Raw genomic sequence first — 114271 nt, 5'->3', positions numbered from 1 at the left:
GGCGCTCCCTGACCCGCCAGGACCAGGAGCGCCGGGAACTGGTGGCGAACATTTCCCACGACCTGCGCACGCCACTGTCGTCGCTGCACGGCTACCTGGAAACCCTATCGCTCAAGGACGCCAGCCTGAGCCCCGAAGAGCGCCGGCGCTACCTGGGCATCGCCCTCGACCAGAGCCGCAAGGTCAGTGGCCTGGCCCAGGCGCTGCTGGAGCTGGTACGCCTGGAGCATGGTTTCGTCGAGCCGGTGCTCGAGAGGTTTTCCCTGAGCGACCTGGTGCAGGACATCTTCCAGAAATTCGAACTGGGGGCCGAAGCGCGGCAAGTGCGGCTCAAGGCGCAATTCGCCCCGGGGGCCTGGGGCGTGTGCGCCGACCTCGGGCTGATCGAGCGCGTGTTGACCAATCTGTTCGACAACGCCCTGCGCCATGTCCCCGCCGGGGGCGAGATCGACATCAGCCTGCAGGCGGACGGTTCCCAGGTGCTGGTGATCGTCAGCGACAACGGCCCGGGCATTGCCCCGGAGCTGCGGGAGGGACTGTTCCTGCGGCCATTCACTATCGGCGGTGCGCGCCGCGACGGCGGCCTCGGGTTGCGCATCGTGCACCGTATCCTGCAACTGCACGGGGTGACCATCGAGCTGCTGGATGTGCCCGGGCGCGGCGCGAGCTTTCGCTTTGCCTTGCCGCAGGATCTGCCTACGGCCAAGGCCTGGGCCGGACAATCCCGGGGCAATCCGGCCCATTCCGGCACAACCTGAGTGGCACCTGAAGGCGACCGAACATGGCGATGTATCGACCGATACCCGCCATCGAGCGCCGGTCCGCGCCGACCCTGAAGGGCCGCGTTCAGGATTGCCCTCCGCCGCCCTGCACCGCTGTTTACCGATAACCGCCCGGGCGTACACTGGCCGCCCGCTTTGTCGCCGAACAAGGATGCTCCATGCTGCGCCCTGCCCTGTCTGCCACCCTGCTGCTGATCGCCTTGCCCACCGTTGCCGCACCGGCCAAGGTCGAACGCCGCTGCGGCTGGTTCGAAAACCCGACGCCCGCCAACGCCACCCTCACCGATCGCGACGGCACCTGGGAAATCGCCAGCCAGGGCGGTTACCAGGCCCAGGGCGACTGGCCGGCGTTCAATGGCCAGCAGTGGGTCCAGACCCACAATCATTATGGCTACGGCTGTGCCTGCATCACCGCCAGCGCCAACCGCAAGACCGCACGCCTGGACAACCTGACCCAGGCCAAGGTACAGCCGCTGGCGACCTGTCGTGCCGATCCACGGCTGGAAGAACCGGCGCACCCGGCGGCCAGCTTGCCGCCGTTGCCCAAGGGTTCTCCCTGGTATCAGGGCCAGGGCTTCGGCCTGCACTATCCCAAGGGCTGGAAGCTGAGCAAGAGCGAGCACTGCATCACGCTGAATCACCCCAAGAAACCCCGGATCGAGGAGTACACCCTGCACCTGTGCCGGCACCAGGACAGCCTGGAGCAGGCCGCCGACAGCCTGGTGTTCTATCAGGATCACGGGGTATGGATGCGCAGTGCCGGAAAGAGCCCGCCAAGCCCGGTTCAGACCCTGGACGGCCCAGGCTGGCAGGGCCTGGTGGCCTACCAGAGCTGCGGCGTGGGCGATGCGCTGACCGGCTACCACGCCGCAGGGGGCAATTGCCTGATGGCGCTCATCTATGACCAACGCAACCAGGTGGTGATCGAGAGCGCCGGGGTCTACCAGGACTTCACCACCCTGCACGGGATCATCGGCTCGATTCGCTTCGATGCCGATTCCGCCGCGCCGCAGGACTAAGGCACGGCCGCGAGCCGATACAGGCTTTGTGCATGGGACAGCTGCAGGCCGCAGTGCTGCAGATTGCGCCGGCTCTGGGAACTGGCCAGGGCCGTGGCCGCCACCTGCTGGCAACCCCAGGCCCGGGCCTGGTGGATGCGCTGGGCAATCAGCAGGCGGTGGTAACCCCGACCACGGGCAGCCTTGCTGGTGAAGGCCGTGCCCAGGTACGCCACGCCATTGCTGGCGGCGAACAGGGCCGCGCCAGCAACCGCCACACCCTGCTCGCGGAGCAGATACAGCGCCGCTCGCGAATCCTCCAGCAACGCCCCGAACGCCGCCTGGTTGAGCTGCCGGGCTTCGTGGTTCTTGGCGAAGCCTTCACCGTGCAGCCGGGCAAAGTCCCCCAGGGTTGCGGCCGTCACCAGTTCGATCTCGCCAGGCACAACACTGCCGGGAAGGCTGTCGAGCGACGCAGTCATTTGCACATGGGTCCAGCCCCTGAGCTTGCACAGCGGTTGCCCCGCCAGTTCCAGGGTGTCGGGAGCCTTGGTAGAGGCGCCGATCAGCGCCACAACCGGGGAATATTCCGCGTACTGGCCCAGAAGTGCCGCCAGCGCCGCGCCATCCTGCACGCCATCACCCTGTACTCGATTCAACATCGGGCTGTTGCTGGCACCCAGCACGAAGGCACCGCAATGGTCGCTGCCACTGAGCAGGGCCCGATAGGGGTTGCCCGGCAGCGCTGCCAGCCCGGCCACCCGGGAACGCAAGTATTGCTGTTCGGCGAACTCGATCGCCTGGGCATCGCGGTGTTGCATGTCGATCCACTCCTTGGGCAAAAGACTCAGCGCGCTCCGGCCGGTGTTTCATTGACCCAGGGCACCCGCACCTGCTCGGCAATCGCCTCGGCCTGGGCCTGCAGCAGCTCGAGCCGGGTGCGACGGCCGAAGAGCCCGGTGAAATGCAGCAACAGGCGCCCGGCAAAGCCCAGGGCATCGCCGCGACGACGGGGAATCAGGTGCAGGTGGGCGTGGGGAATGTGCTGGTTGGTGGCCCGACCGTCGTTGACCAGCAGGTGAGTGCCTTCGACGCCGTAGCCGGCACGGCGTTGCGCGGCCACCAGGCCGTCGTACACCTGGTACAGGTGCTGGCGGACGAAGCCGGGCAACTGATCGAGTTTTTCCACATGGGACTGGGGAATCAGCAGAACATGGCCCTCCCCCAGCGGATGCACGTCCATGAAGGCCATGCAGTGTTCGTCGCGGTAGACCACCGCGGCTGGCAGGGCTCCAGCAATAATCTGGCAGAAAATGCAGCTCATCCTTGAATCCTCGAGTGGCAAGGTCGGTCCTGACGGGCGCCGCCAATGTAACCTACCTTGCCCCTTGAGCGAGTCTTCGGATCAGTCCAGGGCCAGATAGGCTCCGGCGTCGACCTCGATCATCACCGGCTGCCGGGTCTCCTGCAGGGTCAGCAGCAGGTCCTGCAACTGCGCCGGCGAATCAGCGCGGTGGTGCGCCACATGGCAACTGCGCGCCAGGGCCTGGAAGTCCGGAGTGAGGATGTCCACCCCCAGCGGCTCGATGTCCCGGGCCAGCATGTAGTCGCGGATCTCGCCGTAGCACTGGTTGTTCCACACCAGCAGGATCACCCCGATCTGTGCCTCGCGGGCCGCGATCAGCTCGCCACTGGTGAACTGCAGCCCACCGTCGCCCACCAGGGCCACCACCGGACGCTCGGGCCGCGCCAGCTTGGCGCCCATGGCGGCCGGCAAACCATAGCCCAGGGTGCCGTAGCCGCTGCCGGCGTTGAACCAGCTGGCCGGCGCCGGGGCCTGGTAGCCGCTGGCACCCTGATACACCGGCTGGGTCGAGTCCCCCACCAGGATCGGCGTGTCGAGGGTGTCGCGCAGCAGGTCCAGCAGGCCCTGCAAGCCGCGCTGCTTGGGGCTCCAGCCCGCGCGTTCGGCCTGGTTTACCCGCTGCACGCTGTCCACCGCCCAACGCCCGCGAGAACTGGCTGGCGGGGCTTTTTCCAGCAGGGCCTGCAAGCCTTCCCGGGCATCGCCCACCAGGCCGACATGGGCCCGCTGCACGCCCATGACCTGCATCGGGTCGATGTCCAGGCGAATCAATGAGCCCTTGAAGCGCAATGGCCCCAGACCAAAGAAGTCGTAGTCGGTTTCCCCCAGTTCGGTGCCCACGGCCAGCACCACATCGGCTTCGTCGATCAGTGCCCGGCCATGGCTCGAAGACTGTACCCCGTCCAGCAGCAGCGGGTGGCCGCAGGGCAGCAGGCCGCGGGCATTGGTGGTCAGGGCCACCGGTGCCTGCAGGCGCTCGGCCAGTTGGCGCAGCACTTCAGCGCAGCCCCGGGCGCCACCACCGGCCAGAATCAGCGGGCGGTGGGCACTGTTGAGCAGGACCGCCGCCGCCTCGATCGAGACGCCTGCCGGTGCCGGTGCACCGGGCAGGCTGCGGGGCATCAGGTTGAGGCTGTCGGCCGGCATTTCCAGCACGTCCAGGGGGATCTCGATATGCACCGGCCGCGGTCGTGCGCACTTGAACACGGCAAAGGCCCGGGCCAGGAGTTCCGGCAGCTCGGCTGGCGCCTGCAGGGTGTGACTGAAGGCACAGACCCCGGCCACCATCGCCCGTTGATCCGGCAGTTCATGCAGATGGCCGTGGCCCAGGCGCAGGTGCTCGCGCCGGTTCACGGTGGAGATCACCAGCATCGGCACCGAATCGGCGTAGGCCTGGCCCATGGCGGTGAGGATATTGGTCATGCCCGGGCCGGTGATGATGAAGCACACACCGGGCTTGCCACTGGCACGGGCATAGCCGTCGGCCATGAATCCCGCGCCCTGTTCATGCCGCGGGCTGACGTGCCGCAGGCGGCTGCCATGCAACCCGCGATACAGCTCAACCGTGTGCACGCCGGGAATCCCGAACACCGTGTCCACGCCATAACCTTCCAGCAAACGAACCAGCGACTGCGCACAGGTGGTCATCGACTACTCCTCTTGTTCTTATAGGCGGACGACACCCTGCGCCCGGCTGATGTCGAGGGACATTAGTCGCTGCACCCAGGCTGCAACAATCGAAATAAATCGCGGCCATTGCTCAATAAAATTCACGCTTTGCCGTTGCGCCGCGGCTCCGGGTGGAGCCGGGTGATGCCCTGCAGCTGGGACTTGACCCATTCGCTGAAGGCCTGCACCACAGGGCGCTCCGCCTTGAGCAGGTCCGTCACCAGGTAGTAGCCGCGGTTGGACTCGATCTCGGTGCCGAAGGGCTGCACCAGTTGCCCCCTGGCCAGGGCCTCGCCACTGATCAGGTTGTCGCCCATGGCGATGCCCTGGCCGGCGATGCACGCCGACTGCACGAAGTGCGCATCGGCAAACACGATGCCCCGCCGCACCTCCACATTCGGTGCCCCGGCAGCGGCCAGCCAGACCCGCCAATCGGAGTAGTCGATCATGTGCAGCAGCAAGGCATGATCCAGGCTGTCGAGAGTCTTCAGGCCCCCCATGGCATTCACCAGGCTCGGGCTGCACACCGGGAAATAGCGCAGGGAGACGATCTTCTGCACGTGCTGGTTGGGCCAGTCGCCCATGCCGTAGGCAACGAACAGGTCGACGCTGCTGTCGCTGGTATCGCCGGGGCTGCGGGGCGACACCAGTTGCAGTTCCACCTGGGGATACAGCGCCTGGAATTCGGCGATGTGGGTGCACAGCCAGTAGGTGGCGAACCCCGGCGGACTGCTGATGCACAGGCGCCCGCTGACCTGCTGGCCATCGGAGCGCTGGCCGGCCTCGAGGATGTTGGCCAGCAGCAGGTGGATGTCCCGGGCGTAGCGTTCACCCTGGTAGGTGATGCGAATGCTGCGCCCCATGCGCTCGGTCAGGGCGAACCCCAGGGTCTGTTCCAGGCTCTTGATCTGGTGGCTGATGGCGCTGGGGGTCAGGTTCAGCTCGTTGGCGGCGTCGGCGACACTGCCCAGGCGCGCCACCGCGTCCAGTGCACGCAGCGCTGTCATGGAGGGATAACGCATACCGATCACGCCTCGACTACAGAAAACAGGTGGCAGCACCATAGCCGCAATCGGCGTCCGGCAATAGCCTCGCCTGTCGCTGAGAAAAAACCTCATTGCTGAAAAAAATTACCGGGTCCGGCTAAAAATGCTCGATTGACCCCACGCCTGTGATGGCTAATTCTCGACCCCTACCCTGTGCCGGGTCTTGCCCGGCCATCGCACAATAACAAGAGGGTCGACCCTTGCAATCGCAGCCCAACTCCATCAATCCCGTGGTGGCGATCGACGATCTGCACAAGAGCTACGCCGATCACCACGTACTCAAGGGCATTGCCCTGCGCGCCAACGAAGGCGAAGTGGTGTCGCTGATCGGCTCCAGCGGCTCGGGCAAAAGTACCCTGCTGCGCTGCATCAACCTGCTGGAGATTCCCTGCAGCGGCAGCCTGCGCATCAATGGCGAGGAAGTGCGCCTGAAGACCGACCGCGCCGGCAACCCGCAGGTCGCCGACCCGGCCCAGGTCGCACGCCTGCGCACCCAACTGAGCATGGTGTTCCAGAGCTTCAACCTGTGGCCCCACCGCACCGTGCTGGAAAACGTCATCGAGGCCCCGGTGTATGTCCTCGGCGAAGACCGCAAGGACGCCATCGCCCATGCCGAGCACCTGCTGGAAAAAGTCGGCCTGGCCAACAAGCGCGACACCTTCCCGTCCTTCCTCTCCGGCGGCCAGCAACAGCGGGTGGCCATTGCCCGGGCCCTGGCCATGCGCCCTCGGGTGCTACTGATGGACGAGCCGACCTCGGCCCTGGACCCGGAACTGGTGGGCGAAGTGCTCAAGGTCATCCAGGGCATCGCCGAAGAAGGCCGTACCATGATCCTGGTGACCCACGAAATGGCCTTCGCCCGCGACGTGTCGAGCAAGGTGATGTTCCTTCACCAGGGCCTGGTGGAAGAAGAAGGGCCACCCCAGCAAGTGTTCCTCAACCCGGTCAGCGAGCGCTGCCGGCAATTCGTCATGGCTCAGGAAAACCGCGTCTGACGTTTCGCTTCAATCCTTGAAAACAACAACTTCGATAAAGGGTAAAGCCATGAAAAACCTGCTCAAGGTGCTTGCCACCGGTTGCCTGTTCAGTGCCCTGGCCAGCCACGCCGTGGCCGCCGACAAGATTGTCTTCGGCATCGCCCTGGAACCCTACCCGCCGTTCTCGATGAAAAGCGGCGGCGGTGCCTGGAGCGGCTTCGAACCCGAACTGATCAAGGCCCTGTGCGAACGCATGCAGGCCGACTGCCCGCTCAAGGAGGTGGCCTGGGACGGCCTTATTCCGGCGCTGCAGTCGAGCCAGATCGACGCCATCCTCAACTCCTTGAGCATCACCGAGGAGCGCCAGAAGGTCATCGATTTCTCCGCCCCCTACTACCAGACCCCGGCCATGTGGGTGGCCGACCAGAGCCTGGAACTGACGCCCACCCCCGAAGGCCTCAAGGGCAAGCTGATCGGTGTGCAGGGCTCGACGTCCAACGCCACCTTCGCCAAGGCCTACTACGGCAAGACCTCGACCCTGCGCTACTACACCACCCAGGACGACATGCTCGCCGACCTGCAGAGCGGACGCATCGACGTGATGCTGGCCGATGCCCTGACCATCGAGCCGATCCTCAAGACCGCAGCCGGCGCCGGCCTGGCGGACAAGGGCCTGGCGCCCAAGGACCCGCTGTTCGGTTCCGGCATCGGCGTCGGCCTGCGCAAGGGCGACAGCGCCCTGCAACAGCGGATCGACACCGCCCTGGCCGCGCTCAAGGCCGACGGCACCTACGACAAGATCCGCAGCCGCTACTTCAGCGTCGACATCTCTGCCAACTAAGCCGTCCGGCCGGCCCGTTGCGACGGGCCGCCGGCGTTGACTGGATACGTCATGATTTCTCTGTCCGACCTTTCCCAACTGTTCGTCGCCGACGGTTGGCTCGGCGCCCTGGCCCAGGGTGCGCTGGTGTCCCTGCAGATTTCCGCCGGGGCTTTCGTCCTGGGCCTGGGCATCGGCCTGCTGGTGGCGATGATCAAGCTCAAGGGCCCGCGCTGGCTGGTGAAGCTGGCCAACGTCTACACCACCCTGTATCGGGCCATGCCCGAGTTGCTCTTGATCCTGCTGCTGTACTACGCCGGCACCGACCTGCTGAACATGGCCATGGCGGCCATGGACCGGCCAAGCGTCACGGTCAACGGCTTCATCGCCGCAGTGCTGGTGCTGGGCATCGTCCAGGGCGCCTATTCGGCGGAGATCATCCGCGGCGCGATCCAGGCCATTCCCCATGGCCAGATCGAAGCGGCCCGGGCCTACGGCATCGAGCGCTGGCTGCTGGTGCGGCGCATCCTGCTGCCGAGCATGTTGCCCTACGCCATGGCCGGGCTGTCGAACCTGTGGCTGGTGCTGGTCAAGGACAGTGCGCTGATCAGCATCGTCGGCTACAGCGAACTGCTCTCGGTGGGCAAGCAGGCGGCCGGTTCCACCAAGCATTACCTGGTGTTCTACCTGGCGGTCGCGGCCTTCTACTTCGTCATCACCCTGGTGTCCGGCAGCGTGTTCCGCGTGCTCGAACGACGCACCAACCGCTGGCTGCCCCAGCACTAGGAGGCTCGGATGGATTTTTCCTGGATCAACGGTTTCTCCAACGAACTGCTTCGCGGCCTGGGCATCACTCTCAAGCTGCTGGCCTTGAGCGGCGCCTGCGGCTTTGCCCTGGCGGTGGTGGTGGGCCTTGGGCGGGTATCGCGCAACCCGCTGATCCGCGCGCCCATGCAGTTCTACATCAGCGTATTTCGCGGCACGCCGCTGCTGGTGCAGATCTACATCCTCTATTACGGGGTCGGCAGCCTGTTCGCCGCCTACCCGCCGATCCGCGGCAGCTTCCTCTGGCCCTACCTGCGCGAGGGCTTCTGGTACGTGGCCCTGGCGCTGACCCTGAGTGTCGGTGCCTATGTCGGTGAAGTGCTGCGCGGTGGTTTGCGTGCGGTGCCCAAGGGCGAGCTCGAAGCCGCCCGCGCCTACGGCATGGGCTACTGGCTGACCCTGCGCCGGGTCTGGCTGCCCCGGGCCCTGGAACTGGTGCGCCCGACCCTGGTGGGGGAATGCGTCTTGCTGCTCAAGGCCACGGCCCTGGCCTCCACCGTGGCGGTCACCGACCTGCTCGGGGCTGCCAACCTGGTGCGGGCCCAGACCCTGAAAGTCTACGAGCCGCTGCTGGCGGTCGCGGTCATCTACATCATCCTGGCCTTTGTCATCGAACACCTGTGTGCGCGCCTGGGCCAACCCTCGCCCAGCCGAGCTCCCCAGCGCCAGGCCTGAACCCATTGATTACCCGGGCGGTGACGCCCGTGAGGAGAACAGCATGCGTTACTCACCCTTCGTTCAGCGCATCAGCGGCGAATCCGTCAGCGCCTGGGATATCCATTACGCGGCCATCGATGCCCGGGGTCGCGGCGAGGACGTGATCGTCCTCAGCGTCGGTGACCCGGACTTCGCCACCGACGCCCGCATCAGCGATGCCGCCAGCGCCGCCCTGGAACAAGGCGACACCCATTACACCCACGTGCTCGGCCGGCCGGCACTGCGCGAGGCCATCGCCGCCAAGCAGCGACGCCTGCTGGGCATCGACGTCAGCGCCGACAACGTGGCCCTGGTGGCCGGGGCGCAGAACGGTTTGTTCGCCACCGCCCTGTGCCTGTTCAGCAGTGGCGACGAAGTGCTGGTGCCCGAGCCCATGTACCTGACCTACGAGGCGTGCATGCACGCCTCGGGTGCGAGGATCGCCTGCGTCGAGCAACCGGCCGCCAACGGCTTTCGCCTGACCGTGGCGGCCCTGGAAGCCGCGCTCACCGACAAGAGCCGCGGCATCGCCCTGGCCACCCCGTGCAACCCCACCGGCAACGTCTACAGCCGCGAAGAGCTGGAAGCCGTGGCCGAAGTGGCACGCAAGCACGACCTGTGGGTGATCTCCGATGAGGTCTACGGCCAGCTGACCTATGACCGCGAACACCTGAGCATCGCCTCGCTGCCGGGCATGGCCGAACGCACGGTGATCCTCAACAGCCTGTCCAAGACCCACGCCATGACCGGCTGGCGCGTTGGCTGGGTGATTGCCCCCCCGGCCCTGGTCGGGCACCTGGACAACCTGCTGCTGTGCATGCTCTACGGCCTGCCGGGGTTCATCCAGGAAGCCGCGCTCAAGGCCCTGGAACTGGACGAGGAAGTGGTGGGCAGCGCCCGCGAGGTCTATCGCCGCCGGCGCGACCTGGTGGTGGCCGGCCTCAAGCAGGTGACGCTGCTGGACTGCCGCGTGCCCGAAGCCGGGATGTTCATGCTGGTGGACGTGCGCCGCACCGGGCTGTCGAGCATGGACTTTGCCTGGCAGCTGTTCCGCGCCACCGGGGTCTCGGTGCTCGACGCCCAGGCCTTTGGCGCCAGTGCCGAAGGCTTTGTACGGATTTCCTTCACCGTTGCCGACGAAGTGTTGAAGGACGCTTGCCAACGCATTGCCAGCTTTGTCGAAACCCTGGGTGCACAACGCTGAACAACCGCTCGATGGTGGCCAGGGCGCGTGCTCCCGCTCGACCGCGACGCGGGCCTGGAGGCTCGCTCGTCAACGTCGAGGCCTGTGGGGGGCTATGCCCCCCAGCGCGAGCCCGCGCCCTCGCCACTGGGCATTTGCCACAACGATCTCGTCATGCCCCATGACAACACCCTTGCAACTGAGCTTGTCGCCCATTTTTTTGCCCACCTTTGAAGGGCCCCCTGCTTGAGAGGTTGACCCCCGTGACCGCTTCCGACCAATTCAATTCCACCCATAGCGCCGTCGATCAATATGCCGAACTGGTGCTGCACAACGGCCGGATGTATACCCTGGATCCGGCTCAGCCCTGGGCCGAGGCCGTGGCCATCCGCCAGGGCAAGCTGATCGCGGTCGGCAGCCTCGCGTCCCTGGCCTCGCTGATCGGTCCCCACACCCGTCAGCATGATCTGGACGGGGCCTTCTGCATGCCCGGCCTGCACGACATGCACACCCACCCGGACCTGGCCCTGGCGCCGCGCTATGCCGACGACCTGGACGTGGGGATCGAGGACCCGACCCCGGAACAGTTGGCGGCGGCGATCCACGCCTATGCCGACAGCCACCCGGGCGATGGCTGGATCTACGGCCAATACTGGGTGCGCTACACCTTCCGCGAAGCCGGCCTGACCCCGGGCCGCGAGTGGCTCGACAGCGTCATGCCGGACCGCCCGGTGGCCCTGCTGGACCGCATGTGGGGCACCATGATGGTCAACTCCAAGGCCCTGGAACTGGCTGGCATCGACCGCCACACCAGCGACCCGCGCAACGGCTACCTGGAGCGTGACGAACTGAGCGGCGAGCCCAACGGCCTGCTGATCGACGGCGCCTACGCGCTGATCCACGCCGCCATGCCGCCGACCCCGGTGGCGGTGCTGCGCCGCGCCTATCGCGATGGCGTGCACTTCCAGACCTCTCGCGGGGTCACGGCGACCAAGTACGTGCACGTCTGCGAAAACCGCCTGCAGGCCCTCAAGGAACTGGACGATGCCGGTGAGCTGACCCTGCGGGTGGAAGCCGCCATCAGTTGGCAGGACGATATCTTCCCGGTGCGCCGGCGCTGGGAGCTGCTCAGTGGCGAACGGCATTTCTATCGCAGCGCACGCCTGAACGCCAACGCGGTGAAGTTCCACTTCGACGGCACCGTGGAGCCCAAGTCCTCCTACCTGCTGACCCCCTGGCCCGAAGAGTCGAGCTGGCGCGGCAAGCTCAACCTGACCCCGGAACACATCACCGACATGGTGGTGGACATGGACAAGCGCGGCCTGCGGGTGATCGCCCACTGCACCGGCGACGGCGCCTCCGACGTGTTCCTCGACGCCGTGGCCGAGGCTCGGCGGCGCAATGGCAACAGCGGCATTCGTCACCAGTGCGCCCACAGCACCCTGCTGCACCCGGGCAACCTCAAGCGTTTCCAGAGCCTGGACGTGATCGCCGAATTCTCCCCGGCCGCCTGGTACCCGACGCCCTTCGCCAGCGGCGCACGCTCGGGTTACGGCCAGGAGCGCCTGAAGCGCATCTACGACTTCAAGGGCGTGCTGGCCGCCGGTGGCATCGCAGTGTTCGGCACCGACTGGCCGGTGGCGTCCATCGACCCCTGGCTGGCCCTGGAAACCATGGTCACCCGGCAGAACCCGTGGAACCAGGAACCCGACACCTTCGGCGACCCCATCAGCCTGGAACAGGCGCTGCAAGTGGCGACCCTCAATGGCGCCCACGCCATGGGCCTGGAACACCTGACCGGCAGCCTGGAAGCCGGCAAGTCGGCGGACTTGATCGTCCTTGACCGCGACCTGTTCGCTCAAGCCTCGCGCAACTACATCCACCACACCCAGGTGCAACTGACCTTCGTCGAAGGGCAACTGGTCTACGACCGCCAGGGCACCTTCAGCGACACCCCGCTTGAAGCAGTGTGGCAAGGCCTGCCACCGGTGATCGAGGGCAAGGAACAATGAACAGCACGCCGAGCATTCCGGTCACCGTGGTCGCAGGCTTTCTCGGCGCCGGCAAGACCACCCTGCTCAACCGCATGGTGCAGCGCGCCGACAGTGGCCGGCTGGCGGTGATCGTCAACGACTTCGGCGAGCTGAACATCGATGCGGCGATCATCGCCGAGGTCACCGACGCGGTGTACAGCCTGCAGAACGGCTGCATCTGCTGCACCGTGCAGGAAGACCTGCTGGCGCAACTGGTGAGCCTGTCCAAGCTGCGCCCGGCCCTGGAGCGGATCGTCATCGAGTGCAGCGGCGTCTCCGACCCGCAGCGCATCGTGCAGACCATCGGCTACCCGCAGTTGCGCAACCGCCTGCACCTGGACGCGGTGATCACCCTGGTGGACGCCAGCGGCTACCAGGCCCTGGAAGGGGAAATGGCCCGGCTGTCCCGGGCCCAGGTGGCCTGCGCCGACTGGGTGCTGCTGAACAAGGCCGACCTGGTCAGCCCGGAGCAGTTGCAGAGTATCCGTGCCAGCCTTGGTGGTCGCGCGCCGGTGTTCGACACGGTACAGGCCGAACTGCCGGCAGAGCTGTTGCTGGCACCACCGGTGCGCTCCACCGAGGTGCTGTTCAAGGCCCTGCCCCAGGCCCACGACGAGCTGTTTGAAAGCTGGGTCTGGAAGAGTTCGCGCCCCTTGCAGCCCAAGGCGCTGCGGGACTGGCTGGGGCAACTGCCGGCCGACCTGCTGCGCCTCAAGGGCCTGGTGCGCCTGGAAGGCAACGAGCAGCCCTATTGGTTGCAGCACGTGGGCAACCGCAGCCAGTTCACCCTGGCCACCGGACAAGCCACCGAGCATGCCGCGCAACTGGTGTTCATCGCTCGCCGGGGCAGCGACCTGCGCCAGGAACTGGAAGCGGGAGTCGCCGATACCCAAGCGCTGTAAGCGGCAAGCGGTGACTACAGGGCGCTTCACGGGGCTGCCGGCGAAGCGCACTATAGGTCGCCATTTTTTTGCTGAAGCAAGGACGCCGCAGATGCTGGATATCCTCCAAGGCACGCCCCTGTGGGTGTATGCCGTCTTCGCCCTGGTCTGCTATTACGGCCTGCGCGCCCTGTCCACCACTCGCGAAAGCCGCCGCTCGCTGCTGCTGACGCCGGTGATCCTGCTGGTCTGGTCGCTGTGCTCAGTGAGCCTTGGCGACTACCCATGGCTGGCGCTGGGCGCCTGGGCCAGCGGTGCTGCATTGGGCAGCCTGCTGGCCATGCTGCTGTTCTCCAACGCCGGGGTCCTGCTGGAGTCGGGCGGCGAGGCGCTGCTGGTCCCCGGAACCCTGAAGATCCTCGGCATCTCGTTGCTGTTCTTCGCCGTGAAATACTGGATCGGCTACCAGAGCGCCGTGCATCCCGAGCACGCCAGCAGCATCCAGATGCTGGGGATCAGCGGCGCCGCCGCGGGCTTTACCGTTGGTCTGTTCTGCGGCCGGGCGCTCAAGCTGTACCGCCACTTCCTGCAACTCCAGCTCAAGGCCTGAAAGCCCCACGGCCGCGCCCTTCAGTCAGAGGGGAATCTTCATCGCGATTGCCGGTCTGTAGGGACGGTCCGGCAGCACCGGCGCTTGGTCCGTGACAATAGCGCCCGGGTCCAATAGATTAGGCGCCCCCCGAAAATCCCCCCGGGCTTTTCGCGCCTCAAACCCGTTAAACCAAGTAGTGGATGTTCCATGCCTGATTCCAAGCCCGAAGAATCCGTCGTCGCCTTGTCCAACAAGACCGAATACGAAAATGCCATTCATCTTTCCCAGCACGTGTCCCAGGCCAAGACCATCAGCGAGATGGTGCTCGACGCCTTTCACTCCTCGAAAGAAAGTGACCAGATTCGCGAACTGCGCGCTGCAATTCGCCAGGCCCACGACCGCTTCGACGACGACACCGCCTATGAACTCATGGGCCAGCTCAAGCAATTGAAGGATGCCGAGGCCGCTGACCTCACCGCCCTCGAAGACCTGAGCAAGAAATTCCCCATCAGCCGGATCCTCTCCAGCTACAAGGACGACCCGGACTTCCAGGAGCTGGTCTACGGCCTGGCGCTGAAAGTGCTGAACCAGACCCACCAGGCCATCAGCAACCCGAGCGGTGGCAAGGGCAAGGCCTCGCGCCCGAAGAAAGAAATGGAAGTGTTCGCCATCAGCAAGGACGGCATCAGCGTCACCCTGCCGATGCGCCCGCGCTCCAAGGCCAACGTCGACCGCGAAGCCTTCGAGTTCCTGGGTTTCAGCTTTGTCGGCGAAGGTGACGAGGCCGAGCTGGAAAGCGAGATCTTTGTCGACAATAACGGCAGCGAACAGCCGGCGACCCGCAAGAACATCGTGACAGCGATCCAGCAACAGACCGCGTTCGAAGGCTACAGCGTCGCTCAACAGTAAGCCTGTTCTCCGCCGACAGCCCCATCACCCGCCCCGCACTTCACTCCGAAGTCGGGGCTGGCCCGCCCCTCAACTGTCCCTGTAGTCGGCAATGGGATAGATCGCGCACAAGGCTTCGACCTGTCGCCGGAACTGCTCCTGCAGCCCGGGCTCCAGGCTGTACTTCTGCTCGCTCAGAGGGGTCACCTTGTCGAGAATCCGGCACAGCAGGTCCACCACCTGGCGACACCCCTGGGGATCGAAGTAGCGCTGGGCAATGGATCCTGTGCCGATACACAGGCCATTGGCGACAAATGACGAGCGAGTCTCTCCCTGCGCGCGCTTTTTGCTCACGATGATGCCGCACTGTTCCAGGGCCGCTTCGGCAATGGAGCCGGTGATGCCCCCGCGCAGGCGAAGCAGGATCGAGTGGTTGTCCGTGCCCCCTCCCACCACTTCGTAATCCTGGGCCATGAACGCCTTGGCCATTTCATCTGCGGTGCTACGGATCCGTCCCATGTAGGCATCGAACGCCGGAGACATGGCGTAGCCCAGCGCCGCCGCCTTGGCCGCGATCATGTTGACCGCCGGTGCACCCTGCATCCCGGGGAAGACGGCTTGATCGAGAATGCGGCGAAAGGTCGACCTCAGCCCGGGTACCTTGGTGTCGGCGTCCCGGCCGGACAGGATCAGGCCACCGCGTGGCCCCGCGAGCTGCTTGTGGGTACAGACCGTGGTGACGTGCGCCAGGTCGATCGGGCTCGGGTGTCGCCCGGTGGCCACCAGCCCGGCGATATGGGAGATGTCCGCGAGGAGGATGGCCCCGGCTTCGTCGGCAATCGCGCGAAACCGCTGGAAGTCCAGGACCTGCGAATAGGCCGTTGCCCCACAGATGATGATGCGCGGACGATGGGCCAGCGCCAGATGGCGCACCTCTTCGTAGTCGATCAGGCCCTGGGCCGTGGTGCCGTAGCGGATCGCCTTGTAGTTGGCCCCGGTGAAGGCCACGGGGCTGCCATGGGTGAGGTGGCCGCCATGATCGAGGGCCATTCCGAGCAGCGTATCCCCAGGCTCGAGCAAGGCGCACAGCACCTGGTAATTGGCGTTCGAGGCCGAGTGCGATTGCACTCCGGCGTATTGGGCAGCGAACAGCGTCTTCGCCCGGCGAATCGCCAACGCCTCGACCCGATCGACGTTCTCGCACCCGGCCTGGTGACGCCGGCCCGGGGCCCCTTCTGCCGTGATGTTGACCAGCGCCGAGGCCGACACGGCCAGGCTCCGGGGGTTGGCCGCGCAGGATGACGAAACCAAGGACAGGGTGCGGTGTTGACGCGTGACCTCAGCGTCGAGGATGTCCGCAAGTTCCGCGTCTTGTGCTTGCAGATCCGCCAGGCCGCGTCGCAGCAGGTCGGCCTGGTTCCTGAGTCGAGCAGTATCAGCTGTCATCATTCTGTGTCCCTTCCTTGAGTGTTGCGTGCCACGAACGACAGCACGCTTCCTGTTTTTCCCGTTCGTGTTGCACATCGAGCTGAGCCGAACCTTGGCGCAGGCGGTACGAGGCGCAAGTCAATTAACCAAAGAATTGAACATATTCCAAATTAAATGATGCTTTTTTGCCAAATCCGGGAAACACCAGCCCTGCGTCGACGGCGGATGCGCACCGAGGAAGACCATGAAACCGAGCATCTGGGGCTTTATTGTCATGGCGGGTGCATGCAACACTCCGCCGCGCGGCGCAACCCGAATCGAACCTTCCCGAGGATTTGATCGCCGCAGATACCGACAGCGAAATATCCCAGGACGGATGCAGGCTGGCTAAAGGAGCATTAGCAAGTTGGTACAGGCTACGCGAGAGCCGGAAACATTCTTGGCGCAATGATTTCACTGAGCACGCCCCGGGCGTCGAGCAGTTGAATGCCGTGCGCGGCATAATTTCAAAGCAGTACTCGATGTGTGACGACTATAAGGAAATGGTGGGCATTTGATGCACAGAAGAGAAAGGACAGAGTATTTAAAGAGCAATATTAAATACCTGATAAAAAGCCGTGGTGAGACGCAACTGTCTTTATGTAACGCCAGTGGACTGACCCGCACGACCATCTACAACATTCTGGAAGGCAAGGTTACCAACGTCCAGCAGTCGACCATTCGCAAGATCTCCGATTTCTTCGGCATCTCCTACGAAGAAATAGAAACAGTCGACTTTGAAGAAAAAGAGATCATCGACAGCAGTATCTCTCCCCAAGGAAACATGAACCCGGCAGCCGTTCCGATCATCAAGGAGAGCCTGTTGCTGGCCAACATCGACAAGCGCATTGGTGAGTTGGCGACGATCTTCCCGCTGACCTACTACTTCGGCACTTCCTACAACCTGATAGCGGTGCGGCTGGAGAAGGGAATCAATGGCCTCAACGAGCCCGGTGATTTGCTGATCATACAAAAGGGTTCCTCGACCGATGACAAAGAAAAACTGGTGTACGACCGACTTGGCAAAAAACTGCTCATCATGAACACCCCGTGCTCCGACTCGGATCGCCTGCAGGTAGTGGGCGATATCATCGAGGAACGATTCAATGACAGCCTATGAAGGTGAGTTGGAGAACAGCAAGTACAAATTGCTGGGGTTTGAAAATGACAAGAGCCTGGCCGTGATCATGGTCATTGCCACTGGCAAGGTCATCAGGATCAAGCTGAGTGAAGTGCTGAACAGCGAAATAATGGACAATTTGAACAAAATGGAAATCAAGAACCTGTACAAGAAATTCTATTCCCAAGGAGGAGCGCTGACTGCATACGACTTGAATGATCGTCACGAAAACTCTTGGATGATCTACATCATCCTGAACTTGCTGCTGTTTACCTTTTACATCTTCACCAGCATTGCCGCGACAAAACCTATCTATCTGGAACAGCTTGGCATCATCGTAACTCCAGGCACCTTCCTCTACCCGCTGACATTCTTGATTGTCGACTTGTTGAACGAAAACTTCGGATTAAGGCTGGCAAGAAGAGCCATTCTGTTTGCATTCGCAAGCAATGCCATGATTATCATCCTGCTCTACGGCTCGACTTTTCTTCCAGGGCTGCCAGGCTGGAAACTCGACACCCCGTACAACGACGTCATCATTCAAGTTTCATCGGTGCTGGTAGCGTCTTCGGTCTCGTTCCTGGTGTCCGAGAACATAAACTCTTACTTGCTATGCAAGATAAAAGAGCTGACCAACTCCAGGTTCCTGTTCCTGCGAATATTCCTCAGCACCCTGTTCGCAGTGATTATCGACAGCTTCGTGTTCTGCTACATAGCCTTCTACGGCGCGATGCAGAACAGCGACATCCTGAACATGATTTATGTCCAGATCGCGATCAAAGTGTGCTTTGCGTTTTTCAACATCCTGCCGGCCTACGGCGCAAGATCGTTGTTCAAGAGATACATAACCGACGGCCAGGGAAGGTAATCACCCGACGGTTTAGCGCCCGCGAATGGATTCAACACTCGCTGTTCAAGCAACGGCGGTGTTGAACTCCATTGGCCAGCGGTCGTTCACCCGCTCACTGGAGACCCAGTTTGCCTTTCAAGCTGTGCATGACCTCGGCTTTATTACCCAGGTAATCATTCAGCCCTCGCGTGCGAAGGTTGCAAGCGTCGCAGTTGCCACAGCCACTGCCGATGATCCCGTTGTAGCAGGTCAGTGTCTGTTCGCGAATCAGCTGCAGTTGATGGTGGTAATCCGCCAGCGCCCAAGTCTCCGCCTTGTTCAACCACATCAGTGGCGTTTCAAGGCGCAACTTGTATTCCATACCCAGTTCAAGGGCCTTGTTCAGCGCCTTGACGAACTCGTCCCGGCAATCGGGATACCCGGAGAAGTCCGTCTCGCACACACCGGTAATGACGGTTTCGGCCTTGACCTGGTAGGCATAGATAGAGGCCAGGGTTAAGAACAGAATGTTCCTGCCGGGCACGAAGGTGCTTGGCAGACTTTCACCTGAACTGTTCACTGTCGGAACCGGAATATTGTCCCGGGTGAGACTGCTGATCGCCAGTTCGTTGAGCAACGACGCATCCAGCACTTTGTGAACTGTCGCCCCCAGCTGTTTTGACAGCTGTTGCGCAACTTCTATTTCCGCGTGATGGCGCTGACCATAGTCAAAGGTGATGCAGTGCACTTCATCATAGTGCGGCAATGCATGGATCAGACAGGTTGTCGAATCCTGCCCGCCACTAAAAACGATAACGGCTTTCTTCTTCATTATTCTGCTTCCTGCAGGAGTAGAGTCATTTCAATATTTTAAACGGCCCGCTGACGGGCACTCAATAAAAAACCCCGCACCTCTCTCGAAGGCGGGGCTTCGCATGGCTTCAGGCCTTGGCCCCACTCCCGGCCATGCGCCGCAGGATCTCCCACTGGCCTTTGCTACAGTGCAGGATCACCGCCGCGACATGGCCGACGATCAGCACCGCCAGGGTCCAGCCCAGCAGGCTGTGGAAGCTGTTGCCCAGGTCGGTCATCCACTGGATCTTCGGGCCCTCGAACCCGGACATCACCGGCAAGCCAAAAGCCGTGAACGCCCGACCCGAGCCGTACTGGCGCAGCAGCCCGAGAAACGGAATGGCAAACATCCCGGCATACAGCAGCCCGTGCCCCAGGCGCGCGGCAAGGTTGAAGCTCGGGGGACGGCGGTGACGGTTCACCAGGCTCCAGATCACCCGCAGCACCAGCAGCGACATCAACAGCAGGCCCACTGACTTGTGGGTCGGCCAGAGGAACTCGTCCAGGGCCGAGTCGGCCAGCAGGTAGTGTGCACCGGTGCTGCAGTAGATCCAGGCAAAGGCCAGTGCCATGGCCCAGTGCAGTCCGCGACTGACGGCGCCATAGCGCGCCTTCGAATCGTACATATCAATACGGCTTTCCATTACATCCACTCAGGTTCATCCACGAGCGACGCATTTTACCTGGGGATAAAAGCCCACAGGATTCAAAAGGTTTAAATGATGTGACGGTGCCGATGCCCAATAAAAAAGCCCCGCGCTTCTCTCGAAGGCGGGGCTTTTCTGTGGCCTGGACAGCTTAGTGCGCGTAGGTCAGCAACAGCTCGGTCGGGGCCTTGAAATCCACCGACATCATCACGCTCAGCGCGGTGATGGTGAAGATCGAGAACACGAACAGCTTGCGTGCCCACACGGTGTCATCCACCGCCTTGTAGCCGGTCCAGGCCATGTACAGCCAGTACATGCCCATCGCCGCCGCTACCGCCAGGTAGCTCATGCCGGCGTAACCGCTGAAGGTCAGCATCAGGGTCGCCACCAGGAACGCCAGGATGTAGAGCAGGATGTGCTTCTTGGCCACGCGAATTCCGCGCTTCACTGGCAGCACCGGAATCGATGCGGCCAGGTAATCGTTGAAGCGAAAGATCGCGATGGCGTAGGAATGCGGCATCTGCCACAGGCTGAACATCACCAGCAGGGTCAGTGCGGCCATGTCGAAGCTGTTGCTCACGGCCACATAACCGATCACCGGCGGCATGGCCCCGGACAGACTGCCCACCAGCGTGCCGTGAACCGACTTGCGCTTGAGGTACAGGCTGTAGAAGCCGACGTAGATGACAAAGCCGATTACCGCGAACAACGCGGCCAACGGGTTGGCCACGTAGTACAGCAGGGCCACGCCGGCGACGCCGAGGACGGTGGCATAGACCAGCGCCGCTTCCAGGGAGATGAGCCCCTGGACCAGCACGCGGTTCTTGGTGCGCTCCATCTTCAGGTCGATGTCACGGTCGATGCAGTTGTTGAACACGCAACCGGACGCTACCACCAGCGAGGTGCCGATCATCGCGGCCAGGAAGATGGCCAGATCGACATGCCCTTTCGAGGCCAGGAAAAACCCGCCTGCCACAGAAAGCACGTTACCGAAAATGATCCCCGGTTTGGTGATTTGGATAAAGTGCTTGAGCGACATCGGGTCTACCTCACTTCGCCATCATGACGGTGTGGATGCTGAACATGATCCACAACGACAGACCAACCAGCAGAACAATGACCAACGCGGCGAAGATGAACGCGACGACGTTGTTGCGCTGGGCTTCGGAACGGTCCAGGTGGAGGAAGTACACCAGGTGAACGATCACCTGGATCACCGCGAACGCCAGGACGATCCACAGGGTCACGTCCTTGGGCAGCGATGGGTACATCACCAGGCCGAACGGAATCAACGTCAGGATCACCGACAGGATGAAACCGATGGCGTAGGACTTGACGCTGCCGTGACCGGCTTCGTCGTGGGAGTGTGTGTTAGCCATTTACATAGTCCCCATCAGGTAAACAACGGTGAATACGCAGATCCACACCACGTCCAGGAAGTGCCAGAACAGGCTCAGGCAGCTCAGACGGGTCTTGTTGGTCGCCGTCAGGCCGTTTTTCTGCACCTGGTACATCATGATCGCCATCCAGATCAGACCGCTGGTCACGTGCAGACCGTGGGTGCCGACCAGGGTGAAGAACCCGGACAGGAAGCCGGAACGGCTAGGGCCATAGCCTTCGGAGATCAGCAGGTGGAACTCGTTGATCTCCATGCCGATGAAGCCCAGGCCGAACAGGAAGGTCATGCCCAGCCAGCCCAGCACCTGCTTCTTGTTGCCCCGGAAGAACGCCAGCATGGCGAAGCCGTAGGTGATCGAACTGAACAGCAGCAGAGCGGTTTCGCCCAGTACGTAAGGCAGTTCGAAGATGTCGTGGCCCGACGGGCCACCCGCTACGTTGTTCACCAGTACCGCGTATACCGCGAAGATCGACGCAAACAGAATGCAGTCGGTCATCAGGTAGAGCCAGAAACCGAATACGGTCATCTCGCCCGAGTCGTGGTGATGGTCATCGTGCCCATGGTCATCGACATGGGCGTGTCCAGCATTGGTCACTAAGTTCGACATGGATTAAGCCTGTTCCAACGAGGTTTCAACACGGGTAGCCGGAATCTTGTTCTCCGATACCAGGCGCTTGTGCTGTTCGGCTTCGATGCGTTCGATCGTCTCGACCGGCACCATGTAGCCTTGATCATCACGGGCAGCGTGGATCGCGAAATAGATCACGGTGCCGGCCAGGCTTGCGATGGCCAGCCACCAGATGTGCCAGATCATGGCGAAACCGAACACGGTCAGCAGAGCCCCCATGACCACACCGGTAGCAGTGTTGTTGGGCATGTGGATCGGCTGGTAGCGGCCTGGCTGCGCGTAGGCAGTGCCGTTTTCCTTGGCTTCGGTGAACGGATCGATACCTTCGGCTTTGGGCAGTACAGCGAAGTTGTAGAACGGAGGTGGCGACGAGGTCGACCATTCCAGGGTGTGGGCATTCCATGGGTCGCCGGAGACGCACATGTTCTGCTTGCGATCACGCACGCTGACATACAGCTGGATCAGCTGGCAGGCGATACCCACGGCGATCATCACGGCACCCACCATGGCGACGTACAGGTACGGCACCCACTCAGGGTTGGTGGTGGCGTTCAGACGACGGGTCATGCCCATGAAGCCCAGTGCATAGAGCGGCATGAAGGCGACGAAGAAGCCCGAGATCCAGAACCAGAACGCAGCCTTGCCCCAACCTTCATGCAGCTTGAAGCCGAAGGCTTTCGGGAAGTAGAAGCTGAAGCCGGCGATGTAGCCGAATACCGCGCCGCCGATGATCACGTTGTGGAAGTGAGCGATCACGAACAGGCTGTTGTGCAGCACGAAGTCCGCACCCGGGATGGCCAGCAGTACGCCGGTCATGCCGCCGATGGCGAAGGTCACCATGAAGCCCAGGGTCCACAGAACCTGGCTGGTGATGCGCAGGCGGCCGTGGTAGATGGTGAACAGCCAGTTGAATAGCTTCACCCCCGTCGGGATCGAGATCAGCATCGTCGCCAGGCCGAAGAAGGCGTTGACGCTGGCCCCCGAACCCATGGTGAAGAAGTGGTGCAGCCAGACCATGAAGCCCAGGATCGAGATCGCGCCGGATGCGTAGATCATCGAGTGGTGGCCGAACAGGCGCTTGCCGGAGAAGGTCGAGATGACTTCGGAGAAGATACCGAACGCCGGCAGGATCAGGATGTACACCTCGGGGTGACCCCAGGCCCAGAACAGGTTCACGTACATCATTGGATTGCCACCAAGTTCATTGGTGAAAATGTGGAAATCCATGTAACGGTCAAGCGTCAGCAGTGCCAGGGTAGCGGTGAGGATCGGGAACGAAGCGACGATCAGCACGTTGGCCCAGGTGCAGGTCCAGGTGAAGATCGGCATGTCCATCATCTTCATGCCCGGGGTACGCATTTTCAGCACGGTGGCCAGGAAGTTGACCCCCGTCAGCGTCGTCCCTAGACCCGATAGCTGTAGCGCCCAGATGTAGTAGTCCACACCCACGCCCGGACTGTATTGCAGGCCCGACAGCGGCGGATAGGCAACCCAGCCGGTCTTGGCGAATTCGCCGACGCCCAGGGACAGGTTGATCAGCACCACGCCCGATACCAGCAGCCAGAAGCTCAGGGAGTTGAGGAATGGATAGGCCACGTCACGCGCGCCGATCTGCAGCGGCACGACAAGGTTCATCAGGCCGGTGAAGAATGGCATCGCCATGAAGATGATCATGATCACACCGTGAGCGGTGAAGATCTGGTCATAGTGTTCAGGTGGCAGGTAGCCAGGCGAACCCTCGGTGGCCATGGCCAGCTGGGTACGCATCATGATGGCGTCGGCGAAACCGCGCAGCAGCATGACCATGGCGACGATGATGTACATCACGCCGATTTTCTTGTGGTCGACCGACGTCAGCCACTCGGTCCACAGATAGGTCCACTTCTTGAAGTAGGTGATTGCCGCGACAAGCGCCAGACCACCGAGCGCGATCATGGCAATGGTCACCATGACAATCGGCTCGTGGAACGGAATCGCTTCCAGACTTAATTTACCAAACATCGTTTACTCCTCTGCCCCGGCAGCTGAATGCGAACTCACGTCCATCCCTTGCGTTGCAGCCACTTCCTTTTCTTTCTTCTCGTGCTTGAGCGGCGCGCCCGGTTTCATGCCTTCGTACTTGTCGACGATGGTCTGGAACAGGTTCGGCGCGTAAGCGGAGTAGAGCTCTACAGGATTGTTCTGGCTTGGCTTGGAAAGGGCTTCGTATTCAGCGGTGTCCAGCTGTTTAGGTGCCTTCTTGACTTCGTTTACCCAGGCGTCGAAATCTTCCTGACTGGTTGCGATCGCTTTGAATTTCATGCCGGTAAAGCCCGCGCCGCTGTAGTTGGCGGAGATACCTTCAAGTTCGGTGTTCTGGTTGGCGATCAGGTGCAGCTTGGTGGTCATGCCTGCCATCGCGTAGATCTGGCCGCCCAGGCCCGGGATGAAGAACGAGTTCATCACGGTGTCGGAGGTCACGCGGAAGTTGACTGGGGTATGGGCCGGGAAAACGATCTTGTTGACAGTGGCGATCCCTTGGTCGGGATAGATGAACAGCCACTTCCAGTCCATGGCGACCACTTCGATGGTGATCGGCTTGACCTCGGAATCCAGCGGACGGTACGGGTCCAGGGCGTGGGTCGACTTGTAGGTGACATAACCCAGGGCAATGATGATGAGCACCGGAACCAGCCACACCGCGATCTCGATCTTGGTGGAGTGGGACCACTTCGGCGCGTAGGTCGCTTCGGTGTTGGAGGCGCGATATTTCCAGGCGAAGGCGAAGGTCATGATGATGACCGGTACCACCACCAGCAGCATCAGGATGGTTGCCGTGATGATCAGGTTGCGTTCATCCAGACCGACCTGACCCTTGGGGTCGAGCAAGGTCCACTTGCAGCCTCCCAGCATCAACATGCTGAGCAGCGGCAATAAGCCTAGTAATCGGGGGTACCTGTTTTTACTCATCTCACGACCTCTAAAGCAGCTTGCGCAATGCAGTTGGGTTTTGATCGCCAACACTTCACCCTGCCAAGGGTTGGCATTTTTCTTCAATTGAATAAGGGCCTGCCCGTTGCGTTAAACGCTCAACGACACATCCCGGGCTAGCAGTGGTTCTTATTCGATCTCGTGGTCAAAGGCCTTGTTACAGACCAATTCCATTTGGTGCGGAAGTTTGGAAGGTGCCGACACCCGCAGTCGCATGGAGCACTCAATCCGCCCCTCGACCGTCCTCGTGTGCTCAGGGATGAGCAGCGCCGGTAATTTCAGTGCGGGCGATTGTAGATATGTCGCGTTTCATAAACCATGTCTTATCCCGAAATAATTTTTATCGCAGGGCGCAACAATCCTTAACGATTGTTGCGAAGGATCGCAATCATATCGATTTTCATTCGCAACAAAAAGCCCTAAAAAGACCTCTCCGCCCCACTCTCACCAGGCAGGCAAAAGCCCCTCAAGGCCACCTTTCACCGGGCTTCACCCCTTATAAAACGGGGTCTGTGAAGATTTGTATAGATAGCAGGCTATGGTTCTTGCCCAGCAGGTCGGCATACACAAACTGACAGGCTTCAATTGAACCCATCTGGCTGATTGCAGTCTGTTGAAACCCCTCGACCGCCTCTCTGCGACCGCAGCAGTGTGACAACATGTCGCACTTTTGCCGCGCCCTCGCTTGCTGCAAATCACGGACTTTTCAGGTGCCTGATGAACGGCATGAAAAAGCCCCGGCTCCCTGTTGGGGAACCGGGGCTGTTCCGGGTGGATCAGGAGGTTTGCTTACGATTGCGAATGACCCCCAGGGGCACCAGGATCACGGTCAGGACGAACGCCACCAGGGCCCATTGGGCCAGGGACAGGCCGAGGATCGGCGGGTACGGCGTGGAGCAGAAACCGTCGACCTGAAAGCCCAGGGGAAAGATCGTCGCCAGCGGCAGGCTGTCGACAATCGGCTGCAGCACATCGATGCCACAGCTCACCGCCGGATAGAACTGTGTGTACACGTGGTGCCCGGCCACTGCCGCGCCAAACAGTGCGCTGATGACCACCAGGGTCTCCATGGCCGTGACCCCGCGACGCGAGCTCAGGGCTGCGCCAATGAAGGCAAAGAGCGCAATCAACAGCAACGCATAGCGCTGCAGGATGCACAGCGGGCAAGGCGCCTCGCCCAACACCACCTGCATGTACAGGGCTCCGCCGATCAGCGCCAGGCAGATCACCCCCAGCAGCACCAGGAAGCGTCGTTCACGTCCCAAACGCAGTCTGTCGTCACTCATCCCTATTCCTTTCCTGTTGTCTGTTCAGCCTGCCACCGGCACTCGCGACGCCAGGCTGGATTGTCTTCAATGAACCCGTGGACCGTGGCCCGGCCCATGCTCGCAGTGGCGTCCTCGGCTGCCGGGAAGTCTACACGTTGAACATGACCTTTGAATGCAGGGGGCATGGCGTTCGGCTGCACTGCCCCGGAGCAAAGCCGCCCGTACCGCGGCCCAGGGTTCTACTCAAGTGGCGGACAATAACGAGAAACGGGTTAAGAGTGGATTAACCGTTGTACGAAATGTACTGAAAACGGCAATTTCAAACAAAACGCCCCGCAAATCCAAGATCTGCGGGGCGTTCAGGGCAGCTCAGGGCCGGTCCGCAAACAGGACCGGCCGAGCGGTCATTCCAGGGCCGCGGCGGGACCGAAGAACTCGTAGCGACTTTGCTGCTCGGGGATGCCCAGGGCCTTCAGGTGGCGCTTGATGGCTGCCATGAAGCCTTTGGGCCCGAGGAAGTAGGCATCCAGGTCGCGTTGTTCCGGCAGCCACTCGGCCAACTGCTCGCGCGTCAGCATGCCGAGCTTGTCTGCCGATGGGCTGACACCGTCGTCCTCGGCGTAGCAGTAGAAACGCTTGAGCTGCGGATGACGCTGGGCCAGTCCATCGACCCAGTGACGGAACGCATGCACCTGGCCGTTGCGCGCGCAGTGGATGAAGTGCACCGGGCGCTGGGTCGCCAGGGCGGCTTCCAGCATCGGCAGAGTCGGGGTGATGCCCACGCCGCCACTGATCAGCACCAGGGGCTTGTCGCTGGCCGCCAGGGTGAACTCGCCGGCGGGCGGGAACAGCTGGATGGTGCTGCCCACCGAACACTGGTCGTGCAGGTAGTTGGAGGCCACGCCACCCACTTCGCGCTTGACGCTGATGCGGTACTGGCCCTGGTCAGAGAGCGCCGACAGGGAATAATTGCGGCGGATTTCCTCACCGTCGATAAAGAGCTGCAAGCCGATGTACTGCCCAGGCTCGGCGGCCAGGATCGGACCCTGGTCCAGTGGCTCGAAGTAGAACGAGGTGATTTCCGCGCTCTCCTCCACCTTCTGCACCAGCTTGAACGCCCGCGCTCCACGCCATCCGCCTGGCGCCTGGGCCTTCTCGTCGTAGATCGCGGCCTCGGCGCCGATCAGGATATCTGCCAACTGGTTGTAGGCCGCAGCCCAGGCGCTGATCACTTGCTCGGTGGCGATGTCTTTGCCCAGCACTTCCTCGATGGCCCGCAACAGGCACGCACCAACGATCGGGTAGTGCTCCGGCAGAATCTGCAGGGCCACATGCTTGTTGATGATCTTGGCCACCAGGTCCCCCAGTTGGTCCAACCGGTCGATGTGCCGGGCGTACATCAATACGCCATTAGCCAGGGCCCGAGGCTGGTCACCGCTGGCCTGGTGCGCCTGGTTGAACAGCGGCCGCACCTGGGGATACTCGGACAGCATCATTCGGTAGAAGTGGGTAATCAGGGTTTCTCCACCGCTTTCCAGCAGGGGCACAGTGGATTTGATGATGGCGCGATCTTGAACGCTTAGCATAAGGACAACTCCTGGACTTTATGACTGCTTGCAGGTTTCCTTTGACCAATCAGTTTTCATGCCAAGAAATAAATCCTTTAAATTCAATAGATTAAAACAAATATGGTCAAAAAGACCCTTATGCATTTATAGTCATTATGACCATATGGAGTCCTTATGACTGCAAAATCCCTGCTGACGACCTTGCTGCCCCTGGTCACCGACCTGTCCCGGGAACTGCCCGAAAGCGAGCGATATCGTCGCCTGCTGGAAGCCCTGCGCGCGCTGCTGCCCTGCGACGCCGCCGCGTTGTTGCGCCTGGATGGCGAGTGGCTGGTGCCCCTGGCCGTCAACGGCTTGAGTACCGATACCCTGGGGCGCCGCTTCAAGGTCAGCGAACACCCGCGCTTCGCTGCCCTGCTCGCCAGCCCGGGACCCACCCGTTTCGCCAGCGACAGTGAACTGCCCGACCCTTACGACGGGCTGGTGGAAGGCCTCGACAATCACCTGGAAGTGCATGACTGCATGGGCTGCCCGCTGTTCATCGATGAGCGCCCCTGGGGCCTGCTGACCCTCGACGCGCTGGACCCACAGCGCTTCGAGCCCATCGAGCTGGACGCCCTGCAAGCCTTCGCCAGCCTCGCCGCGGCCACTGTCAGTGCCGCGCAGCGCATCGAACGCCTGGCTCAACGCGCGGAAAACGAGCACCAACGGGCCGAGGTCTACCGCCAGGCCAGTGGACAGAACCGCGAAATGATCGGGCAGAGCAAGGCCCACAAGCGCCTGCTGGAGGAGATCAACCTGGTGGGAGGCAGCGACCTGACAGTGTTGATCACCGGTGAAACCGGAGTCGGCAAGGAACTGGTGGCCCAGGCCATCCATGGCGCCTCGCCCCGGGCCGAACAGCCGATCATCAGCCTCAACTGTGCCGCCCTGCCCGACACCCTGGTGGAGAGCGAACTGTTCGGCCACGTGCGCGGGGCATTTACGGGAGCCACCCAGGATCGCCGGGGCAAGTTCGAACTGGCCAACGGCGGCACCCTGTTTCTCGATGAAGTGGGCGAGCTGTCACTGACCGTGCAGGCCAAGTTGTTGCGGGTACTGCAAAGCGGCCAACTGCAACGCCTGGGCTCGGACAAGGAGCACCAGGTCGATGTGCGCCTGATCGCCGCCACCAACCGTGACCTGGCACAGGAGGTGCGCAATGGCCGCTATCGCGCCGACTTCTATCACCGTCTCAGCGTCTACCCCCTGCCAGTGCCGGCCCTGCGCGATCGTGGTCGCGACGTGCTGTTGCTCAGCGGCTACTTCCTCGAGCAGAACCGCTCGCGCATGGGCCTGGGTAGCTTGCGTCTCAGCGTCGAGGCCCAGGCGGCGCTGCTGGCCTACGGCTGGCCGGGCAACGTCCGTGAGCTGGAGCACCTGATCGGGCGCAGCGCCCTCAAGGCCCTGGGCCACTGCCGAGAACGGCCGAAGATCCTCACCCTCGATGTCGCGGACCTCGACCTGCCGCGGGCCATTGAGCAACCCGCCACAAACGCCCCACCGCCCAGCCCGGAACTGCCAGCCGCCGCGATCCAGGGCGACTTGCGCGAAGCGACAGAAAGCTACCAGCGCCAGCTGATCAGCGCCTGCCTGGAACGCCACCAGCACAACTGGGCCAGCGCCGCCCGGGAGCTGGGCCTGGACCGCGCCAACCTCGGCCGCCTGGCCAAGCGCCTGGGCCTGAAATAACCCCGCCCAGCCACCGCCGCCCGCGGCCAGCGCACCGCCCCCAGAGCCTCGGCCGGCAGCTGGCTATCCGCTGTGCGGCCGATCATCGCCCGGGACAGCGGCTATACAGAACACAGGGGCCGACAAGACCTCGATCAGGCTAAAGCCAGCCCTGAACAAGTCGATAACCCGTTATCAATGGTTGTCCGTGGTTCGCACCACGAGCCAATTCTTTCCAGAGAAGGTTTTTATGTCCTCCAACAAAGCCCGCGCAGATTCGCTTTCGCTTCTGCTGTTTACCTTGCGCAGCGGCAAGCTGATGGCAATCAACCTGCTTAAGGTCAGTGAAATCATCCCCTGCCCGCCGCTGACCAAGCTGCCGGAATCCCATCCCCACGTAAAAGGCATCGCCACCCTGCGCGGCAATTCCCTGTCGGTGATCGATCTCAGCCGGGCCATCGGCGAGCGGCCCCTGGCGGACCCGGACAGCGGCTGCCTGATCGTCACCGATGTCAGCCGCTCCAAGCAGGGCCTGCATGTGCAGGCGGTGAGCAAGATCGTGCATTGCCTGACCACCGACATCCGCCCCCCGCCCTACGGCTCCGGCGGCCTCAAGTCCTACATCACCGGGGTGACCCAGGTCGACGGCACCCTGGTGCAGGTCCTCGACATCGAGAAGGTGATCCACGGCATTGCCCCGGCGCAGATCGAAATGGCGCCTACCGAACTGAGCATGGAAGACGCCGAAGCCCTGGGCAACGCCCGTATCCTGGTGGTCGACGACAGCCAGGTGGCGTTGCAGCAGTCGGTGCACACCCTGCGCAACCTCGGCCTGCAATGCCACACCGCCCGCAGCGCCAAGGAAGCCATCGACTGCCTGCTGGAACTGCAAGGCACGGCCAATGAGATCAACCTGATCGTCTCCGACATCGAAATGTCCGAGATGGATGGCTACGCCCTGACCAGGACCCTGCGGGAAACCCCGGACTTCGCCCATCTGTACGTGTTGCTGCACACCTCCCTGGACAGCGCCATGAACAGCGAAAAGGCTCGACTGGCCGGAGCCAACGCGGTACTCACCAAGTTCTCCTCGCCGGAATTGACCCGCTGCCTGATCGACGCGGCCAAGGCCATTGCGACCCAAGGAGCCTGAGGCATGAGCGAGATCCACTGCCTGCTGCTGCGCCGCGACCTGAGTCTGCCCCAGGCAGCCCCCCAGTGGCCGGACGGGGTCACCGTGCAGCCCTACAGCCCGGAACAGGCCGAGGCCGTGCACCAACTGATGCACCTGGGCTATCTGGACGGTGGCGGCCGGGTGCCAGCACTGGACACCTGGCGCCAGGCTTTCGAAACCGATGCCGAATACGACCCCCAGCTGTGCCTGGTAGCCCGCGATGGCGACGGGATCATCGGCGTCGCCCAGTGCTGGACCAGCGCCTACATCAAGGATTTGGTGGTGCATCCCCGTGCCCGTGGCCAGGGCCTGGGGCGTGCCTTGTTGCAGCAGGCCTTCATGCTGTTCGCCGAGCGCCGGGAAGGCTTTGTCGATCTGCGGGTACTGGAAGGCAACCTGCCAGCCCGCTGCCTGTACGAAAGCGCCGGCATGCACCTCGTCCGCCGCGAGCTACTGCCTTAGGCGCCGGGCCTGCTGACATTTCCAGGCCGATACCGCACCCTTTAGCCGCTGGCGAAGGCGGCGTTCGATCACCGCGCACGCCGTGGTCTCACCGCCCCTGAGGAGCCGTGCCCATGAATACAAAGATCCTGAGCCTGATAGCACTCGCCGCCCTCGCCTGCCAGGCCCGGGCCTCCAGCGACGAAGCCTGGGCAGCCCTGGACAGAGCCGTGCTCGAGAGCTGCACCCGGGCCAGCGGCCTGAACCACCCCCAGCCCGTAGGCAAGGCCGCGCAATTCGACGATCAACTCGCCTATACCGCCCTTCTGCTGCAAGGCCAGTACCCACAAAAGCAGCTGCGCGGCCAGTCCGGCATCGAGCTCTGCCTGTACAACAAACGGACCCGCACTGCGGCGGTCACCGAGTGGGACTCGATCCGCCCGGTAATCAAGCGCCCGTAAATGGCGTACAACTTGCTTCGATGTTCTCCCTGGCCGCGTCGTTGACGGTATTTGCGACGCACTTCCTGTCGACCCGTAATGGTTTCGCGCTCCATGAACACTCAGTTTTCCTGTGTAGGCTGCGGCAAGTGCTGCAACGACCATCATGTGCCCCTGACCCTCACGGAAGCCCGTGCCTGGGCGGCCGACGGCGGTCAGGTGATCGTTCTGGTGGAGGCCTTTCTCGGCAATGGCCTGGGGTTGCCGGCGCAACAGCGCGAACATGCCGAGCGGCGCTCCTGCCGAGTGCCCAGCGGCAGTACCGAGGCCTACGTGGCGATTACCTTCGCCGCCTACAACGTCGGCCCGTGCCGGAATCTTGACGAAGAACAGCGGTGCCGCATCTATGAGCGGCGACCATTGGTGTGCCGCATCTATCCGATGGAGATCAACCCGCACATCCCCCTCAACCCACAGGCCAAGGAATGCCCAACGCAATCCTGGGAACAGGGACCGCAGCTGATTCTCGGCGGCGAGCTGGTAGACCTTGAACTGGCCGAGCTGATCCGCCGCTCGCGCCAGGCCGACCGCGACGATATCCCGACCAAGACCGCGATCTGTGCCTTGCTGGGGATTCGCACCACGGCACTCAAGGGCGATGGTTTCACTGCCTACCTGCCCGACATGACAGCCCTGGCCAGAGCCATCGATCAAATCCAGGCTCAACCACCGGAGGCGTCGAGCCAATCCTGGCGCTTTCATCTGTCCGGGGAAGACATCGCCAGCCAGGTCCAGGCCGCCGGCGCCCAGGTGGTCAGCGATACGCCCCTGGACTACGCCTTCATTTCCCTGCGCGCCGCCTGAGCCGCGAGCAACGGCGCGCCGGCGAACAGCCCTAGCCGCGCTTGTGCCAGAACTCCAGCGCCAGTTGCCGCAAGTCGCCTGCCAGCCCGGCCACGTCGCCCGAGTTGACGTGGCTCAACTGGCCGGCACTGACCGTGACCTCGCACGCATTGCGGATGCCGATGATGTTGCGGTTGATGTCTTCGCTGACCGCACTCTGCTCTTCCACCGCGGCGGCAATCTGCAAGCTCATCTCGGTGATCTGGTTGACCCGCTGGCTGATGCCGTCCAGGGCCACCGCGGCGCGCTGAGCCTGATCGACGCTGCTCTCCACGTGCTGGCTGCTGTGCTGCATGGCCTCCACCGCGTTGCGCGCGCCGTTCTGCAGGGTGCTGATCATGCGCTGGATTTCGTTGGTCGAATCCTGGGTGCGCTGGGCCAGCCCGCGCACCTCATCCGCCACCACTGCAAACCCTCGCCCTTGCTCACCGGCCCGGGCCGCCTCGATCGCCGCATTCAAGGCCAGCAGGTTGGTCTGTTCGGCAATGCTGCGGATCACCTCCAGCACCCCGGAAATGTCGCTGCTGTGGCTTTCCAGTTGATGGATGACCTCGGTCGCCCGCTCCAGCTCACTGGCCAGGCGCAGCACCGCACTGCGGCTCTCGCCCACCAGCAGATGGCCCTCACGGGTTTCGCTTTCCGCCTGGTCCGCCGCCACCGAGGCCTGCTGGGCATGGGTGGCGACCTCGGCGACGCTGGCCGCCATCTGGTGAATGGCCGCCGCCACCTGATCGGTTTCCGCCTGCTGTTCCAGGGTGCTGTTGTGGCTGCTGTGCAAGTGCTCCACCAGTTCGGCGGCATGCCCCTCCAGGCGCTGGGACGCATCGCCGATGCGCCCCACCACCGCGCCCACCTGGGCTTCGAGCATCTGCAGGGCGAACTCGATGCGCCCGAACTCGTCGGCACGGCCGGTATAGATGCCCTGGCTCAAGGGGTTGTCACCGATCTGCCGGGCGCGCTCGGCCAATCGATCCAGTGGCCGGGTTTGCACGCCGACCGCCGTCAGGCTCAGGCACCACCCCATGGCCATCACGGCCCCCTGGACCATCCAGGATTCGGGCAGCAGCCACACTGAAACGCCGTAGCTGCCGATGAAGCCGGCGCTGATGGAGGTCCAGAGACGCAACCGCAGGCTGATCACCGGCAACAGGCTCCACCACGAGGGGCCGCCAGCGTTGAGCTGGGCATAGGCCCGCTCTGCCGCCTCGATCTGACGCACGCTGGGTTTGGTACGCACCGACTGGTATTCCACCGCCTGGCCATCGCGGGTCACGGGCGTGACATAGGCACTGACCCAATAGTGATCGCCGTTCTTGCAACGGTTCTTCACCATGCCCATCCACGAACGGCCGCGCTTGAGGGTGCGCCACATGTGGGCGAAGGCCGCGGAGGGCATGTCCGGGTGGCGCAACAGGTTATGCGGCGAGCCCAGCAACTCCTCACGGTTGTAGCCACTGATCTTGATGAAATCAGGGTTGGCGTAGGTGATCGCGCTAGTCAGATCAGTGGTCGAAAGGATATTCGCATCAGGGGCAAAGTCCACGTTTCGCCCAGTAACCGGAAGGTTGATCTTCATGGATAGCGCGCTCGTCTGTGTTGGGTGGAGTCGGCAGGGCTGCTGACTCTAAGCGCACTGATGCCACAAATACTGATCCAGCTCAGGTTTAAAGCAATTAGCCATCATTGCGATTAAAAAGCGCAAATCAGGGCTTTGTCTTCGATTGTCGGCGATATCAACGCTTGCCCATGGAGCGACGGGTACCGGGAGGCGCTGCGCCGGGGGTCTTGGTGTGGCCATTGCTGGCGCCGTTCTTGTACCAGGGCTGCTGGGCGTTCTTCGCCGGGGCGAATTCGGACGGCTTGAACGGAAACTTGAATGCCGGGATCGCGGCCTTGTCCTCGGTGACGGTCGACTCGACCGCAGGATCGACGCTCACGGCGTCATCCGCAGGGGGCTGTACAGGGGAAGTCATGAAAACTCCAGGGGGAAAAAGGAATCCGGGCCAAGGGACAGGCCACAGTGGACGGCAGTATACCCGTGTGCCAGCGATCTTTAACCTGGGTTGCCGGGGTGGGCCGGGGCTTTTCTGACAGCGCCGACAGCTGGCCGTCACCTTGCTGACCGGGTTGCCGGACTATAACTGTCCTCAGATCATGGCCATCTTTCCGACATCATTGCCCCCGGCGTTCTCATCCCATGCCCATTGCCAAGAAAACCGTCGTGACCGTAGCGCTACTCGTGGGCCTCAGTGCCGTGGCGCTGTGGCTCCTGAACAAACCGGCGACCGCCAAGCTGGCCGCCCCTACGGCAATTCCGGTGCGGGTAGTGGACGTGATCCGCCAGGACGTGCCGCGCTATGCCAGCGGCATTGGCTCGGTGCTGTCGCTGCACAGCGTGGTCATTCGTCCCCAGGTGGACGGCATCCTCACCAGGCTGCTGGTCAAGGAGGGACAACTGGTGAAGGCCGGCGACCTGCTGGCCACCCTCGATGACCGCTCGATCCGCGCCAGCCTGGATCAGGCCCGGGCCCAACTGGCGCAGAACCAGGCCCAGTTGCAGGTGGCGCAGATCAACCTCAAGCGCTACAAGCTGTTGTCGGTGGATGACGGTATCTCGAAGCAGACCTATGACCAGCAAGTGGCCCTGGTCAATCAGCTCAACGCTACGGCCCAGGGCAACCAGGCCGCCATTGACGCCGCCCAGGTGCAACTCTCCTACACCCAGATCCGCTCTCCCGTCACCGGTCGGGTAGGGATTCGCAGCGTGGATGAAGGCAACTTCCTGCGCATGAGCGATACCCAGGGCCTGTTCTCGGTGACCCAGATCGACCCCATCGCCGTGGAGTTCTCCCTGCCCCAGCAAATGCTGCCGACCTTGCAGCAACTGATTCATGCCCAGTCCCCCGCCGCGGTCAAGGCCTACCTGGGAGCCGACAGCAATAGCGCCGGGGCCTTGCTCGGCAACGGCCACCTGACCCTGATCGACAACCAGATCAACGCGGGCACCGGCACCATCCGCGCCAAGGCGGAGTTCGACAACGCCCAGCAGAAGCTCTGGCCCGGCCAACTGGTCACGGTGCAGATCCAGACGGCCCTGGACCAGGATGCACTGACCGTACCGCCGACGGTGGTCCAGCGCGGCCTGGACCAGCACTTCGTCTACCGGGTCAAGGACCAGCAAGTGGAAGCCGTGCCGGTGCAGGTGGTGTATCAGGACAGCGACCTGAGCATCATTGCCGGGGTCCAGGCCGGTGACGTGCTGGTCAGCGATGGCCAGTCGCGGCTCAAGCCCGGTTCCCGGGTCCAGGTACTCAGCGATCCGCCCCAGGTGGTCCAGGCCTCGGAGCCCAAGCCATGAAGGGGCGCGGCTCGGTATCCGCCTGGTGCGTCGACCATCCGGTCGCCACCGTCCTGCTGACCTTCGCCCTGGTGCTGCTGGGGCTGATTGCCTTTCCGCGCCTGCCGGTGGCACCGCTGCCGGAAGCCGAGTTTCCCACCATCCAGGTATCGGCGGCCCTGCCCGGCGCCAGCCCGGACACCATGGCCTCATCGGTAGCCACGCCCCTGGAAGTGCAGTTCAGCGCCATCCCCGGCATGACCCAGATGACCTCCAGCAGCGCCCTGGGTTCGTCGCTGCTGACCCTGCAGTTCACCCTGAACAAGAGCATCGATACCGCGGCCCAGGAAGTGCAGGCGGCGATCAATACCGCGGCCGGCAAGCTCCCCAAGGACATGCCCACACTGCCCACCTGGAAGAAGGTCAACCCGGCGGACAGCCCGGTGCTGATCCTCAGCATCAGTTCGACGCAGATGCCCGGCACCGAGCTCAGCGACTACGCGGAAACCCTGTTGGCCCGGCAGATCAGCCAGATCGACGGGGTCGGCCAGATCAACATCACCGGCCAGCAGCGCCCGGCGATTCGGGTCCAGGCCTCGGCGGACAAGCTGGCGGCCATCGGCCTGACCCTGGCCGACATCCGCCTGGCGATCCAGCAGACCAGCCTCAACCTGGCCAAGGGTGCGCTGTACGGTGAATCGAGCATCTCCACCCTGTCCACCAACGACCAGCTGTTCCACCCCGAGGAATACGGCCAGTTGATCGTTTCCTACAAGGATGGGGCACCGGTGCACCTGCAGGACGTGGCGCGGGTGGTCAACGGCTCGGAAGATGCCTACGTCCAGGCCTGGTCCGGCGATCAACCCGGGGTCAACCTGGTGATCTCGCGCCAGCCCGGGGCCAACATCGTCGACACCGTGGATCGCATCCAGGCCGCCCTGCCGGGGCTTGAGGCGATGCTGCCGGCCTCGGTACAGGTCAACGTGCTGGTGGACCGCACCCAGACCATCCGCGCCTCGCTGCATGAGGTGGAAATCACCCTGCTGATCGCGGTGCTCCTGGTCGTGGCGGTGATGGCGCTGTTCCTGCGCCAGTGGTCGGCAACCCTGATCGTCTCTGCGGTGCTCGGCGTGTCACTGATTGCCAGCTTCGCCCTGATGTACGTCATGGGCTTCAGCCTGAACAACCTGACCCTGGTGGCCATCGTCATTGCCGTGGGCTTTGTGGTGGACGATGCCATCGTGGTGGTGGAGAACATCCACCGTCACCTGGAAGCCGGTGACGGCATGCGCGAGGCGGCAATCAAGGGCGCCGGCGAGATCGGCTTCACCGTGGTCTCCATCAGTTTCTCCCTGGTGGCGGCGTTCATTCCCCTATTGTTCATGGGCGGCGTGGTCGGCCGGCTGTTCAAGGAGTTCGCCCTGACCGCCACTTCCACCATCATGATTTCGGTGGTGGTCTCGCTGACCCTGGCCCCCACCCTGGCGGCCCTGTTCATGCGCGCCCCGGTGCACCCGGCCCATGCCAAGCCAGGCTTCGGCGAGCGCCTGCTGGCGGTCTACGAGCGCGGCCTGCGCAAGGCCCTGGCCCATCAGAAACTGATGCTGGGGATCTTCGGCCTGACCCTGAGCATGGCCATTGCCGGCTATGTTCTGATTCCCAAGGGCTTCTTCCCGGTGCAGGACACCGGCTTCGTCCTCGGCACCACCGAAGCCGCCGCGGACATTTCCTACCCGGACATGGTGAAAAAGCACCAGGCCCTGGCCGAGATCGTCGCCGCCGACCCGGCGGTACAGGCCTTCTCCCATTCCGTGGGGGTCTCCGGGAGCAACCAGACCATCGCCAACGGACGCTTCTGGATCTCGCTGAAGGGTCGCGGCGACCGGGATGTCTCCGCCAGCGCCTTTATCGACCGCATCCGCCCGCAGCTGATGAAGGTGCCCGGCATCGTCCTCTACCTGCGGGCCGGCCAGGACATCAACCTCAGCTCCGGCCCGAGTCGCGCCCAGTACCAGTACGTGCTCAAAAGCAACGACGGCCCGACCCTGAGCACCTGGACCCAGCGCCTGACCGAGAAGCTGCGCAGCAACCCGGCCTTCCGCGATATATCCAACGACCTGCAACTGGGCGGCAGCATCACCCACATCAACATCGACCGGGTCGCCGCCGCCCGCTTCGGCCTCACCGCCAGCGATGTCGACGAGGCGCTGTACGATGCCTTCGGCCAGCGCCAGATCAACGAGTTCCAGACCGAGATCAACCAGTACAACGTGATCCTCGAACTCGACACCCAGCAACGCGGCAAGGCCGAAAGCCTCAACTACTTCTACCTGCGCTCGCCGTTGACCGGAGAGATGGTGCCGCTGTCGGCCCTGGCGCGCTTCGATGCCCCCACCATCGGCCCACTGTCGATTGCCCACGACGGCATGTTCCCGGCCGCCAACCTGTCGTTCAACCTGGCCCCCGGCGTGGCCCTGGGTGACGCGGTGGTCCTGCTCAACCAGGCCAAGGCCGAGATCGGCATGCCGGCGGCCATCAGCGGCAACTTCCAGGGCGCGGCCCAGGCCTTCCAGAGTTCCCTGGCCAGCCAGCCATACCTGATCCTCGCGGCGCTGGTGGCGGTCTACATCATCCTCGGGGTGCTGTACGAAAGCTTCGTGCACCCGCTGACCATCATCTCCACCCTGCCCTCGGCCGGTCTCGGTGCCCTGTTGATGCTCTGGCTCTGTGGCCAGGACTTTTCGATCATGGCGCTGATCGGCCTGGTGCTGTTGATCGGCATCGTCAAGAAGAACGGCATCCTGATGATCGACTTCGCCCTGGAAGCCCAACGCAATGGGGGCCTGGCGCCGGAAGAGGCGATCTACCAGGCCTGCATCACTCGGTTCCGGCCGATCATCATGACCACCCTCGCCGCCCTGCTCGGCGCCCTGCCGCTGATGCTCGGCTACGGTGCCGGCGCCGAACTGCGCCAGCCCCTGGGCATCGCCGTGGTCGGTGGCCTGCTGGTGAGCCAGGCGCTGACGCTGTTCACCACGCCGGTCATATACTTGTGGCTTGAGCGGCTGTTCCACCGGCCCCAGCCGGCGCTGTCGCCGGCCACCAATACCTGAGGCGGGTCATGCGCGTTCTGATAATCGAAGATGAAGAAAAAACCGCGGACTACCTGCACCGCGGCCTGACTGAACAGGGCTACACCGTGGACCTGGCCCGGGATGGCGTCGAGGGCCTGCATCTGGCCCTGGAAGGCGACTATGCGGTGATAGTGCTGGACGTGATGCTCCCCGGCCTGGACGGTTTTGGCGTGCTGCGGGCGCTACGGGCGCGCAAACAGACCCCGGTGATCATGCTCACCGCCAGGGAGCGCGTGGAGGATCGGATCAAGGGCCTGCGCGACGGCGCCGACGATTACCTGGGCAAGCCGTTTTCCTTCCTTGAGCTGGTGGCTCGCCTGCAGGCCCTGACCCGCCGCAGCGGCGGCCACGAGCCGGTGCAGATCAGCATCGCCGACCTGTGGATCGACCTCATCAGCCGCAAGGCCAGCCGCTCCGGCACCCGCCTGGACCTGACCGCCAAGGAGTTTTCCCTGCTCAGTGTACTGGCCCGACGCCAGGGCGAGATCCTATCCAAGACCTCGATTGCCGAGATGGTCTGGGACATCAATTTCGACAGCGACGCCAATGTCGTCGAGGTGGCGATCAAGCGCCTGCGGGCCAAGCTCGACGGCCCCTTCGAGCAGAAGCTGCTGCACACCATTCGTGGCATGGGCTATGTGCTGGAGAACCGCAGTGCGCAGTAATTCCATTGCCCTGCGCCTGAGTGGGCTGTTCACCCTGGTGGCGCTGCTGATCTTCCTGCTGATCGGCGGTGCGCTCTATCAGCAGGTGGACAAGGGCCTGGGCCTGTTGCCCGAAGCCGAGCTGGATGCGCGCTACAGCGTGCTGGAATCGGCCCTGACCCGCTACGGCAATCCCGAGCACTGGGGCAAGATCACCAGCAAGCTCAAACTGCTGAGCGAGGAAGACAAGCGCATCCGTTTCTGGGCGGTGAGTGGCGACGAGGCCTATGAATACGGTAATCCTGATCCACAGATCCGTGCATTCGCCCAGGGCCCGCTGGGCATGCGCGACCTGAACCTGGCCGATCATCCCTACCCGCTGAAGGTGCTGGTCAGCCAGTTGGCGGCCAAGGAGCAGCGTCCGGCCCTGCGCTTTCTGATCGCCATCGATACCGACACCTTCCACCAGACCCAGCACCAATTGCTCATGGCCCTGATCGGCCTGGCCATCGTCGGCGTGCTGCTGGCCTCGGCCCTGGGCTACTGGGTCGCGCGGATCGGCCTCAAGCCGCTGATCAAGCTGTCCCAGGAAGCCCAGCGCCTGGCTCCGCCGCGCCTCTCCGGCCGCCTGCAACTCTCGCCCTTGCCGCCGGAGCTGAGCCAGTTCGTCAATTCCTTCAACTCCACCCTGGAACGGGTCGAGCATGCCTACTCACGCCTGGAGTCGTTCAACGCCGATGTCGCCCATGAACTGCGCTCGCCCCTGACCAACCTGATCGGCCAGACCCAGGTGGCCCTGACCCGGGGCCGTTCGGCAGAGCACTACTTCGAGGTACTGCAATCCAATCTCGAAGAACTGGAACGGCTGCGCTCGATCGTCAACGACATGCTGTTCCTGGCCAGCGCCGACCAGGGCAGCAAGGCCACCAAGCTCACCAGCACCTCCCTGGCCACGGAAGTGGCCACCACCCTGGACTACCTGGACTTCATTCTCGAAGACGCCCAGGTCAGGGTCGAGGTCCAGGGCGATGCCCAGGTGCGGATCGAGATCGCCCACCTGCGCCGGGCGCTGATCAATCTGCTGAGCAACGCGGTACAGCACACCGCGGCCGGTGAAGTGATCCAGGTACGGATCGAGGTGCAGGAACAGCAGGTGGCGATCGCCGTCAGCAACCCGGGACAAGGCATCGCCAGCGAACACCTGCCCAGGTTGTTCGAACGCTTCTACCGGGTCGATGCCTCACGCAGCAACAGCGGCGCCAACCATGGCCTGGGGTTGGCCATCGTCAAGGCCATCGCCCTGATGCACGGTGGCGACGTGTTCGTGCGCAGCGACCAGGGCATCAACACCTTCGGCCTGTACCTGCCTCGCTGACTCGGGATTCTCGGATTCGGTAGGATCCGGCTTGCCGGCGCAAGCGCCAACACATCCGGTGCAAGACGATATGGCGTGTTCGCTGGCAAGCCAGCTCCTGCAAGGCGGCGCCCACTATTGTTTTTTTTGTAACAGTCCTTATCCTGTTCGGCTCTTTTTCCGGACTCGTCGTGGTTATATTTTTGTCGCACCGAATTGAACTTGCTCTGCAAGAAGGTCTTCAGAAATGTCCAACAGTATGGGTATTGCCAGCGCGTTTGTTTTGTCTTCCCTGTTCGTGGCGCCTCTCGCCATGGCCGAAGAGTCCCAGGCTTTCGTGGCGCAGAATGCCGCCCGAGCCGCCGCCTTCGAACAAGCGCAGATCGCCCAGGCCGCCCAGCAGCAAGACAGTCAGCAAGCCCAGAAGATCACTGCCGAGCACAGCAAGAGCGACGCTCAGAAAGACAGTTGATCCGCGCCACCGACTCGTTTCCCTCGACAACTTCTCTGCGTTCAACCCGGGAGTAAGTTGTCTTAAAGCCGCTGACTTCAGCGGCTTTTTTTTGCCGTGGAGAAACCCTCGGCAAATTCGTCATGTACAGAATAAGAAACAACCGAATTCACAATAAAAAACCATGTTCACTCACCAAAGGAGCTACACGTTGTTCAGGACCACGCTGAAAATCAGCCCGCTATTCATTGCAATCGCTGCAACTATTCCGGCCTTGGGCCAGGCCGCCGAAGAACCCAATGACGAGGGCTTCGTCGCCGGTTCGAGCCTCAAGCTCACTGCCCGCAACTACTACATGAATCGCAACCGGCATCAGCAAGCCAACGACAATATCGAGTGGGGCCAAGGTTTCCTCGGGGTCTTCGAGTCCGGCTACACCCAGGGCACCGTAGGCTTCGGCCTGGATGCCAACGCCATGCTCGGCCTCAAGCTGGACGGCGGAGGCGGCACCAGCAAATCGAGCATCCTGCCCGTCAGTGATGATGGCCAGCACAAGGCGCCCGGTTCGTTCTCCACCACCGGTGCCACCTTGAAGATGCGAGCCTTCGATACCGAGCTCAAGGCCGGCGATCTGTTTCTCAACAACCCGGTGATCGCCGGAGGCATGAGCCGCATGCTGCCCCAGACTTTTCGTGGCGTGAGCCTGACCAACCACAGCTTCGATGGCTGGTTGATCGAAGGCGGCCAGGCCAGTTTCACCAAGCTCTACAACCAGAGCGGCCACAAGCGCATCGGCACCTCCTACGGCAACCTGCCAAAAGGTGACGAAAGCCTGCACCTGAATTGGGCCGGGGTGGCCTGGAGCAGCGTCCCGGGGCTGACCAGCAGCCTTTATGCCTCCGAGCTCAAGGACATCTGGAACCAGTATTACTACGACCTGGACTACACCTACGCGGTCAACGACCTGGTCAGCCTCAATCCGGGCCTGCACTTCTATCACACCCAGGACACCGGCCAGGCCCTGCTGGGCAACATCGACAACAACACCTACAGCCTGCACTTCACGGTCGGCGTTGGCAGCCATAGCGTCACCGCGGCCTACCAGCGGGTCAACGGCAACACGCCGTTCGACTACATTGCCCAGGGCGACAGCATCTACCTCGACAACTCCCAGCAATACTCGGACTTCAACGGTCCCAACGAGCGCTCGTGGAAGCTCAAGTACGCCTACGATTTCGCCGGAGTCGGCCTGCCGGGCCTGACCTCGGCGCTGTCCTATTCTCGCGGCGAACTGGACCTGACCAAGGTCGACCCGGCCAGCCGTGGCTACTCCAGCTGGTACAGCGCCGACGGCAAGCACGCCAAGCACTGGGAACGCGACCTGGACCTCAAGTACGTGGTGCAGGGCGGCAAGGCCAAGGACCTGTCGGTCCGCCTGCAGTGGGCCACCAACCGCGGCGGCAACGGCTACGGTGCGGTGGACAACGACACCGATGAATACCGAGTGATCGTCGACTACCCGATCAACGTTTTCTAAACCGATATAAGCAAAAGGCCAGCATGTTTCGCTGGCCTTTTTTTGGCCCCGGATTTATACAGGCTCGAAGGCGTGACCGATTCCTGCAGCCCGCGTCCATAAGAAGAAACTGAAATCTCTCCGTAGCAGAAGCCGGAATCATGAGCCTGAGCAGTGCGCCCCCCCTCCCGACAAACTCCGAACGCCTGTTGATCCTGGCCAGTTCACTGATAGTCGCGGCCATTCTCAGCATCGTCGCCTACCTGCTGATCCGCGAGCACGCTGCTGCCGAGCAGGCGGCCACCCGTGCCGCAAGCAATATCGTGCAACTGATCGACTCCGACGTGTTGCGCAATGTCGAGCTCTACGACCTGTCCCTCAAAGGCCTGATCAGTGCCGCACAACGCACCGACCTGCGCCAGGTGCCTGCGCCGATCCGCCACCTGGCACTCTTTGATCGCGCCACCGCCGCCCCCTTTAAGGGCAACATCCTGTTGCTAGACCCCCATGGCGACGTGATCGCCGACTCCGCCTCGGTACAACCACGCACCGACAATTTCGCTGACCGCGAATATTTTCAGTCCCATGTCGACAACCCGGACCCCGGGATGCTGATCAGCCGCCCGTTCCGGGCCCGCAATGCCGAGCAGGACTGGCGCATCAGCTTCAGCCGCAGGCTCAGCGACGCCGATGGCCGCTTCCTCGGAGTGGCCGAAGCCGCCCTGCGCCTGGATTACTTCAACGAATTGTTCAAGGGCCTGGATATCGGCCACAACGGCTCGATCAACCTAGTGAGCCGCGACGGTATCCTGCTGGCGCAACAACCGCCCCTGGCCGACAACCTGATCGGCAGGGATTTCAGCCAGCGTCCCAACTTCGTGCGTATCCTGCGCGAAGGCAACGGCAGTTTTAGCGGCATCTCCAGCGTCGACCAGCAACAAAGGCTGTACACCTTTTCCCAGGTCGGCGACCTGCCCTTGATCGTGATCGTTGCCTTATCCACCGACGAGGTCTTCGGCTCCTGGCAACGTACTGCGTTGCTGATCAGCAGCGCCACGGGGCTGCTGTGCATCGCCCTCCTCTGGATGACCTGGCTGCTGTGCCGCGAACTGCGACGCCGTCACAGCGCCGAGCAGGAACTGGCACGCCTGGCAGCCGTCGACGCCCTCACTGGCCTGGCCAATCGTCGCACCCTGGATCAGGCCCTGAACAGTGAATGGGCACGGGCCCAGCGCACACTGCTGCCACTGTCGCTGCTGATGATCGATGTCGACCACTTCAAGAATTTCAACGACCGCTTCGGCCACCCCTTGGGTGACCAGGCCTTACGTGCAGTGGCGCAGAATATTGCCGCCTGCGCCGGGCGCCCCACGGATATCACCGCTCGCTACGGTGGCGAAGAGTTCGCCGTGGTGCTTCCCGGCACCGACAGCGCCGGCGCCTCGATGCTTGCCGAGAAGATCCGCGCCAGCATCGAAGCCTTGCCGGCCGTCAGCGAACAGGCCACGCCCCTGACCGTCAGCATCGGCATCAATACCTGGTCAGGCAACCCTGAGACCTGCCTCGAAGATTGGCTCGGCAGTGCCGACAAGGCTCTGTACCTGGCCAAGTCCAGTGGTCGCAATCGGGTGGTTTCCAATATGTCCCAGGGCCGCTGCAAGCACGGCGCTTGAGTATCCAGGCATAAAAAAAGGCCATCCGGGGGGATGGCCTTCAAAAACAAAAGGAAAGAGAGAGTGACTTACACGGCCGCAACCGGACGCATGTAAGAGATCGGTGCAGTGCTGGCATCTTCGAAGGTCACGACTTCCCAGGCATCTTTCTGCTCAATCAACTTGCGCAGTAGCTGGTTGTTCAGTGCATGGCCCGACTTGAAGCCTTTGAACTCGCCTATCAGGCTGTTGCCCAGCAGGTAGAGGTCGCCAATTGCATCCAGGATCTTGTGCTTGACGAATTCGTCTTCGTAGCGAAGACCGTCTTCGTTCAGTACGCCATCCGAATCGACCACAATTGCGTTTTCCACGCTGCCGCCGAGTGCGAGGTTGTGCTTGCGCAGGTACTCGATATCACTCATGAAACCAAAGGTACGGGCGCGGCTGACTTCTTTAACGAACGAAGTACTGGAGAAGTCCACGCTTGCACTCTGGGTGCGGTCACGGAAAACCGGGTGATCGAAATCGATCTCGAAGCTCACTTTAAAACCATCGAAAGGCACGAAAGTGGCGCGCTTGTCGCCGTCTTCCACGGTCACTTCACGAAGGATGCGGATGAACTTTTTAGCTGCGTCCTGTTCTTCGAGGCCAGCAGATTGAATCAGGAATACGAAGGGTCCGGCGCTACCATCCATGATCGGGACTTCAGACGCGGAGAGCTCGACGTAGGCGTTATCGATGCCCAGGCCAGCCATGGCCGAGAGCAAGTGCTCCACCGTGTCTACTTTGACGTCACCGTTGACCAAGGTGGTCGACATCGTGGTTTCGCCAACATTTTCCGCGCGAGCAGGAATCTGCACCACAGGGTCCAGGTCGGCACGACAAAACACAATGCCGGTGTCGACAGGCGCAGGCTTGAGGGTCAGGTATACCTTCTCCCCGGAATGCAGGCCTACACCTGTGGCACGGATAATATTCTTCAGGGTGCGTTGTTTAATCATGGCTTGGGCCGCTTCAGCGCAAATTGCGAACTGGTATCAACAAAGGCTGGCGATAATAGCAGACCATGCCTTTGCTGAACACCAATCACCCTAATACCCCTGATACATTCCATCAATCGGCCTGACGACGCAGGAATGCCGGGATGTCCAGGTAGTCCAGATCATCTTGCGGATTCAGCTTCGCCGCGGTCGCCGCGTTCGACTGTGCCTGATTACGCATCACGGTCGGACGATCCAGGTCACGGTAGTTCACCGACGGCAGTTCCTGACGAGCAGCAACTGGCGCTTGTGACTGCGCGGACATGGAAGTCTGAACGGTGTTGTCGATGACCTTCACAGGCTTCTCGATCTTCGCGCCCAGGCCGGTGGCCACTACGGTGACATGCAGCTCGTCACGCATGTCCGGATCGATAACGGTACCGACCTTGACCATCGCGTGTTCCGAAGCGAAGGCCTCGATGATGCTACCCACGTCGGAGTACTCGCCCAGGGACAGGTCGGGACCCGCGGTGATGTTCACCAGGATGCCGCGCGCGCCTTCCAGGTTCACGTCTTCCAGCAACGGGTTGCGGATCGCCGCTTCAGTGGCTTCACGTGCACGGTTCGGACCGCTGGCGCAGCCAGTGCCCATCATCGCCATGCCCATTTCGCTCATCACGGTACGCACGTCGGCGAAGTCGACGTTGATCATGCCCGGACGCTTGATGATGTCGGAGATACCGCGAACGGCACCAGCCAACACGTCGTCGGCCTTGGCGAAAGCCGACAGCAGGCTGGCGTCCTTACCGAGGATGGTCAGCAGCTTTTCGTTGGGAATGGTGATCAACGAATCGACGCTTTCGCTCAGCGCGCGGATGCCTTCATCGGCGATCTGCATGCGCTTGCGGCCTTCGAACGGGAACGGACGAGTCACCACCGCAACGGTGAGGATCCCCATTTCCTTGGCCACTTCAGCAATGATCGGCGCCGCACCGGTACCGGTACCGCCACCCATGCCAGTGGTGATGAACACCATGTTGGTGCCCGCCAGGACCTCGGCGATCCGCTCGCGGTCTTCCAGTGCGGCCTGACGACCGACTTCAGGATTGGCACCCGCGCCCAGGCCCTTGGTCACACCCGTCCCCAGTTGCAGGATGGTTTTGGCACCAATGCTTTTCAGCGCTTGAGCGTCAGTGTTGGCGCAGATGAACTCGACGCCTTCAATGTTGCTCTTGACCATGTGATTGACTGCGTTGCCGCCGCCACCGCCAACACCGATAACCTTGATTACCGGACTCTGCGGGATGTTGTCTACGAGTTCGAACATTTTCCCTCTCCTTTCATTTCTCTAGTTTTTCGCCTACTGCCTACTGCTTGAAACGTGTTGCTTGAAACTGATTCTTAGAAGTTGCCCTGCACCCAGCTCTTGATGCGATCGAGCAGCGCCGCCTTGGGCTCGTCGCTGCTGTAGCTGTCGCGGCTGCCGATGCCGGAGAAGGAGATGCCGTCGGATTGCTTCTGCAACCCGTACAGCAGCAAGCCGACGCCGGTGGAATAGATCGGGTTGCGCACCACGTCGGACAGGCCCCTGACACTGTGGGGTACGCCCAGGCGAACCGGCATGTGGAAAATTTCCTCTGCCAGTTCCACTGCGCCTTCCATCTTCGCGGTGCCGCCAGTGAGCACGATGCCGGCCGGGATCAGGTCTTCGTAGCCACTGCGACGCAACTCGGCCTGGATCAGGGTGAACAGTTCGTCATAGCGCGGCTCGACCACTTCGGCCAGGGCCTGGCGCGACAGCTCGCGCGGTGGACGGTCGCCGACACTCGGCACCTTGATGGTTTCGCCGGCACCGGCCAGCTTGGCCAGGGCGCAGGCGTAGCGGATCTTGATTTCCTCGGCGTACTGGGTCGGAGTGCGCAGGGCCATGGCAATGTCGTTGGTCACCTGGTCGCCGGCAATCGGGATCACCGCGGTGTGACGGATCGCGCCTTCGGTGAAGATCGCCATGTCGGTGGTACCGCCACCGATATCCACCAGGCACACGCCCAGCTCTTTCTCGTCGTCGGTGAGTACCGAATAGGCCGAGGCCAGTTGCTCGAGAATGATGTCGTCGATTTCCAGGCCGCAGCGACGCACGCACTTCTCGATGTTCTGGGCCGCGTTCACCGCACAGGTCACCACGTGCACCTTGGCTTCCAGACGTACGCCAGACATGCCCAGGGGTTCGCGCACGCCTTCCTGGTTGTCGATCACGTAGTCCTGCGGCAGGGTGTGCAGAACCCGCTGGTCCGCCGGGATCGCCACGGCCTGGGCCGCATCGAGAACCCGCTCCAGGTCCGCCGAGCTGACTTCACGATCACGGATCGCCACGATGCCGTGGGAGTTCAGGCTGCGAATGTGATTGCCCGCCACACCGACGAAGGCCGAGTGGATACGGCAGCCCGCCATCAGTTGCGCTTCTTCCACCGCGCGCTGGATCGACTGCACGGTGGACTCGATATTCACCACCACGCCCTTCTTCAGGCCGCGGGAAGGATGGGTACCAATACCGACGATTTCCAGCGAGCCATCGGCCGCGACTTCGCCCACCAGCGCCACCACCTTGGAGGTGCCGATATCCAGGCCGACGATCATTTTGCCGCTTTGCACATTTGCCATGGTCCTGCCTCTTCTTAATTCTTCGCGACGGCAGGTTGCGCCGTCGTGGGTGCCGCTGGATCGCGCCAGCCGACGGCCAGGCCGTTGGCGTAGCGCAGATCGATGCGCGCGATGTTCGTAATCTGTTCTTTCAGCGTTTTTTCATAAATGGCAATGAAGCGGCGCATCTTTTCCACCAGATGATCGCGTCCCAGCAGCAACTCGATACCCGGGCCGGCACTGCCGGCACCGGTGGTCAGGAACCAGCTGCCGCGCTCGCGCAGCTCCAGACGGGCAATCGAGAAGCCCAGGGGCCGCAGCATCTGGCTCAACACCTGATACTGCTGCATCACTTGCTGCTGGGCCCGCTGAGGCCCGAACAACTGCGGCAAGTGTTCATAGTTCGCCAGTTCACGCGGGGTGAAGGCCTGTCCCTGGTTGTTCAACAGTGCCTCGTCGCCCCAACGGGCCACCGGCAGCTGTTCTTCCAGGCGAATCACCACCTGGTCCGGCCACACCCGACGCACTTCGGCGTGGGCGATCCATGGCATCTGCTCAAGCTCCGTGCGCATGCTCGCCAGGTCGATGGTGAAGAAGCTCGCCGCGACGTAAGGCGCGATCCGCTGCTGCACCGCCTGCTGGCTGATGTAGCTCAAGTCGCCCTGTACGGCGATCTTGGTAATCGGGCGGTCGGCATAGGGCAACAGGCGTTGGGCACCTTCATAGGTACCAAAGCCCAATGCCACCAGCAGCACCGGCCAGAACAGGCTTTTCAGAAAGCCGAAGTTGGCTTTCGGCAGGCGCACCGACATCGGCTCTTTGGCCACCATCCGGCTGGCACCCCGCGGCACCGGCTTGCGGCCGGGTGCAGGTGGCTGATGACGAAGCGACGCGCCTTGCATGGACTTAACCTCTCGCCTCAAGACTGGCTGCCAGGATGGCCACGACCAACTGCTGGAAATCCAGGCCCGCCGCACGGGCAGCCATCGGCACCAGACTGTGGTCGGTCATCCCCGGAGCGGTATTCACTTCCAGGAACCAGAACTGCCCTTGAGCGTCCTGCATCACATCGGCACGTGCCCAACCGGCGATACCGAGTGCCTCACAGGCTTTCGCCGTGAGGTCCATGAGTTCCTGTTCCTTGGCGCTGTCGAGCCCGCACGGGATCCGGTACTGGGTATCGGAAGCCAGGTACTTGGCGTCGTAGTCGTAAAATGTGTGGGGGGTACCCAGGGCGATCGGTGGCAACACCTGATCGCGCAGGGTCGCGATGGTGAACTCAGGACCCTGGATCCATTGCTCGACCAACACTTGCGAATCGTAGGTACTGGCCGCCTTCCACGCGTCGATCAATTCGGAGGCGGAAGTCACTTTGGCCATACCGATACTGGAGCCTTCATGAGCCGGTTTGACGATCAAAGGCAGGCCCAGTTCCGCCACCGCGGAAATACAGTCGGCTTCGCTGGTCAATACGGCGTGGCGCGGCGTCGGAATACCCAGGCTGTGCCAGACCTGCTTGGTGCGCAGCTTGTCCATGGCCAGGGCTGAGGCGAGTATGCCGCTGCCGGTGTAGGGAATGCCCAGGCACTCCAACAGACCTTGCATGCTGCCGTCTTCACCACCACGGCCGTGGAGAATGATGAAGGCGCGGTCGATCTTCTCGTTCAGCAGGCGCTGCAGGAAGTCGTCACCGACGTCGATGCCGAACGCATCCACTCCCGCACTCAGCAGCGCATCGAGCACCGCATTGCCGGATTTGAGGGACACCTCGCGCTCGGCGCTCTTGCCGCCGAACAGCACGGCGACACGCCCGAAGTCCTGCGGTGCGATCGTCGAGATCAGGTTGGCGTAGGCCGCAGTCATTTGGCTTTCCCCTGGCCGGCCGCTACAGCGCCGGCAAACAATGGACTGCTCAACAGTTTCGGGGCCAGGCCGCCGATATCACCAGCGCCTTGGCACAGCAGAATGTCGCCCGCGCGCAGCAGTGGCTTGACCAGGGGCGCGAGATCGACCCCACGTTCGATGTAGATCGGATCCAGTTGGCCACGCTGCCGAATGCTGTGGCACAGCTGGCGGCTGTCGGCACCGGGAATCGGCTCTTCGCCGGCCGGGTAGACCTCCATCAACAGCAATACGTTGGCATCGGCCAGCACTTGCACGAAGTCGTCGTACAGGTCCCGGGTGCGACTGAACCGGTGCGGCTGGTAGACCATCACCAGGCGACGCTCCGGCCAGCCACCACGGACAGCCTTGATCACCGCGGCGACCTCGGTCGGGTGGTGCCCGTAGTCGTCCACCAGCATCACGTTGCCGCCTTCCACCGGCAGTTCGCCGTAGACCTGGAAGCGCCGGCCCACGCCCTGGAAGCCCGACAGCCCCTGGACGATGGCTTCATCGCTGATGCCCTCGTCGGTGGCGATGCAGATGGTCGCCAGGGAATTGAGCACGTTGTGGTTGCCCGGCATGTTCACCGACACGTCCAGCGGCTCGCGGTCGCGACGCAGCACGGTGAAGAAGGTCTGCATGCCTTGCTGGCGAACATTGATCGCGCGCACGTCGGCTTCTTCGCTGAAGCCATAGGTCACGGTCGGACGCTTGACCAGGGGCAGGATCTCGCGCACCACCGGGTCGTCCAGGCACATCACCGCCAGCCCGTAGAACGGCAGGTTGTGCAGGAAGTCGACGAAGGTCTTCTTCAGCTTGTTGAAGTCACCGTCGTAGGTCGCCATGTGGTCGGCGTCGATGTTGGTGACCACGGCCACCAGCGGCTGCAGGTGCAGGAAGCTGGCATCGCTTTCATCGGCTTCGGCGATCAGGTAGCGGCTGGTACCCAGCTGGGCATTGGTGCCCGCTGCATTCAGCCGGCCACCGATGACGAAGGTCGGGTCCAGGCCGCCAGCGGCGAATACCGAAGCCAGCAGGCTGGTGGTGGTGGTCTTGCCATGGGTACCGGCCACGGCCACGCCGTGGCGGTAGCGCATCAGTTCGGCGAGCATCTCCGCCCGCGGCACCACCGGAATACGCCGCTCCAGTGCGGTGGCGACTTCCGGGTTGGAGGTATTCACGGCGCTGGACACCACCAGCACATCGGCATTGGCGGCATTCTCGGCACGGTGACCGATGAAGATCTGTGCGCCAAAAGACTCCAGGCGCTCGGTGACTGGCGACGCCTTGAGGTCGGAGCCGGACACCTGATACCCCAGGTTCAGCAGCACCTCGGCAATCCCGCACATGCCCACGCCGCCGATGCCGACGAAGTGGATACGACGGATACGGCGCATTTCCGGTTGCGGCATGGCTTTCTGATTCTCAACCATGGGCCACCTCCAGGCAGATATCCACCACGTTGCGGGTGGCGTCGGGCTTGGCGAGACGGCGCGCGGCCTGGGCCATGTTGTCGAGTCGTTCTGGTTGCATCAAAACCTCTGTCAGGCGAGCGGCAAGGTCCGCTGCACCAGTCGTTCTTTGCGGCATCAGGAAGGCGGCGCCTTCACGAGCCAAATAGTCGGCATTGCGGGTCTGGTGATCGTCGATCGCATGGGGCAGCGGCACCAGCATCGAGGGCAGACCGGCGGCAGCCAGTTCACTGACGGTCAACGCACCTGCGCGACAGACCACCAGGTCGGCCCAGCCATAGGCTTGGGCCATGTCTTTGATAAAGGGCTGCACCTGAGCCTCGACGCCGGCGGCGCGATAACGCTCTGCAGTGACTTCATCGTGGTTTTTACCGGCCTGATGGAACACCTCCGGACGCAGCTCGGGGGCGACCTGTGCCAGGGCTTCCGGCAGTAGCTTGTTCAGCGGCTCTGCCCCCAGGCTTCCACCCAGGATCAGTAAACGTGCCTTGCGTCCGGCCAGGGCCTCGCGCGGTGTTTCGAGGAACAGTTCGGTGCGTACCGGATTGCCCGTGGTGCGGCGGCTGTCGGACGCCCCGAAAGTGTCCGGGAAAGCTTCGCAGACTCGGGCGGCCAACGGCACCAGCAGCCGATTGGCGGTACCGGCCACGGCGTTCTGCTCGTGAACGATGACCGGCACTCCGGACAATTTGGCAGCGACCCCACCAGGACCGGTCACATAACCGCCAAAACCCAGCACACAGACTGGCTTCAACTGGCGAATGATCCGCCGGGCCTGGAGCACGGCCTTGACCAGCACGAACGGCGCCTTGAGCAGGGACAGCTTGCCCTTGCCCCGCAGCCCGGTGACGTTGATCAGGTGCAAGGGCAGTCCGGCCGCGGGAACCAGGTCGTTCTCGATCCCCCGGGGCGTACCCAGCCAATGCACGCTGTAGCCGCGGGCCTGGAACTCACGGGCACAGGCCAGCGCCGGGAACACATGGCCACCGGTGCCGCCCGCCATGATCAGCACGTTAGCGCCCATGGGTCGGCTCCTCGGCAAAGTCACTTTCACTGAACTCCATCTCTTCACTGCCCAGGTGGGTCCTGCTCTCCCACTCGATGCGCAGCAACAACCCGAGACAGGCGCAGCAGATCACCAGCGAGCTGCCGCCATAACTGAGGAAGGGCAAGGTCAAGCCCTTGGTCGGCAGCAGGCCGACGTTCACCCCGATATTGATCAGGAACTGGCCGATCCACAGGAACGACAGCCCGTAAGCGACATAGGCGGCGAAGAATTGCTTGGCCTTCTCGGCCCAGAGGCCGATGTACATGCCACGGATACAGACGAAGACGAACAGGGCCAGGGTCAACAGCGAACCCACGGCGCCCAGCTCCTCGGCCAGTACCGAGAACACGAAGTCGGTATGGGCTTCAGGCAGGTAGAACTGTTTCTGCACGCTGTTGCCCAGGCCAACGCCCAACCATTCCCCGCGACCAAAGGCGATCAACGCCTGGGACAGCTGGTAACCGGCACCGAACTGGTCTGCCCAGGGGTCGGCGAAGTTGGTCAGGCGCGCCATTCGATAGGGCTGCATCTGGATCAGCAACACCACCGCCGCCACTGCCAGGACCACCATCAGGGAGAAACGGAACAGCCCGACCCCGCCCAGGAACAGCATCGCCGCAGCGGCCCCCATCATCACCACGGTGGCGCCAAAGTCCGGCTCCATCAGCAGCAGGCCGGCCATGGGCAGCAGCACGATGAACGGCTTGAAGAAACCCATCCAGCTTTCACGCACTTCTTTCTGGCGCCGCACCAGGTAGCCGGCGAGGTAGATCACCACGAATACCTTGGCGATCTCGGAAGGCTGGACGTTGAAGAAACTGAAACCGATCCAGCGCATCGAGCCGTTCACTTCACGGCCGATGCCCGGGATGATCACCATCACCAGCAAACCGAATGCACCGATCAGCAGCAACCAGCCCAGGCGTTGCCAGGTGGCGATCGGAATCATCATGGTGACAATGCAGGCCCCCAGGCCCAGCAGGATGTAGATCAGGTGGCGAATCATGTAGTACAGGGCGCTGCCCGACTGCGCCGCCGCCACCTCGGTGGAAGCCGATGCAATCATCACCAGCCCCAGGCCGAGCAGGGTCAGGCACCCGGCGAGCATCGGAAAATCGAGGTCGATCCCGCGCCCGGTGATGATCGGCGAAGGGTAAGGCTTGATGATATTTCTCAGGTTCATGCCAATTCCTCCACGACGCGGACGAACTGGTGACCACGGTCTTCGTAATTCTTGAACATGTCGAAACTGGCGCAGGCGGGCGACAGCAGCACCACATCGCCTGGCTGGGCCGCAGCGCGGCATTGCTCCACAGCCTCGACCAGCGAGCCGACGCGAATCAGCGGTGCGGCGTTGCCAATGGCCTCGCCGATCTTGTCGGAGTCGCGGCCCATCAGGATCACCGCGCGGCAGTTGGCAGCCACCGGGTCGCGCAGGTCCTTGAAGTCGGCGCCCTTGCCGTCGCCGCCGGCAATCAGCACGATCTTGCCGTCGATGTCAGCGCCCAGGCCTTCGATGGCCGCCAGGGCGGCACCGACATTGGTGGCCTTGGAATCGTTGTAGTAACCCACGCCATCCAGGTCGCGTACCCATTGGCAGCGGTGCTCGAGACCGGAGAACGTGCGCAGGGCCGAAAGCATGGCGTCGAACGGCAACCCGACCGCATGCCCCAGGGCCAGTGCCGCCAGGGCATTGGACTGGTTATGGGCGCCCCGCACCTTCAGCTCGCGCACCGGCATCAGATTCTGAAATTCGAAGGCCAGGTATTTTTCGCCGTCTTCTTCACGCAGGCCAAAAGCCTTGAAGTCGGGCTTGCTCAGACCGAAGGTCCAGCACGGCAGGCCTTCGCCGATCAGCGGCCGGGTCAGGGCATCCTGGCGGTTGAACACCACCTGCCGGGCGCCACGGAAGATCCGGTGCTTGGCCAGGTGATAGGCCGGCAGGCCGCTGTAGCGGTCCATGTGGTCTTCGCTGATGTTCAGCACGGTGGCCACTTCGGCGCCCAGCTGGTCGGTGGTTTCCAGCTGGAAGCTGGACAGTTCCATCACGTACAGCTCGACGTCGTCACTGAGCAGGTCCAGCGCCGGGGTGCCGAGGTTGCCGCCCACCGCCACACGCTTGCCGGCGGCCGCAGCCATCTCGCCCACCAGGGTGGTCACGGTGCTCTTGGCGTTGGATCCGCTGATGGCGACGATCGGCGCCTTCGCGTTACGCGCGAACAGCTCGATATCACCGGACAGTTTCACCCCACGGGCAGCAGCGGCCTGCAGGGCCGGGGTCGCCAGGGCCAGGCCGGGGCTCACGTAGAGCTCGTCGGCACGGCACAGGAAATCGACATCCAGCTCGCCACAACGCACTTCCACCTGGGGATAGTCACGCCGCAGCGTGGCCAGCTCAGGTGGATTCTCCCGCGTATCGGCCACCGCAAAAGCGACGCCCCGGCTCGCCAGGAAGCGAACCAGGGACATGCCGCTCTTGCCGAGGCCGACAACGATGCGGAAGTGGTCAGAAGCGATCAGAGACACTCGTTCTACCTCAGCTTCAGGGTGGCAAGGCCGATCAACACGAGAATCACGGTGATGATCCAGAAACGGACGATCACCCGTGGCTCGGGCCAGCCCTTGAGTTCAAAGTGGTGGTGAATCGGCGCCATGCGAAAGACCCGGCGGCCGGTCAGCTTGAAGGAGGCCACCTGGATCACCACGGACAGGGTTTCCATCACGAACACGCCGCCCATGATGAACAGCACGATTTCCTGGCGCACGATCACCGCGATGGTGCCCAGGGCCGCGCCCAGCGCCAGCGCGCCGACGTCACCCATGAACACTTGCGCCGGATAGGTGTTGAACCACAGGAAGCCCAGCCCCGCACCGATCAGCGCGCCACAGAACACAATCAGCTCGCCCGCCCCCGGTACATAGGGAATCAGCAGGTATTCGGCGAACTTCACGTTACCCGACAGGTAGCAGAAGATGCCCAGCGCACCGCCCACCATCACCGTCGGCATGATTGCCAGGCCGTCGAGGCCATCGGTGAGGTTGACCGCGTTGCTCGAACCGACGATGACGAAGTAGGTCAGGACCACGAAACCGATACCCAGGGGAATGCTCACGTCCTTGAGCATCGGGATCAGCAGAGTGGTTTCCACCGGGCTCTGGGCCGTCATGTAAAGGAAGATCGCAGCGCCGAGGCCGAACACCGACTGCCAGAAATATTTCCAGCGGCTCGGCAGGCCCCGGGAATTCTTCTCGATCACCTTGCGGTAGTCGTCGACCCAGCCGATGGCACCAAAGGCCAGGGTCACTATCAGCACCACCCAGACGTAGTGGTTGCGCAGGTCGGCCCAGAGCAGGGTGCTGATGCCGATGGCCGAAAGAATCAGCGCGCCGCCCATGGTCGGCGTACCCGACTTGGACAGGTGCGACTGCGGGCCGTCATTACGCACGGACTGGCCAATCTGTCGGTTTTGCAGAGTACGGATCATCCACGGACCCAGGCACAGCGCCAAAGACAGCGCAGTCAGTACCCCGAGAATCCCGCGCAGGGTCAGGTACTGAAAGACCGCGAAGCCTTTGTAGAACTGTTGCAGGTACTCCGCTAGCAGCAGCAGCATTAATGTTTCACTCCGTCTTTTTCTTGAAGAGCGGAACCGCACAAAGCCGCGACGATGTTTTCCATCACCGCGCTGCGCGATCCCTTGATCAAAATGGTGGTATTCGGGTCTTGCTCGACGTCCAGGGCCGCAATCAGGTCAGCCTGGCTGGCGAAGTGGCGCGCGTGTTCGCCGAAGGCGGCGACGGCATGGGCCATCATCGGGCCAACGGCGTAGAGGGCCGAAACCTTGCCAGCGGCATATGCACCTACTTCGCGGTGCCCCTGCTCCGCCCACTCGCCCAACTCGCCGATGTCTCCGAGCACCAGGACGGTGCGACCGGAAAAGCCGGCGAGTATATCAACGGCCGCGCACATTGAGGTGGGGTTTGCGTTGTAAGTGTCATCAATGACGCGCATGCCGTTCTTCGCCAATTGGGCAACAGTGCGGCCCTTGACCGGCTGCACCGCATTGAGCCCGGTGGCGATGCCGAACAGCGATACGTCCATGGCATAAGCCGCCGCCGCCGCGGCCAGCGCGTTGGCGACATTGTGGGTGCCCAACAGATTCAGCTGGACCCGCTCCGACCCCTTGGGGCTGTGCAATATAAAGGAAGGACAACCGCGGGCATCGCGACCGATGTCGCCGGCATGGAAGTCCGCGGCGCTGTCGATGAGGGCGAAGGTCAGCACCTGACGGCCGCCAGCACGGGTCTTCCAGATCGGGAACGCCTTGTCATCCAGGTTGAGCACGGCAATCCCGGTGGCATCGAGGCCTTCAAGGATCTCGCCCTTGGCTTCGACAATCTTCTCCGGGCCACCGAACTCACCGACATGGGCGGTACCGGCATTGTTGATGATCGCCACATGGGGCCGGGTCATGGCCACGGTGTAGGCAATCTCACCGATTCGCGAGGCACCCAGCTCGATCACCGCTGCGGTGTGTTCGGGAGCCAGCTCGAGCAAGGTCAAGGGTGCTCCCAGGTCATTATTCAGGTTGCCGCGCGTGGCCAGCACCGGCCCGCGGGTACGCAAGATGCTCGCGAGCATTTCCTTGACCGTGGTCTTGCCGCTGGAGCCGGTTACCGCAGCAATCGGCCGAGTGAAACCGCCACGATTGAGCGCACCCAATTGCCCCAATGCCAGGCGAGTGTCCTTGACCAGCAGTTGCGGCAGCGTGCTGTCAGGCACCTCCCGCTCCACCAGTGCAGCTACGGCGCCCTTGGCTGCCACCTCATTCAAATAGTCATGACCATCGAAACGCGGACCGGTCAGCGCGATGAACAGTTGCCCGCCCTGAATCGCCCGGCTGTCGATGCTGACACCACTGAAACGGGCATCGCCCGCGATCAGGCGGGCGTTCAAAGGGGCTGCGACCTCACTGAGTTGCAGGGTTTTAAGCATGCCCCACCTCCCAGGCGGTCAGGGCCTTGTCGGCTTCGGCCAGATCGGAAAAGGCCTGGCGCTGGCCGTTGATTTCCTGATAGTCCTCATGCCCCTTGCCGGCCAGTACCACTACGTCATCCGCCGATGCCGAAGCGATCAACCGAGTGATCGCAAGGCCGCGACCGGCGACAAACTCGACCTTGTCCACCGCATTGAAGCCCGCGCGAATGTCATCGAAAATCTGCACCGGGTCTTCGCTGCGTGGATTGTCATCGGTGACCAGCACGCCATCGGCCAGGCGCTCGACCACTTCGGCCATCAATGGACGCTTGCCACGGTCACGATCGCCACCACAACCAAACAGGCACAACAGACGGCCCTTGGTATGGGGGCGCAGAGCCAGCAGGACTTTTTCCAGGGCGTCGGGGGTATGGGCGTAGTCCACCACCACCAGCGGCTGGGTACCTCCGCCCAGGCGCTGCATGCGTCCGGCGGGGCCTTCAAGCTTGGGCAGCACAGCGAGGATTTCGTCCAGCGCGTATTCCAGTCCCAGCAACGCCCCCACGGCCGCCAGCACGTTGCTCAGGTTGAAGCGTCCGAGCAGGCTGCTGCGCAAATGATGCTCGCCCTGTGGAGTAACCAGGGTCGCGCGTACGCCATCGTCGTCAAAACGGGCTTCGCGGCAATACAGGTAAGCCGCAGAATCCTCGAGGCTGTAGGTGATCAGCCGCGACTCGCGCTTGTCTGCCGCCAGTTGCCGGCCAAAATCGTCGTCGAGGTTGATCACCCGGCAACGCAGGTCAGGCCAGCCGAACAACTTGGCCTTGGCCGCGCCATAGGCTTCCATGGTCCCGTGGTAATCCAGATGGTCACGGGACAGATTGGTCAGCACCGCCACATCGAAGGCCAGGGCTGCCACGCGCCCCTGGTCCAGCCCATGGGAGGAAACCTCCATGGCCACAGCCTTGGCGCCGGCATTCTTCAGATCGGCCAGGGTCGCCTGGACGGCAATCGGGTTCGGCGTGGTGTGCAGGCCGCTTTCCAGTGCGCCATGGAAACCTGTGCCCAGAGTACCCACCAGCCCGCAACGCTGGCCGAGCAGGTCAAGGGCCTGGGCCACCAGTTGGGTGACGCTGGTCTTGCCATTGGTACCGGTCACGCCCACCAGGTTCAACTGGCGGCTCGGGTCGCCATAGAAGCGTCCGGCGATATCCGAAAGCTGCGCCGCCAGCCCCTTGACCGGAATCAACGGTACATCGGTCAACGGCAGCACCGTTGCCCCTTCCACTTCATAGGCAACCGCCGCCGCGCCGCGCTGCAAGGCATCGGCAATGTGCGCACGGCCATCGAACTTGGCCCCAGGCACCGCCAGGAACAAATCGCCAGCGCGAACATTGCGGCTGTCCAGGGTCAACTCGCGGATCAGCAGGTCGCGACCGGCGTGGGCGAAAATCTTGTTCAGGCTAAGAGACATTAGCCGCGCCCTCCATTGGCTCGTACTGGGGGACCGGATGCCGCATTGGCCTGCTGCGTGGTCGGCAGGTTATCGGGGGTGATGTTCATCAGGCGCAGGGTGCCGGACATGACCTTGCTGAATACCGGCGCCGATACCAGGCCGCCGAAGTAGCCAGCCTTGCTCGGCTCATCGATCACCACCACGATGGCGTAGCGCGGATCGCTCATCGGGCCGAAACCGGCAAACAGCGAGCGATAGGAGTTCTCCGCATAGCCCTTGGTGCCCACGGAGGTTTTACGTGCGGTACCACTCTTGCCTGCCACGTGATAAGCCGGCACCTGGGCACGGAACACCCCACGCGGGGCCTCGATCACTTGCTGGAGCATGCCCTGCATGGTCTTGGCGACATTTTCCGGGATCACCTGGGCAGTCTGCGGCGCCTTGTCGGCCTTGATCAGCGTCAGTGGCGCGATGCGTCCGTTATTGGCCAGCGCAGAGAACGCGTGCACCAGCTGGATAGCGGTCACCGAAAGGCCGTAGCCATAGGACAGGGTGGCGGTTTCAGCCTTGCGCCACTCACGGTAGTTCGGCAGGTTGCCAACCCGCTCGCCCGGGAAGCCAAGGCCGGTGTCCTGACCCAGGCCGATTTTCTGCGCGAGACGGAAGATGGTTTCGCCGCCGATATCGAAGGCGACCTTGCTCATGCCGACGTTACTGGAGTTGATCAGGATGCCGGTCAGATCCAGTACCGGGCCTTCGGTCTTGGACACGTCACGAATGGTGTACTTGCCCAGCTGCAGGGTGCCCGGATAGACCTCGACGGTATCGCTGGGCTTCCAGCGCCCGGTTTCCAGGGCGGCACTCATGGAGATCGCCTTCATGGTCGAGCCGGGCTCGAACACGTCGATCATCGCGCGGTTGCGCATCATTGCCGGCTGCAGGTTGCGGCGGTTGTTCGGGTTGTAGGTCGGCTGGTTGACCATGGCCAGGATCTCGCCGGTCTTCACATCCATGATCACCAGGCTGCCGGCCTTGGCGCCGTTCTCGACGATGGCGTTACGCAGTTCACGGTTGGCCAGGTATTGCAGGCGCAGGTCAATCGACAATGCCAAGGGCTTGCCGGCCTTGGCATTCTTGGTGACCTGGACATCCTTGATCAGTCTGCCGCGCCGATCCTTGATCACCTGACGCTTGCCGGCAACTCCGGCGAGCCATTCGTCATAGGCCAGCTCGACCCCTTCGCGGCCACGATCATCGATATCGGTGAAGCCCACCATGTGTGCAGTTACTTCGCCAGCCGGGTAGAAGCGACGGAATTCCTCGATGCCATAAACGCCCGGGACCTTCAGATCGAGCACGGCCTGGCCCTGCTCCGGAGTCAGGCCCCGAACCAGGTAAATGAATTCTTTATTGGCCTGGGCTTCCAGGCGCTCGGCCAGGGCCTTTGGCGACTGGCCGAGAGCCATGGCCAATGCCGGCCAACGATCCTTGGCCAACTGCATTTCCTTGGCATTGGCCCACAGGGTGGTTACCGGCGTACTGACCGCCAGAGGCTCGCCATTGCGATCAGTGATCAGGCCACGGTGGGCCGGAATCGGAATGTGCCGGACGCTGCGAGCGTCGCCCTGCCCCTTGAGGAAGTCGCGATCGACCACCTGCAGGTCGACAATGCGCCAGGCAATCGCGGCGACCATGATCGCCAGCAAACCCAGCACCACACGAAAACGCCAGGGATAGAGCGCACCTTCAAGTTTCATGGCGCCACCATTCGAACTTCAGCCGCACCGGGGATGCGCATTTTCAGTTGTTCGGTGGCCAGCACTTCGATCCGACTATGGGCGGTCCAGGTACTTTGCTCGAGAATCAGACGCCCCCACTCGGCCTGCGCCTTGTCACGCACACTCAACTCGCCGTACAGCGTATTGAGCAGCTGACGGTTCCAGTGGGTGCTGTAGGAGACCGCAATCGCGGACACCAGTACGCCGACAAAGAGCAAAAGCATGAAAAAGCTTCCGCCGGGAAGTGGCTTGGCGAAAAGCTTGTTCACCGAAGCTTCTCCGCAACACGCATGACGGCACTACGGGAGCGAGGGTTGGCTTTGAGTTCGGCCTCGGAGGCGAACTGCGCTTTGCCATGGATCTTGATTTTCGGCACGAAGGCTTCGAAACGTACCGGCAGATTACGCGGCAGGTTGTCGCTCTCGCCTTTCACCAGGCGCCGCATGAACAATTTGACAATGCGGTCTTCCAGGGAATGGAAGCTGATCACCACCAGGCGACCGCCCACTTCCAGGGACTCCAGGGCAGCCTCAAGGCCGGCCTCCAGGTCACCCAGCTCATTGTTCACGTGGATACGCAGGCCCTGGAAGGCACGGGTTGCCGGGTTCTTGCCTTTTTCCCAGGCGGGGTTGGCAACCTTGAGTACTTCGGCCAGATCCGCGGTACGGGTAAAAGGCTGGATTTCACGACGCTCGACCACGGCGCGAGCCATGCGGCCGGAGAAACGCTCTTCGCCGTACTCCTTGAACACCCGGGCAATTTCTTCCACTGGCGCTGTGGCAATGAACTCTGCGGCGCTGATGCCACGTGTCGGGTCCATGCGCATGTCCAGCGGGCCATCGTTGAGAAAACTGAAACCGCGCTCCGGGTCATCCAGCTGCGGCGAAGACACGCCCAAATCCAGCAGGACACCACTGACCTTGCCGCCCAGCCCACGCTCGGCGACCTCCGAACCCAGCTCGGCAAAACTGCGCTGTACAACGACAAAGCGGCCGTCTTCGGCCGCTAGCGCTTGCCCGGTGGCAATCGCTTGGGGGTCCTTGTCGAATCCGAGGAGCCGGCCCTCCGCCCCAAGCTTGCTGAGAATCAGCCGGCTATGCCCGCCACGGCCGAAGGTGCCATCCAAATAGCAGCCATCAGGGCGTACGGCGAGAGCCTCGACGGCTTCGTCAAGCAGTACGGTGATGTGGTTAAAGCCGCTATCAATAGTCACAGGATCAAATCACGCAGTTCATCAGGCATCGCGCCCGGTTGTTGAATAGCTGCCAGGTCCGCTGCAGAAACAGCATTCCAGGCATCCTCGTCCCACAATTGGAACTTGTTCAGTTGGCCCACCAACATTGCGCGCTTATCCAACTTGGCATATTCACGCAGGCGCGGCGGCACCAGAAAACGACCACTGCCGTCGAGTTCGAGATCGACGGCATTACCAATCAGCAAACGCTGCAAGCGACGGTTTTCTTCGCGCAGCGAAGGCAGTGCGCGCAGTTTGGTTTCTATCAACTCCCACTCATCGAGGGGGTAAACGCACAAACAAGGATCAACAGCGTCGATCGTGACGATTAACTGCCCGGAACTTCGCGAAACGAGCTCGTCACGATACCGGCTCGGCATGGCGAGACGGCCTTTTGCATCGAGACTGATAGCGTTAGCTCCGCGAAACACGTCAGCGTTTCTCCAAATTTTAGCGTTTTGCGCTCAAAAAACCCACTTCATGCCACTTTCCGCCACTTGCGCACACTATAGGAATGCGCCCACACCACCGTCAAGGCGCGCAGCGACGGAAAAGCCTTATAGAACGGAGATTTAGGACGCTAAAAGGAGAGGTAACGGGAATTCGAGGGGTGTTTCGAAGCATTAACTTCAAACAGCTCATTGAGCTACAGCACGAAGTTAAAGTGATTTGTTAAGAGTAAGAATTTTTCGGTATTACCAGAACGCTTCTGCTATTGATTCAAGCAGGGAGGGAAAAGGTGGAGAGTCGATCTGTAAGCCGGGTTCTGTCGAGGACAGTCATTCCTCTACGATGGCCATCACTGGACATCTTTAGCAACCTACCCGGTTCCAGCGCGGGCCACGCCTTGGAACCCTATTTGGTCTTGCTCCGAGTGGGGTTTACCTAGCCACGAACTGTTACCAGACGTGCGGTGCGCTCTTACCGCACCTTTTCACCCTTACCGGCACCGAAGTGCTTAGGCGGTTATTTTCTGTGGCACTTTCCGTAGGCTCACGCCCCCCAGGCATTACCTGGCACTCCGCCCTATGGAGCCCGGACTTTCCTCCCCCCTCTAATTTTCATAGAGGGCAGCGACTGTCCAATCGACTCTCCGCCGCGCAGGTTAACGGCAGAGCGGCCTAAGAACAAGCGCTAAAAGCCTTTGGCCACCCTGCTACGCAATTTATTGTTCTTTCTGTTTATTCAAGGCCACCTGGTACAACACATTCTTGCGCTCACCGGTGATTTCCGCCGCCAGCGCCGCGGCCCTCTTGAGGGGCATTTCCTTGAGCAGCAGATCAAGCACACGCATCGATTCGCTACTGATCGCCTCATCACTCTCCGGCGCCGTCCAGCCCGCCACCAGCACCACGCACTCGCCGCGCTGCTGATTGCTGTCGGACTCGACGAACTGACGCAACTCGGAAAGCGGCAAGCCCTTCAGGGTCTCGAAGGTCTTGGTCAACTCGCGCGCCAGCAGGGCTGGCCGCTCGCCACCAAACACCAGCTCCATATCCTGCAGACACTCGAGGATTCGATGCGGCGCCTCGTAGAAAATCAGCGTGCGCGGCTCTTCCTTTACCTGCTCCAGGCGAGCCCGACGCCCAACCGCCTTGGCCGGCAGAAACCCCTCGAAGATGAATCGATCAGACGGCAGCCCCGCCGCCGACAATGCCGCGATCAGCGCACAGGCGCCTGGGACCGGCACCACATTGATCCCTGCCGCCCGCGCCTGGCGCACCAGGTGATAACCCGGATCGGAGATCAACGGGGTTCCGGCATCGGAGATCAGCGCCACGTCATCCCCCGCCAATAGGCGAGTGATGAAACGACTGCCTTCATCACGCTCGTTGTGCTCATGGCAGGCCGCCAAAGGCGTAGAGATACCGAAGTGCTGCATCAGGCGCTGGGAGTGCCGAGTATCCTCGGCAGCGATCAAGGACACCTCACGCAACAACTTCAGGGCCCGGGCGCTGATGTCGTCCAGGTTGCCGATGGGCGTCGCCACCACATAAAGCGAACCCGCAGCGGAATTCAAAGGACCTGGAGCAGTCAAAGCGCACACCTCTTGATCGGCAAAAGCGCCATTGTAGCGCGTTGAGGCACCCACAAGACGCGTCACAATCGCTCAACCTCCCAAGCCTTTGTGGCCTTTTATGCGCCACGGCAACATTTGCAGCCGTTAAATAGACGGTTTATCACCAGCAACATCGCGCCCCGGCCAGCGCTTGGGTACAATTCCACGCTCATTTGATCGAGTATCAGGAACACTTACATGATCGCTTGCCTGCGGCTGTTTCTCGCCCTCTGCCTGGCTACCCTTCTGGTGGCTTGCGCCAGCTCGCCCTCTTCCAGCCTTGGCGAACTTCCACGGACACCGGATGCCAGCATCGAGCAACTGCTCGAGCAGGCCGCCACCAGCAAAAGCCCGGACAAGGCAGCCTTGCTGCGCTTGAGCGCCGCCGACCTGGCCTATCGCCAAGGCAACGCCGGGCGCGCCGGACAAATCCTCCAGCAAGTACCACTGGATTCACTCAAACCTGCCCAGCAGATCTTCGCCAGCACCCTCTCCGCAGAACTGGCCATGGTGCGCAATCAACCCAAAGCCGCACTGACTGCGCTGAGCCACCCCAGCCTGCAACACCTGGGCGAACTGCCGGCAGGCCAGCAGATCCGCACTGGCAGCGTCCAGGCCCGCGCCCTGGAGGCCGACGGCCAGACACTGGCAGCCGCCAAGGCACGGATCCTGCTCGCGCCCCTGCTCAAAGATGATGCCGCAGCCAAAAACCACGAAGCGATCTGGACCCTGATTGCTGCATTACCCACCGATCAACTGCAGCCCACCGGGAACGACAACCTGGCCGGCTGGATGAGTCTGGCCCTCGCCGTCAAGACCGCAGGCACCCTGGAACAGCAACAAGCAGCCATCGATAGCTGGCGCGCACAAAACCCTGCGCACCCTGCTGCCGTGCAACTGCCACAACCCCTGATCAAGCTCAAGGAACTGGCCAGCCAGCCAGTGTCGAAAATCGCTTTGCTGCTGCCACAGGACGGCCCTCTGGCCTCGGTATCGAAGGCCCTGCGTGAAGGCTTCATGGCCGCTCACTACCAAGCCCAGCAAGCCGGCCAGAACCCGCCAAGCATCGAGTTCTATGACAGCTCGCGCCTGACCTCTGTGGATGACTTCTACCGCAAGGCCCAGGCCGCCGGCGTTCAACTGGTAGTCGGCCCACTGGAAAAACCACTGGTCAAACAACTTGCCGCCCGCCCGCAACTGCCCATCACCACGCTGGCCCTGAACTACAGCGAGGGCGAACAAGGCCCCGCGCAACTGTTCCAGTTCGGCCTGGCTGCCGAAGACGAGGCTCGTGAGGTGTCCCGCCGCGCCCGCGCCGACGGTCTGCATCGTGCAGCAGCGCTGGTCCCTCGAGGCGAATGGGGCGATCGCGTACTCAAGGCCTTCCGCCAGGACTGGGAAGCCAACGGTGGCAGCGTAATTGGCATTGAACGGGTTGACCAACCCGTTGCCCTGGCCCAGCAGATTGCCGACCTGTTCCAGCTCCGCCAGAGCGAAGGTCGCGCCAAGAGCCTGCAGAGCACCGTAGGCACCCAGGTTGCTGCGCAGCCGGCACGCCGCCAGGACATCGAGTTCATCTTCCTCGCTTCCACGCCGCAACAGGCGCAACAGATCAAGCCGACCCTGAACTTCCAGTACGCTGGTGACGTTCCGGTGTACGCCACCTCTAACGTGTTCAGCGCCAGCGGCGATGTGAACCAGTACAACGACATGAACGGCGTGATGTTCTGCGAAACTCCGTGGCTGCTGGATGCCAACAGCCCGCTGCGTCGCCAGGTCACCGCACAATGGCCCCAGGCCGGCGGCAGCCTCGGCCGCCTGTATGCCATGGGTGTCGACGCCTACCGCCTGGCACCACGCCTGGGCCAGCTCAAGGCCCTGCCAGATAGCCGGATCGAAGGCGAGTCCGGCAGCCTGGGCATGGCTGCAGGCCAGCGGATCGAGCGCCAGCTGCCCTGGGCCAAGTTCGTCAGCGGCCAGGTCACTCGCCTGCCCGACACGCCGCGCTAATGCCTCAGGGATCAAGCCAGCAAAGCGGACGAGATGCCGAAAGCCAAGCGCTCAGGCATCTCCAACAGCAAGGACTGCGCCTGCTGGCGCAGAACTGGTTGTGCAAACGCGGCGAGCTTGATCTGGTCATGCTTGACGGCGATACAGTAGTATTCGTCGAAGTCCGCTACAGACAACACAGGCAATGGGGTGGCGCTCTGGACAGTATCGATGGGCGCAAACGCCAAAAACTGATCCTTGCCGCGCAGATCTTTCTGCAAAGCGAGTCACGCTGGTCAAACCACCCCTGCCGTTTCGACGCGGTCGCCATTGACGGCGCCGCAGGTGCGCAAGCCCGCTTGAACTGGCTACGCAATGCCTTTGACAGCTGAAAGACGCCCTCAGGCCGCACCTACTTTCACTCAACTTTTTTGCTCTTTGCTTTGCGGGCTGCACATTTACGTGCCACCAAGCCGCGCTACTTAAGGTCACACAGATGGACATGCAATCCCGAATTCGCCAGCTTTTTCAGGCCAGTATCGACACCAAGCAACAGGCGATGGACGTACTTGCACCGCACATCGAGCAAGCCAGCCAGGTCATGGTCAACGCCCTCCTCAACGAGGGCAAGATGCTTTCCTGCGGCAATGGCGGCTCTGCCGGCGACGCCCAGCACTTCTCCTCAGAACTGCTCAACCGCTTTGAGCGCGAGCGCCCGAGCCTGCCGGCCATCGCCCTGACCACCGACAGCTCCACCATCACTTCGATCGCCAACGACTACAGCTACAACGAAGTGTTCTCCAAGCAGATCCGCGCCCTGGGGCAACCCGGCGACGTGCTGCTGGCGATTTCCACCAGCGGCAACTCGGCGAACATTATTCAAGCCATCCAGGCCGCACATGATCGAGAAATGATTGTCGTAGCATTGACCGGTCGCGATGGCGGGGGCATGGCCTCTCTGCTGCTACCCGAAGATGTCGAGATTCGCGTACCGGCCACCGTCACCGCACGTATTCAAGAAGTCCACCTGCTGGCGATCCACTGCCTCTGCGACTTGATCGACAGCCAATTGTTCGGGAGTGAAGAATGACCCCTAATCGCCTTGGCCTGCTGGCCTTGACCCTCTGCCTGAGCATCACTGGTTGCAGCTCGGTGATCACCGCCACCCGCGACAAACCCATCGACGACGATCGCGGCACCCGTACCTTTGGCAGCAAGATCGACGACTCGCTGATCGAAACCAAAGTCGCGGTCAACGTTGCCAAAGCCAACCCGGACCTGGAAAACGCCTCGCACATCGTCGTCACCAGCTTCAACGGCATCGTGCTGCTGGCCGGACAGACCCCACGCCCCGACCTCAAGGCCATGGCCGAGCAGGCCGCCAGCGAGGTCCAGCGCGTCAAGAAGGTGCATAACGAGTTGCAGGTCCTGCCGCCGTCAGGCTTTCTGGCACGCCAGAACGATGGCTGGCTGACCACCAAGATCAAGACCCAGATGCTCACCGATGCCAGCATTCCCGCTTCGCGCATCAAGGTCGTGACCGAGAACGGCATCGTGTACCTGCTGGGCCTGCTGACCCAACAGGAAGCCGCCCAAGCCACCAACCTGGTGCAAGGCGTCTCCGGCGTACAGAAGATCGTCAAACTGTTCGAGTACATCGACTGACATCAGGCGCAGCCAGAGACAAAAAAAAGGCGACCCATCCGGATCGCCTTTTTTATTACTTGACCACCTTCAAACTGGGCCGACCGCTAGGGCGCGGCGGCTCATTATCAGGCGGTAGATCGTCATCGGATTCGATCTCGTCCTCCTCATCAAGAGGCGACTCCAGATCAAAGACCATGCCCTGACCATTTTCCCGTGCGTAGATCCCGAGGATCGCCGCAACCGGTACATGCAGGCTGTGAGGCACGCCACCAAAGCGCCCCTCGAACGTCACTGAATCGTTATCCATGTGCAGATGACGAACGGCACTGGGAGAAATGTTCAGGACAATCTGTCCGTCACTGGCAAAACCCTGGGGCACCTGCACCGCCGGGTAATCGGAATTGACCAGCATGTGCGGGGTGCAATCGTTGTCCACAATCCACTCATAGAGCGCGCGGACCAGATAAGGTCGACTGGAGTTCATAGCGGCTCCTTAAGCCTCAGCGCATATCGCGTTCGACGCCAGACAGACTTGCCTGGAAAGCCTCACGCGCAAATTGGCGTTCCATATAATCAAGCAGCGGCTTGGCCTGCCGCGGCAACTCGATACCCAGGATCGGCAATCTCCAGAGTATGGGGAGTAGGCAGCAGTCCACCAGGCTTTGTTCCTCACTGAGGAAAAATGGCTTGTCGGCGAACAAGGGTGAAACCCCGGTCAAGCTCTCACGCAATTCCTTGCGCGCCTGCACCCGTGCTGCTTCCTTGGTCCGAGAATCAAGGATCAGGTCGACCTGACCACACCAGTCACGCTGGATCCGGTGTATCAGCAAACGGCTGTTGGCTCGCGCCACAGGATAAACCGGCAGCAGTGGCGGATGCGGATAACGCTCATCCAGGTACTCCATTACCACTGTCGATTCCCACAACGCCAGGTCACGATCGACCAGCGTAGGCAAACTCCCATAAGGGTTCACTTCGATCAGCTTCGGCGGCTGACGCCCCGCCTCCACACTGATGATCTCGGCGCTGACACCCTTCTCCGCGAGCACGATACGCACTCGATGGGAATAGTGGTCGGCGGGGTCGGAGTAACAGGCCAACCGATTGGTCACGCCCATGGCGATCCTCCTCGCTTGTTGAAATTATCGGAAGCAGAAAAAACGAGCGCGCCCTGAAGGCGCCTCTGGTAACAACCCCCGAATGATACAGGGTTGTTACAGTTTCAGAGACGCCCTTGGGCGCGCACGTTCAACAACTGATGCTTAAAACGCTATCAATGCACATCCTTCCAGTATTCGCGCTTGAGCAGATAGGCGAAGACGAAGAAGAAGGCCAGGTACAACAGTACGTAAGTACCGATGCGCTGGTGTTGCAGCTTGACCGGGTTGGCCGAGTAGGCCAGGAAAGTCACCAGATTCTTGACCTTCTCGTCGAACTGCGCCTCGTTGAGGGTACCGGTGTTTTCCTTGATGGTCAGCTGATCGCAAGCCTCATGAGTCAGCGGCGTGCCGGTCAGCGGATCGTATTGCTTCTTGCCGTCCTCGACGATCTGGACCTGCTTGCAACCGATCACCTGGCGACCCTGCAGCCCCACCAGAACGTTAGGCATGCCCACGTTCGGGAAGACCTTGTTGTTCACGCCCCAAGGGCGCGCCGGGTCTTCGTAGAAGGACTTGAGGTAGCCATAGAGCCAATCGGTACCGCGAACGCGAGCCACCAGGGTCAGGTCAGGAGGAGCGGCACCGAACCAGTTCTTCGCGTCTCCAGGCTGCATGCCGATGTTCATGTGATCGCCAATCTTGGCACCGGTGAACACCAACTTGCTCATCATCAAGTCGTGAGGGATACCCAAGTCATCGGCAACCCGCTCATAACGCTGGAACTTGGCGCTGTGACAGCCCATGCAGTAGTTGGCAAAGGTACGCGCGCCATCCTGCATGGCCGCCTTGTCAGACAGATCGATGTCGACCTTTTCCAACTCGGCGCCGTGCTCGGCCGCGAAAGACAATACAGGCATAGCAGCAAGAATCAGTACAGCAAATAGCTTTTTCATCAGCCAGTCACCCTTTCCGGAACCGGTTTGGTCTTCTCGAGCCTGGTGTAGAACGGCATCAGAATGAAGTAGGCGAAGTACAGGAAGGTACATACCTGCGACAGCAACGTACGGCCCGGAGTCGGTGCGAGCACGCCCAGCACGCCCAGGATCACGAACGAGATGCAGAACACCACCAGCCAGATCTTGCTCAGCCAGCCTTTGTAGCGCATGGACTTGACCGGACTGCGGTCCAGCCAGGGCAGCACGAACAACACGGCAATGGCAGCCCCCATGGCGACAACGCCCATGAGCTTGTCTGGAATCGCACGCAAGATTGCGTAGAACGGAGTGAAGTACCACACCGGGGCAATGTGTTCAGGCGTCTTGAACGCGTTAGCCTGTTCGAAGTTCGGCTTCTCGAGGAAGTAACCGCCCATTTCCGGGAAGAAGAACACGATCGAGCAGAAGATGAACAGGAACACCACCACACCAACGATATCTTTCACGGTGTAGTAAGGGTGGAAAGGAATGCCGTCCAGCGGAATGCCGTTCTCGTCCTTGTTCTTCTTGATGTCCACGCCATCCGGGTTGTTCGAACCCACTTCGTGCAGCGCCAGGATGTGCAGCACCACCAGACCGAGAATCACGATCGGCAGGGCCACGACGTGCAGGGCGAAGAAGCGGTTCAGGGTGATTCCGGAAATCAGATAGTCACCACGAATCCACTGGGTCAGGTCGTCGCCGATGACCGGGATCGCACCGAACAGCGAGATGATCACCTGGGCACCCCAATAGGACATCTGGCCCCACGGCAGCAGGTAGCCCATGAAGGCCTCGGCCATCAGCGCCAGGTAGATCAGCATGCCGAACAGCCACACCAGCTCACGTGGCTTCTGGTACGAACCGTAGAGCAGGCCACGGAACATGTGCAGGTAGACCACGATGAAGAATGCCGAAGCACCCGTGGAGTGCAGCAGACGCAGGATCGCGCCGTACTCGACATCACGCATGATGTATTCAACGGAAGCGAACGCCTCTTCCGCCGACGGGGTGTAGCTCATGGTCAGCCAGACACCGGTAACGATCTGGTTGACCAGAACCAGCAGCGCCAGGGAGCCAAAGAAATAGAAGAAGTTGAAGTTCTTCGGAGCGTAATACTTGCTGAGATGGTCTTCCCACATTTTGGTCGCGGGGAAGCGTGCATCAACCCAATCCATGAACTTGCTCATCACGCTTTCTCCGTGTCGACGCCAATGACAATGAGGTCATCCGACTCATAGGAATGCGGGGGTACTGGCAGGTTCAAAGGCGCAGGTTGCGACTTGTAGACGCGACCAGCCAGATCGTAGTGGGAGCCGTGGCAAGGGCAGAAATAGCCACCTACCCAGTCCTTGCCCAGATCGGCGGGTGCCACTTCAGGACGGAAGGTCGGAGAACAGCCCAGGTGAGTGCAGATACCGATCAGCAGAAGGATCTCTGGCTTGATCGAACGCACTTCCGGATCAACGTAGGTTGGTTGTACCGAGTTCTTGGAGTCAGGGTCAGACAGCTGGCCCTCGATCTTTTTAAGATTTCCCAGGATCTCCTCGGTACGGCGGACGATGAACACCGGCTGACCGCGCCACTCAGCAATCATCTGCTGGCCTGGATCGATCTTGCTGATATTCACTTTCACCGGTGCCCCTGCGGCTTTCGCCTTGGCACTGGGAAACCATGACCCCACGAACGGGACCGCAGCCCCCACCGCTCCAGCAGCACCCACCACGGATGTGGCTGCTACCAAGAAGCGACGCCGGCCTGCATTCACGCCGTCATTGCTCATTCAGTCCTCTCCCATCAGCTTTGTGGCCTGTTAAATCAGGCATCTACTAAGTAAAAATCTGAACTTATAAAAATTTTGCCGAATGGTAATGAAAAGCCCCTATTCTGACAAGGTAATTACCAAGCCGGCCAAGCCCGAAGCCTTGCAGTATAGGGCCTCCGCGGATGTGGCAAGTTGTCACAGAGCAAATTCTAGACAATAAAAAACGCCCAGCTCCGCAAGGAGGCTGGGCGTTTTTTGGAACGCAGTAGCGAATTAACGCTTGGAGTATTGCGGACGCTTACGCGCTTTACGCAGACCCACTTTCTTACGTTCAACTTCACGGGCGTCACGAGTAACGAAGCCAGCTTTGCGCAGAGCGCTGCGCAGGGTTTCGTCGTAGTCCATCAGAGCACGAGTGATACCGTGGCGGATTGCGCCAGCCTGACCACTTACACCACCGCCGATGACGGTAACGTAGATATCGAACTTCTCAACGGTCTCGGTCAGCTCCAGCGGTTGACGAACTACCATGCGGGCAGTTTCGCGACCGAAGAAGTTTTCCAGAGTGCGGTTGTTGATGGAGATGTTGCCAGTGCCCGGACGCAGGAAAACGCGTGCGGTTGCAGTCTTGCGACGGCCAGTGCCGTAATTTTGAGTCGCCGACATAATGAACTATTCCGTTAAATCTTCAGTTCTTGGGGCTGCTGAGCAGTATGAGGGTGTGCAGCGCCCGCATAGACTTTCAGCTTACGGTACATGTCGCGACCCAGCGGGTTCTTAGGCAGCATGCCTTTTACCGCGGTCTCGATCACGCGCTCAGGGGCCTTGGCGATCAGTTTTTCGAAGTTGATCGACTTGATACCGCCCGGGAAACCGGAGTGGGAGTAGTACATTTTGTCAGTGGTTTTAGCGCCAGTAACACGTACCTGCTCGGCATTGATCACGACGATGTAGTCGCCGGTGTCAACGTGAGGAGTGTACTCAGGCTTGTGCTTGCCACGCAGACGGCTCGCGATTTCGGTGGCCAGACGACCCAGGGTCTGACCAGCAGCGTCGACGACGAACCAGTCGCGCTTTACTGTTTCCGGTTTAGCAGTAAAAGTTTTCATTCTTTATAGCCTCAGGGGCCGCCCAGCAAAATAGACGGCGGATCTTACTGAATAGTGCTTACTTTGACAAGGTCAAAGGCAGCCGGACACAGACGCTATCGGGGGCTCGGGTCAGCGCGTCTCGTATACGGCAAGATTCTTCGGCAGGCGGCGCATCACTTCCACTGCAGAAAGAGCTGCCGAATTATGCAGATTGCGAAAAAAATTTCAACCTGCTTTTATGATTGTTTTGCCAAGGGAGCACCCGATGGACTATCGCCAGCTGGGCCGAACCGATCTGAATGTGAGTGCGATTTGCCTGGGCACCATGACCTGGGGCGAGCAAAACACCGAGGCTGAGGCCTTCGCTCAGATCGAGCGGGCCAAGAATGCCGGAATCAACTTCATCGACACCGCCGAGATGTACCCGGTGCCGCCCAAGGCCGAAACCTATGCCACCACCGAGCGCTACATCGGCAACTGGTTCAAGCAGCGTGGCGACCGTGCGGACTGGATCCTGGCCAGCAAGATCGCCGGCCCCGGCAACACCATCGACTACATCCGCGACAAGCAGCTCAAGCACAACCGCCAGCATATAGTCCAAGCCTTAGACGCCAGCCTCAAGCGCCTGCAGACCGACTGGATCGACCTGTATCAACTGCACTGGCCCGAGCGCAGCACCAACTTTTTCGGCCAACTGGGTTACAAGCACCAGGCCGACGAAGACTTCACCCCACTGGAGGAAACCCTCGAAGCCCTGGACGAACAGGTCAGGGCCGGCAAGATCCGCCATATCGGCCTGTCCAACGAAACGCCGTGGGGCACCATGAAGTTCCTGGCCCTGGCCGAGAGCCGGGGCTGGCCACGCGCCGTGTCCATCCAGAACCCCTACAACCTGCTCAACCGCAGCTTTGAAATAGGGCTAGCGGAAATCGCCATTCGCGAACAGTGCGGCCTCCTGGCCTATTCTCCCCTGGCGTTTGGCTACCTGTCCGGTAAATACCAAGATGGCGCCCGCCCGGCCAAGGCGCGCCTAAGCCTCTACAGCCGCTTCAGCCGCTACTTCAACCCACAGTCGGAAGCGGCCTGCAGCCGTTATGTGGCCCTGGCCCGTGAACACGGCTTGGACCCGGCACAGATGGCCCTGGCGTTCGTCACCCAGCAGCCCTTCGTGACCAGCAACATCATCGGCGCCACCACCCTGGAACAACTGGACAGCAACATCGCCAGCGCCGCCCTGAAACTGTCGGAAGAGGTCCTGGCAGGCATTGAGGCGATTCACAAGGACCACCCCAACCCCGCCCCTTGAAACCGCCAGGCGCCGTACCACCGGCAAATGAGGCAGCCCCGACTCCGGACTGCCTCTGCAGCCACAGGCAGAACTCCAGTTGACCGTGGCTACAGCGAGCGAGCGATGATTTCCTTCATGATCTCGTTGGTCCCGGCATAGATCCGCTGCACCCTGGCATCCGCCCAGGCCCGGGCCACCGGGTACTCCCACATGTAGCCGTAGCCACCGTGCAACTGCACGCACTCATCGAGCACCTGGCACTGCAGGTCGGTCCCCCAGTACTTGGCCATGGCCGCCGTCGGCACGTCGAGCTTGCCCTGCAAGTGCAACTCCAGGCAGCGATCGACAAACACCCGACCGATCTGGATCTGCGTGGCCATTTCCGCCAGCTTGAAACGGGTGTTCTGAAAGTCGGCAACCGCCTTGCCGAACGCCTTGCGCTCCCGGGTGTATTCAAGGGTCCACTGCAGCGCCGCTTCGGCACTGGCCAAGCCGCCAAGGGCAACGGTCAGGCGCTCCTGGGGCAGCTCCTGCATCAGGTAGGCAAAGCCCATCCCGGCCTGCCCCAACAGGTTTTCCCTGGGCACCCGCACATCCTGGAAAAACAGCTCAGAGGTATCCTGGGCCTTCATCCCGACCTTCTCCAGGCGTTTGCCCTTGGAAAACCCGAGGGTAGCCGCTTCCACCAGGAACAGGCTGGTGCCCTTGGCCCCGGCCTTGGGATCGGTCTTGGCCACCACGATCACCAGCTCTGCCAGAAAGCCATTGGTGATGAAGGTCTTGGAGCCATTGATCACGTACTCATCACCGTCGAGCACCGCTGTCGTCTTCACCCCTTGCAGGTCGGACCCTGCCCCCGGCTCGGTCATGGCAATCGCGGTGACCATCTCGCCCGAAACCAGCTTGGGCAAGTACTTCTGCTTCAGCGCCTCACTGCCGTAATGCAGGATATAGGGCGCGACAATGTCCGAATGCAGGGAAAAACCAATACCGCTCAGGCCCAGCCGGCTGATCTCTTCGATCACCACCGCACTGTAGAGAAAATCCGCACCCAGGCCGCCGTACTCCTCCGGGATATGCGAGCACAGCATCCCCGCCTCCCCGGCCTTGCTCCACAGCTGACGGTCGATATAGCCCTGCTTTTCCCAATCGCCATGGAAAGGTACCGCCTCCTTTTCAAGGAAGGTGCGCACGCTGTCACGGAAAAGCTCGTGCTCGGAACTGAACAAGGTTCTGGGAATCATGCGGACACCTGCGGTTGTTGTAATTGGGGATTGGCTGCCAGAGCCTAAGCCCAGCCACCTTCACGGGACACTGGACACATCCGACAAAAAATAAGACGATCCAGCCGTCTGGTGACCACTTTCCCCTATAAGAACAATTGAATTATGTCTAACCAAACTTCCACGCCCTTGCGGCGCGTCAGCATCCTGGCTATCGACCGGGTTTTCGCCTCCACCCTCATGCAAGCCAAGGATTTCTTCCATCTGGCCAGCCTGCGCTATGGCAAACAGCTGGGCCATGGCCTGACTCCGGCATTCGAGACCCGCCTGGTCAGCCCCGACGGCCAGCCCGTCTGCAGCTTCAGCAACGTGATCATGCCGGTAGACGGCCCGCTGGAAGATGCCGATGTCATCATCCTCCCGGCCTTCTGGGACGACTTCGACACCTTGTGCCTGCGTTACCCGCAGATTCTTCCCTGGCTGCAGGCGCAACATGCCCGCGGCGCCGTACTCTGCGGCGAAGCCACCGGAGTGTTCTGGCTGGCTGAGGCCGGCTTGCTCGACGGCAAGGAGGCCACCACCTACTGGCGCTTCTTCAGCGCCTTCAGCGAACGCTTCCCCAAGGTCCAACTCAATCAGGACAAGCACCTGACCGATGCCGACAACCTCTACTGCGCCGGCGGCACCACCTCCGCCTGTGACCTGTACATCTACCTGATCGAGCGCTTCTGCGGCGCCAACGTGGCCCAGGCTGTGGCGAGGGACATTCTTTACGAAGTGCAGCGCAGCTACGCCCCGGGACGCATTGGCTTCGGTGGCCAGAAACTGCACCAGGACGTGATCATCCTGCAGATCCAGCACTGGCTCGAAGAACACTTCGCCGACAAGTTCCGCTTCGAGGACGTGGCCCGCGAACACGGCATGAGCATTCGCAATTTCATGCGTCGCTTCCAGACCGCCACGGGTGACAAGCCCCTGCACTACCTGCAGCGCCTGCGCATCGAGACTGCCAAGGGCCTGCTCTCGGGCACGCGCAAGAGCATCAAGACCATCAGCTATGAAGTTGGCTACGACGACGCCAGCTTCTTCGCCCGCCTGTTCCGCCAGCACACCGAACTCTCTCCCAACCAGTACCGCCAGCAGTTCCAGCAACAGGCGGCATAAAAAAAGGGCCTGCAATGCAGGCCCTTTTTCATTCGATCGACGTTACGGTCTGTGCGCCCGCGAGAGGAACTCGTGGGACTGCATCTCCAGCAGGCGACTGAGGGTACGCTGAAACTCGAAGGTCAGACGACCGCCGGTGTACAAGTCCTTGAGCTCAACTTCGGCAGAGATGATCAGCTTGACGTTGCGGTCATAGAACTCATCGACCATGTTGATGAAGCGCCGAGCGATATCGTCAGTGGTAACGCTCATCTGCTCGACGCCACTGAGCAGCACCGCATGGAAGATCTTGCCCAGTTCGATGTAGTCATTCTGGCTGCGCGGCCCGTCGCACAAATCCCGGAAGTCGAACCAGGCCACGTCATCGCAGGTACGCAATGCACGGATCTCGCGGTTCTCGATCATCAGCACATCGTTTTCCACCGCCTGGGTACACTCCGGCGTCAACGCCCGGAAGCTCTTGCGCAGGCTTTCCTGGGACGCTTCGTTCAACGGGAAGTGAAACAGCTCTGCCTGCTCCAGGTGACGCAGGCGATAGTCCACGCCACTGTCGACGTTGACGATTTCAGTGTTCTGCTTGATCAGGGCAATTGCCGGCAGGAAGCGGGCACGTTGCAAGCCATCCTTGTACAGACCGTCCGGAACGATGTTGGAGGTGGCCACCAGGGTCACGCCGTTCTTGAACAGCTCTTCCATCAGGGTGCCAAGAATCATCGCGTCGGTGATGTCGGACACAAAGAATTCGTCGAAACAGATCACCCGCGCCTCTTGGGAGAAACGCTTGGCGATGATGACCAGCGGATTCTTCTCGCCGCCCAGGGTCTTCATTTCTTCATGCACACGCTTCATGAAGCGGTGAAAGTGCGTACGAACCTTTTCCTTGAAGGGCAAGGCTTCGAAGAAGGTGTCGACCAGATAGGTCTTGCCGCGCCCTACGCCACCCCAGAAGTACAGGCCCTTGACTGGCGTCTGATCCTTCTTGCCAAACAGTTTGCCGAGCAGGCCCGGCTTGTGTTGGTCCGCGGCGACCAGGTCGTCGTACAGGCGCTGCAGATGACGCACAGCCGTTTCCTGTGCCGCGTCATGGAAGAAGTCCGGGCGTTTCAGATCAGCTTGGTATCGTTCTAGGGGCGTCATAATTCGTTAGCAAGGCAACAAAAACGGGCCGTCACTTTAGCGACGGCCCTAGGGAATGGCAATCAGCCCTTGGTCGGGAAGATTCCGCTTAGTCCTGGGCCGGAGCCAACGCCAGTCGCAGCGCGTCGATTGCCGCGTCACGGCTGGCAGCGTCGGCGAACTCGGGACTATCAGCCACGCATGCACCGTCCAGCCAGATGCTGAAACTGCCGGCCGCGCTACGCAGGTCCAACTCCTGACCGGTCTGCAACTGCTTGGTCACCACACCAGCGGCCTTGCCGTCGGCAAAGTTGCGCGACAACAACAGTTGCTCGCCTTCGGCAGACAACAGGCGGAAACGGAAGCTGCCATCGTCTTCACGGAAGCTGATGAAGCGCGCCGCCTTGACGGCCTTTTTCTTGGTATTGGCCGCCGCCTGCACCTGGCTGGCGAAGGAGCGCAGGCCGACCGCCTCACGCAGCTCGGCGAGGAATGGCGTGGCCACTGCACGGGCCTTAGTGGCGCCGACGCGCAGGATGTCTTCCAGGTCCGAGGGACGAGCGATCAATTGGTGATAACGCTCGCGGGCCTCGCCCAGCTCGCCGTCCAGCAATTGGAACAGGCGATTCTTGGCTTCGCCCCAGCCCAGGCCCTGCAGCAGCTCAGTACGGAACTCCGCGGCTTGCGCCGGGGTGGAGAAGGCCTGGAACAGGGTGAACAGGTGCGAGTTATCAGGGTCCTTGGCTTCGCCAGGCGCCTTGGAGTCAGTGACGATCCGCGAGATCGCGTCCTTCATGTCCTTGGCGCTGGTAAACAGCGGAATGGTGTTGTCATAGCTCTTGGACATCTTGCGACCATCCAGGCCAGGCAAGGTGGCGACACTTTCCTCGATCAGCGCCTCGGGCATGGCAAAGAACTCCTTGCCCTGACCGAACAGGTGGTTGAAGCGCTGGCCGATATCCCGGGCCATTTCCACGTGCTGGATCTGGTCGCGTCCCACCGGCACCTTGTTCGCGTTGAACATCAGAATGTCCGCAGCCATCAGCACCGGATAGCTATACAAGCCCATGGTAATGCCAGCGTCCGGGTCTTCACCGGTCTCGACGTTCTTGTCCACCGAGGCCTTGTAGGCGTGGGCACGGTTGAGCAGCCCCTTGGCGGCCACGCAGGTCAGCAGCCAGGTCAGCTCGGGAATCTCCGGGATATCCGACTGGCGATAGAAGGTCACGCGCTCCACATCCAGGCCACCGGCCAGCCAGGTCGCGGCGATCTCCAGGCGCGAACGCTGGATGCGCAGCGGGTCATCGCACTTGATCAGCGCGTGATAGTCGGCCAGGAAGTAGAAGGAGTCGGCATTGCTGTCGCGGCTGGCGATGATCGCCGGGCGAATCGCACCGGCATAGTTGCCCAGGTGCGGCGTGCCGGTGGTGGTGATGCCGGTGAGGATACGCGTACGAGTAGTCATGGGTAATCGCTTATCAGACTGCTATCAATTCGAAAGTCGTGGCAGCACCAGATCCTTCAGATCGGTGAGCTTGCCATGAAAAAAGTGTCCGCATTCTGCCACTTTCAGCAGCTCATGGGGGCGAACAAGCGCATCGGACCAGTCATAGACCGCCTGAGGATCAATGACCTCATCGGTTTCCGGCTGGATCAGGGTCAGCGGACAGCGCTCGGGCAAAAGATCGCTATCGCGCAGGCGAGTCACCGCCGCCGCCACCATGAACAAGTGCTTGAGCTGCACACCCTGGGCCTCCAGACGACCACCCAGGCTTGCCGCGACAAAGCCGCCAAAGGAGAACCCGAGCAAGGTCAGCGGCAGATCCGGGTGCTGGGCCAGCAGCCACTGCGCAGCCGCCAGAGCATCGTCGACCTCGCCACTGCCCATGTCATGGCTGCCCTCGCTGGCACCCACGCCCCGATAATTGAAGCGCAGGGTGATCAGGCCTGCATCACGCGCGGTGCGCTGCAAGGTGGAAACCACCTTGTTGAGCATGGTGCCGCCCTGCACCGGATTGGGGTGGCAGATCAGCGCCACGCCGCGGGCGTCGGGCACCTCCAGATACAGGGCTTCCAGTTGGCCTACCGGGCCGGAAATCACTACAGGGGTTTCACGCATTAGCAAGGAAGGAACTCCGTGACCTCGAAGGGGGTCGACTCGTCTAGCAAATGGTCTGTGCCAATCTATTGCGAGTGAATCGCGGTATACAGCGCAGGTTCGAGCCGTTAACGTAAAGCAAAGCCGTTTATAGAGGAAGGACTCGTGGAACACTCGCTCTTAGTTTGGTTGTTGCCGACTCTTGCCCTGGTCGCGGGTGTCGCCATTGGATTCCTGGTTGCTCGCCTGCTGCCCAATGCCGCGCCTAACCGCACGCAGCGTCAGTTGGACGATATTCAGGAACGTTTCGACAATTACCAGAATGAAGTGGTCACCCACTTCAACAGCACCGCAACCCTGGTGAAGAAGCTCACCCAGAGCTATCAGGAAGTACAGGATCATCTCGCCGAGGGTGCCAACCGCCTGGCCCTGGACGAACTGACCCGTCAGCGCCTGCTGGCTGCACTGCACTCTGAATCGGTACAGACTCCGCGTGAACGCCTGACACCACCGCGGGACCAGGAGCCACCACGGGACTACGCACCCAAGACGCCGAATGCCCCTGGCATGCTCGACGAACAATATGGCCTGAAGAAGTAAGAATCTTCAGCCATTAAAAAGCCCGCCCGATTTGCATCGGGCGGGCTTTTTTGTGCCTGGGGTTCAGCCAGGTGGGTCAAGCGTACTGCTTAGTATTGCTGGCCTTGCTGCTGGTAAGGTTGCTGATACTGCTGACCGGGTTGTTGATATTGCTGACCTGGAATCGCCTTGAGGTTGACCTCAACCCGACGGTTCTGGGCGCGACCGTTGACGTCGGCGTTGCTGGCGATCGGGTTATCCGGACCGGCACCGCGGGCAGACAGGTTGGCACTGCTCACGCCCTGGGAAGTCAGATAGGTCGCCACGCTTTGCGCACGGCGCTGCGACAGGTCCATGTTGTGCTGGCGGCTGCCAGTACTGTCGGTGTAGCCGACGATTTCAATCTGGTTCTGGTTGAACTCACGCAGGGAGTTGGCCAAGTTGTTCAGCGGCTGGTAGAAGCTTGGCGCGATGTTCGCCGAGTCGGTGGCGAAGGTGATGTTGCCGGGCATGATCAGCTTGATCTGATCACCCTGGCGCTGCACCTCGACTCCGGTATTGGCCATGCTGGCCCGCAGCTTTTTCTCCTGCTGGTCGGCGTAGTAGCCATAACCGGCGGCGGACGCACCCACCACGGCGGCGCCGATCAAGGCACCCTTGCCACGGTTGTTGTGGTCGATCGCGGCACCGGCCAGCGCACCGGCCAAGGCCCCGAGGCCACCGTATTTTGCAGTTTTGCTCATGCCCGACGAGCCGCCGTCAGCCTGCCCCTGATTGTCATAGGGGTTAGGCGAAGCGCAGCCGGACAACAAGGCCACAGCAGAAGCGACAACAATCAAACGACGCGAGGTGAACATGGAAAACTCCTACATTTTGCATTCTGTGGTGCAGCGGACGTTGGCAATAGACCTTTGCTGGCGTTGGAACACAGGGAACGGCAAAAATTCCATGAGTTTCAGAGCGATCAGTCAGGCCCTCACGAACGGGTTCTGACGCATCTCATCGCCAAGCCGGGTGTCTGGCCCGTGGCCGGCAACCACGATCGCGTCTTCATCCAGGGTATAAAGACGCTGCTTGATCGAGCGCACCAGGGTGGCCTGGTCGCCGCCCCACAAGTCCGTGCGCCCGACCCCGCGCTTGAACAGCGTGTCACCGGCAATCAGAAGCTTAGCTTCAGAAAACCAAAAGCTCATGGAACCGGGAGTATGTCCCGGAGTGTGCAAGGCCACACCACAACCGCAGGCCAGCTCTTCTTCATGGTCCAGCCAGCGATCCGGGGATGGGACAGGGGTGTAAGGCACGCCAAACATGCTGCACTGCATCTCCAGGTTGTCCCAGAGAAACTGATCGTCCTTGTGCAAGTGCAGGGTCGCCCCGGTCTTTTCCTTCATCTGCCCGGAAGCAAGAAAGTGATCCAGGTGAGCATGGGTGTGAATGATGCTCACCACCTTCAGGCCCAAGGCATCGAGGCGCGCCATGATCAGGTCCGGATTGCCTCCCGGATCGACGACTATGGCTTTGCGGGTCAATGGATCGCCGATGATCGTGCAATTGCACTGCAAAGGGCCGACGGGGAAGGTTTCGCGAATGAGCCGGGGGCTGGTGACTTCCATGGGACTGTTCCAAAAAATCGATGAGCCATTCTGGCACAGCCGGCCACGGTCGTTTCAATTCCCACGCAGCGAGTGGACGGTGGCAACCGCCAAAGCCGCCCCCCTTCCTCAAAACGCCAGTTGCAGCGTTTCCTTGCCCTCCAGCGCCAACAGGAACTGCTTGGCCTCAAGCCCGCCGGCAAACCCGGTGAGGCCTCCCGAAGCACCAATCACCCGGTGGCAGGGAGCAACGATCGAGATTGGATTCCGGCCATTGGCTGCACCCACAGCGCGCACCGCACTGGGGTTGCCGATCTGCCGGGCAATCTGGCTGTAGCTTCGGGTTTCACCAAAGGGAATAGTCAGCAACGCCTGCCAGACCTTGCGCTGGAACTCAGTGCCGACAAAATCCAGCTCAAGATCGAAACGCTCGCGAGTGCCAGCGAAATACTCCCTGAGCTGGCGTTCGGTCTCCAGCAACTGTGGATGCTCGCCCCCTTCCTCGAGCGGGCCGAGACGTACCCGGTTCTGCCGTTCACGTTCCCAGAGAATCGCGGCCAGCTTCGCCCCCCGGGCAACCAGGGTCAGTTGGCCTACGGGCGACGCCATCAATTTGAATACACAGGACATACGGGGCCTCCTTCGAGCCGCCAAGGGTATCACCCGAACCTTGCGGTTCGTCGCCTCCCTTTCTTCTGTACGCCCTCACTTTAAAGGCAGATTCCAGCGCAAGAACCACGTTTCTTGCGCTGGAATTCATTGCAGGTCAATCCAGACGCTGGCGAAGCCTCAGGCTAGTCTTCGTCGTCGATCACATAGCAGTTGTCGCTGCTGCTACGCCGACCATAGGGATCAATGATAAACGCCCCACGCCCCTTGCCGCATTCAAGCAGGTACACCGGCGACAACTCCCGCTGCCGATCGATCTGCGCATTGAAACGCACGATATAGGCACCCAGCGAAATCGACACACATAGAATCAGTACCAGGCACAGCACCAACTGATCGGTATAGCTGGAGCGCCCCCCATCAGAACGCACTGGCGACATAATCCGACCCTGCCCGTTCAACACTCTGCCCCATCAGCAGCAAGCTCATGAAGCCTCTTTCCCCCAGGCGTACCAGGGGCGCCCCGGAAGGCAGAATGCCGACCATCAGGCCGAGGAAAATCAGAACCAGCAAGGTTCCTTTGATCACCGAAGACAGGTTCATGGCTGCGCCACGCTGTGGAGTAAGAAGACCTCAAGCATAGACAGGAATGGGTTAACACCAGGTAAACATCAGCAGAAAAGCACCCGACTCCGCTATTCTTCGGCCCATTGAGCGACAAGGGTCCAAGAGGGCGTTCCCGTGCATATTCAGTTGCTATTGGTCGAGGACAACCTCGACCTGGCCAACACCGTCATCGAATACCTGGAAATCAGCGGCATCGTCTGCGACCATGCCAGCAACGGCCAGACCGGCCTTAACCTGGCCCTCAGCCAGCACTACGACGTCATCCTGCTGGACATCATGCTGCCGCGCCTGGACGGCCAGCAGCTGTGCGCGCAATTGCGCCAGCAGGGCAGCCAGACACCGATTCTGATGCTCACCTCCCTGGACGCTCTGTCGGACAAGCTCGCCAGCTTTTCCGCCGGGGCCGACGACTACCTGGTCAAACCCTTCGAACTGGCCGAGCTGGTGGCCAGGATCCGCGCCTTGAGCATGCGCCGCAGTGGTCAGGCCAGCCGTCTCCAAGTGGCCGACCTGGTGATGGAGCTGTCCACCCGCAAGGTCAGCCGCGCCGGGCAGGAACTGCACCTTTCACCCATCTGCTGGACCCTGCTGGAATGCCTGATGCGTGCCAGCCCCGAGCCGGTCACCCGGGAGCGACTCGAAGCAACGATCTGGGGCGACGATCCACCCGACAGCAACACCCTCAAGGTGCACATGCATCGCCTGCGTAAGACCGTGGACAAAGCCTTCGCCCCCCCCCTGATCCACACCCTTCCGGGCATTGGTATACAGCTGAGGTCACATGCGTAACGGTCTGGGACTGAAATGGGTGATCAGCGGCAGCTTCCTGTTGCTGATTGCCGTGGTGCTGCTGATCTACAGCCTGCTATTGCCGGAATACAGCGTGCGCGGCCTGCTCTATACCGCCAGCGCCATGATGGAGGAGGAAGCCCAGTACTTCGCCCGGCACTACGAGAAGGATCCGAACACGCCACCGCCACACAACTATTTCTATACCAGCGTCATCGGCAAGGAGGCGCTGCCCGAGAAGATCCGCCAGATGCTGGACACCCCTCCGAGCCTGTCCTTTGGGGCCGTGCAAGTGTTCGGCGACCTGGAATCCGATGATGAGGACGAGGGCCGGGCGATCCTGGCCCAGCCCCTGGGCGACGGCAAGACCCTGTACATGTACGACGTCGACCATGACAAGGAGGAAGGCGGTGAGGTCGAGACCCCGCTGTCCGACGCCTACCTCGATCGTGAGCTGCGCGGTGTCAACTTCATCAGCCTGGCGGTGTTCGTGCCGGCGCTGATCATCATCGCCCTGCTGGTCTGGTGGCTGGTTCGGCCACTGGGCCGGCTGGCCGAGTGGTCCACCACCCTGAAGGACCCCGAGGCGGTGTCCAGCAAACGACCGAATTTCAGTTTCAAGGAGTTCAATATGCTCGCCGATGCCCTGGCCCAAAGCGTGCAGCAGGTCCAGGCCGCCAGCCTGCGTGAAGGCCGCCTGCTGCGCTATAAGGCACGCCTGCTGCGCTATACCAGCCATGAGCTGCGCACTCCGCTGGCGGTGCTCAAGGCCAACATCGAGTTGCTGACCCTGCAATCCGGTGGCGTTCTGCCCCCACCGCTGCAACGCATCGAGCGCTCGGTGCTGAACATGCAGCGCATTGCCGAAACACTGTTGTGGATGAGCCGCGAGTTGCCCGAACCCTTGCCCGAGGAAGCCATCGACATCAGCGGACTGGTCAACGAATTGATCGAGGAGCATCGCTACCTGATCGGCAAGCGGGATATTGAACTGAGTCTCGACATCAGCAGCAAGCCCTGCCGCCTGCCCCTGACCGCCTGCCGTATCGTGGTCGGCAACTTCCTGCGCAACGCTCTGCAATATGCCGATGAAGGCAGTGTCGAGATCCACTTCGAGTACCCGCGCCTGCGCATCGTCAACCGCATCCGCGAAGCCAAGCAGGTAGAGCCCTCCGACGACTTCGGCTATGGCCTGGGCCTGGAGCTGATGCGCCAGTTGTGCGCTCGGCTGAATTGGCAAATTGCGGTGCTGGCAGAAGAACAGCACTTTACCGTTACCCTGGATTTCGAGGCCACATCCACCATCGAACAGCCGCCCGGCCTGCTGGACACTCCGGAGCCAAGCATCTGAGACGCACCAGAATCGGGCCCGCCGCGTGCCACCCGGCAAGCACGCCCCGGCGCCCGCCAATCTGCGGCGGCTCCAGGCGCGTGGCGCCAGAGCGAGGAAATATATGCTCGCAAGCGATGAAAAAACTGCCTATCCGTCGCCACTCGGCCCGTCGCTTGCAGGTATTGTTGAGGAACAAAAAAACCGCAGGGGACGCCGCCGCTGTGTCGCGTGCCTGCATTGAGCGGACTGCAGTCCCCGTGATGCATTCAGGCCCCGGAGCACCGCGCCCCGAACCCATCCCCTGCCCAGGCAAAGAACGAGGTTCGCTGTGGCTGCCTACAATCTGCGTCAACTGAAGTACTTCATCACTACCGTCGAATGTGGCAGCGTCGCCGAGGCGTCACGCAAGCTGTACATCGCCCAACCGTCGATCTCCACAGCCATCAAGGGCCTGGAAGACAGCTTCGGCGTGCAGTTGCTGATCCGCCATCACGCCCTCGGCGTCTCCCTGACTCCCAGCGGTGCGCGCTTCTACCGCAAGGCCCAGGAACTGCTGCGCATGGCCAAGGAATTCGAGCAGAACGCCCTGGCGGACAACGACGTGGTAGCCGGCCAGATCGACATCGGCTGCTTTGAAACCGTGGCACCACTCTACCTGCCCCAATTGATTGCCGGATTCAGTGCACTCTACCCGGGAGTGGAGATTCGCATCCGCGACGGCGAACAGCAGGAGCTGGTGCAAGGCTTGACCGGTGGCGCTTTCGACCTGGCGATCCTGTACGAACACGATCTGGACGCGACCATCGAGACCGAACCGCTGATGCCACCGCAACGCCCCTATGCGCTGCTGCCCGCCGACCACCGTTATGCCCGACAGGCTCAGGTGTCGCTGCGCGACCTGTGCCTGGAGCCGATGATCCTGCTGGACGTGCAACCGAGCCGGACCTATTTCGTCAGCCTGTTCGAAGAGCTGGGGTTGACCCCGCAGATCGCCTTCAGCTCACCGTCGATCGAGATGGTGCGAGGGATGGTGGGCCAGGGTTTCGGCTTCTCGATTCTGGTGACTCGCCCCCACTCGCCGTTCTCCTACGACGGCAAGCCGGTGGTCTGCGTGGACATCGTCGAAGAGGTCACGGGTTCCGGGCTGGTGGCCGCCTGGCTCAAGCGCGGGCAACTGACCAAGCCGGCCCGCCTGTTTGCCGACTACTGCAAGCAGCACCTGGCCCGCTGACCCCGGCAGCGGGTCAGCCTGGCGCCCCAGGCGCTACCCGAGCAACCCCAGTTCCTGGGCCCTGGCCACCGCCTGGGTGCGACGCTCCACCCCCAGCTTGCTGTTGATATGGCTGGCGTGGGTTTTCACCGTGTGCAAGGAAATGAACAGGCGCTCGCTGATTTCCTGGTTGGAACAACCCTGGGCGATCAACTGCAGCACCGAAAGCTCGCGGGAACTCAATGATTCGTTATGAACCACCGTCTCAGGCAACTCCCGGGACGCCGTCGGCAAGCGCTCCAGCAAGGCCTGGGTCAACACCGTGGGCGGATTGTGCTGCAACTGTTCGCGCACCCAGCAAGGTTGGCCACGAATCAACCCCTCGAAAGGTTGCACCGCGCCCCCCACCGCCGCCTCCAGGGCCTGGGCAAAATCCTGGCGTGCCGCCTGGCCACGTCCATCGGCCAGGAGCAGCGCGGTTTTCTGGGTCAGGGCCATCACGCTCAGCAACTGCCGACCACTGTGCTGACCATGCTCCACCAGCCGGCTCAAACGCTGCTCAGCCTTGGCCGACTCGCCCTTGATGCTCTCCAGCTGGGCCTGCTGCAGCTCGATGTGCAACGGCAGTTGGGGATGGAATTCCGGTGGCGCCGCGGCCTGTTCACCCGTGTAGGTCTGGCCCAGGCGGGCCAGCCAGGCTTCGGCGAGGTCGGTGCGCCCCTGGGCCAGCCAGAGCTCGCATTTCACCAGGGTGATCATTGCCAGGTAGTAGATCGGCGGCACGTCCCAGATGTGCATCAGGCGCTCAGCCTCCGCCAGTTCGGCGAAGGCCCGGGAGAACTCGCCGCGCAGGCCCTCCTGCTTGGCAATCACGCAGTGGCCGATCAGCACGCTGATATCACGGCAGGCACGAGCCTCCACCAGACCGGCCTGCAATCGCGCCAGGCCGGCTTCGGGCTGGGCCCGCAGGGTCAGCAGATAACCTTCGTACAGGGTCAAGCGGGCCCGCGCCGCGTACAGCCGCTGGGCCGACAAGCCTTGCAGCCGGCGCAGTCCCTGATGCACTTCCTCCTGTGCCCGCAACACCTCGCCCCGAGCTTGCAGGACCCGCGCCCGATCGTAATGGGCCAGGGCCTCGAACAACGGATTGCCGACTCGCTGCGCCAGCTCCAGCGACTCGCGGTTGAGGCTGCGGGCCCGCCACAGGTCGGCGTCGGCAATGGCCAGGTTGGACAAGGTCGACAGGCACATCAGGCGCTGCCCGTAACGTTTGTGGGGCAGGCTTTCCAGGGCTTCGCTGCAATAGGCCAGGGTCATCTCCCGCTGGCCGCGACCACGGGCAATGATCGCGCTCAAGGCCAACCATTGCGCCAGCATCGACTTCTGCGCAGTGGCCGAGGGAGCCGGCAGGAAACGGCTCAGGTGACTCGCCAGCTCCTCTGCCGCATCCAGCTGGCAGGCCAGGCCCAGGGCCCAGCTGTAGAGCACGATCAGCCGCGGGGTGCTGATCAGCAGGCTGTCGGGCAAGTCCATCTTCCAACGCAGCAGCATCCCGACATTCTGCTCCGCCAGCAGTTGCTCCTCCGACAGGTTCTGCACCAGGTTGGCCGCCACGTCCAGGTGCCCGGCGCGCAACGCCTGCTCTACCGCCTCATCGAGCAACCCCTGGGTATTGAACCAGCGACAGGCGCGCAAATGCAGGCTGGCGGCCGGTACCAGGGGGTTGGCCGTGGGCCGGGAGCGCAGCAGGTCGGAGAACAGGTGGTGATAACGGTACCAGTGCCCGTGCTCATCCAGGGGCACCAGGAACACCTGGTGGGCCTGCAGAAAGCCCAGGATCTGAGCACTGTCATGGGCTTCACGCAGGGCATCGCAGAGTTCGGCGCAAAACCGTTCCTGGAGCGCGGTGTCATACAAAAAGGCCTGGACCTCAGTGGGCAGGCAGTCGATGACCTCTTCGAGCAGGTAATCGCGGATCAGCCCTTCGCCACCATGCAGCCCCTGGGGTAAGCCGCCCATAGCGCCAGCCTCCGAGGCTGCCAGCAGCCAGAAGCGCAATCCGGCGACCCAGCCCTCGCTGCGCTGGATCAGGTTTTCCAGGGCTTCGCCACGCAGCGAGCTGCTGTGGCGATCCAGCAGGCTCAGGGATTCGTCATGGGTCAGGCGCAGGTCCTGTTCATGCAACTCCAGCAACTGCCGGGACAACCGCAACCGGGCCAGGTGCCAGTCCGGGCGCTGGCGGCTGGTCACCAATACCAGCAGGCCGTCGGGCAAGTGGTTGAGGAAAAACTGCAGGCAGCGATCCAGGACCGGCCCCTGGGCCAGGTGATAGTCATCCAGTACCAGCAGCAGAGGCGTGGTCCCGGACAGGTGAACCGCCAGTTCATCCAGCAGGCCGTCCAGCCACTCTTCAAAAGCAAAGGGCTGGTGACGCTGGCGCATTTTCAACAGGCCCAGGGATTGCCGGCCCAACTGAGGAAAGTATTGCTGCAGCCCGGCCAACAGGCGCTCGAGAAAGCGCCCCGGGTCACTGTCGCGGCGGCTCAGCCCCAGCCACAGGCTCTGCCAGTGCCCGGGCAGGCCCTGGCAGAACTCCACCGCCAGCGAACTCTTGCCGAACCCGGCCGGAGCACAAACCAGCAACAGCCGCCCCTGCAACCCGCCACTCAAACGCTCGCAAAGACGCGGCCGCGGCACGTATCCGTCAGGCAGGGGGGGTCGATAAAAACGCCCTTCCAGCGCGGGAACCACCGTGCCGGCAGAGCGTTGCAGGGGTGACAGGTCAGTCATGGCCAACTCTTATAGGTGTAGGGTTGTCGGCGTAGCAGATGTCCGCAGACTAGCGGTAAAAAACCGCCTGTTGAAGATTTTTGCGACTTTTCGGGCGAAAAGACTGCGACCAAATTAGTCGGATAGCTCTTGGTGATAATCCGATATTTCTTATTTTTATGGGCTAAGTGGCTAATCACATTAAAGAAACCAGAATGCTTTCCCCCTGATTTTTGTGTGATCCATCCGAGACAAATCCTTTCGGCAAAAAAAAGCCCCGAACCAGTCGGGGCGATTTCCGAGGATGCGGCCTCTATTTACAGCGGATCAGCGAACCCCATCCTGACGCAGGGCGGCCGGGGTGAAGTCGCTGGTGGTGGCAGTGAAGCCGAAGTCATACGCCTGTTTCTCTTCGTTCTTCATGCCCAGTGCCAGGTAACGGCCGGACTGCAGGTCGTAGAGGGTTTCCAGGGCGTACCACGGCACTTGCTTGTCGTAGTAGTTCTCGGCATGGGCCTCGGCCACGCGCCACAGTTGGCCACGACCGTCGTAGTGGTCGATCACCGCCGCCTGCCAGGTGTCTTCGTCGATATAGAAGTCACGCTTGGCGTAGATGTGGCGCTGGCCTTCCTTCAAGGTGGCGACCACATGCCAGACCCGACGCAGCTCGTAGCGAGCCAGGTCCTGGTTGATGTGGCCGGCCTTGATGATGTCGGCGTACTTCAGGGTCGGCGAATCGAGCTTGTAGCTGTCGGAGGCGATGTACATCTCCTTCTTGCCTTCCAGCTTCCAGTCGTAGCGGTCCGGGGCACCGTTGTACATGTCCAGGTTGTCGGAGGTACGCAGGCCGTCGGCAGCAGTACCCGGTCCGTCATAGGAGACTTGCGGGGCACGGCGCACACGGCGCTGGCCGGCGTTGTAGACCCAGGCCGAACGCGGCTCCTTTACTTGGTCGAGGGTTTCGTGGACCAGCAGCACGCCACCGGCCAGACGCGCCGGAGCAGTGACCTTCTGCTTGAAGTAGAACAGGATGTTGCCCGGGTTCTTCGGATCGTAGTCCTTCATTTTGTCGCGGAACACGAACTGGTCCTGGAAGTACACCAGGCTGTAGGAGCCGTTGGCCTGTGGCGTCGCCTGGGTCACCAGACGGGTCACGCTGCCCCCGCGATAGCGGGTGATGTGGTTCCAGATGACTTCCACACCGCTCTTGGGAATCGGGAACGGAATCGCAGTCTCGAAGTTCTCCAGGCCGTTGCCGCCGGACACCAGGTTGGTGTTGGTGGCATTGCGCTTGATCGCGGCGAACACGTCAGCCGGCACGGTGGCCCCGCGATGGGACGGGTAGACCGGCATCTTGAAGGTTTCCGGGTAGCGCTTGAACATCGCGTACTGCCCCGGCGCCAACTTGTCCTTGTACTGCTCGACGTTCTGCGCGGTGATGGTGAACTGCGGCTGCTCGCTGCCATAGGGGTTGGACAGGAACCCCTTGCTGTCCACGGTGCCGGCATTGGTCGCCAGAGGCTTCCAGGCCGGAATGGTGCCGGCGGCGTTGCCGGCCATTTCCGCGCCCATTGGCGTCAGGCTGGTGCCCAGCTTGGCCGCTTCATCGGCCGAGACCGCAGCCATGACCCCGGTGGCCAGCAGTGACAGTCCCAGCACACCGACGTGCAACAGACTCTTGGTTATTTTCATAGTGTCGTTCTTCCTGAAAATACAGTGTGCTTAGAAGTTCACGCCAACGCTCAAGGCGAGGAAGTCCCGGTCATCCACGGTGCTGTAGTCGCCACCAAAGAAGTTGGTGTAGGCCAGGCTCGCGGTGTAGGTGTTCTGGTACTCGGCATCCAGCCCCAGGCTGATGGCCTTGCGGCCTTCTTCGAAGTTGCCGCCAGGACCTGGCGAGTAACCCTTGACGTCATGGGACCAGGCCACGTTCGGCTTGAGGTTCACACCAGCGAACACATCCGGGTATTCCCAGATGGCACGGCCGCGGTAGCCCCAGGAGGTGGCGGTGGTGAAGCCATCGTTGTTGCAGTTGCTGCTGAGGTTGCTGGCATCTGCGCCCGGTCCTGCACCGGCGATGGTGGTGGAGTTGAGTCCGCGGCAAGTGTTCTGCCCGCCCGTGGTAGGCAGGGCGCCAGGCCCGAACACCGGGTCACGGCCGTAACGGACATCCGACTTGCTCTCAAGGCCGCCGACGTGGGTAACCCCGACCTCACCCACCAGAGTCAGGCGGCTGGCGCCCATGACCTGATCGAAGAAGTGGGTGAAGGTGGTCTGGAACTGAGTGATTTCCTTGCGGCGATAGCCATTGAGGTCCTGCCCCGCCACACCCTCCAGCAGGGAGGCGTTGGCGTATGCACCCTTCAAGGGGCGAACGGCGGAGTAGAGAATGTCGGTGGAGTTGAGTTGCACCGGCGCATTCGGCCGGTAGCTGATTTCGCCGCTCCATGCCGTCCCCGTAGGCAACGTGGTGGAGAAACTCAAGCCATACAGACGAATATCCTCTGGGTACTCAACGAAGTATTTCGAGTTACCGGCGATCCACACCGGTGCCAGACTGCCGAAACCAGGGGCTATGTTGTAAGCCGATTGCGGAGCCGCCGTGGCGCTGAAGATCGGCGCACGGCTGTGATAGTTCATGAAGTAGGCGCCGAACTCAGTGTCCAGCGGCTCGTAGTTGTAATGGAACGCGGCACCGAACTGACCGCTGTCACGGGCATCGCGGTCGCCACTGCGGCGGACCAGCGTCCCCTCTTCGTTGACGTCGACGCCCCGCGCCTGCATCGCAGCCAGGGCCGCACGGCCCGGGGCCGTGGCAGTGATGGTCGAACGCTTGGCCAGCAGTCGCAGGTTATCGTTGCAACCATCGGAAATGTTGTCTGGCTGGGAGAAGAAGGTGCCGCAGTTATCGGTAACGGTCTGGTCCCACTCCAACTGGTAGAACGCTTCGGCCGACAGGTTCTCGGTGAGGTTCTGGGAGATGTAGAACATGTTGACCGGGATCAGGCCTTCCTTGACCTCGGCGCCAGGACGGCGGAACGCCGACACATCGATGGGGTTGATCGAGTTGATGCCGCCGCCGATGAAGGTACTTTCGCCCCAGCTCACCACCTGCTTACCGAAACGCACGGAGCCCGGCTCATCGGCAATGGAGTAGTTGTGATAGATGAAGGCATCGAGAATCTGCCCGCCGGACGACTTGGCGCCTTCCTTGCGGCCGTCATTGCTGACGTTCTTGAAGTCCAGGTCTTCGTCCTGGAGCTTGAAGTCATACCAGTACTTGCCACGGACAAACACACCGGTATCGCCGTACTTCAATTCCAGGTCATGGATACCCTTGAAGATCTTCGAGAAGGTCTGGCCCTTGTTGAAGTTCAAGTGGCCGTCATCGGTGGTCTGGGACAGGCCCTTGCCGCCGTTGTTGACCCCGATCAGGTCCTTGTTGCGCCCGGCGGTCGACCAACTGGCCCCCACCGACAGGGACGAATCGAAGCTGCCTTCGATTTCACCGATGTTGAAGCTGACGCCGAATGCCGGCCCGGCGAGCGTAGAGGCGAGACCGACGGCCAGGGGCAGTTTCGCCCGGCGCCAGAACTGGTTTGCTGATGTCATCGACGCTACTCCATGTGCATTATTGTTATGGCAGTACGTTCTTCTGAAAACGCCTCGAATACCGGGCTGCCAACAGCGACCCCTGGCCCGAAGTTGCGCGGCACTAGCCCCCCGCAATGCTCCGTTGTTCAGAAAAATCCGTGAACGGACTATATCCAGCAGGGATTACTGCTTGATCCCTCTAAAGTGTGATTTGCAGCCACCCACCGCACTGGAACAGCCCTTTGCCATAACCTTTGAAAAACGGCGCGGCAAGAATGACTGAAAAATCCATGAGCACAAGGCAAAGGCTTGCCGGGTGGGCATGCCGTGCCCGAGCGGGCACGGCCGGGGACGCTCAGAGCGTGGAGAGGAAGGTGCTGTTGCTGGCTTGCCACTCGCTGATGTCGACGCGGATGCGCTTCTTGTCGAGCTTGCCAACGCTGGTCTTGGGAATTTCCGTAACAAGGGCGATCTGGCTGGGGATCGCCCATTTGCTCAAGTGCCCCAGTTCGACGAACGGCTTGAGGTGTTCCTTGAGCTCGCGGGCGCCAATCTCATGGCCTTCGCGAATCACCAGCAAGGCGAACGGGCGCTCGCCCCATTGCGGATCGGCGATGCCCACCACTGCTACCTCACGTACCGCCGCGTGGCGGCTGATGAGGTCTTCCAGGTCCAGGGAGGAAATCCATTCGCCACCGGTCTTGATCACGTCCTTGATCCGGTCACGGATGTCGATCACCCCCATGCTGTCCAGGGTCGCCACATCGCCGGTATGCAGCCAACCGCCCTCCCAGAGCTCCGCGCCCTTTTGCGGTTCGTTGAAGTAGCCTTCGGTCAACCAGGGCGCCCGCAGCACCAGCTCGCCCTGGGACTCGCCGTCCGCCGGGAGGAAGTTGCCCTCGGCATCGACGATCGCCGCCTCCACCAGCGGGCCCGGTACCCCGGCCTTGATCCGGTAGGTGGTGCGCTCGTCTTCGCTGCCCGCCATCAACTCGTCGTTGAGGTGGGCGCAGGACACCAGCGGGCCGGTTTCCGACATGCCGTAGGCCGCCGTCAGTTGAATCCCCTTGGCCTTGGCGGCTTCGTACAGCCCGCGGTTCAGCGCGCTGCCGCCGATGACGATCTTCCAGCCACCGAAATCGGTGCCCTGGGCCGCCTTGGCATTGAGCACCATCTGCAGGATCGTCGGCACGCAGTGGGAAAAGGTGACCTTCTCCCGGCGCCACAGCTCCACCAGGTATTCCGGGTCGTAGCGCCCGGGATAGACCTGCTTGAGCCCAAGCATGGTGGCCACGTAAGGCAAGCCCCAGGCATGCACGTGGAACATCGGGGTAATGGGCATGTATACGTCGTTGGTGCCCAGCAGCCGCACGCTGTCGATCGAGCCCATGATGGTCGACACGCCCATGGTGTGCAGCACCAGCTGGCGGTGGGTGAAGTACACGCCCTTGGGATTGCCGGTGGTACCGGTGGTGTAAAACGTCGTGGCCACCGAGTTCTCGTCAAAATCCTCGAAGTCATACCGCGGGCTGGCCGCCGCCAGCAGGGTCTCGTACTCGCCCACGAGGTTCGGCAGGTCGGCGGTTTTCTCCGGAGCATCGGTGAGCAGCAGGGTCTTCTCTACCGTGGTCAGGTGCACGGCGAGCGCCTGATACAGCCCGACAAACTCACTGTTGACCAGCACGAAGCGGTCCTCGGCGTGGTTCATGGTGTAGAGGATCTGTTCCGGCGAGAGGCGCACGTTGATGGTGTGGATCACCGCGCCGATCATCGGGATGGCGAACATGCACTCCAGATAGCGATGGCTGTCCCAGTCCATCACCGCCACGGTATCCCCGGCCTTGACCCCGGCCGCGGTCAGCACGTTGGCCAGGCGGGCCACGCGCTCGATCAGGGTCGGATAGGTGTAGCGCAACTGGTCGCGATAGATGATCTCGCGGGTTTTCTCGTAACGGCTGCCGGACATCAGCAGCCGCTTGATCAGAAGTGGGTATTGGTAGGCGCCTTCGGCGGGGGGAATAACGCGAGTCTGCAACATAAGAATCCCTTTTCTGACGGCTCGGTCGTGACTGGAGGATAACCACTCTAGAGCTCCCGTGCGCCCGCTAAATCAGCCAAAGGGATGATTTGCAGAGCCGTACAAATACTAGCTTCAGGCCAGCATTGTTACGGCCCTGCGAGACCTCAAGCGCTTTGCCCCACCGCCGCTTCCGCCGGGGTGCGGGGAAAGGCCAGCGCCGCGGCAAAAGTCAGTGCCGCGAACCCCGCCAGAATCAGATACAGGCCGTTCAGGCCCTGGCGCGGTTCCACCACAGCGATCAACGGAATCGCCGTGGCACTGGCGCCGAACGACAGGCAGTAACGCAAGGCGAAGACCCGCGACTGCCACTGGGGCGCAACGAAATTGGCGACCATGGCATCGTTTACCGTGACCTGGCCGAACACCACGAACATGAAGGCCGCCCCCAGGACGATCACACTCCAGCCCTGGCTGTCGGCCATCGCCAGCAGCAACGGGGCCTGGAGCAGGGTCAGGATGATGAACGGCCATTTCAGGCTGAAGCGGTGCAACACCCGGCCAATCAACAACTGCGCCACTGCACCGAAGGCGTAGGCCAGGCTGACCACCACCCCCAGTGTCTGGGGCGAGGTGAACAACTCATGCAGGCGTTCCTGGAACAGTTTCGGGTAGGTCATGGTGGTGGTGTTGAACACCACGCCGCCGGTAGCCGTGGCCAGGGCCAGCACGCCAAACACCAGGAACATGGAGATCTGCTGTCCGCCCTTGCCCTTGAGCGGTACATGGGCGCGCACGGGGATCGGCTCGTCACGCACCTGCAAGGCAAAGCCAATGCCCAGAAGGATCGCCACGCTCCCCGGCAGGATGAACGCCGAGCGCCAGCCGAACTGCGCCACCAGCAAGCCGGTGATCAAGGCCGAGAAGGCCACGCCAAGGTTGCCCCACATGCCGTTGATACCGATCTCGCGCCCGCGATTCTGCGCATAGGCCACTAGCATCGCGGTGCCTACCGGGTGATAGATAGCGGCGAAGACCCCCATCAGGGTCAGACCGATCACCAGCATGGTCGGGCTGTTGCTGAGCCCCGTGAGGATCGAGGCGCCGCCGATGCCGAAGAAAAACAGCAACATCATCTGCCGCCGGCTCCAGTGGTCCCCCAGCCAGCCGGCGGGTAGCGAACAGGCGCCAAAGGCAATGAAACCGCCCAGGGACAGGCCGATCAGCGCCGCATAGTCCAGGCCAAAGGCCTGGGTCATGCCCAGCACAGCAGCGGGAAAGATCAGCATGAACATGTGATCGATGACATGGGCGGCGTTGACGTAGCGGATCACGTTGCGGGCTTGATTCATGGCGATACACCAAGGTGGGTTGTTGTGCCGCTTATGCTAATTTGGCAATCCATCGCATTCCTGACAACAAAGTCATCGGATCAGACATGTTAATTGACCACTTCCACCATGGCCCGGTCAGTGCCTACCCCCGGGATTACCCCGATACCGCGCATCAGCAACTGCACTGCCACCGTGAGGCGCAGTTTCTCTATGCCGCCTGCGGCACCATGCGCGTGGTCAGCGCTCAAGGCGCCTGGGTGATCCCGCCAAGCCGCGCGGTGTGGATCCCGCCGTTGGTGGAGCATGAGATTTTCATGGTTGGTGAAGTGCGCATGCGCTCTCTGTTCATCGACCCGGAACTGTCGCCACCCTCGTTACGCCAATGCTGTGTGCTGGCAGTCACGCCGTTGCTCCGGGAGTTGATCCTGCGAGCCGTGCAAGGTCCGCGACAGGCGGAGAACCCGTTGATCCAGCAATTGATGCTGGAAGAAATCGCCGCCCTGGAAAACCTTCCGCTGCACATTCCCATGCCCCAGGACCGGCGCTTGCAAGCCATCTGCCGAACCTTGCTACAGACCCCGGACCACCCCCATACCCTGGAAGACTGGGCGCAGCAGGTCGGCGCCAGCTCACGAACCCTGGCGCGGCTGTTCCAGCAGCAGATGCAGATGAATTTCAATGCCTGGCGCCAGCAGGTGCGCCTGATGGAAGCCTTGCCACGCCTGCTCGCCGGGGAAAGCGTGCACAGCGTGGCCGACTCGTTGGGATACGGCAGCACCCGGGCCTTCAGCGCGATGTTCTGCCGTTTGCTGGGGGACACGCCACGGCATTACGTGGCGACCCTGAATCAACTCAGCGAGATCAATGCATCTCGGTGAAGGCCAGCTTCACGCCGATGGCGATCAGCACGGCGCCCATGGTGCGGTCGAACCAGTGGCCCATGCGGGCAAAGCCGGCGCGCACCCGCTGCTGACTGAAGAGCATGGCCACCAGGCAGAACCACACGGCGGTGGCCACCGCCAGGTACACGCCATAACCGGCCTGAATCGCCAACGGCGTGTGCGGGTTGATCACTACGGTGAACAGCGAAAGGAAGAACAGGGTCGCCTTGGGGTTCAGGCCATTGGTCACGAAGCCCGAAGTGAAGGCACCACGCGCGGTGCGAATCCCGGCCTCCTTGTGCAGGTCGTCCGCCGCCGGTTTGGCTGGCTGGGCCCGCAGGGCCTTGTAGCCGATATACAGCAGATACGCCGCCGCCAGCCACTTCAGAGCATTGAACAGCACGATGGACTGGGAAACGATCAGGCCAATCCCCAGCAGCGAATAACCCACGTGCAGGAAGATCGCGCAGCCCACGCCAAGGGCTGTCCAGGTTCCGGCGCGACGGCCGTGGGTCACGCTCTCGCGCACTACCACGGCAAAGTCCGGGCCCGGGCTGGCCACCGCCAGCAGGTGAATGAGGGCAACGGTCAAGAACTCGGTGAAGTACATGCAGGCTCCTGTGTATGTCTAATTATTTCATCTGTTAGGCTCGGCAGATTACGCCTTAGATCCTTCGTGCAAAAGGTACAGTTCATGACCAACAATCGCCGCGCCGTCTTCCTCGATCACCGCTCACTGGACCTGGGCGACCTGGATCTGGGGGCGCTGCATGACAGTTTCGACACCTTGCACCTGCATGCCCACAGCAGCACAGAGCAGGTCGCTGAACGCCTGCAGGGCGCCCAGATCGCCATCAGCAACAAGGTCGCGCTGAATGCCGAGACCCTGGCCGCCTGCCCCGACCTGCGGCTGATCCTGGTGGCCGCTACCGGCACCAACAATATCGACCTGGCTGCGGCCCGCAGCCAGGGCATCATCGTCAGCAATTGCCAGGGCTACGGCACCCCATCGGTGGCCCAGCACACCCTGATGCTGCTGCTCAACCTGGCCACACGGGTCGCCGACTACCAGCAGGCGGTGGCAGCGGGCCGCTGGCAGCAAGCACAACAGTTCTGCCTGCTGGACTTCCCGATTATCGAGCTGGCGGGCAAGACCCTGGGCCTGCTGGGCAATGGCGAGCTGGGCAGCGCCGTATCCCGCCTGGCCGAAGCCTTCGGCATGCGTGTGCTGCTGGGGCAGATCCCCGGCCGCCCGGCCCGGCCGGATCGCGTTCCCCTGGAGGAGCTGCTGCCTCAGGTGGATGCCCTGACCCTGCACTGCCCACTCAATGAACATACCCGCAACTTTATCGCGGCCCGGGAACTGGCCCTGCTCAAGCCCGGAGCGCTGGTGGTCAACACCGCCCGTGGCGGTCTGATTGACGAGCAGGCCCTGGCCGACGCACTGCGCAGCGGTCACTTGGGCGGTGCCGCCACCGATGTCCTGACGGTCGAGCCACCTTCTGCCGGCAATCCGCTGCTGGCTAGCGACATCCCGCGCCTGATCGTGACCCCGCACAATGCCTGGGGCAGCCGCGAAGCCCGCCAGCGAATCGTTGGCCAACTGACGGAAAATGCCCGGGGGTTCTTCAGTGGTGCCCCGCTACGGGTCGTGAGTTGATAAACTTCGCCATTTTTTTCGGGTGCGGATCATGGACACACGCAGTGAAGTGCTGCTACGCCAGGCTGAATTGTTTCAAGGCTCACTGTTGCTGGCCGGCCTGGCCGCGGACGACTTGCTCGGCCGCCTGCCCAATGCCCGGGGCTGGAGCTGGCACGCCGGTGACCAGGCGGCCCTGGAAGCACGCTTTCCCGGACGCAGCCATTTTGGGGTGACCGCTCCGGCGCACGCCTTCGACAGTGCAGTGCTGTTCCTGCCCAAGTCCAAGGACCTTACCGACTACCTGCTCAACGCCCTGGCCTCGCGCCTGGCCGGCCGCGAGCTGTACCTGGTCGGAGAAAAACGCAGTGGCGTGGAAAGCGCCGCCAAGCAGCTCAATCCCTTCGGCAAACCGCGCAAGCTCGACAGCGCGCGGCACTGCCAGTTGTGGCAGGTCACCGTGGCCAGCGCCCCCGAAGCGGTGCCTCTGGAAAGCCTGGCCCAGGAGTATGAGCTGCCCCTGGCCGAAGGGCCGTTGAAGGTCATCAGCCTGCCCGGGGTGTTCAGCCACGGACGCCTGGATCGTGGCACCGCGCTGTTGCTGGAGCACCTGGACCATCTGCCCGACGGTCATGTGCTGGACTTCGGCTGCGGCGCTGGAGTGCTGGGGGCCACCGTGAAACGCCGCTACCCGCACAACACCGTGACCTTGCTGGATGTCGATGCCTTCGCCGCCGCCAGCAGCCGCCTGACCCTGGCTGCCAACGGTCTGGAAGCCGAGGTGCTGACTGGTGACGGCATCGACGCCGCGCCCATGGGCCTGAACGGCATCCTGACCAATCCACCCTTCCATACCGGGGTCCACACCGACTACCAAGCCACGGAAAACTTGCTGCGAAAAGCAGCTAAACACCTGTTAAAAGGTGGCGAACTCCGGGTAGTCGCCAACAGCTTCCTGCGCTACCAGCCGCTGATCGAAGAGCACCTCGGCCCCTGCGCGATCAAGGCCGAAGGCCAGGGCTTCCGGATTTATCGGGCCAAGCGCGGCTGACAGGCTTTTTCACAAACAAGGCTTGCCGAAAGGATTTTGCCTAGGCAGAATCCGCTCCGTCCTAGGGGAGTAGTCTCCCACGAGCGCCACGCTCGTCCGGCATGCGTCAACATACTTGGTCAACAGACCATGGCGCATGCGACCCAAGAGTCCGCACAGACGGACCGCAGGGTTTGACAAGACCTATGACACGCACACCTTACCCGGGGCGGGAAGGCTGTACGTGTCATAGCCGTGTCGACCCGCCCCTTAGGAAAACCCTGATGATGCTGGACTCCCTACTCGTTCCCACCGCAATCGTTGCCTTGGCCGAAATCGGCGACAAGACGCAACTGCTTGCCCTGATTCTTGCCGCGCGCTTTCGCAAACCCTGGCCAATCATCGCCGGCATCGTCGCCGCGACCCTGGCCAACCATGCGGCCGCTGGCGCGGTAGGTGCCTGGTTTGGCAGCTTCTTCTCGGACGCGACCCTGCATTGGATTCTCGCCGCCAGCTTCACCGCCACTGCGCTGTGGACCCTGGTTCCGGACAAAATGGATGACGACGAAGCCACTACCGCCCGCAAGTTCGGCCCCTTCTTGACCACCCTGATCGCCTTCTTCCTGGCGGAAATCGGTGACAAGACCCAGGTCGCCACGGTGATGCTGGCCGCGCAGTATCCGGACCTGTGGCTGGTGATCATCGGCACCACCCTGGGCATGCTGATCGCCAACGTACCGGTGGTCCTGGCTGGCAACTTCGCGGCAGACAAACTGCCCCTGACCCTGATTCGTCGCCTGGCGGCATCGGCCTTTGTGATCCTCGCCGTGGTGGCGGTGTACAAGGCCATGCAGAGCAGCGGCTGGCTGTAAATGAAAACGCCGGCCAGCGGCCCCCTACGCAACCCGTAGGAGCCGGCTGGCCGGCGAAAGCGTCATTGACAATGACGCGAAGGGATCAAGACTTCTTGGCCGCCTCATACAACGGCATCACCTTGGGGATCGCCGCCTGCAAGGAGGCGATACGGCTGGTGGAAGCCGGGTGAGTGCTCATGAACTCAGGCGGTGCGGAACCTCCTGCAGCCTGGCCCATCTTGTTCCACAGGCTGATGGCCGCGTTCGGGTTGTAACCGGCACGGGCGGCCAGTTCCAGACCGATCAGGTCCGCTTCGTTTTCGTTCTCGCGGCTGTTGGGCAGGGTCATCAACAGGTTGACCCCGTTGTCGCCCAGGGCAACGGTCTCTTGCGGCACGCCGAACAGGGTCGCGATCTGTTTGCCGGCACCCACGGCGTACTGCTTGGACATCGCCTCACGACCATGCTCACGCAGGGCGTGGGCAATTTCATGCCCCATGACCGCAGCGATTTCATCATCGGTCAGCTTCAGCTTCTCGATCAGGCCGGAGTAGAAAATGATCTTGCCGCCAGGACCGCAGTTGGCGTTGAGCTCGTCGCTCTTGATCAGGTTGACTTCCCATTTCCACTGCGCGCAGTCGGGACGGAAGGTCGGTGCCTGGGCGATCAGGCGATTGGCAATGACCTGCAGGCGCTTGGCATTGGCGCTGGTCTTGTCCAGGACGCCCTGGCTGCTGGCCTCACCCAGGGTCTCCTGGTAGGACTGAGCGTAGGACTGATTGACTTCAGCGCTGGACACCATGCTGAACATGGACTGCTTGCGATCCACACCCACTACGCCACCGCTGGTGGTATTGACCGTTTCACAACCGCTGAGCAGTACTGCTGCACTCAATGCACAAACAACCAACGACTTCTTCATCATGAAACCTCCCTGAAAACGTGGCGCGTATCCTAAGGGCGGAACTGTATCCGCGCCAGATGCAAAACGGACTATTGGTCGCAATTGGGATACACACCCGCCCTGCAGCAAAAAATTCATATCCGCCTGCAACCCGCCCGCGACCAGCCCCTCCCCTCGCCAATAGCGACATCCACCTCTGCAAAACAGTCATTTTTCCAATCAAGGCTAATGGCCAGCGTGGCGGCGGCCGATACAGCTCGGCAGACCTAAATTCCTGCGCCGGAGCCTCTATGAAGTTCAAGTCGATCCAGTTTTCTGTGGCCGCACTGGCCGGAGCCATCGTCCTCAGCGTGGTTGCAGCCCTGGTGCTGTATGCCCTGTTCTCCGGGGCCAGGACCCAGGAAATGGTGCAACAACGGACCCAGACCCAGTTCGAGCAAGTCATCGAACAGCGCCTGAGCGGCCTGGCCCAGACCCAGGTCAGCCAGATCCAGCGGGAACTGGAAGCGCCATTGCTGATTGCCGGCGGCCTGGTGCGAGTCAACGCCCTGATGGGCAGCCAGGACTCCCGCGGCCAGGCGCAGCTGAACCTGAGCCGTGAGCAGGTGATCGCCCTGATCAAGGAAAACGTCACCCAGAACCCGAAGATCCTCGGCGCCTACATCGGCTGGGAACCCAATGCCATCGACCACAACGACGCCGCCTACATCGGCACTTCGGTGGTCGGTATCGATGCGGCCAACGGCCGCTTCCTGCCCTGGTGGTTCCGCAACCAGGACGCCAGCCTGGGCCTGGACAAGCTGGCCGACGTCAACGACCAGACGGTTCTGTCCACCGGCGTGCGAGCCAGCGAGTACTACCTGTGCTCCAAGGAAAGCCTCAAGCCCTGCGTGATCGACCCGGCGCCCTACAAGGTCGGCGACAAGGTGGTGATGCTCGCCTCCTTTATTCAGCCCATCCTGCTCGACGGTAAGTTCCAGGGCATCGTCGGTGCCGACCTCTCGGTGAACTTCATCCAGGACATGCTGGTGGCGGCCAATCAGAAGCTCTACAGCGGCGCCGGAGAAATGGCCCTGATCGGCGGCAATGGTCGCCTGGTGGCCTACACCAAGGATTCGAGCAAGTTCGGCGAAAAAGTCAGCGACGTGCTCAACAGCGACACCGTCGCCAAACTGTCCAGCCTCAAGCGCGGCGAAGTGACCTATGACGTCGATCAGGCCGACGACATCATCAGCCTGTACCTGCCCTTCGGCATCGGCCAGACCGATGCGCACTGGACCCTGATGCTGCAGTTGCCGCTGAACGCGGTGATGGCCGACTTGAACAAATTGCAGAGCGATCTGGCCGAGCAGCGCAAGGCTGACACCTTCGGTATGGCCATGGTCGGCCTGGTGATCGCCGGCATCGGCCTGCTGGTGATCTGGCTGGTGGGGCACGGCATTGCCCGGCCACTGCGGCAGATGGTGGCCATGCTCGACGATATCGCCCAGGGCGAAGGCGATCTGACCCGGCGCCTGAGCAGTGACCGTGCCGATGAACTGGGCTCCATCGCCAAAGGCTTCAACACCTTCCTGGCCAAGCTGCAGGCAATGATCAGCCAGGTGGTGACCTCGGTACAGAGCGTCAGCGACTCCTCGGAACACACCGCCGACATTGCCATTCGCACCAACCAGGGCGTGCACAAGCAGATGGTGGAAATCGATCAGGTGGCTACCGCGGTCCACGAGATGACCGCCACCGCCCAGGACGTGGCGCGCAACGCGACCCAGGCCGCGCAAGCGGCCAGCCACGCCGACCAGGCTGCGAGCCAGGGCATGCAGATCGTGCGCGACACCTCCAGCGCCATTGGCGCCCTGGCCGAGGAAATCGGCCGTGCGGTGGGCGTGGTGCAGACACTCGCCAAGGACAGCGAGAACATCAACGCCATCCTCATTGCCATTCGCGGCATCGCCGAGCAGACCAACCTGCTGGCCCTCAACGCGGCAATCGAAGCCGCTCGGGCCGGCGAGCAAGGTCGGGGCTTCGCCGTAGTCGCTGACGAGGTGCGCAACCTGGCGCAGAAAACCCAGCAGGCCACCGAAGAAATCCAGTCGATGATCCAGCAGTTGCAACAGGGCACCCGGGAAGTGGTGCGGGTCATGGAGGACAGCCAGCACAAGACCGACCAGAGTGTGGAACACGCGGCCAAGGCAGCCCAGGCCCTGGAAACCATCACCCAGGCGGTGTCGGTGATCAATGACATGAATACCCAGATCGCCAGTGCCGCCGAGGAACAGAGCGCGGTGGCCGAGGACATCAACCGCAACGTGATCAATATCGGCCAGGTGGCCAACGAGGTGGCCGGTGGAGCGGATGAGTCCAGCGCGGCCAGCGCCGGGCTGACCAAGCTGGCGGAGCAGCAACGGCGCCTGATCAATCAGTTCAAGGTGTAATCAAGGAGCTGTCGGAGCCGGCTTGCCGGCGAAAGCGATCTTGGCCTGGGCAGGAATCCAGGGGGCCTCTTCGCTGGCAAGCCAGCTCCTACAGCCAGCTCCTGCCGTTGATGCTTCAGGCGGGGGTCAGGCACTCGGGACCGTTGAGCTTGGGATCGTTCACCAGATTGGCCAGCACCCGCTCACGCAAGGTGGCAGGTGGACTGGCCAGCAGGGCTTGCAGTGCATGCAGGGGTGTCTCGGGGTCGAGCCAGATGTCCTGGGCAGCGGCATCGAGAATCAGCGGGCGCCGCAGGTTCGATGCGGCCTGGGTCACCACCGCGGTGCTCAACCAGACCTGCTCCTGCACCGGATAGGCCTCCCAGATCGCCGCAAAGAAGATCGATGCCCCTTCTCCTGGCGTCAGCCAGTAAGGCCGCTTGCGGCTACCGCCGCGCCACTCGTAGAAACCATTGGCCGGCAACAGGCAGCGGCGCTCACGGAACGCCTGGCGAAACATCGGCTGCTCGGCCAGGGTTTCCGCCCGGGCATGGGCGGGGGTGCGCGACAGGTCCGTCAACCAGGGCGGGGTCAGGCCCCAGCGGGCCCGGGCCAAAGTCCGCTGGCCGTGCTCCGCGCGCTGGATCAGCACCGAATCATTGGGCGAGATATTCCACTGCGCCTGCTGGTCCGCGGGAAATCCCGGCAAGGCCGCAAACGCGGGGTTCCAGCGAAACAGCGCATAACGTCCACACATGGGGCAATACAACTCTCGGCAAATCGGCGCTCAGCCTAACAGACCAGCACCCCGGCAAAACTGTCCGGTTCTTCAAAGGGTAACGGCAGGGCGGCATTGTACGCAGCGATCAGCTCCCGCGCCTGTTGCGCCTGGTGATTTTCCACCGACAGTCCCAACAGCCCGAACAACGGCAACTCCCCTGCCCCGCCCAGCAGGTCGCGCCCCTGCAGGTGGGCCTCGATGCCCTCACTGGCCAGCATGCTCTGGAGCAACTCGCCTTCCATCAGGTTTTCCGGCTCGTAGATGCGCTGCATAAAGGCCGCTCCCCTCAGTCGTTTTCACTGCGAACGTCGAGCATCCATTCCTGACCATCGGTTTGCAGGTGGAACACAATGGGCCGGCAGCACACCGGGCAGTCTTCGATATAGGTCTGATCGCCGGCGGACAGGTCGAGCACCGCTTCCGCCTGTTCGCCACAGTAAGGGCATTGGTAATGGTCGGTTTCCAGCATCGCCGTCTCCAGAGTGACTTATGCGTATAATCGCCGGTCTATTTGCAGGGCTTTTTTTGTTTGAGCTGATTTTTCAGACCGTGCCCGGCCTTTTTTCGATCCGAACCTTTTCTTACCCTAGCCGTTTCTAACAAGAGAGCATGATGGGCGAATTCGATGCCATCCGACCTTACCACGACAGCGAAGTACCAGCGGTGCTGGCCCGGCTGCTCAGCGACAAGGCGTTTCTAGATATCCTCACCCACTTCCGCTTCCCGCGTTTTGCCAACACCCTGGGCTGGCTGCTCAAACCCCTGATCGCCCATCGCCTGCGCCGCGAGTTCGCCGGAGTGACTTCGGTGGCCACCCTGCAGGACAAGGTCGAGTTCTATGTCGATCACACCATCGAGCGGGCCACCGACGGCGTGACCTACACCGGCGTCGAGCAATTCAAGTCGGGGACCGCCTATTTGTTCCTGGCCAACCACCGCGACATCGTCATGGACCCCGCCTTCGTCAACTATGCGGTGTACCACGCCGGCCTGCCGACGCCACGCATCGCCATTGGCGACAACCTGCTGCAGAAGCCGTTCGTCAGCGACCTGATGCGCCTGAACAAGAGTTTCATCGTCCACCGCTCCATCAGCGGCCGACGGGAAAAGCTCGCGGCCTATCAACTGCTTTCGGCCTATATCAACCATTCGATCCGCAACGACGTCCAGTCGATCTGGATTGCCCAGGCCGAAGGCCGGGCCAAGGATGGCGACGATCGCACCGAGTCGGCGATCCTCAAGATGTTCCACATGAGCCGCAAGGACGAGCCCTTCGGCGAAGTCATCCAGTCGCTGAACCTGACTCCGGTGTCCATCAGCTACGAATACGACCCCTGCGACCAGGCCAAGGCCCGGGAGCTGTACATCCGCGCCACCACCGGCAGCTACACCAAGGCGCCAGGGGAGGATGACGTGAGCATCGCCAAGGGCATCACCGGGTACAAGGGTCGGGTCCACGTGAACTTCGCCGCCCCCATCAGCGAACTGTTCGAGGACACCAAGCAGTTGGCCGTGGAAATGGACCGGCAGATTCTCGGCGGTTATCGGCTGTTCCCGGTGCACTACCTGGCGTATGCCCAGTGGGACGCCGCCGACCCGCAACTGCAGGTGCCGACCGCAGCCCAAGTATTCCCGGCGCAAGAACTGGCCAAGGCCAAGGAAGAGTGGCAACGCCGGCTGGACGCCTGCCCAGCGGAGCATCGCCCCTACCTGGTGCTGCAATATGCCAATCCGGTACGCAATCAGTACCGGGTCAAGGCCGGCCTGCCCCTGTAACGGCAGCAGCACCTAGCACAACGGCGCCTTCGGGCGCCGTTGTCATATCTGTCGTACGGGACGGGATCAGAAACGCGTGCTGATCCAGGACACCAGCAACGCCAGCCCCAGGCAGGCAAAGCCAAAGCGGTAGAAGAACCGATTGATGCGCAGGGTGGCCGGATCGAGCATCAGCAGGGGCTGATCCATTGCCCGACCTTCGCTTTGCAGCGCCAGGTTGGCCAGGGCCCGGCGCTCACGACGGCGGGTGGCGTGCAGCAGCCAGCTGCCCGGACAGGCGAGCAGCAAGGCGAGAAGATTGATCAGTTTGGCGGGGTGGGCGTTGAACATCGACCAGATCAGTTGCAGCGACATCATGAACCTCGAGTGAAACCTGTAGTCGGGCCATCGAGTGCACCCGCGGCGCGGATTCTACTCAATCCGCGGAAAATCACGCGGGCCTTTCCGACCAGTAACGAGGCGCCGGTCCATTAATTTAGAACGTCATCCTTTCGTCATCTAAACAGGACAGTCTGTCGCCCCTCGATGCCCCACGGAGCTTGTCATGCTGCACGCAGAAAACCAGGATCGCCTCTACCTGATCGCCCCCAGCGAGGAACAGCAGGCGCTGGTGGGCGCTCTGGCCTTCAACGTTCAGGACCGGCATTGGCTGGTGTATTGCGCCCTGGGCGGGCATCAGCACGCGGACCTGCCGGAGACCGATCTGCTGACGGGGGTCAGCATCCTGGACTTCTACGTCGAGGCGGCCTGAAACGCAGCCATGAAAAAGCCCGGCCGCCCATCAGCGAGCCGGGCTTTTTAGTGGCTGGGCGCAACGCCGGTCAACCCTGGCGCCTCCTCCCAGGCCTGGGCTTATTCGCCGAGGATCTGACCGACGGTCGGGTCCTTGAACAGACGGGTCAGCGCATCGCTGAGTACGTCACTCACCAGCTTGGTATTGGTGTCCTGGTTAGGCGCCATGCCGAAACGCTGGTCCAGGGAGGCGCCGTAACGGCCACTGTAGCGACGGTTGGCGTTCTGCACATCGGAGCGGAAGGTCGCGCCGATGGTCGCCTCGGTCACGTACAGGCCTTCCTTGGGCGACTGGTACTTGAGCTCGGCCAGGGTCACGGTCAACTGCGGAGCGTTGCCACCCGCGACCGTCGGGGTGAAGCCCAGCAAGCGTACCGCTGCTTCGGCCTGGGCCTGCAGCTTGGGCAGGATTTGCGCGCTTTGCACGGTGATCGCGCTGGTTTCCGGGTACAGGCCACCGCGGGTCCCCAGAGTCGGCGATGGGCGGCCATCAACCACTTTCACCACCACCGGCTGCCCGTGCCCCACAGGCGCCAGCTGGGTCGTGAGCTTCGGCTCCGGGCTGAGTTGTTGCGGACTGTGGGCGCAACCCACCAGCGACAGGCTGGTCACAGTGATCAAACCGAACAACAGGCGTTGCAACATGCTCATCTCTCCAGGAATCAGGCACAAACCGGCCCGCAGTATAGCGGTGCACACCGGCGGCAAACCAGCATCAGGCAGGACTTAGTCACGACTCAGACAGGTCCCGTACAAGCGGGTTCCTGTAACCTGCCGTTCACTCGCAATACATCATGATGTAACGGCCCGAAGAGATCCTTATCGTCATTGATACAACTAGGTGCCTGGCCATGAACTTCCTTCGCTCCCTGTTCGCTCCGCGTCAGCCATTTCGCAGCTTCGCCCTGCTCGACAGCCAGGGCCGCTGCCAGGCCTTCAAGCACAGCCCGCTGCCGCCAGTGGGGGATGGCTGGGTGGAAATAGAGGAAATTCGCCTGAACTGGTTGCACCAGGCGCTGCCTGCCAATGCCCGTGTCAGTCCGACCTGCGCACTGCCCAGGGTGCAACCGATACTGGCCACCTGACCAAAAGCCTAATAAAAGTCGCGAAACAGGATCATTTCTGCGCATTTCTTCGTTACAATCTCCCCCCGATTATAAGGACGTCTCCTGATCGGGCCTCGCAGTACCGCCAACGCCACTGCTTTGGCACCCCGCACCGCCCACAGAGAGCCGCCCACACAGATCGAGTGAAGCTGGCGTGCTTGCTGTCCACCTTGCAAACCTCCACTTTTCGCGCATCTGCAGAGCTGCCATTGCTCGGACACTGAAACTGTTCGCCCGTTGTGCCTGCATGCCGTCATGCCGGCATCACCGCTCGGGCCAGGTGCCAGGCCGAGGCAGCCCTTTTTTGAGGTTCACGTCTTCAAAAGAGCGTGAAAAAACGGGTTTTCACAACTTCACAAGAGTGTGGCGAGCAAATGAATAGTTTTGCGTCTGAACTGGCACCATTGACCTCTACAACAGCCCGATTACACAGGACCGAGCACGCCTCAGATACATGCGCTTGATGCCTGTCCGCTGACGGATTTGGTTGCACGAACGGATGTATCGACCATAAGTCGAATTGCCCGGGGCTCCCCGAGATGCGTTCATACGCACCTTGAGGCCCGGTTGGCAGCGTCCGTAGTAGTTGCAAAAAATTGCGAAGATTCGGACATGGCGATCCTGGCCATGGGTAACCTGGGGCATCACGTGAACCGCCCCATCACTCCTGGCAGCCATGCCGTCAATTTGGTGCTGCAGATTTTGGAGACGCGTTAATGGCGCATAACGAAGCAGTCGACGTGGTATTGGTTGGGGCAGGCATCATGAGTGCCACCCTGGCTGTACTGCTCAAAGAGCTCGACCCCGCAATCAAGCTGGAAGTCGTCGAGCTGATGGATTCGGGTGCCGCGGAGAGTTCCAACCCGTGGAACAACGCCGGTACCGGCCACGCCGGCCTCTGTGAGCTGAACTACACGCCGCAGGCCGCCGATGGCAGCATCGACATCAAGAAAGCCGTGCACATCAACACCCAGTTCGAGGTGTCGAAGCAGTTCTGGTCCTACCTGACCAAGAAAGGCACGTTCGGCTCGTCCAAGTCCTTCATCAGCCCAGTGCCGCACCTGAGCTTCGTGCAGGGCGACAAAGGCGTGTCCTTCCTCAAGAAGCGCTTTGAAGTGCTGAGCCAGCACCACGCTTTCGCGGACATGGAATACACCGAAGACAAGGCCAAGATGGCCGAGTGGATGCCGCTGATGATGCCGGGCCGCCCAGCGGACGAAACCATCGCCGCCACCCGCGTGCTCAATGGCACCGACGTCAACTTCGGCGCCCTGACCAATCAGTTGCTCAAGCACCTGACCAGCGCTCCCGATGCCCAGGTCAAGTACTGCAAGCGTGTCACCGGCCTCAAGCGCAACAAGGCCAACGGCTGGACCGTGAGCATCAAGGACGTCAACAGCGGCAACAGCCGTGAAGTCGATGCCAAGTTCGTGTTCCTCGGTGCCGGTGGCGCGGCCCTGCCGCTGCTGCAGGCCTCGGGCATCGAAGAAAGCAAGGGCTTCGGCGGCTTCCCGGTCAGCGGCCAGTGGCTGCGTTGCGACAACCCGGAAGTGGTCAAGCAGCACCAGGCCAAGGTCTACAGCCAGGCGGCCGTGGGCTCGCCACCGATGTCCGTGCCGCACCTGGACACCCGCGTGGTCGAAGGCAAGAAGTCCCTGCTGTTCGGGCCTTATGCCGGGTTCACCACCAAGTTCCTCAAGCACGGTTCGTTCCTCGACCTGCCGATGTCGGTTCGCGCCGGCAACATCGGCCCGATGCTGGCCGTGGCCCGGGACAACATGGACCTGACCAAGTACCTGGTCAGCGAAGTCATGCAGTCCATGGAGCAGCGCCTGGAATCCCTGCGCCGCTTCTACCCCGAGGCCAAGGCCGAGGACTGGCGCCTGGAAGTGGCCGGGCAACGGGTGCAGATCATCAAGAAAGACCCGAAGAAAGGCGGCATCCTGCAGTTCGGCACCGAACTGGTGGCGGCCAAGGACGGCTCTCTGGCCGCCCTGCTCGGCGCCTCGCCAGGCGCTTCGGTGACCGTCTCGATCATGCTCGACCTGATCGAACGTTGCTTCCCGGCCAAGGCCAGCGGCGAGTGGGCTGCCAAGCTCAAGGAAATTTTCCCGGCCCGGGAAAAGATCCTGGAAACCGACGCCGCGCTGTACCACCAGATCAACAGCGAGAACAACCTGTGCCTGGAGCTGGTCGAGCCAAGCAAGGAAACCGAAACCTGCGCCTGATCTGCCGTGAATGAAAAACGCCCCGTCCTGCAAAGGACGGGGCGTTTTTTTATGCCTGCGAGTGGATCAGCCGCGGGCGTTGTCCATCAGCTCGATGTAGTCGGCGGCGTTGCGCTGATCGCGGATCAGGTCAACGAAGGTCTGGCCCTGTTCATCCTTGCCGTCTAGGTCGAGACCGGCAGCGACGAAGAAGGTCAGGAAACGTTCGAAGTCATCGATGCGCAGGCCGCGGTAGGCCTTGATCAGTTTGTGCAGGGACGGCGAAGTCGCGTCGACCGGCTCGAAATCGAGGAACAACTTGATCTGCTCATCGGCGATCTCGTCACCAATCACTTGTTTCTTATCTTTACGCATTGCCGACTCCAGCTCGCAGACATTTCACGGGCGGGCAGTTTACCCTCAGGCCGCATCCTGCCTCAACGCGGACGCACGCTGCCGGTGTGCAAGTCGGCCCAGATATGGCCGTTGGCGTAGCTGAGGAACTGGCAATACACGGTGTCGTTGCGCAGCAGGTCCATCACCGCCCGGTATTGAGCCAGGGGGTAGTACAGGGTCAGGGTCCGGCTCTTGGCGTCGTATTGCGGCTTTTTCAGGCTTTTGCTTTCACCGTCGAAATTCACCAGCACCTGGCTGATGGTGGCGCCCTTGTTCAGCGGCTTGCCCTTGAGCCGCACCCATACCGGCGAGGTCACGGGAATCGGCTGCTGGTTGGACTGGCGCTGGCTGCCGATCACCACGGAATACTCGGTAACCTGCAGCAACTGCTGCTGCTCAGGGACCGCGTCACGCAGGGTCAGGTCGTCTGGAGGCAGGAACTGCCCATGCAAGGGGGCCGGAGCGGCTGCCAGGGGCAGGCTCAAGCTCAGAAGAAGGACCGCGCTACTGCGAATCAACAGGCTCATGACAGGCTCCAGACAAGGGCCGAGCACTCTAGCACGGGTTTTTGCAGCAAATCTTCCACCACAGCCTCGCGCGATCGCGGCAGGCTCCAGCGCCAAACAGCGAGCCGGGAAGTCAGTCGAACTGGGCGCGCATCCAGGCGTGATACTCGGCCACGCCGGGCTCGCCTTCGCGCGGCGCCCAACAGGCCTGCTCGCCCTCACCCACCGGACGATAAGGCCCGGCCTTGCACTCGAACATCAGGCTGTCGGGTTCCAGCACCACCAGGCCATGGAACACCCCGGCCGGCAGGTCCACCCCCACGCAGTCGCCACCGGCCTGCAATACCCGCTTGCCCAGCACCTGGCCCGCCTCATCGAAAATCAGCACACCCAGCCGCCCCTTGAGGACCAGCAGGGTCTCGGCCTTGTCGGCGCTCAGGTGGCGATGCGGAGGCACATAAGTCGAGGGTTGCAGGCCCACCGCCATGCGGTGGCAAGGCTCTTCCATGGCATGGAAGTTATGGTGCTGACGGCCACGGGGATTGGCCGCAGCTTTCTCGGCCAGTTCATTGAACAACGCTTGATCGAGAAAGCTCGGCTCGGACATGTCTTACATGCCCTTCACGGCGTAGATGCCGGCGGCGTTGCGCCAGTAGCCCTTGTAGTCCATGCCGTAGCCGAAAACATACCGGTCGACACAAGGCAGGCCCATGTAGTTGGCCTTCAGGTCAGGACGGGCCTTGCGGTCGTGATCCTTGTCGATCAGCACTGCGGTGTGAACGGCACGGGCACCGGCGTGCTTGCAGAAATCGATGATCGCGCCAAGGGTGTGACCTTCATCGAGGATGTCGTCGATGATCAGCACATCGCGGTCAATAAAGGACACTTCCGGCTTGGATTTCCAGAACAGCTCGCCGCCGCTGGTTTCATTGCGATAGCGAGTCGCGTGCAGGTACGAGGCCTCCAGGGGAAACCGCAGGTGGGTCAGCAGCTTGCCCGCGAAGATCAGGCCGCCGTTCATGACGCAGAACACCACTGGATTGCGCTCAGCCAGTTCTTCAGTGATTTGTGCACCGACCCGGGCGATGGCCGCCTCGACTTCAGCTTCGGTGTACAGGCAGTCAGCCTCGCGCATGATTTGACGGATATGCTCGAGATCAGCGGACATGGCGCTCTCCAAGGGGTGGCAGTTTCGGAAAAGCGGGCAAAGGTACGCATCCCGCAGGGCCAGATCAAGCGTTTCTGGACTAACGTACTTTATGTCTATAGGACAACAACCCCGGATAGATTAATCTAGGCCGGTTTTTTTGCCCGCCGCCGGAGCCTTTCCCTATGCCCATCCGTGAGATCCGCCATCCGCTGATCCGACACAAACTTGGCCTTATGCGCCGCGCAGACATTAGCACGAAGAATTTTCGCGAGCTTGCTCAGGAAGTCGGTGCCCTGTTGACGTACGAAGCCACCAAAGACCTGCCCCTGGAAAGCTATGAGATTCCAGGCTGGTGCGGCCCTGTCCAGGTCGAGAAGATCGCTGGCAAGAAGATTACCGTGGTACCGATCCTGCGTGCCGGTATTGGCATGCTCGAAGGCGTGCTGAGCCTGATCCCGGGCGCCAAGGTCAGCGCCGTGGGCGTGGCCCGCAACGAGGAAACCCTGCAGGCCCACACCTACCTGGAGAAACTGGTTCCGGAAATCAACGAACGCCTGGCGATGATCATCGACCCGATGCTGGCCACTGGCAGCTCCATGGTCGCCACCATCGACCTGCTGAAGAAAGCCGGCTGCCGCGATATCCGCGCCATGGTCCTGGTCGCCGCCCCCGAAGGCATCGCCGCCGTCGAGCAGGCCCACCCGGACGTGACCATCTACACCGCGTCCATCGATCAGAAACTCAACGAGCATGGCTACATCATTCCAGGCCTGGGTGATGCCGGTGACAAGATCTTCGGCACCAAGCAGAAGGACTCCTGATCATGCAGGACGAGTTCAACGATCCGCTCTGGCGCCAGATACTGTCCGGCGCCCAGATGCTTTTCGTGGCCTTTGGCGCCCTGGTGTTGATGCCGCTGATTACCGGTCTCGACCCCAACGTGGCGCTGTTCACGGCGGGCCTGGGAACTCTGTTGTTCCAGATCGTGACCGGACGTCAGGTTCCGGTGTTTCTGGCTTCGAGCTTTGCCTTCATCACCCCGATCATTCTCGCCAAAGGCCAGTTCGGCCTCGCGGCGACCATGGGCGGAGTGATGGCGGCGGGCTTCGTCTATACCTTTCTGGGCCTGGCAGTGAAGATCAAGGGCACCGGTTTCATCGACCGCCTGCTGCCGCCAGTGGTCATCGGCCCGGTGATCATCTCCATCGGTCTGGCCATGGCCCCGATCGCCGCCAACATGGCGATGGGCAAGGCCGGTGATGGCAGCGAGCTGATTCATTACCAGACGGCGATGATGATCTCGATGCCGGCGCTGCTCACCACCCTGATCGTTGCGGTCTTCGGCAAGGGCATCTTCCGCCTGGTGCCGATCATCTCCGGCGTGCTGGTGGGCTTTGCCCTGTCGTTCTATTTCGGCGTGGTCGACACCGCGAAGATCGCCGCTGCGCCCTGGCTGGCGTTGCCGCACTTCACTGCACCGGAGTTCAACTGGCAGGCGATCCTGTTCATTGTCCCGGTCGCCCTGGCACCGGCCATCGAGCACATCGGCGGCGTGATCGCCGTGGGCAGCGTGACCGGTCGCGACTACCTGAAGAAGCCCGGCCTGCACCGCACCCTGCTTGGTGACGGCGTGGCGACTACCGCTGCCGGCCTGTTCGGCGGCCCGCCCAACACCACCTACGCCGAAGTGACCGGCGCGGTGATGCTGACCAAGAACTACAACCCGAAAATCATGACCTGGGCGGCGGTCTTCGCCATTACCCTGGCGTTCATCGGCAAGTTCGGCGCCCTGCTGCAAAGCATCCCGGTACCAGTGATGGGCGGGATTCTCTGCCTGTTGTTCGGATCGATTGCCGCGGTGGGGATGAACACCCTGATCCGGCACAAGATCGACCTGGGCGAAGCCCGCAACCTGGTGATCGTCTCGGTGACCCTGGTATTCGGTATTGGTGGGGTTCTGGTGGGAACCGGGACTGGCCCGGATGATTTCGGCCTCAAGGGCATTGCCCTGTGCGCCGTGGTCGCCATCGGCCTGAACCTGATCCTGCCCGGTAATGACGGCTGGAAGAACAAGAAAGGCGATGAGCCGCTGATCTAGGTTTCACTCAAGGCTCGATACCGCATCGCCGGCCTGCCGGCTCC

Annotated in this window: 111 protein-coding genes, 1 other RNA gene, 1 pseudogene and 1 riboswitch (1 of these 114 cut by a window edge); of the genes and pseudogenes, 47 read left to right on the top strand and 66 right to left on the bottom strand. The window is 62.0% G+C overall.

What is annotated here, in order from left to right; genetic code table 11:
• On the top strand, window positions 1-758 hold the final stretch of the coding sequence (locus U873_RS0117695; RefSeq protein ID WP_025129508.1) for a sensor histidine kinase KdpD. The gene continues 784 nt to the left of window position 1, outside the view; only the last 758 of its 1542 coding nucleotides appear in the window; its start codon lies beyond the left edge, outside the window; it ends in the stop codon at window positions 756-758.
• A 182-nt stretch (window positions 759-940) separates the two neighbouring features.
• Window positions 941-1801, top strand: a complete 861-nt coding sequence (locus U873_RS0117690) for a DUF4087 domain-containing protein (protein ID WP_025129507.1) — start codon at window positions 941-943, stop codon at window positions 1799-1801.
• Here U873_RS0117690 and U873_RS0117685 read toward each other — a convergent pair.
• The 4 genes from U873_RS0117685 to U873_RS0117670 form a co-directional block, all read right to left on the bottom strand.
• On the bottom strand, window positions 1798-2601 hold the full coding sequence (locus U873_RS0117685; RefSeq protein WP_025129506.1) for a GNAT family N-acetyltransferase: 804 nt from the start codon (window positions 2599-2601) through the stop codon (window positions 1798-1800). The two genes, U873_RS0117690 and U873_RS0117685, sit on opposite strands and share 4 nt — an antisense overlap.
• A 26-nt stretch (window positions 2602-2627) precedes the next feature.
• Window positions 2628-3104 (bottom strand): HIT family protein, encoded by a 477-nt coding sequence (locus U873_RS0117680; protein WP_025129505.1) that lies wholly within the window; start codon window positions 3102-3104, stop codon window positions 2628-2630.
• Window positions 3105-3185: 81 nt separating this feature from the next.
• Window positions 3186-4793 (bottom strand): 5-guanidino-2-oxopentanoate decarboxylase, encoded by a 1608-nt coding sequence (locus U873_RS0117675; protein ID WP_025129504.1) that lies wholly within the window; start codon window positions 4791-4793, stop codon window positions 3186-3188.
• 122 nt (window positions 4794-4915) lie between these two features.
• Window positions 4916-5836 carry a LysR substrate-binding domain-containing protein gene (locus tag U873_RS0117670; RefSeq protein WP_025129503.1) on the bottom strand — a complete coding sequence of 307 codons (921 nt, stop codon included), beginning with the start codon at window positions 5834-5836 and terminating at the stop codon, window positions 4916-4918.
• 224 nt (window positions 5837-6060) lie between these two features.
• Here U873_RS0117670 and U873_RS0117665 point away from each other — a divergent pair, with 224 nt between their 5' ends.
• From U873_RS0117665 to U873_RS0117625, 9 genes are all read left to right on the top strand, one after another.
• Window positions 6061-6855, top strand: coding sequence for an ABC transporter ATP-binding protein (locus tag U873_RS0117665; RefSeq protein ID WP_025129502.1), 795 nt, complete (start codon window positions 6061-6063; stop codon window positions 6853-6855).
• A gap of 49 nt (window positions 6856-6904) precedes the next feature.
• A complete protein-coding gene (locus U873_RS0117660; protein ID WP_025129501.1) occupies window positions 6905-7678 on the top strand; it encodes a transporter substrate-binding domain-containing protein in 774 nt (257 codons plus the stop codon).
• Window positions 7679-7729: 51 nt separating this feature from the next.
• The gene (locus tag U873_RS0117655) at window positions 7730-8443 is read left to right on the top strand and encodes an ABC transporter permease (protein ID WP_011063272.1); all 714 of its coding nucleotides are present in this window, start codon (window positions 7730-7732) and stop codon (window positions 8441-8443) included.
• Window positions 8444-8452: 9 nt separating this feature from the next.
• On the top strand, window positions 8453-9157 hold the full coding sequence (locus U873_RS0117650) for an ABC transporter permease (protein ID WP_025129500.1): 705 nt from the start codon (window positions 8453-8455) through the stop codon (window positions 9155-9157).
• Between the two features lie 43 nt (window positions 9158-9200).
• The gene (locus U873_RS0117645; RefSeq protein ID WP_025129499.1) at window positions 9201-10382 is read left to right on the top strand and encodes a pyridoxal phosphate-dependent aminotransferase; all 1182 of its coding nucleotides are present in this window, start codon (window positions 9201-9203) and stop codon (window positions 10380-10382) included.
• 242 nt (window positions 10383-10624) lie between these two features.
• Window positions 10625-12373: an amidohydrolase gene (locus U873_RS0117640; protein ID WP_025129498.1), complete on the top strand. Its 1749-nt coding sequence runs from the start codon at window positions 10625-10627 to the stop codon at window positions 12371-12373.
• Window positions 12370-13296, top strand: a complete 927-nt coding sequence (locus U873_RS0117635) for a GTP-binding protein (RefSeq protein ID WP_025129497.1) — start codon at window positions 12370-12372, stop codon at window positions 13294-13296. The genes U873_RS0117640 and U873_RS0117635 overlap by 4 nt, the downstream gene beginning before the upstream one ends.
• A 91-nt stretch (window positions 13297-13387) precedes the next feature.
• Window positions 13388-13885, top strand: coding sequence for a DUF6622 family protein (locus U873_RS0117630; protein WP_029978480.1), 498 nt, complete (start codon window positions 13388-13390; stop codon window positions 13883-13885).
• 189 nt (window positions 13886-14074) lie between these two features.
• Window positions 14075-14776, top strand: a complete 702-nt coding sequence (locus tag U873_RS0117625) for a hypothetical protein (protein ID WP_025129496.1) — start codon at window positions 14075-14077, stop codon at window positions 14774-14776.
• Between the two features lie 69 nt (window positions 14777-14845).
• On the opposite strand, the gene glyA is transcribed toward U873_RS0117625, so the two are convergent.
• The gene (glyA, locus tag U873_RS0117620) at window positions 14846-16201 is read right to left on the bottom strand and encodes a serine hydroxymethyltransferase (protein ID WP_025129495.1); all 1356 of its coding nucleotides are present in this window, start codon (window positions 16199-16201) and stop codon (window positions 14846-14848) included.
• A 538-nt stretch (window positions 16202-16739) separates the two neighbouring features.
• Between glyA and U873_RS0117610 the strand changes: the two genes are divergently transcribed.
• Window positions 16740-17342 (top strand): helix-turn-helix transcriptional regulator, encoded by a 603-nt coding sequence (locus U873_RS0117610; RefSeq protein ID WP_029978477.1) that lies wholly within the window; start codon window positions 16740-16742, stop codon window positions 17340-17342.
• The gene (locus U873_RS0117605) at window positions 17329-18210 is read left to right on the top strand and encodes a queuosine precursor transporter (protein ID WP_025129492.1); all 882 of its coding nucleotides are present in this window, start codon (window positions 17329-17331) and stop codon (window positions 18208-18210) included. Before U873_RS0117610 ends, U873_RS0117605 begins: the two co-directional genes overlap by 14 nt.
• A 94-nt stretch (window positions 18211-18304) precedes the next feature.
• On the opposite strand, the gene queC is transcribed toward U873_RS0117605, so the two are convergent.
• From queC to hmpA, 9 genes are all read right to left on the bottom strand, one after another.
• Window positions 18305-19003: a 7-cyano-7-deazaguanine synthase QueC gene (gene queC / locus U873_RS0117600; RefSeq protein WP_025129491.1), complete on the bottom strand. Its 699-nt coding sequence runs from the start codon at window positions 19001-19003 to the stop codon at window positions 18305-18307.
• Window positions 19004-19112: 109 nt separating this feature from the next.
• On the bottom strand, window positions 19113-19667 hold the full coding sequence (locus U873_RS0117595; RefSeq protein ID WP_025129490.1) for a cytochrome b: 555 nt from the start codon (window positions 19665-19667) through the stop codon (window positions 19113-19115).
• Window positions 19668-19821: 154 nt separating this feature from the next.
• Window positions 19822-20709 carry a heme o synthase gene (cyoE, locus tag U873_RS0117590; RefSeq protein ID WP_025129489.1) on the bottom strand — a complete coding sequence of 296 codons (888 nt, stop codon included), beginning with the start codon at window positions 20707-20709 and terminating at the stop codon, window positions 19822-19824.
• A gap of 10 nt (window positions 20710-20719) precedes the next feature.
• On the bottom strand, window positions 20720-21049 hold the full coding sequence (cyoD, locus tag U873_RS0117585; RefSeq protein ID WP_025129488.1) for a cytochrome o ubiquinol oxidase subunit IV: 330 nt from the start codon (window positions 21047-21049) through the stop codon (window positions 20720-20722).
• The gene (locus tag U873_RS0117580) at window positions 21050-21676 is read right to left on the bottom strand and encodes a cytochrome o ubiquinol oxidase subunit III (RefSeq protein WP_025129487.1); all 627 of its coding nucleotides are present in this window, start codon (window positions 21674-21676) and stop codon (window positions 21050-21052) included. It lies immediately after the preceding gene.
• Window positions 21677-21679: 3 nt separating this feature from the next.
• Entirely contained in the window at window positions 21680-23698 is a 2019-nt protein-coding gene (gene cyoB / locus U873_RS0117575; protein ID WP_025129486.1) for a cytochrome o ubiquinol oxidase subunit I, read from the bottom strand.
• A gap of 3 nt (window positions 23699-23701) precedes the next feature.
• Complete coding sequence (cyoA, locus tag U873_RS0117570; protein ID WP_025129485.1) at window positions 23702-24646, bottom strand: ubiquinol oxidase subunit II; 945 nt, start codon at window positions 24644-24646, stop codon at window positions 23702-23704.
• A gap of 797 nt (window positions 24647-25443) precedes the next feature.
• Window positions 25444-25953, bottom strand: coding sequence for a disulfide bond formation protein B (locus U873_RS0117560; protein WP_025129484.1), 510 nt, complete (start codon window positions 25951-25953; stop codon window positions 25444-25446).
• 386 nt (window positions 25954-26339) lie between these two features.
• Window positions 26340-27521, bottom strand: a complete 1182-nt coding sequence (hmpA, locus tag U873_RS0117555) for an NO-inducible flavohemoprotein (protein WP_025129483.1) — start codon at window positions 27519-27521, stop codon at window positions 26340-26342.
• A 156-nt stretch (window positions 27522-27677) separates the two neighbouring features.
• Between hmpA and norR the strand changes: the two genes are divergently transcribed.
• From norR to U873_RS0117530, 5 genes are all read left to right on the top strand, one after another.
• Complete coding sequence (gene norR / locus U873_RS0117550; protein WP_025129482.1) at window positions 27678-29234, top strand: nitric oxide reductase transcriptional regulator NorR; 1557 nt, start codon at window positions 27678-27680, stop codon at window positions 29232-29234.
• 229 nt (window positions 29235-29463) lie between these two features.
• A complete protein-coding gene (locus U873_RS0117545) occupies window positions 29464-30366 on the top strand; it encodes a chemotaxis protein CheV (RefSeq protein ID WP_025129481.1) in 903 nt (300 codons plus the stop codon).
• 3 nt (window positions 30367-30369) lie between these two features.
• Entirely contained in the window at window positions 30370-30849 is a 480-nt protein-coding gene (locus tag U873_RS0117540) for a GNAT family N-acetyltransferase (RefSeq protein WP_025129480.1), read from the top strand.
• A gap of 113 nt (window positions 30850-30962) precedes the next feature.
• Window positions 30963-31289, top strand: coding sequence for a hypothetical protein (locus U873_RS0117535; protein ID WP_025129479.1), 327 nt, complete (start codon window positions 30963-30965; stop codon window positions 31287-31289).
• A gap of 93 nt (window positions 31290-31382) precedes the next feature.
• Window positions 31383-32132, top strand: a complete 750-nt coding sequence (locus U873_RS0117530) for a YkgJ family cysteine cluster protein (RefSeq protein ID WP_025129478.1) — start codon at window positions 31383-31385, stop codon at window positions 32130-32132.
• 31 nt (window positions 32133-32163) lie between these two features.
• On the opposite strand, the gene U873_RS0117525 is transcribed toward U873_RS0117530, so the two are convergent.
• Together U873_RS0117525 and U873_RS0117520 are read right to left on the bottom strand one after the other, a co-directional pair.
• Window positions 32164-33747 carry a PAS domain-containing methyl-accepting chemotaxis protein gene (locus U873_RS0117525; protein WP_025129477.1) on the bottom strand — a complete coding sequence of 528 codons (1584 nt, stop codon included), beginning with the start codon at window positions 33745-33747 and terminating at the stop codon, window positions 32164-32166.
• A 157-nt stretch (window positions 33748-33904) separates the two neighbouring features.
• Window positions 33905-34144 carry a hypothetical protein gene (locus U873_RS0117520; RefSeq protein WP_025129476.1) on the bottom strand — a complete coding sequence of 80 codons (240 nt, stop codon included), beginning with the start codon at window positions 34142-34144 and terminating at the stop codon, window positions 33905-33907.
• 224 nt (window positions 34145-34368) lie between these two features.
• On the opposite strand from U873_RS0117520, the gene U873_RS0117515 reads away from it, so the two are divergent.
• The 7 genes from U873_RS0117515 to U873_RS0117485 all read left to right on the top strand — a co-directional run bounded on the left by U873_RS0117515 (window position 34369) and on the right by U873_RS0117485 (window position 44280).
• Window positions 34369-35529, top strand: coding sequence for an efflux RND transporter periplasmic adaptor subunit (locus tag U873_RS0117515; RefSeq protein WP_025129475.1), 1161 nt, complete (start codon window positions 34369-34371; stop codon window positions 35527-35529).
• Window positions 35526-38621, top strand: coding sequence for a multidrug efflux RND transporter permease subunit (locus U873_RS0117510; protein WP_025129474.1), 3096 nt, complete (start codon window positions 35526-35528; stop codon window positions 38619-38621). The genes U873_RS0117515 and U873_RS0117510 overlap by 4 nt, the downstream gene beginning before the upstream one ends.
• A gap of 8 nt (window positions 38622-38629) precedes the next feature.
• On the top strand, window positions 38630-39307 hold the full coding sequence (locus U873_RS0117505; protein ID WP_025129473.1) for a heavy metal response regulator transcription factor: 678 nt from the start codon (window positions 38630-38632) through the stop codon (window positions 39305-39307).
• Window positions 39297-40661 (top strand): heavy metal sensor histidine kinase, encoded by a 1365-nt coding sequence (locus tag U873_RS0117500; RefSeq protein WP_025129472.1) that lies wholly within the window; start codon window positions 39297-39299, stop codon window positions 40659-40661. Before U873_RS0117505 ends, U873_RS0117500 begins: the two co-directional genes overlap by 11 nt.
• Window positions 40662-40887: 226 nt before the next feature.
• A complete protein-coding gene (locus U873_RS0117495; protein WP_025129471.1) occupies window positions 40888-41112 on the top strand; it encodes a hypothetical protein in 225 nt (74 codons plus the stop codon).
• A 190-nt stretch (window positions 41113-41302) separates the two neighbouring features.
• Window positions 41303-42628, top strand: coding sequence for an OprD family porin (locus U873_RS0117490; RefSeq protein ID WP_025129470.1), 1326 nt, complete (start codon window positions 41303-41305; stop codon window positions 42626-42628).
• 140 nt (window positions 42629-42768) lie between these two features.
• Window positions 42769-44280, top strand: a complete 1512-nt coding sequence (locus tag U873_RS0117485; protein ID WP_025129469.1) for a sensor domain-containing diguanylate cyclase — start codon at window positions 42769-42771, stop codon at window positions 44278-44280.
• Between the two features lie 68 nt (window positions 44281-44348).
• On the opposite strand, the gene lpxC is transcribed toward U873_RS0117485, so the two are convergent.
• The 18 genes from lpxC to rsmI all read right to left on the bottom strand — a co-directional run bounded on the left by lpxC (window position 44349) and on the right by rsmI (window position 63749).
• A complete protein-coding gene (lpxC, locus tag U873_RS0117480; protein WP_011063304.1) occupies window positions 44349-45260 on the bottom strand; it encodes a UDP-3-O-acyl-N-acetylglucosamine deacetylase in 912 nt (303 codons plus the stop codon).
• A 112-nt stretch (window positions 45261-45372) separates the two neighbouring features.
• Window positions 45373-46566: a cell division protein FtsZ gene (ftsZ, locus tag U873_RS0117475; protein ID WP_025129468.1), complete on the bottom strand. Its 1194-nt coding sequence runs from the start codon at window positions 46564-46566 to the stop codon at window positions 45373-45375.
• Window positions 46567-46640: 74 nt separating this feature from the next.
• Complete coding sequence (gene ftsA / locus U873_RS0117470) at window positions 46641-47900, bottom strand: cell division protein FtsA (RefSeq protein WP_025129467.1); 1260 nt, start codon at window positions 47898-47900, stop codon at window positions 46641-46643.
• A 14-nt stretch (window positions 47901-47914) separates the two neighbouring features.
• On the bottom strand, window positions 47915-48781 hold the full coding sequence (locus tag U873_RS0117465; RefSeq protein ID WP_025129466.1) for a cell division protein FtsQ/DivIB: 867 nt from the start codon (window positions 48779-48781) through the stop codon (window positions 47915-47917).
• Between the two features lie 4 nt (window positions 48782-48785).
• On the bottom strand, window positions 48786-49742 hold the full coding sequence (locus U873_RS0117460; protein ID WP_025129465.1) for a D-alanine--D-alanine ligase: 957 nt from the start codon (window positions 49740-49742) through the stop codon (window positions 48786-48788).
• On the bottom strand, window positions 49739-51196 hold the full coding sequence (murC, locus tag U873_RS0117455; RefSeq protein ID WP_025129464.1) for a UDP-N-acetylmuramate--L-alanine ligase: 1458 nt from the start codon (window positions 51194-51196) through the stop codon (window positions 49739-49741). The genes U873_RS0117460 and murC overlap by 4 nt, the downstream gene beginning before the upstream one ends.
• The gene (murG, locus tag U873_RS0117450; RefSeq protein ID WP_025129463.1) at window positions 51189-52259 is read right to left on the bottom strand and encodes an undecaprenyldiphospho-muramoylpentapeptide beta-N-acetylglucosaminyltransferase; all 1071 of its coding nucleotides are present in this window, start codon (window positions 52257-52259) and stop codon (window positions 51189-51191) included. Before murG ends, murC begins: the two co-directional genes overlap by 8 nt.
• Window positions 52249-53466, bottom strand: a complete 1218-nt coding sequence (gene ftsW, locus U873_RS0117445; protein WP_025129462.1) for a putative lipid II flippase FtsW — start codon at window positions 53464-53466, stop codon at window positions 52249-52251. Before ftsW ends, murG begins: the two co-directional genes overlap by 11 nt.
• On the bottom strand, window positions 53463-54809 hold the full coding sequence (murD, locus tag U873_RS0117440; protein ID WP_025129461.1) for a UDP-N-acetylmuramoyl-L-alanine--D-glutamate ligase: 1347 nt from the start codon (window positions 54807-54809) through the stop codon (window positions 53463-53465). Before murD ends, ftsW begins: the two co-directional genes overlap by 4 nt.
• 5 nt (window positions 54810-54814) lie before the next feature.
• Complete coding sequence (gene mraY / locus U873_RS0117435; protein WP_025129460.1) at window positions 54815-55897, bottom strand: phospho-N-acetylmuramoyl-pentapeptide-transferase; 1083 nt, start codon at window positions 55895-55897, stop codon at window positions 54815-54817.
• Entirely contained in the window at window positions 55897-57279 is a 1383-nt protein-coding gene (gene murF, locus U873_RS0117430) for a UDP-N-acetylmuramoyl-tripeptide--D-alanyl-D-alanine ligase (RefSeq protein ID WP_025129459.1), read from the bottom strand. Before murF ends, mraY begins: the two co-directional genes overlap by 1 nt.
• A complete protein-coding gene (locus U873_RS0117425) occupies window positions 57272-58735 on the bottom strand; it encodes a UDP-N-acetylmuramoyl-L-alanyl-D-glutamate--2,6-diaminopimelate ligase (RefSeq protein ID WP_025129458.1) in 1464 nt (487 codons plus the stop codon). Before U873_RS0117425 ends, murF begins: the two co-directional genes overlap by 8 nt.
• Entirely contained in the window at window positions 58735-60474 is a 1740-nt protein-coding gene (locus U873_RS0117420; RefSeq protein WP_025129457.1) for a penicillin-binding protein 2, read from the bottom strand. The genes U873_RS0117425 and U873_RS0117420 overlap by 1 nt, the downstream gene beginning before the upstream one ends.
• Window positions 60471-60764 (bottom strand): cell division protein FtsL, encoded by a 294-nt coding sequence (gene ftsL, locus U873_RS0117415; RefSeq protein ID WP_025129456.1) that lies wholly within the window; start codon window positions 60762-60764, stop codon window positions 60471-60473. Before ftsL ends, U873_RS0117420 begins: the two co-directional genes overlap by 4 nt.
• Window positions 60761-61708: a 16S rRNA (cytosine(1402)-N(4))-methyltransferase RsmH gene (gene rsmH, locus U873_RS0117410; RefSeq protein ID WP_025129455.1), complete on the bottom strand. Its 948-nt coding sequence runs from the start codon at window positions 61706-61708 to the stop codon at window positions 60761-60763. The genes ftsL and rsmH overlap by 4 nt, the downstream gene beginning before the upstream one ends.
• Complete coding sequence (mraZ, locus tag U873_RS0117405; protein WP_011063319.1) at window positions 61705-62160, bottom strand: division/cell wall cluster transcriptional repressor MraZ; 456 nt, start codon at window positions 62158-62160, stop codon at window positions 61705-61707. The genes rsmH and mraZ overlap by 4 nt, the downstream gene beginning before the upstream one ends.
• Before the next feature lie 308 nt (window positions 62161-62468).
• Window positions 62469-62822: RNase P RNA component class A (gene rnpB / locus U873_RS34805), an RNA gene on the bottom strand.
• Between the two features lie 72 nt (window positions 62823-62894).
• Entirely contained in the window at window positions 62895-63749 is an 855-nt protein-coding gene (gene rsmI, locus U873_RS0117400) for a 16S rRNA (cytidine(1402)-2'-O)-methyltransferase (RefSeq protein ID WP_177330284.1), read from the bottom strand.
• Between the two features lie 237 nt (window positions 63750-63986).
• On the opposite strand from rsmI, the gene U873_RS0117395 reads away from it, so the two are divergent.
• The 4 genes from U873_RS0117395 (at window position 63987) to U873_RS0117380 (ending at window position 67442) form a co-directional block, all read left to right on the top strand.
• Complete coding sequence (locus U873_RS0117395; protein ID WP_025129453.1) at window positions 63987-65798, top strand: penicillin-binding protein activator; 1812 nt, start codon at window positions 63987-63989, stop codon at window positions 65796-65798.
• Window positions 65798-66169, top strand: a complete 372-nt coding sequence (locus U873_RS35285; protein ID WP_081818676.1) for a YraN family protein — start codon at window positions 65798-65800, stop codon at window positions 66167-66169. Before U873_RS0117395 ends, U873_RS35285 begins: the two co-directional genes overlap by 1 nt.
• Before the next feature lie 104 nt (window positions 66170-66273).
• Window positions 66274-66867, top strand: coding sequence for a phosphoheptose isomerase (locus tag U873_RS0117385; protein ID WP_015636934.1), 594 nt, complete (start codon window positions 66274-66276; stop codon window positions 66865-66867).
• Complete coding sequence (locus U873_RS0117380) at window positions 66864-67442, top strand: BON domain-containing protein (RefSeq protein ID WP_025129451.1); 579 nt, start codon at window positions 66864-66866, stop codon at window positions 67440-67442. Before U873_RS0117385 ends, U873_RS0117380 begins: the two co-directional genes overlap by 4 nt.
• Window positions 67443-67497: 55 nt before the next feature.
• Here the strand turns inward: U873_RS0117380 and U873_RS0117375 are convergent, their stop codons facing one another.
• The 7 genes from U873_RS0117375 to rplM form a co-directional block, all read right to left on the bottom strand.
• Window positions 67498-67908: a ClpXP protease specificity-enhancing factor gene (locus U873_RS0117375; RefSeq protein WP_025129450.1), complete on the bottom strand. Its 411-nt coding sequence runs from the start codon at window positions 67906-67908 to the stop codon at window positions 67498-67500.
• 16 nt (window positions 67909-67924) lie between these two features.
• Entirely contained in the window at window positions 67925-68542 is a 618-nt protein-coding gene (locus U873_RS0117370) for a glutathione S-transferase N-terminal domain-containing protein (RefSeq protein WP_025129449.1), read from the bottom strand.
• 155 nt (window positions 68543-68697) lie between these two features.
• Window positions 68698-69477: a cytochrome c1 gene (locus U873_RS0117365; protein WP_025129448.1), complete on the bottom strand. Its 780-nt coding sequence runs from the start codon at window positions 69475-69477 to the stop codon at window positions 68698-68700.
• Window positions 69477-70688, bottom strand: coding sequence for a cytochrome bc complex cytochrome b subunit (locus U873_RS0117360; protein WP_025129447.1), 1212 nt, complete (start codon window positions 70686-70688; stop codon window positions 69477-69479). Before U873_RS0117360 ends, U873_RS0117365 begins: the two co-directional genes overlap by 1 nt.
• Window positions 70688-71281 carry a ubiquinol-cytochrome c reductase iron-sulfur subunit gene (gene petA, locus U873_RS0117355; RefSeq protein WP_025129446.1) on the bottom strand — a complete coding sequence of 198 codons (594 nt, stop codon included), beginning with the start codon at window positions 71279-71281 and terminating at the stop codon, window positions 70688-70690. Before petA ends, U873_RS0117360 begins: the two co-directional genes overlap by 1 nt.
• 255 nt (window positions 71282-71536) lie before the next feature.
• Window positions 71537-71929, bottom strand: a complete 393-nt coding sequence (rpsI, locus tag U873_RS0117350; RefSeq protein ID WP_025129445.1) for a 30S ribosomal protein S9 — start codon at window positions 71927-71929, stop codon at window positions 71537-71539.
• A gap of 14 nt (window positions 71930-71943) precedes the next feature.
• A complete protein-coding gene (gene rplM, locus U873_RS0117345) occupies window positions 71944-72372 on the bottom strand; it encodes a 50S ribosomal protein L13 (RefSeq protein WP_007928449.1) in 429 nt (142 codons plus the stop codon).
• A 247-nt stretch (window positions 72373-72619) separates the two neighbouring features.
• On the opposite strand from rplM, the gene U873_RS0117340 reads away from it, so the two are divergent.
• Window positions 72620-73660: an NADP(H)-dependent aldo-keto reductase gene (locus U873_RS0117340; protein ID WP_025129444.1), complete on the top strand. Its 1041-nt coding sequence runs from the start codon at window positions 72620-72622 to the stop codon at window positions 73658-73660.
• An 89-nt stretch (window positions 73661-73749) separates the two neighbouring features.
• Here the strand turns inward: U873_RS0117340 and U873_RS0117335 are convergent, their stop codons facing one another.
• Complete coding sequence (locus tag U873_RS0117335; protein ID WP_025129443.1) at window positions 73750-74886, bottom strand: acyl-CoA dehydrogenase family protein; 1137 nt, start codon at window positions 74884-74886, stop codon at window positions 73750-73752.
• A 243-nt stretch (window positions 74887-75129) separates the two neighbouring features.
• Here U873_RS0117335 and U873_RS0117330 point away from each other — a divergent pair, with 243 nt between their 5' ends.
• Window positions 75130-76029 (top strand): GlxA family transcriptional regulator, encoded by a 900-nt coding sequence (locus tag U873_RS0117330; RefSeq protein WP_177330283.1) that lies wholly within the window; start codon window positions 75130-75132, stop codon window positions 76027-76029.
• Between the two features lie 42 nt (window positions 76030-76071).
• Here the strand turns inward: U873_RS0117330 and zapE are convergent, their stop codons facing one another.
• The 3 genes from zapE to U873_RS0117315 all read right to left on the bottom strand — a co-directional run bounded on the left by zapE (window position 76072) and on the right by U873_RS0117315 (window position 79264).
• Window positions 76072-77166, bottom strand: a complete 1095-nt coding sequence (gene zapE, locus U873_RS0117325) for a cell division protein ZapE (protein ID WP_025129441.1) — start codon at window positions 77164-77166, stop codon at window positions 76072-76074.
• Window positions 77167-77254: 88 nt separating this feature from the next.
• Window positions 77255-78610: a tryptophan--tRNA ligase gene (locus tag U873_RS0117320; RefSeq protein WP_025129440.1), complete on the bottom strand. Its 1356-nt coding sequence runs from the start codon at window positions 78608-78610 to the stop codon at window positions 77255-77257.
• Between the two features lie 24 nt (window positions 78611-78634).
• Window positions 78635-79264: an alpha/beta hydrolase gene (locus U873_RS0117315; protein WP_025129439.1), complete on the bottom strand. Its 630-nt coding sequence runs from the start codon at window positions 79262-79264 to the stop codon at window positions 78635-78637.
• A gap of 144 nt (window positions 79265-79408) precedes the next feature.
• Between U873_RS0117315 and U873_RS0117310 the strand changes: the two genes are divergently transcribed.
• Window positions 79409-79843: a YhcB family protein gene (locus U873_RS0117310; protein WP_025129438.1), complete on the top strand. Its 435-nt coding sequence runs from the start codon at window positions 79409-79411 to the stop codon at window positions 79841-79843.
• 89 nt (window positions 79844-79932) lie between these two features.
• On the opposite strand, the gene U873_RS0117305 is transcribed toward U873_RS0117310, so the two are convergent.
• The 5 genes from U873_RS0117305 to U873_RS0117285 all read right to left on the bottom strand — a co-directional run bounded on the left by U873_RS0117305 (window position 79933) and on the right by U873_RS0117285 (window position 82626).
• Entirely contained in the window at window positions 79933-80679 is a 747-nt protein-coding gene (locus tag U873_RS0117305; protein WP_025129437.1) for an OmpA family lipoprotein, read from the bottom strand.
• Window positions 80680-80790: 111 nt separating this feature from the next.
• A complete protein-coding gene (locus tag U873_RS0117300) occupies window positions 80791-81435 on the bottom strand; it encodes an MBL fold metallo-hydrolase (protein WP_025129436.1) in 645 nt (214 codons plus the stop codon).
• A gap of 108 nt (window positions 81436-81543) precedes the next feature.
• Window positions 81544-82044 carry a methylated-DNA--[protein]-cysteine S-methyltransferase gene (locus U873_RS0117295; RefSeq protein ID WP_025129435.1) on the bottom strand — a complete coding sequence of 167 codons (501 nt, stop codon included), beginning with the start codon at window positions 82042-82044 and terminating at the stop codon, window positions 81544-81546.
• A 164-nt stretch (window positions 82045-82208) separates the two neighbouring features.
• Window positions 82209-82463 (bottom strand): hypothetical protein, encoded by a 255-nt coding sequence (locus tag U873_RS0117290; RefSeq protein ID WP_025129434.1) that lies wholly within the window; start codon window positions 82461-82463, stop codon window positions 82209-82211.
• Complete coding sequence (locus tag U873_RS0117285; protein WP_025129433.1) at window positions 82444-82626, bottom strand: hypothetical protein; 183 nt, start codon at window positions 82624-82626, stop codon at window positions 82444-82446. Before U873_RS0117285 ends, U873_RS0117290 begins: the two co-directional genes overlap by 20 nt.
• A 138-nt stretch (window positions 82627-82764) precedes the next feature.
• Here U873_RS0117285 and U873_RS0117280 point away from each other — a divergent pair, with 138 nt between their 5' ends.
• The 3 genes from U873_RS0117280 (at window position 82765) to U873_RS0117270 (ending at window position 86003) form a co-directional block, all read left to right on the top strand.
• The gene (locus tag U873_RS0117280; RefSeq protein ID WP_025129432.1) at window positions 82765-83439 is read left to right on the top strand and encodes a response regulator transcription factor; all 675 of its coding nucleotides are present in this window, start codon (window positions 82765-82767) and stop codon (window positions 83437-83439) included.
• Entirely contained in the window at window positions 83432-84790 is a 1359-nt protein-coding gene (locus U873_RS0117275; RefSeq protein WP_025129431.1) for a HAMP domain-containing sensor histidine kinase, read from the top strand. Before U873_RS0117280 ends, U873_RS0117275 begins: the two co-directional genes overlap by 8 nt.
• A 310-nt stretch (window positions 84791-85100) precedes the next feature.
• On the top strand, window positions 85101-86003 hold the full coding sequence (locus tag U873_RS0117270; protein ID WP_025129430.1) for a LysR substrate-binding domain-containing protein: 903 nt from the start codon (window positions 85101-85103) through the stop codon (window positions 86001-86003).
• A 33-nt stretch (window positions 86004-86036) separates the two neighbouring features.
• Here U873_RS0117270 and U873_RS0117265 read toward each other — a convergent pair whose 3' ends face one another.
• The 5 genes from U873_RS0117265 to U873_RS0117245 form a co-directional block, all read right to left on the bottom strand.
• On the bottom strand, window positions 86037-88772 hold the full coding sequence (locus U873_RS0117265; protein WP_025129429.1) for a LuxR C-terminal-related transcriptional regulator: 2736 nt from the start codon (window positions 88770-88772) through the stop codon (window positions 86037-86039).
• A gap of 306 nt (window positions 88773-89078) precedes the next feature.
• Window positions 89079-90443, bottom strand: coding sequence for a DUF1329 domain-containing protein (locus tag U873_RS0117260; RefSeq protein WP_025129428.1), 1365 nt, complete (start codon window positions 90441-90443; stop codon window positions 89079-89081).
• Window positions 90444-90473: 30 nt separating this feature from the next.
• A complete protein-coding gene (locus U873_RS0117255) occupies window positions 90474-92363 on the bottom strand; it encodes a DUF1302 domain-containing protein (protein ID WP_025129427.1) in 1890 nt (629 codons plus the stop codon).
• Between the two features lie 337 nt (window positions 92364-92700).
• Window positions 92701-94383 (bottom strand): fatty acid--CoA ligase, encoded by a 1683-nt coding sequence (locus U873_RS0117250; protein WP_025129426.1) that lies wholly within the window; start codon window positions 94381-94383, stop codon window positions 92701-92703.
• Between the two features lie 146 nt (window positions 94384-94529).
• Window positions 94530-95714: an MFS transporter gene (locus U873_RS0117245; RefSeq protein ID WP_025129425.1), complete on the bottom strand. Its 1185-nt coding sequence runs from the start codon at window positions 95712-95714 to the stop codon at window positions 94530-94532.
• Window positions 95715-95800: 86 nt separating this feature from the next.
• On the opposite strand from U873_RS0117245, the gene U873_RS0117240 reads away from it, so the two are divergent.
• Complete coding sequence (locus U873_RS0117240; RefSeq protein ID WP_025129424.1) at window positions 95801-96574, top strand: helix-turn-helix transcriptional regulator; 774 nt, start codon at window positions 95801-95803, stop codon at window positions 96572-96574.
• Here U873_RS0117240 and U873_RS0117235 read toward each other — a convergent pair.
• Window positions 96558-97187: a LysE family transporter gene (locus U873_RS0117235; RefSeq protein ID WP_025129423.1), complete on the bottom strand. Its 630-nt coding sequence runs from the start codon at window positions 97185-97187 to the stop codon at window positions 96558-96560. The genes U873_RS0117240 and U873_RS0117235 overlap by 17 nt on opposite strands.
• An 84-nt stretch (window positions 97188-97271) precedes the next feature.
• On the opposite strand from U873_RS0117235, the gene U873_RS0117230 reads away from it, so the two are divergent.
• From U873_RS0117230 to U873_RS0117220, 3 genes are all read left to right on the top strand, one after another.
• Complete coding sequence (locus U873_RS0117230; RefSeq protein ID WP_025129422.1) at window positions 97272-98237, top strand: 2-hydroxyacid dehydrogenase; 966 nt, start codon at window positions 97272-97274, stop codon at window positions 98235-98237.
• 31 nt (window positions 98238-98268) lie between these two features.
• Window positions 98269-99267 carry a class I SAM-dependent methyltransferase gene (locus U873_RS0117225; RefSeq protein WP_025129421.1) on the top strand — a complete coding sequence of 333 codons (999 nt, stop codon included), beginning with the start codon at window positions 98269-98271 and terminating at the stop codon, window positions 99265-99267.
• Window positions 99268-99319: 52 nt separating this feature from the next.
• A riboswitch (yybP-ykoY riboswitch) is annotated at window positions 99320-99441 on the top strand.
• A gap of 92 nt (window positions 99442-99533) precedes the next feature.
• Window positions 99534-100118: a TMEM165/GDT1 family protein gene (locus U873_RS0117220; protein WP_025129420.1), complete on the top strand. Its 585-nt coding sequence runs from the start codon at window positions 99534-99536 to the stop codon at window positions 100116-100118.
• 85 nt (window positions 100119-100203) lie between these two features.
• Here the strand turns inward: U873_RS0117220 and U873_RS0117215 are convergent, their stop codons facing one another.
• Window positions 100204-101022, bottom strand: coding sequence for a M48 family metallopeptidase (locus U873_RS0117215; RefSeq protein WP_025129419.1), 819 nt, complete (start codon window positions 101020-101022; stop codon window positions 100204-100206).
• A gap of 59 nt (window positions 101023-101081) precedes the next feature.
• On the opposite strand from U873_RS0117215, the pseudogene U873_RS37595 reads away from it, so the two are divergent.
• Together U873_RS37595 and U873_RS37590 are read left to right on the top strand one after the other, a co-directional pair.
• Window positions 101082-102581 (top strand): annotated as a pseudogene (locus U873_RS37595) (HAMP domain-containing protein); the annotation flags it as partial.
• Between the two features lie 12 nt (window positions 102582-102593).
• Entirely contained in the window at window positions 102594-103436 is an 843-nt protein-coding gene (locus tag U873_RS37590; protein ID WP_371261320.1) for a methyl-accepting chemotaxis protein, read from the top strand.
• Between the two features lie 115 nt (window positions 103437-103551).
• Here U873_RS37590 and U873_RS0117205 read toward each other — a convergent pair whose 3' ends face one another.
• The 3 genes from U873_RS0117205 to U873_RS0117195 are packed head-to-tail and all read right to left on the bottom strand — an operon-like array spanning window position 103552 to window position 104665.
• On the bottom strand, window positions 103552-104172 hold the full coding sequence (locus U873_RS0117205; RefSeq protein WP_025129417.1) for an SOS response-associated peptidase: 621 nt from the start codon (window positions 104170-104172) through the stop codon (window positions 103552-103554).
• A gap of 35 nt (window positions 104173-104207) precedes the next feature.
• Complete coding sequence (locus U873_RS0117200) at window positions 104208-104468, bottom strand: putative signal transducing protein (RefSeq protein ID WP_025129416.1); 261 nt, start codon at window positions 104466-104468, stop codon at window positions 104208-104210.
• Window positions 104469-104482: 14 nt separating this feature from the next.
• Window positions 104483-104665 carry a CPXCG motif-containing cysteine-rich protein gene (locus U873_RS0117195; RefSeq protein ID WP_025129415.1) on the bottom strand — a complete coding sequence of 61 codons (183 nt, stop codon included), beginning with the start codon at window positions 104663-104665 and terminating at the stop codon, window positions 104483-104485.
• A 140-nt stretch (window positions 104666-104805) separates the two neighbouring features.
• On the opposite strand from U873_RS0117195, the gene U873_RS0117190 reads away from it, so the two are divergent.
• Window positions 104806-105972 carry a 1-acyl-sn-glycerol-3-phosphate acyltransferase gene (locus tag U873_RS0117190; protein ID WP_043274592.1) on the top strand — a complete coding sequence of 389 codons (1167 nt, stop codon included), beginning with the start codon at window positions 104806-104808 and terminating at the stop codon, window positions 105970-105972.
• A 66-nt stretch (window positions 105973-106038) separates the two neighbouring features.
• On the opposite strand, the gene U873_RS0117185 is transcribed toward U873_RS0117190, so the two are convergent.
• On the bottom strand, window positions 106039-106326 hold the full coding sequence (locus U873_RS0117185) for a hypothetical protein (RefSeq protein ID WP_025129413.1): 288 nt from the start codon (window positions 106324-106326) through the stop codon (window positions 106039-106041).
• Window positions 106327-106516: 190 nt separating this feature from the next.
• Between U873_RS0117185 and U873_RS0117180 the strand changes: the two genes are divergently transcribed.
• Complete coding sequence (locus U873_RS0117180) at window positions 106517-106723, top strand: hypothetical protein (RefSeq protein ID WP_025129412.1); 207 nt, start codon at window positions 106517-106519, stop codon at window positions 106721-106723.
• Window positions 106724-106824: 101 nt separating this feature from the next.
• Here the strand turns inward: U873_RS0117180 and U873_RS0117175 are convergent, their stop codons facing one another.
• The gene (locus U873_RS0117175) at window positions 106825-107409 is read right to left on the bottom strand and encodes a YajG family lipoprotein (protein ID WP_025129411.1); all 585 of its coding nucleotides are present in this window, start codon (window positions 107407-107409) and stop codon (window positions 106825-106827) included.
• Between the two features lie 206 nt (window positions 107410-107615).
• Between U873_RS0117175 and U873_RS0117170 the strand changes: the two genes are divergently transcribed.
• Window positions 107616-107849 carry a hypothetical protein gene (locus tag U873_RS0117170; RefSeq protein WP_025129410.1) on the top strand — a complete coding sequence of 78 codons (234 nt, stop codon included), beginning with the start codon at window positions 107616-107618 and terminating at the stop codon, window positions 107847-107849.
• Between the two features lie 737 nt (window positions 107850-108586).
• Window positions 108587-110098 (top strand): malate dehydrogenase (quinone), encoded by a 1512-nt coding sequence (gene mqo, locus U873_RS0117160; protein ID WP_025129409.1) that lies wholly within the window; start codon window positions 108587-108589, stop codon window positions 110096-110098.
• A 66-nt stretch (window positions 110099-110164) separates the two neighbouring features.
• Here the strand turns inward: mqo and U873_RS0117155 are convergent, their stop codons facing one another.
• The 4 genes from U873_RS0117155 to U873_RS0117140 all read right to left on the bottom strand — a co-directional run bounded on the left by U873_RS0117155 (window position 110165) and on the right by U873_RS0117140 (window position 112147).
• Entirely contained in the window at window positions 110165-110452 is a 288-nt protein-coding gene (locus U873_RS0117155; RefSeq protein ID WP_025129408.1) for a PA4642 family protein, read from the bottom strand.
• A gap of 62 nt (window positions 110453-110514) precedes the next feature.
• Window positions 110515-111000: a hypothetical protein gene (locus U873_RS0117150; protein ID WP_025129407.1), complete on the bottom strand. Its 486-nt coding sequence runs from the start codon at window positions 110998-111000 to the stop codon at window positions 110515-110517.
• A 112-nt stretch (window positions 111001-111112) separates the two neighbouring features.
• On the bottom strand, window positions 111113-111586 hold the full coding sequence (locus U873_RS0117145; protein WP_025129406.1) for a WbuC family cupin fold metalloprotein: 474 nt from the start codon (window positions 111584-111586) through the stop codon (window positions 111113-111115).
• A 3-nt stretch (window positions 111587-111589) separates the two neighbouring features.
• On the bottom strand, window positions 111590-112147 hold the full coding sequence (locus tag U873_RS0117140; protein WP_025129405.1) for a hypoxanthine-guanine phosphoribosyltransferase: 558 nt from the start codon (window positions 112145-112147) through the stop codon (window positions 111590-111592).
• 164 nt (window positions 112148-112311) lie between these two features.
• Here U873_RS0117140 and upp point away from each other — a divergent pair, with 164 nt between their 5' ends.
• Both upp and U873_RS0117130 read left to right on the top strand, forming a co-directional pair.
• Entirely contained in the window at window positions 112312-112950 is a 639-nt protein-coding gene (upp, locus tag U873_RS0117135) for a uracil phosphoribosyltransferase (protein WP_025129404.1), read from the top strand.
• Window positions 112951-112952: 2 nt separating this feature from the next.
• Entirely contained in the window at window positions 112953-114227 is a 1275-nt protein-coding gene (locus tag U873_RS0117130; RefSeq protein ID WP_025129403.1) for a uracil-xanthine permease family protein, read from the top strand.
• Window positions 114228-114271: the final 44 nt, after the last annotated feature.

The sequence above is a fragment of the Pseudomonas sp. PH1b genome (assembly GCF_000633395.1).
GTDB lineage: Bacteria > Pseudomonadota > Gammaproteobacteria > Pseudomonadales > Pseudomonadaceae > Aquipseudomonas.
The sequence above is the reverse complement of the archived record's forward strand: the minus strand, read 5'-3'. Positions and strand labels throughout refer to the sequence as shown.

Coding starts and splice junctions, on each gene's coding strand:
- U873_RS0117660 (WP_025129501.1), top strand. CDS start 6,905: ATGAAAAACCTGCTCAAGGTGCTTGCCACCGGTTGCCTGTTCAGTGCC.
- mraY (WP_025129460.1), bottom strand. CDS start 55,897: ATGCTGCTGCTGCTAGCGGAGTACCTGCAACAGTTCTACAAAGGCTTC.
- mqo (WP_025129409.1), top strand. CDS start 108,587: ATGGCGCATAACGAAGCAGTCGACGTGGTATTGGTTGGGGCAGGCATC.
- U873_RS0117650 (WP_025129500.1), top strand. CDS start 8,453: ATGGATTTTTCCTGGATCAACGGTTTCTCCAACGAACTGCTTCGCGGC.
- U873_RS0117495 (WP_025129471.1), top strand. CDS start 40,888: ATGTCCAACAGTATGGGTATTGCCAGCGCGTTTGTTTTGTCTTCCCTG.
- U873_RS0117365 (WP_025129448.1), bottom strand. CDS start 69,477: ATGAAAAAGCTATTTGCTGTACTGATTCTTGCTGCTATGCCTGTATTG.
- U873_RS0117185 (WP_025129413.1), bottom strand. CDS start 106,326: ATGTCGCTGCAACTGATCTGGTCGATGTTCAACGCCCACCCCGCCAAA.
- murG (WP_025129463.1), bottom strand. CDS start 52,259: ATGGGCGCTAACGTGCTGATCATGGCGGGCGGCACCGGTGGCCATGTG.
- U873_RS0117655 (WP_011063272.1), top strand. CDS start 7,730: ATGATTTCTCTGTCCGACCTTTCCCAACTGTTCGTCGCCGACGGTTGG.
- U873_RS0117320 (WP_025129440.1), bottom strand. CDS start 78,610: ATGACTACTCGTACGCGTATCCTCACCGGCATCACCACCACCGGCACG.
- U873_RS0117255 (WP_025129427.1), bottom strand. CDS start 92,363: ATGACATCAGCAAACCAGTTCTGGCGCCGGGCGAAACTGCCCCTGGCC.
- ftsW (WP_025129462.1), bottom strand. CDS start 53,466: ATGAACCTGAGAAATATCATCAAGCCTTACCCTTCGCCGATCATCACC.
- U873_RS0117195 (WP_025129415.1), bottom strand. CDS start 104,665: ATGCTGGAAACCGACCATTACCAATGCCCTTACTGTGGCGAACAGGCG.
- U873_RS35285 (WP_081818676.1), top strand. CDS start 65,798: ATGCCTCAGGGATCAAGCCAGCAAAGCGGACGAGATGCCGAAAGCCAA.
- rpsI (WP_025129445.1), bottom strand. CDS start 71,929: ATGTCGGCGACTCAAAATTACGGCACTGGCCGTCGCAAGACTGCAACC.
- U873_RS0117675 (WP_025129504.1), bottom strand. CDS start 4,793: ATGACCACCTGTGCGCAGTCGCTGGTTCGTTTGCTGGAAGGTTATGGC.
- U873_RS0117240 (WP_025129424.1), top strand. CDS start 95,801: ATGTTAATTGACCACTTCCACCATGGCCCGGTCAGTGCCTACCCCCGG.
- U873_RS0117335 (WP_025129443.1), bottom strand. CDS start 74,886: ATGATTCCCAGAACCTTGTTCAGTTCCGAGCACGAGCTTTTCCGTGAC.
- U873_RS0117205 (WP_025129417.1), bottom strand. CDS start 104,172: ATGTGTGGACGTTATGCGCTGTTTCGCTGGAACCCCGCGTTTGCGGCC.
- norR (WP_025129482.1), top strand. CDS start 27,678: ATGACTGCAAAATCCCTGCTGACGACCTTGCTGCCCCTGGTCACCGAC.
- U873_RS0117290 (WP_025129434.1), bottom strand. CDS start 82,463: ATGTCGCCAGTGCGTTCTGATGGGGGGCGCTCCAGCTATACCGATCAG.
- U873_RS0117540 (WP_025129480.1), top strand. CDS start 30,370: ATGAGCGAGATCCACTGCCTGCTGCTGCGCCGCGACCTGAGTCTGCCC.
- U873_RS0117380 (WP_025129451.1), top strand. CDS start 66,864: ATGACCCCTAATCGCCTTGGCCTGCTGGCCTTGACCCTCTGCCTGAGC.
- queC (WP_025129491.1), bottom strand. CDS start 19,003: ATGAAGAAGAAAGCCGTTATCGTTTTTAGTGGCGGGCAGGATTCGACA.
- U873_RS0117460 (WP_025129465.1), bottom strand. CDS start 49,742: ATGACTGCGGCCTACGCCAACCTGATCTCGACGATCGCACCGCAGGAC.
- ftsA (WP_025129467.1), bottom strand. CDS start 47,900: ATGGCAAATGTGCAAAGCGGCAAAATGATCGTCGGCCTGGATATCGGC.
- cyoE (WP_025129489.1), bottom strand. CDS start 20,709: ATGTCGCTCAAGCACTTTATCCAAATCACCAAACCGGGGATCATTTTC.
- U873_RS0117260 (WP_025129428.1), bottom strand. CDS start 90,443: ATGAAAATAACCAAGAGTCTGTTGCACGTCGGTGTGCTGGGACTGTCA.
- U873_RS0117545 (WP_025129481.1), top strand. CDS start 29,464: ATGTCCTCCAACAAAGCCCGCGCAGATTCGCTTTCGCTTCTGCTGTTT.
- U873_RS0117235 (WP_025129423.1), bottom strand. CDS start 97,187: ATGTACTTCACCGAGTTCTTGACCGTTGCCCTCATTCACCTGCTGGCG.
- U873_RS0117265 (WP_025129429.1), bottom strand. CDS start 88,772: ATGACTGACCTGTCACCCCTGCAACGCTCTGCCGGCACGGTGGTTCCC.
- hmpA (WP_025129483.1), bottom strand. CDS start 27,521: ATGCTAAGCGTTCAAGATCGCGCCATCATCAAATCCACTGTGCCCCTG.
- U873_RS0117295 (WP_025129435.1), bottom strand. CDS start 82,044: ATGTCCTGTGTATTCAAATTGATGGCGTCGCCCGTAGGCCAACTGACC.
- U873_RS0117215 (WP_025129419.1), bottom strand. CDS start 101,022: ATGAAGAAGTCGTTGGTTGTTTGTGCATTGAGTGCAGCAGTACTGCTC.
- U873_RS0117510 (WP_025129474.1), top strand. CDS start 35,526: ATGAAGGGGCGCGGCTCGGTATCCGCCTGGTGCGTCGACCATCCGGTC.
- U873_RS0117225 (WP_025129421.1), top strand. CDS start 98,269: ATGGACACACGCAGTGAAGTGCTGCTACGCCAGGCTGAATTGTTTCAA.
- U873_RS0117145 (WP_025129406.1), bottom strand. CDS start 111,586: ATGTCCGAGCCGAGCTTTCTCGATCAAGCGTTGTTCAATGAACTGGCC.
- U873_RS0117670 (WP_025129503.1), bottom strand. CDS start 5,836: ATGCGTTATCCCTCCATGACAGCGCTGCGTGCACTGGACGCGGTGGCG.
- U873_RS0117370 (WP_025129449.1), bottom strand. CDS start 68,542: ATGGGCGTGACCAATCGGTTGGCCTGTTACTCCGACCCCGCCGACCAC.
- U873_RS0117645 (WP_025129499.1), top strand. CDS start 9,201: ATGCGTTACTCACCCTTCGTTCAGCGCATCAGCGGCGAATCCGTCAGC.
- U873_RS0117530 (WP_025129478.1), top strand. CDS start 31,383: ATGAACACTCAGTTTTCCTGTGTAGGCTGCGGCAAGTGCTGCAACGAC.
- U873_RS0117175 (WP_025129411.1), bottom strand. CDS start 107,409: ATGTTGCAACGCCTGTTGTTCGGTTTGATCACTGTGACCAGCCTGTCG.
- lpxC (WP_011063304.1), bottom strand. CDS start 45,260: ATGATTAAACAACGCACCCTGAAGAATATTATCCGTGCCACAGGTGTA.
- U873_RS0117425 (WP_025129458.1), bottom strand. CDS start 58,735: ATGTCTCTTAGCCTGAACAAGATTTTCGCCCACGCCGGTCGCGACCTG.
- U873_RS0117360 (WP_025129447.1), bottom strand. CDS start 70,688: ATGAGCAAGTTCATGGATTGGGTTGATGCACGCTTCCCCGCGACCAAA.
- U873_RS0117140 (WP_025129405.1), bottom strand. CDS start 112,147: ATGTCCGCTGATCTCGAGCATATCCGTCAAATCATGCGCGAGGCTGAC.
- U873_RS0117525 (WP_025129477.1), bottom strand. CDS start 33,747: ATGAAGATCAACCTTCCGGTTACTGGGCGAAACGTGGACTTTGCCCCT.
- U873_RS0117150 (WP_025129407.1), bottom strand. CDS start 111,000: ATGAGCCTGTTGATTCGCAGTAGCGCGGTCCTTCTTCTGAGCTTGAGC.
- U873_RS0117630 (WP_029978480.1), top strand. CDS start 13,388: ATGCTGGATATCCTCCAAGGCACGCCCCTGTGGGTGTATGCCGTCTTC.
- murF (WP_025129459.1), bottom strand. CDS start 57,279: ATGCTTAAAACCCTGCAACTCAGTGAGGTCGCAGCCCCTTTGAACGCC.
- U873_RS0117680 (WP_025129505.1), bottom strand. CDS start 3,104: ATGAGCTGCATTTTCTGCCAGATTATTGCTGGAGCCCTGCCAGCCGCG.
- cyoA (WP_025129485.1), bottom strand. CDS start 24,646: ATGAGTAAAAACAGGTACCCCCGATTACTAGGCTTATTGCCGCTGCTC.
- U873_RS0117155 (WP_025129408.1), bottom strand. CDS start 110,452: ATGCGTAAAGATAAGAAACAAGTGATTGGTGACGAGATCGCCGATGAG.
- U873_RS0117395 (WP_025129453.1), top strand. CDS start 63,987: ATGATCGCTTGCCTGCGGCTGTTTCTCGCCCTCTGCCTGGCTACCCTT.
- U873_RS0117315 (WP_025129439.1), bottom strand. CDS start 79,264: ATGCGTGAAACCCCTGTAGTGATTTCCGGCCCGGTAGGCCAACTGGAA.
- U873_RS0117385 (WP_015636934.1), top strand. CDS start 66,274: ATGGACATGCAATCCCGAATTCGCCAGCTTTTTCAGGCCAGTATCGAC.
- U873_RS0117610 (WP_029978477.1), top strand. CDS start 16,740: ATGCACAGAAGAGAAAGGACAGAGTATTTAAAGAGCAATATTAAATAC.
- U873_RS0117685 (WP_025129506.1), bottom strand. CDS start 2,601: ATGCAACACCGCGATGCCCAGGCGATCGAGTTCGCCGAACAGCAATAC.
- U873_RS0117605 (WP_025129492.1), top strand. CDS start 17,329: ATGACAGCCTATGAAGGTGAGTTGGAGAACAGCAAGTACAAATTGCTG.
- ftsZ (WP_025129468.1), bottom strand. CDS start 46,566: ATGTTCGAACTCGTAGACAACATCCCGCAGAGTCCGGTAATCAAGGTT.
- U873_RS0117580 (WP_025129487.1), bottom strand. CDS start 21,676: ATGTCGAACTTAGTGACCAATGCTGGACACGCCCATGTCGATGACCAT.
- U873_RS0117305 (WP_025129437.1), bottom strand. CDS start 80,679: ATGTTCACCTCGCGTCGTTTGATTGTTGTCGCTTCTGCTGTGGCCTTG.
- cyoB (WP_025129486.1), bottom strand. CDS start 23,698: ATGTTTGGTAAATTAAGTCTGGAAGCGATTCCGTTCCACGAGCCGATT.
- U873_RS0117560 (WP_025129484.1), bottom strand. CDS start 25,953: ATGAGTGACGACAGACTGCGTTTGGGACGTGAACGACGCTTCCTGGTG.
- U873_RS0117420 (WP_025129457.1), bottom strand. CDS start 60,474: ATGAAACTTGAAGGTGCGCTCTATCCCTGGCGTTTTCGTGTGGTGCTG.
- U873_RS0117375 (WP_025129450.1), bottom strand. CDS start 67,908: ATGAACTCCAGTCGACCTTATCTGGTCCGCGCGCTCTATGAGTGGATT.
- U873_RS0117595 (WP_025129490.1), bottom strand. CDS start 19,667: ATGGAAAGCCGTATTGATATGTACGATTCGAAGGCGCGCTATGGCGCC.
- U873_RS0117465 (WP_025129466.1), bottom strand. CDS start 48,781: ATGCAAGGCGCGTCGCTTCGTCATCAGCCACCTGCACCCGGCCGCAAG.
- U873_RS0117275 (WP_025129431.1), top strand. CDS start 83,432: ATGCGTAACGGTCTGGGACTGAAATGGGTGATCAGCGGCAGCTTCCTG.
- U873_RS0117625 (WP_025129496.1), top strand. CDS start 14,075: ATGCCTGATTCCAAGCCCGAAGAATCCGTCGTCGCCTTGTCCAACAAG.
- U873_RS0117515 (WP_025129475.1), top strand. CDS start 34,369: ATGCCCATTGCCAAGAAAACCGTCGTGACCGTAGCGCTACTCGTGGGC.
- U873_RS0117190 (WP_043274592.1), top strand. CDS start 104,806: ATGATGGGCGAATTCGATGCCATCCGACCTTACCACGACAGCGAAGTA.
- U873_RS0117200 (WP_025129416.1), bottom strand. CDS start 104,468: ATGCAGCGCATCTACGAGCCGGAAAACCTGATGGAAGGCGAGTTGCTC.
- U873_RS0117535 (WP_025129479.1), top strand. CDS start 30,963: ATGAATACAAAGATCCTGAGCCTGATAGCACTCGCCGCCCTCGCCTGC.
- U873_RS0117485 (WP_025129469.1), top strand. CDS start 42,769: ATGAGCCTGAGCAGTGCGCCCCCCCTCCCGACAAACTCCGAACGCCTG.
- U873_RS0117220 (WP_025129420.1), top strand. CDS start 99,534: ATGCTGGACTCCCTACTCGTTCCCACCGCAATCGTTGCCTTGGCCGAA.
- U873_RS0117285 (WP_025129433.1), bottom strand. CDS start 82,626: ATGAACCTGTCTTCGGTGATCAAAGGAACCTTGCTGGTTCTGATTTTC.
- zapE (WP_025129441.1), bottom strand. CDS start 77,166: ATGACGCCCCTAGAACGATACCAAGCTGATCTGAAACGCCCGGACTTC.
- U873_RS0117250 (WP_025129426.1), bottom strand. CDS start 94,383: ATGTTGCAGACTCGCGTTATTCCCCCCGCCGAAGGCGCCTACCAATAC.
- U873_RS0117505 (WP_025129473.1), top strand. CDS start 38,630: ATGCGCGTTCTGATAATCGAAGATGAAGAAAAAACCGCGGACTACCTG.
- U873_RS0117690 (WP_025129507.1), top strand. CDS start 941: ATGCTGCGCCCTGCCCTGTCTGCCACCCTGCTGCTGATCGCCTTGCCC.
- U873_RS0117130 (WP_025129403.1), top strand. CDS start 112,953: ATGCAGGACGAGTTCAACGATCCGCTCTGGCGCCAGATACTGTCCGGC.
- U873_RS0117245 (WP_025129425.1), bottom strand. CDS start 95,714: ATGAATCAAGCCCGCAACGTGATCCGCTACGTCAACGCCGCCCATGTC.
- U873_RS0117300 (WP_025129436.1), bottom strand. CDS start 81,435: ATGGAAGTCACCAGCCCCCGGCTCATTCGCGAAACCTTCCCCGTCGGC.
- U873_RS37590 (WP_371261320.1), top strand. CDS start 102,594: ATGATCAGCCAGGTGGTGACCTCGGTACAGAGCGTCAGCGACTCCTCG.
- murC (WP_025129464.1), bottom strand. CDS start 51,196: ATGGTTGAGAATCAGAAAGCCATGCCGCAACCGGAAATGCGCCGTATC.
- U873_RS0117230 (WP_025129422.1), top strand. CDS start 97,272: ATGACCAACAATCGCCGCGCCGTCTTCCTCGATCACCGCTCACTGGAC.
- U873_RS0117170 (WP_025129410.1), top strand. CDS start 107,616: ATGAACTTCCTTCGCTCCCTGTTCGCTCCGCGTCAGCCATTTCGCAGC.
- U873_RS0117520 (WP_025129476.1), bottom strand. CDS start 34,144: ATGACTTCCCCTGTACAGCCCCCTGCGGATGACGCCGTGAGCGTCGAT.
- petA (WP_025129446.1), bottom strand. CDS start 71,281: ATGAGCAATGACGGCGTGAATGCAGGCCGGCGTCGCTTCTTGGTAGCA.
- rplM (WP_007928449.1), bottom strand. CDS start 72,372: ATGAAAACTTTTACTGCTAAACCGGAAACAGTAAAGCGCGACTGGTTC.
- cyoD (WP_025129488.1), bottom strand. CDS start 21,049: ATGGCTAACACACACTCCCACGACGAAGCCGGTCACGGCAGCGTCAAG.
- glyA (WP_025129495.1), bottom strand. CDS start 16,201: ATGACAGCTGATACTGCTCGACTCAGGAACCAGGCCGACCTGCTGCGA.
- upp (WP_025129404.1), top strand. CDS start 112,312: ATGCCCATCCGTGAGATCCGCCATCCGCTGATCCGACACAAACTTGGC.
- U873_RS0117340 (WP_025129444.1), top strand. CDS start 72,620: ATGGACTATCGCCAGCTGGGCCGAACCGATCTGAATGTGAGTGCGATT.
- U873_RS0117180 (WP_025129412.1), top strand. CDS start 106,517: ATGCTGCACGCAGAAAACCAGGATCGCCTCTACCTGATCGCCCCCAGC.
- U873_RS0117635 (WP_025129497.1), top strand. CDS start 12,370: ATGAACAGCACGCCGAGCATTCCGGTCACCGTGGTCGCAGGCTTTCTC.